We start from the raw sequence: 84,786 nt of genomic DNA on the forward strand, positions 1-84,786 counted from the left end.
TGCGCGGCGATGACAATGGCCTCGGCATCTACGGCATCGTTCTTATGCCTTTTGACGAACGGGCGAACATAACGCGGCGCAATCAACCCCATCTGCCGTCCTCCTCTCAACCGCTACTTACCGTCGTCACGTCTCACCCAGAAAATACAGAAGTGTATCAACGACGTATTTGCGACATTTCCTGCGGCCAAAGGGACTGACAGGGCTTCCACCGCCTGCATGGCGGGTTACGACATCAGATACGTTTAAACCTGCAGCCGGAGTGATCCACAGATGGTTGTTGACAAGACATGGATGTATTGTGAATATTGAGGCAGTTCCAGGGGGCATGACATGAGTCTGTATCCGGCTTTCACAAGGGTGTTATACGTGGGTGAGGCGTTCCAGCGGCCCATCCAGGCACTACGGGCTTTTCTTAATGGAAACGAAATCGTCGGTTTCGGGAAGTATTTCGACTTACTAAGGCGCCGTAATAGTCAGAAGGTTAATTGAAGGACTTTTTGGATGCCTGTCATGATCGGGCTATGCTTTTTCAATTTTTACGACTGAACGCCGAAGAAGCCGACTTAGTCGGAATATAGTTGGTGGATGCGCACCCCTGGGGTGTGGCCAAGCGAGCGAGAAGCTAATGCAGACGCATCGCAATGCCACCGAAAATCAGGTCGTCAAACGTCGATGCCGTAGGCCATCGGACGGACCTTGTAGCCTGTTTACGGCGAATGCCACAAATTTACGCACGTATCTCGATTGAAGCAATAACGCAGTTTAGCAGCTGGCGCGGGCCGCCGAGATGAGCTCGGCTTAATAGCAGAAATATCGTCCGGCAGATGCTTGGCGTTAGGGAGAAAAAAATGCCTTCACGCAGAGATTTGTTGGTTGGGTTGGCCGGAACCTCGGCTGTTGCCATAAGCAGTGCGGCTTCAGCGAAGAGTTCGTCTGTTTCCCCTGCAGCGCCCCCAGTGCTCGACCCGGCGGTCGAACGCACTCGAGCGGCTTTCGCTGCCAGCTTACTCGGTGACAGGCGTCGAACCGCGATCGAGCGTGCGCGAGTGCGCGGCGAAGACTTCGACTATGAATATAGCTTGAGTGCAATTGAGGTAGGAGGGGTGGATGGTAAGCCCGGCGCGCATATGGTTTTCCAGTCGTACGTGCGCAAAGGCGGCGCAATCACACGACCGGTGACATTTATTTGGGGAGGGGGGCCAAGCGGGGCGGCGGGAAGGTTGCAATTTTTGTGGGGCCCCAAGCGCATGGATCCAGACTCCCAAGGTCCGCCTCGCATTCTTCCGCATGAACATGGTGTGCTCGACCGGACCGATCTGGTGTTCATCGATCCAGTAGGTACCGGATGGAGCGTTCCGGCAGGCGGCAGTGAATTATGGGATTTTTATTCCGTGGCAAGCGACGGTGCTTCGGTCGCGGAACTAATTAAGCGCTATCTGGATCAGAATGGGCGTAAGCGCTCACCGGTATATCTGTCGGGCCGTAGCTACGGTACGATCCGTCTACCGGTAGTTACTCATTTTCTGCGCGAAAGCGGGATTGAAGTCAGCGGTGCTGTGTTCATCTCGTCTGCTTTGAACGGATTTACAGCCTGGAATGCGTCAGGGAATTTGGCACCTTTTTACATGAAGCTGCCTAATTTCGCTGCTATGGCCTGGAGAGATAAGAGGCAAGCGCATCCTGCTCCGACATGTGCCGAGGCGGTGGCCGAAGCGGCAGCATTTGCAACAGGAGAATATCTTAAAGCCTTAGTCGCTTGGCCCCAGATGGATACGAGCTTGCGTCTAGGCGTGTTGACCCGGCTAGAGGCGCTGACAGGGATCTCAAAAGAAGTCTGGGCGCACCATCATATTCGCATGACCACCCAGGAGTTTAAAGAAAATTTGAATCCTGGCGCCAAAGTTTCTCCGGTGGATTATGGACGCCCTCCGAAATTTGAGGATCCGGTCAACATTCTAGCTAGGACGGTCTTGGGAATAGTTGACGCACCTCTCTATCGGGGGCTGGCACCCGGTATCTATGTTCAAGACCGACCCGGCCCGCACCCGTGGGATACTTCTGATTTCCATTCTTTCGCAGATATCGACGGTTATCTCGTTGCCACTTTTGCCAACTACTATGACGACATGGCTGAAGCGATGCGGGCGAATCCGGCAATGCGTGTACAACAGCATAGCGGTTACTACGATCTGGGTTGCAATTCCTTTTCCACTGATTGGGGTTGGAGGACAATTGATATTCCAGAGTCACAGCGCAGTAACATAGCTCTTTTCCACTATGAGGCTGGCCATGGAGTCTCTGAAGGTGATAATAATACCGCTATTTTTCTAGATAATATCTCTCAATTCTATAAAATATAGATACGCCATTGTTCGGCATGAGAGGCAAATTATGCTCATAAGATTTTATGATAAAACCTATAAGCTGCAGAAATGCAAAATTATAGATCAAACTAAATTACATGAAGAAAAATAAAATGTCTAAGATGATATGCATATAAAAGGGATGTAAATCCGTAATTTGCTAACTTGGAAATGCCAGCAAATCTAAAAAGTGGGGGAATATATGTCAGTATTTCGTAAGGCCATGTTATTAGCGCAAAGCTCTTTAGCCGTCTGGCCGATCATGGCATCAGCCCAAGCCCCATCTGACATAAGACCCAGCGGCGCGTCAGAAGAGATCATCGTCACTGCGCAAAAGCGTGACGAGCGGCTGATCGATGTTCCGGTATCCATTAGTGCGGTTACCTCTGACACCATGGTTGCTCAAAATCTTGTGACATTGGGGGACCTTGCGTCGCGCATTCCGGGCTTGGCGATTTCCGGAGGTGGCACACAAAACATCGCGGTGCGTGGGATAAATGCGGGTGGGGGCACGAACCCGACCGTTTCTGTCTTGATCGACGATGTGCAGTTCGGTTCCTCCAGCTATCTAGGTCAGCCGCCTATTCCAAGTCTCGATCCGGCGATCATCCAGCAGATCGAAGTGCTGCGTGGACCTCAAGGCACGCTCTATGGCGCGTCCAGTCTCGGAGGCCTTATTAAATATGTCACGCGCTCGCCGAGTACTTCAAAGTTTTCGGGCGAGGCTCAGGTAGGCATCAACTCGGTAGATCATGGAGGCGAGGGATGGTCGGCGCGGAGCGCAATTAATGTGCCGATCATTCTTGATCGAGTGGCACTCAGCGTGAGTGGATTCTATCGACGTGATCCGCAATATATCGACTCGGTTGTGGCTGGCGTAAGAACCAAGGATGCCAATATGAACCGGGTCTGGGGTGGCCGCGCTGCGGTTCAGCTTAATCCGATAGATGCGCTGGAAATTACGTTGTCGGTTCTAGCGCAGCGCACCGAATCGGAAGGTTCTGAGGACATTCTGGTTTGTCCGAGCTGTCGCGCGACGGTTGGTGCCAATACGGTCGTGACCTTCGATCCTCGCGGTGTGAGCACTGACGAGTTCACGTCCAACGTTGCAGTGGTGCCGCGTAAGGCGAAACTTAATCTCTACACTGGCCGGGCTAAATTAGATCTCGGTTTTGCCGATCTCACTTCTGTAACAGCTTGGGGCCAGAGTGACCAGCAGACAACCTCCGACGTCTCCAACACCTTCGGCGGAGCGCTGAACGGTTTTTACGGGGCGGGCGGCACCTATCTGCTTGGAGCCCCTATAAAGACCAACAAATTTAGTCAGGAATTACGCCTTGAGGGAACTGGTTCGTTGGTCGACTGGTTGATCGGCGGCTTCTATACCGTTGAGCATTCTCGGCTGGCACAGACGATTATGCGCTCCGGCCTGAACAATGTCATTTATTCTTCCGCTAACGTGACATCCTATCGTGAAAACGCAGTGTTCGGCGACGTGACATTGCACGCAACGGAGAAACTGGATGTTCAGCTCGGTGCCCGCTATGCTCATAATAAGCAGAACTACAACGTGGTTGGCATCGTCGATGTACCGGCGCAACCGGTATTCGGTGTAGGCGAAAATGCTGTTTTTCGCTCGAACGAGAATGCACTTACATGGCTGGTAACGCCGACCTATCGGTTCAACCCGGATATGATGGCCTATGCCCGGATTGCGAGTGGATATAGGCCTGGTGGCCCAAACACGGCATCGCCTGGTGCTTCGCCGAGCTTCGACAAAGACACCGTCATAAGCTACGAACTGGGGTTTAAGGGCAGCACTCTTGATAGGCGTGCCACCTTCGATATTGCCGTATTTCGGATTGACTGGAAGGATATTCAGCTTCAAAATACGGCGCTGCCATCGCAATTTCTTTTCATTCAAAATGGCAAGACGGCACGCAGCAGCGGCCTTGAGTTCGCCTTCACCGCACAGGGATGGACCGGCCTTACGATTACGGCCAACGGGTCGATCCAGAACGCGAAGTTGACCAAGTCTCTTGATCGGACGGAGGGTGGAACCCAGCGTCTATTCGGTCTAGCAGACGATCTGCTCCCAAATGCGGCTAAATTCACGACCAATATAGGTGCGACCCAGCAGCTGCCGCTAAATGACAGTGTCGATGTCGATTTCGGTTTCAATGTTAATCATGTGAGCAGTCGCTATGCCAACTTCAATCAGGATCTAGCTGCCGGACCTGCGGGAATCACGCGGCCGAGATTGCCCGCTTACACCTTGGTTGATTTATTCGGCAACGTGAAGATTGGGGAGATGTGGGAGTTGGGCCTCTATGTTCGCAACCTTTTGAACGAGATATCACCATTAACCGTTGACACGCGCAGTGGTACGCGGTTGCCAACCGCGACTTTCACGAGGCCACGAACGATAGGCGCAAACCTCCAGGTCAAATTTTAAGATGAGGATCAGAAGGGTGTGTGCGGCCGATCTATCAGGAGTAAAGGTATGAAAAAAGGGAAATTGGCATCGTGCTTTGCTGTACTTGCCATGGCCGCATCAATCGCCACCGCGAGCGCACAAGTGCTGCCGCATGAAAGCAGGATCGTTGATACGAAGCATTCGGTAACGATTCACGGCAAAAATATGACCTATGTGGCGCACACAGGTCTGTTGCCACTTTATGTGAATGATACCGGTGAGTTGGCAGGTAATATCTTCATTACAGCCTATATTGCCAATCGCCAGCCAGATTCGCCGCCCCGACCGTTGACATTCCTATGGAATGGCGGTCCCGGGTCCAATTCTGCGCAAGTACATATAGTAGGTTTTGGGCCCAAGCGCGTCACGACGGCGGATACTTTTACTGAATGGGGCCAAAATACCGAGACACCGATCATCGATCATGAGGAGAGCTGGTTTGACACCAGTGATCTGGTGTTCATCGATCCACCAGGAACGGGATTTAGTCGTGCTACGAGTAAGGAATTTCGCGATATTCTGTATACCGGCCGCGGAGATGCGGAAGCGGTCGCAGAGGCGATCCGCGTATTTCTGACGCGATATGAGATGTGGGACCGGCCTTTGTTCATCGGCGGAGAGAGCTATGGCACGACTCGTGCCATGCTAGTTGCCGAAGCTCTCGAAAAGCGCCGTACCCATCTGAAGGGTGTTATCCTCATTTCTGGTGGCTACGATACCGGCCAGAAGCTGAAGCGCACCACCAGCGAGGCTCTCAACATCACTTTATTTACCGAAACCGCCTATTTCCATAAACGTCTCGAGCCCGACCTCCAGGCTTTATCTAGCACGGAAGCCGTAGCGCGCGCCGAAAGCTGGGCGCGTACTACTTACGCGCCGGCTCTTGCACGCGTAGACGCCTTAACAGAGACGGAGCGCGGGATAATTCTTGCCGGACTCAAGCGCTTCACGGGTCTCGATCCCAAATTCATTGATAAAGGTAAGCTCGTAATTGATTCCGATGTCTACAGCGACAACCTGCTGGCGGACCAGAGCATGGAGTTGGGCCGCTATGATCGGCGGATGGTCCTGAAAAAGCGGGCTTCTGGTGCCTTCTGGATGCCATGGGACGACCCCAGTCTATTGCCCATGCGCGACTTAATGGAAGGAACCTCCCGGGTCTTCAATACCTATGTCCGTAAAGATCTCGGCTTTGAAAGCGATCTTCTATATCGCGGACCTTTTGGAAAGTCATTTCACCCCGAGCCGCTTACCGTAGATCCAGTCAACGGGTTTAGTTCAGACTGGATGGCGCAGATGTTCAAATATAATGATCGGGATCCTGCAGCTCCGGCTCCCTTGCGGGTTGCAATGGACCTCAACGAAGCGCTCATGGTTATGAATGTCCGCGGTAATTTCGATCAGTCATGTTCTGCGCTGGACGAAGCCGTCGCGCAGAGCGACCCTCTGATTCGTAGAAGAGTTGTTAATTACTGTGTCGTTGGCGGGCACATGTTCTACTCCGACGTCGCTGCCCGACGCGCCCTGCAGAAGGATTTCCGAGCCTTTGTGAACAAGTCGCTAGCTCAGTAGTGCAATCGGCCAAAATTGCCTGCGTACAGAATCAACCTCTGTAAAGTATGATGCGAAAACGTCTGCGCTAGCCTCGCAGACGTTTCATTAAGTCTCTGGATTATTTGTTGGAGAAATGAAATAAATGGCGCTTAGAGCCGTTTATGACTATTTCGAATTGGTGTAGGTTTACTTTCGGGCGTGATTTCTGATCCAGAATCCGTGGTGACGAAGCAGGGCTACACGGATGGCGGGCTCTTTCGATGGATTTGCGCACTCGGTCCTTGGCAGCGGTGGATAGTAGATCGAGTTGCCGCTTTGCGGCGTACGCATCCGCTGAGCGCCGCCTTGCCTGGGGGATGATGGGTCGGTCTTAAGGTCGATCTTACTTGCGAACTTAGGAGCGGTGTTTGTGGGGCGGATCAAGGTTTTCGGCGGAACTGACGCCTCCGTCGCTGGAGTGTTGAGGAACGGCGGCGCCTTCCTTCTTAAGAAACAGTCATATCGAGCTGTGGCGGCACTTCCTCAAGGGAGAAGCCGAAAGCCCTTGCGCGGCGCTGGAGATTGCCGGATCACACGCTGCGGTACCGCTCTTCATATTGGGTGGCGCCGGGATCATGATACGCCATGCCGTAGCGCAGGCTGTTGTAAACAGGAAAGCGATATTGCGCGCGGTGGCCGTGACCGCCTTCGCCTTTCCTGCACGCGCCGATAGCCGCCGGTAAAACGCGCGATGCGGTGTCGCTGCGGCCTGTTGTGGTCGCCGTCAAACGCAGGAGCGTAGCGGGGCGGCTCGACGATCGCCGGGTTTTCGACGGCAACAATTTGCCGCCCGATATTTTGTTACCTGGCGCCAGACACAGCCAGGACGTAAAATGCTTGGAACTGGGCCATGCTGCAAGGTCGGTGCCGCACTCGCCGACGAGCTTGAGCGCCAGGGATGGGCCTATTCCGTGGATTTGCGTTAGGTCCGCGCCCAGCACGCGATAAAGCGCGGACCGGACCTCGAGGTCAGGCGTGTTCACCTGCCGTCTTTTGGTCCGGACGTTGGGGAGGCCGCGAATATCGTGCCCCTTGTCGATTTCGAGGGCCTTGAGCGCGACTTTCAGCTTACGATCGCATTCGAGGACCTTGGTCTGGTAAAAGTCGTACAGTGCCAAAGACTGGCAAAGGGCGAAGATGTGCTCGTCCCACCAGTTTCCAGACAAGGCGGCGCAGATTGTCTCCACGGAAGCATGACAACGGACGTCGCGCATTTCCGCCAGCGTGATGGGCTTGCGTTCGCCGGCAACAATGGCCCTGATGATCCGCATGCCCGTAACGCCCGTGATGTCGGAGACGACGTGATGAAGCTGTACGTTCATCTCCATCAGCGCCTTCTGCATGTGTTCGATATGAGACGCGGCATATTCAATAAGCCGTTCGCGCTGCCGGAGATAGGCAAGCATGGTCGCCACGCCAGCCTCGGGACGGAAACTCCCCCGCAATAGCGCATAGCTGTGAAGGCGTTGCAGCGAGGCCGCATCGCTGACATCGGTCTTTCGGCCTGGGAGGTTCTTGGCGTATCGGGCGTTGACGAGAATGATATGAAAGCCGTGCCCTTCCAGCACTTCATAGGCCGGGATCCAGTATACGCCGGTGGATTCCATCGCGACGCTGGTGACGCCGCTGGCCTTGAACCAACGGGCCATCTCATGCAGCTCGCCGGTGAATGTGCCAAATGCCCGCACGGGATTGTCGTCCGCCCGCGGGCTGATGGCCGCCATGTGCATGGTCAAGCCGATATCGATGGCGGCGGCGCCAGGGTTGACCATAGACAATGCGTCTACGCCCAGCGATTTGCTCCTGTCATCCCACGTCCTCCTTCTAAGCGGAGGGTATGGGCTATGCTAACAGTCATCTTCCTAACCGGGATCGTCGCAATGCGGCGTCGCCACTCTCAAGTACGCAAATGCCCACGGGCCACGTTTTTTAACGGGGTATCATGCCTCCAATAAGCGAACGGCCGCGACCCTCCTGACGAACACCATAGCACGACCCGTTTCTACCCCACACAGGCGCGCTCAGCCCGGGGCCGTTTTTTAGCACTTCCCTCCTCCCGCATCATGCGGTTTTCAAGGCTAAGGCGTTCATTCTCGCGCGACAGATCTGCCTGCGGCGCTGCCACTAGGTCAAACGGCCGATACTGTGATACCAATTTGTTCAGGGTCGACTTGCCAATCCCTAAATCCGACGCGACCCGTTTGCGTGGCAACCTACTGGTCAACGCGATGCGCACTGCTCACGTGCCGTATCCATCGGCGCAAACCTATGGAGAAGCCGATGTCCAAGGCAGCCGCGCAGGCCAATGCAGCCAAATCCTCGATCCGTGCGCATGTCTTTGCGCATCAAAAGAACCGGTTCAACCTGTCCATCCGCACCATTGGCCTCGCCCGCCCTGAGGCGATACTGACCCTTTGCAACCTCGCTTACAACTTCAACTGCCTGATCTACCACGAGCGTCGAGAAACCATGGGTTCACTCTGTTCGCAAGTTGGCAGAAACGGCGAAATCAACGCCGGGCATCCTGGGAATCGGTCCGAACGATGCCCTTGGTGCGCCGCGCAGCCTCGACGTCATCAAGCCAGCCAGCAATCACCCCGTTGTTGCGGGTCTCCAGCTCACGTAGGAAAACAACCCTTCTCTCAGGTAATCGCCGCCACGCATCTCAAATCCTTCAAACTCAGCTAAAGGCGTCTGAGTCACCTCAAGCGGCTCAAGGAGAAAGCCTTTTCCGCAAACTGCTAAAAAGAAGGTCTAGACATATGTATTTGAGAGGTGGCGTTTATTTCAAGCACGATCATCGCCATAATACGCGCATTAGGAGGGCAAATTGTGACGTCACAATCGGATTGATGTGCAACGATGTCCACCCAGATATCTTCATTTGGAAGTAATTCACTCGAGGTAATCCCACGTCAATGGGCGCGCTGCTAGGCAAGGGAGCCCCCGAACTGGTTGGGGAGGGCGACATGCTGATCCAGCCGGAATAGCCGCTATATTTAGGCCTCGAGGAATGGACTCCGACCGAAGGCGAATTGAAGGAAGTTCAGCTTCATGCCCGTTGACCTCTGGGAAATTCCAACATCGTTCCAGAGAGAATCAGATATGCTGGCCGTAGTGCCACTGGAAAAACGACTGGCGGCCGGAGCGAGCACCGCCCGATGTCAGACCGATGGATCGGCGCCGGACGCTGCGCCGCGATCTTCATCAGGCGTCGGGTTGCTGAGAAGGATGCGCGGCTTGAACCGGCGGCAAACGTTCCATCGCGTTCGCCACGGCATTGAGTGCGGAATAGGGCGAAAGATCCACCCCAAAACGTCTCGCCGAATAAATTTGGGGAACGAGGTAGCAGTCCGCGAAGCTCGGAACATTGCCATAGCAAAAACCATCGCCATGGCGTTGGACGAGCAGCTCCAGCGCCGCGAAACCTCCCACGATCCAGCGGGCGATCCACTCGTCCACCTGCTGCTGTGACGCGTTGAAATCGGACTTCAGCGCGTTGAGCACCCGCAGATTGTTGAGCGGGTGAATGTCGCAGCCGATCAGCGCCGCCATGCTGCGCACCATCGCACGACAGCGTATATTGGTGGGGAGCAGCGGCGGGCTGGGCCATTGCTCCTCGACCCATTCTAGGATCGCCGGACTCTGGGTTAACACCATATCGTTTGACTCGATTGCCGGCACCAGTCCTTGCGGCAGGAGGCTCAGAAAGAGCGGACACTTCTGTGCGCCCGTCCGCAGGTCATACGTAACCTGATGATAAACGATCGACTTCAGGTTTAGGGCAATCCGAACCCGATAGGTCGCGCTGGACCGCCAATATCCGTGCAGCACGATGTCGCTCATCGCGCCGGCTCGATGATAGCGCGGCATTCGCCGAAGCCGATCGGCACGAAGCCTTCCGCTCGGGCGACAGCCTTAAACCTGACCTCGTCGCCATCTTTCAGAAACGCCCGCTGCTCGCCGGTGGGAAGCTGGATCATCTCTTTGCCGCCCTTGCTCAGTTCGATAAGGCTCCCGAACCCATCGCTGGTCGGTGCGGAAATGGTCCCCGTGCCCAGAAGGTCGCCCGGAGATAGATTGCAGCCATTGGACGCATGATGGGTGACCATCTGCTGCGCGGTCCAGTACATGTTCGCTGCTGGTCCTGACGACAACCGTTGCGGCTCAAGGCCTGCCTCCCGCATCGCCGCGCTCGTCAGATAGACTTCCAGTTCGATCGCAAGCGCCCCTTTGGCCTGATCTTCTTCGTCCCATAGATACGGCAGGGGTTGCGGATCATCAGCCGGGCGTACCGGCTGGGCCATGCGAAATGGCGCGAGCGCTTCGGCGGTGATCACCCAGGGCGAAATGGTCGAATGGAAATTCTTTGCCAGAAACGGGCCGAGCGGCACATATTCCCACGCCTGAAAATCGCGCGCGGACCAGTCGTTCAGCAGGCAGAAGCCGGCAATATGATCCTGCGCCTCGCTGATGGGGATTATTTCGCCCGGTTCGTTCCCACGGCCGATCCAGACCCCCAGTTCCAGTTCATAATCGAGGCGCGTCGACGGACCAAAAACGGGCGCATCCGCATCCGAGCTTTTCTGCTGCCCGGTGGGACGGCGGACCGGTAGGCCTGACGGGCGGATCGAGGATGCCCGACCATGATAGCCGATCGGGACATATTTGTAGTTGGGCAGCAGCGGATTTTCGGGTCGGAAAAGTCGTCCGATATTGGTTGCGTGATGAATGCCTACATAGAAATCGGTATAGTCGCCGATAGTTGCCGGGAGGTGCAGTTCGCATGCATCCGATGGATACAGGTGTACGCTGATGGCGTCCTTGTTGCCCGCATCGCACAATAGCTTGCTCAGGGCGCCTCGCAGAACTGTGCGGTCGTTCGCGGACAGCGAAAACAGCTCGTTCAGGCTTATGCCGCGCAGCACGTCTTGATCAATCGGCAGATAATCCGCGATGGCTGAAAGGTCGAGGATGAAATTACCGATGGCGGTGCCCAAGCGGCGGCGGCCATTGCCATGGGAAAAGATGCCATAAGGCAGGTTTTGAACGGGGAAATCGGGGTGATTGCGCGCGCTCTCGACCCAGGATTCGAGGCAGGGATCATGCGTCTCATCGATCAGGGGGAAGGTCACGCCTTTGCATCTCCGAGTGAGGTGTTGGGTAGGGGAAGCTGGGCCTTGCGGAAGCCCGACCAGCAGTCGTCATAGTCGAGCTGGCACAGCGGCGTTTCGAGGGCGAAGCGCGTCGGCTGGAACGGGAAGCGGCTTTCGAACATGAAGGCCATCGTGTTTTCGATCTTGTGCGGAGCCAGTTCCGCCCTAACCGCGCCGTCATAGCTTGCCTGATCGGGACCGTGGCCCGACATGCAGTTGTGCAGCGACGCGCCGCCCGGCGCGAAGCCGCCCGCCTTGGCATCATAGGCGCCGTGGATAAGGCCCATATACTCGCTCATCACATTGCGATGGAACCATGGCGGACGGAATGTGTCCTCGGCGACCATCCAGCGCGGCGGGAAGATCACGAAGTCGCAATTGGCCGTGCCGGGGGTATCGGTGGGGGAGGTCAGCACCGTGAAGATCGAGGGATCAGGATGGTCGAAGCTGACCGTGTTGACTGTGTTGAAGCGGCGCAGATCATAACGATAGGGCGTCAGATTGCCATGCCATGCGACGACGTCGAACGGGGAGTGCTTAAGCGTCGTGGTCCAAAGCGATCCGCAATATTTCTGGACGATCTCGAAATCCTGATCCCTGTCCTCGAACCAAGCTTTTGGCGCCTCGAAGTCGCGGGGATTGGCAAGTCCGTTCGACCCGATCGGACCTAGATCCGGCAGGCGGAAAAGCGCACCGTAGTTTTCGCAGACATAGCCGCGCACTTCTCTGTCGAGCAGTTTGACCGAAAAGCGCAGGCCGCGTGGAATGACGACGATCTGTTCCGGCTGCACGTCGATAACGCCCATTTCCGTCATAATCCGCAATCGTCCCTGTTGGGGGACGATCAGCAGTTCGCCATCGGCGCTGTAGAAGGCGCGGTCTTCCATCGAGCGGTTCGCCGCATAGATGTGGACGCCCAGCCCAATGGCGGAAGCCGGATCGCCGTTCCCGCAATAGGAAACGAGGCCGTCGACAAAGTCCGTCGGCTCGACAGGCATCGGCATTGGATCCCAGCGTAATCGGTTGGGCGTCGGAGGGACCTCGGTAAATGGGCCGGTGCGCAACAGGGTCTGCCGCGAATAGGGCCGGTAGGGCAGGTGATCAGCAGTGGGTCGCAGGCGGTAGAGCCAAGACCGATGGTTTTCGACCCGGGGTGCTGTGAAGGCCGTGCCGGACAGCTGTTCGGCATAAAGACCATAGGGCACATGCTGGGGGGAATTGCGCCCGTTCGGCAGCGCGCCTTCCAGCGCCTCGGTCGCGAAATGATTGCCGAACCCCGGCATCATTCCATTGTCGCCCGCCTGCGGGACAGTCCCTGCCGAGCACGGCTTGCTCCGCTGCATGCTTAAGTTAGTAGCCCTCGTGCGCATAGTCTTAGCTCATGCAAAATTGGTAACTTTTGAAACCATATTACAGATTGCGTAGGTGGTGTCAAATGTTACCATACGTCGATGACTATCGTTGCCCTCGACCTCGACCGCTTTCTGCCTTACCGGCTGTCCTATACCGCAAGCTTGCTCAGCGACCTTATTGCGGGAGCTTATGCCGATTGGTTCGACATCAGCATCTTGGAATGGCGGGTTTTAGCATGGGTAGGACAGGGAAAGGGCATTACGCAGCAGGAAATCTGCGTTCGCACGCGAATGGACAAGGTGGCGGTGAGCCGCGCCGCCATCGCTCTGTCTCGCCGCGGAATGATCCAAAAAAAGCCCAACGTTAGCGATGGCCGCTCCCGGTTGCTCGAACTTACCGCTGATGGGGAGCATCTCTATCGCCAGATAGCGCCCCGCGCGCTGGAACTGGAGCATCGTCTTTTCGCCCGCTTCTCGGCCGATCAGCTCGCCGCCTTTACCACCATGCTGCAACAGATCGACGATGAGGTTGTCCGCCTAAAATCGATCTGACCAGATGCGGCGTGACCGGCTATCGGGAAGCGCGATCACGCAACCGCGGGGTGGTCCGCCTTGCTCGGGATGGAGGACCACGCGAATGCAAGCATTGCAACAACAAGGTAGGCAGCCGGAATAATGGCGGCTCCAATGACGGATATATAAGGCAGTCCGACGCCTTCCGAGGTTCTTGCTTCAAGATTGGCGGTCGCTATGCTTATATGGCCAGTGGAGAGGCAATCCAAGAACAGGCTCTGGTGCTTGCTTATGAAGGACGCTCATTTGTCGTCGCTAAGCACTGCGGATCCGTCGGGCAAGAAGGTGCGCACCACTGCTTTTCGGCTCAAAGCGGCTGAACGGGATGTGTCCCGGGCGGTGCGGGTGGCCCATGCCGCGTTCGATTATTGCCAATAGAGTTAATTTATTTTTCTTGCTCTTTCCAGTGGAAGCTTTCGCGTAAGCCTGTGTTTGTGGACAGCCTTTTTCTCGGCAGTGCTCGACCTTTATCTTCTGTTGAACTAGATGCCTCTCCTTCTTCTTTCGGCTCACCTCACTCAGCAGAGTGCGGGCATCATGCAGATCATGTTCAATGTCGCGACGGGCGCCAGCCTGCTCATAGGCCGGTATATTGACTGTCATTCTCCGACGGCCGCCTTCCTGATCCTGTTTCCGGCAATGGTCGCTGCGTTGGCTTTGATGCCGGTGGTCACCGGCAGTTTTACGCTCACCGCCACCTCGCCGTGGTCGTCGACATGACGTTGGCGGGGGCTCAAGCCGGCCTCTACGGTATCGTACTGCGTTTATATCGGACCGGAGCGGAAGCCACCGCCATGGGCGCGGCGGTCGCTTCCGGGCGGTCCGGTTCCATAGCCGGCCCTTTGCTGGCGGGAGCGCTCGTCGCGGCGCAGCTGTGATTAAACATCCTTTTTCGGTCTGAACGCCTTTGGGGCGCTTGATGGCGTGATGGCTTTCATGGCGCTTCGTTACCGAGACCGATGGGCTCCGTCGTCGTAGCGCGTGACGGAGCCGACCTTTAAGGAATAATTTTCTATGGCTTGTGCGGTGTGAGGATGTTTCTTCCGTAAGAGCCTTCGCGATTGCAAAAATAAGAGGGAAATTCCCCGATCGAGACAATACATACATGTCTTCGCGCGAGGATTTCCGAGATGAATCGACCGTCCCTGTCCCTTCACATTCCCGAACCAATCAGCCGGCCGGGTGATCCGCCGGCATTTCATAACATGAGCCTTCCCGCAGTGGGAGAAACCCGCAGGCCTGACGAACTCGAGCATGAGCGGAATATGCGCGATCTCCCCTATGGTCTGATCCGCGTGCTCGATGACCAAGGTACACCGCGCGGGCCTTGGGCACCGCGCATCGATCCGCAGGTGCTGCTGAAGGGCCTGCGTGCGATGATGCTGACACGTGCTTTCGATGAACGTCTGTTCCGCGCGCACCGGCAGGGCAAGACCAGCTTCTACATGAAGTCGACGGGCGAAGAGGCAATTTCGACTGCCCAGTCGCTTCTGCTTGGAAAGGGCGACATGTGCTTTCCAACATATCGCGTTCTATCCTGGCTGATGGCCCGGGATTATCCGCTGGAGCAATTGGTCAACCAAATATTTTCCAATGAAAAGGATCCGCTGAAAGGACGGCAATTGCCAATCCTCTACTCGGCGCGAGATTACGGTTTCTTTTCAATCTCCGGCAATCTGGGGACTCAATTGGGTCAAGCAGTTGGCTGGGCTATGGCTTCCGCGTTCAAAGAGGACGACAAAATCGCGCTGGCTTACGTCGGTGAAGGTACGACTGGTGAGGGCGATTTTCACGAGGCGATGACCTTCGCCAGCGTGTATCGCGCGCCTGCGCTGATCTGCATAACCAATAATCAATGGGCGATCTCCTCATTCGCGGGTATTGCTGGCGCCAATGAAACGACCTTCGCCGCCAAGGCGCTGGGCTATGGCCTGCCAGGCCTTCGAGTGGACGGCAACGACTTCCTTGCCGTCTGGGCGGCGACTGAATGGGCGGTGGAGAGGGCGCGAGCTAACTGTGGCGCGACGCTGATCGAATTCTACACCTATCGCGCGGCCGGTCATTCCACCAGCGACGATCCCACCAAATACCGGCCTGCCGATGAGCCAGAGGCTTGGCCACTTGGCGACCCAGTCGATCGCCTCAAACAGCATTTGATCGCGCTGGGCGAATGGGACGAAACCAGACATGCTGCGCTTGCCGAGGAGCTGGGTCAGCAGGTCCGCACTTCCGTCAAGGCGGGTGAAGCGGTCGGCACGCTCGGTAAATCTAAACCTTCCGTGCGCGAGATGTTCGAGGGTGTTTTCCGCGATCCCGACTGGCGCGTGATTGAACAACGCCGCGAACTCGGAGTTTGACGCCATGCCCATGATGAACATGATCCAAGCGCTCAATTCAGCGCTCGATGTGAAGCTGGGGCTTGATCCCGACACGCTGGTTTTCGGTCAGGACGTCGGCTATTTTGGCGGCGTCTTCCGTGTGACCGACGGCCTTCAGAAGAAGCATGGCCTGAAGCGTTGTTTCGATACGCCAATTGCCGAAAGCGGAATCATCGCCACGGCGATCGGAATGGGAACTTATGGTTTGCGCCCCGTCGCGGAGATCCAGTTCGCCGACTATATCCTGCCTGCCTACGACCAGTTGGTGTCGGAAGCGGCGCGCCTGCGCTACAGATCCGGAGGTCAGTTTTGGGCGCCAATCACGGTCCGCTCCCCCTATGGCGGAGGCATATTTGGCGGTCAGACTCACAGCCAGTCGCCAGAAGCCATTTTTGCCCACATTACGGGGCTGAAAACCGTCATTCCATCCAACCCCTATGACGCTAAGGGCCTGCTGATCGCCTCAATCGAGGATGATGATCCGGTGATTTTCCTTGAACCCAAGCGGCTTTACAACGGCCCGTTCGATGGCCGGTATGATCAGACGCTAAAGACTTGGGCAGGCGATCCGACTGCTGAAGTGCCCGAGGAGCACTATACCGTGCCGCTGGGCAAGGCGGCCGTTGTGCGCGAAGGCAGCGATGTAACCGTCATAGCCTATGGCACGATGGTCCATGTCGCGAACGCGGGCATAACGGACAGCGGCGTGAATGCCGAACTGATCGACCTGCGATCCATCGTGCCGCTCGATATCGAGACGATAGTGGCATCTGTTTTGAAAACGGGGCGCTGCGTCATCCTGCACGAAGCCTCGGGTTTCGGCGGATTTGGCGGTGAGCTCTCAGCGTTGATTCAGGAACGGTGTTTTTGGGCGCTGAAAAGTCCAGTCACGCGCGTGGCGGGCTGGGACACGCCCTATCCCCATGCTTTTGAATGGGATTATTTCCCTGGGCCGAGACGGCTCGCAACCGCGCTGACGCGTGTGATGGAGAATAACTGATGGGCCTCTACCATTTTCGCTTGCCCGATATCGGCGAAGGTGTCGCTGAGGCGGAAGTCGTCATCTGGCACGTGAAGGTCGGTGATGCGGTGCGGGAAGATCAGAGCTTGGTCGATGTCATGACCGACAAGGCGACCGTCGACCTGACGTCGCCCGTCGATGGAACGGTTCTTGCGGTTCATGGCGAGATTGGCGGGATGATGCCGGTCGGATCAATCATCGTGGAAATGGAGGTTGAGGGCGAAGGCAATGTCGCGGCCGGCGCATCCCAACCGGCCAGGACGGCAGCCCGGCCGCCTGAGGAAGAGAAGCGCGAAGAGGCGCCCGCTTCGCCGCCGCCGCCCGCGCCTGTCGCGGTCCAGTCGACGCCTGCGCCGATTAAAAGGGCCACCTCGCGGCGCGATTTCGAAACGGCGCCTTTCGCGGCCCCGGCGACGCGTCGCCGGGCGCGGGAACTTGGCATTCCCTTGCAGTTCGTGCCGGGGAACGGACCGGGTGGGCGCATCCTGCAGGAAGATTTGGACGCCTATGTCGCCTCGGGTGGCCAGCCGGCCGCCGGACACGCTCTGGTGGAGCGTCATGGCGTGGGCGAGCAGAAGATCATCGGTCTGCGGCGCAAGATCGCTGAAAAGATGCAGGACGCAAAGCGCCGTATCCCACACATCGCCTATGTCGAGGAATGCGACGTCACAGAATTGGAGGCGTTGCGCGCCGATCTCAACGCGCATCGTAGCGAGGATATGCCCAAGCTGACCCTTCTCCCTTTCCTGATCAGGGCGATGGCACGGGTGCTGCCGGATTTCCCACAGATTAACGCCCGCTTCGACGACGATGCCGGTGTGCTTCACAGCCATGAGGGCATTCATGTTGGTATTGCCACTCAAACGCCTGCCGGCCTGATGGTTCCGGTGTTGCGTCATGCCGAGGCGCGCGACTTGTGGGATTGCGCGCGCGAGTTGTCGCGCGTTGCCGCTGCGGCGCGATCAGGCAGCGCGACGCGGGAGGAACTGAGCGGATCGACGGTCACCGTCACCTCGCTCGGAACTCTGGGCGGGATCGCCACGACGCCGGTCATCAATCATCCCGAAGTCGCGATTATCGGTCCCAACAAGATCGTCGAAAAGCCGGTCGTGCAGGGTGCCTTCATCTCCGTGCGCAAGGTGATGAACATCTCTTCTTCCTTCGATCATCGCATCGTCGATGGCTATGACGCGGCGCTATTCATTCAGGCGCTGAAGCGTTATATCGAACATCCTGCCCTTATTTTCATGGGAGAAGCCGCATGACCGAGACGCTGACGCCCAAGGTGTTGGTGGTCGGCGGCGGCCCTGGCGGTTATGTGGCCGCCATCCGCGCCGGTCAGCTGGGGCTGGACACGGTCCTTGTAGAGGCTGACCGGCTGGGGGGCACTTGCCTCATCCGCGGCTGCATCCCGTCCAAGGCGTTGATCCACGCGGCGGGCTTGTTTGAAGAGACGGTTCGCGCCGCTTCGGCCGATGGTCGCTTTGGCATCCATATCAATGGTGTGCCGCGACTGGCCTTCGATGAAACCGTCGCCTGGAAAAATGGCGTTGTCGATCGCCTAAGTGGCGGCGTGGCCGGGTTGTTGCGCAAAGCAAAAGTCCGCGTCGTCAGGGGCTGGGCGCGCTTTGCCGATGCGAAAAGCTGCACCGTGGACACCGTAGAGGGCGAAGTCCGGATCAGGCCGGAACATGTCATTTTGGCCACGGGATCGCAGTCGGTTGAACTGCCACTCCTTCCTTTTGGCGGTAAGGTAATCTCCTCGACGCAGGCGCTCTCACTGGCGCAGGTGCCCGACCGGCTGGTGGTGGTCGGCGCGGGCTATATCGGTCTGGAACTTGGCATAGCCTTTGCTAAGCTCGGCTCCCGCGTCGAGATTGTGGATGCAGCTGACAGAATCCTGCCCCAGTTCGACAGCAAGCTGACCGATCCGGTCGCGCGCTGGCTGGAAAAGCATGGCGTCGCCCTGTATCTGGGCGCGCGGGTGCAGGGGCTTGTCGAAGAGGGGCTGGCCATTGAAACCGATGGCGGCGCGGTGTCTGTCCTGCCTGCCGACAAGATATTGGTGACGGTCGGGCGCAAGCCGCTGACCGAGGGCTTTGGGCTAGAAGAGATGGCAGTCGCGCTTGACGGCGGTTTCGTTCGGGTCGATGACTGTTGCGCCACATCCATGCATAATGTCTGGGCAATCGGCGATCTGGTCGGCGAGCCCATGTTGGCGCACAAAGCGTCCGCTCAAGGTGAAATGGTCGCGGAAATCATTGCGGGCAAGAAGCGCCGCTTCGATCCGACCGCAATAGCGTCTGTCTGCTTTACCGAACCGGAGATCGTTTCGGTCGGCGTGGCCGAAGGAGGGGCGGGACACGCCGTCGGTCAGTTTCCGCTCCAGGCGAATGGCCGCGCCCTGTCGATGGATGCAGGGGACGATGGCGGCTTTGTGCGCACGATCGCGGACAAGGCGACCGGTCGAATATTGGGTATTCAGGCCGTTGGCCGTCATATTTCGGAACTGGCCGGGGAATTCGCCACGTTGGTCGAAATGGGAGCGACGTTGGAGGATGTGGCGGGGATCATCCATGCGCATCCCACGCTGGGCGAGGCCACGCATGAAAGCGCATTAAAGGCGGTAGGCCATGCCATTCATATCTGACCAGCCACCGGCCGTGCGTTCTGCCATCTGCTTTTCCAGCATGCCGGCCGGGGCGGTCGACTCGGTCGAATGCAGTGGCGGGGCAGTGACGGTAGCGATCGATGCAATCAGCTTTCATAGCCCAGTGAAGGTCGGGAACGGGGTATCGATTTATGCCAGCGTCGAAAAAAGTCGGCCACGCTTCCATGACGATCGCTGTCGAAGCGTGGCAGCGCGAGCGGAGCAATCGCGTACGGTGAGGACCTCCGGCCAGTTCGGCAAAATGATTTCAGATCGACATCGCCGGTATCGGTGCGCCGGATATGTCCGGCCGCCTTCAAGGGGTGAGCGGGGTGGTCAGGGCTTCGCTTGGATGATCATCCAGTCGAGGCGGCAGATGCTGCAGCATCCTTTTCCCAATAACAACTGAAAGCGCTCTCGAAAAGAGCGACGCTGATCTTTCGGGACGTCGCCGGCAATGCCGACGTTCTTAGCCACGCAAAAGTCGCAGGCGGACATTGGCGAAATGCCGTAGATGAACTGCTGAACGAGATTCAATGACTTGCCGCCATGGTAGGAGAGAGACTGCCGCCGAAGATATGAGATGGGTCGGCGGTCACTCATAACCTCAGCAGAAACAAAGCCAGATCCTTGCTGCTGTCGTTAATTGGGCTCTCAAAGGACAGCGACGTGCAAAGACCAAGATGGTGGTTGTAAAGAATGAAGGCGCGAAACTCGGCATCGGCGCGTTCGAAACCGTGGCGATGGAATTGAGCGACCAAGCCGCCGATATAATCGGCGTCAATCGCTTGCGTCGCCTTGAGTGCGGACGATGATGTCTTGGCCCATCCCCTCACCGCCAGATCATATTCCGATTGGCCACTTTGCTGATTCCACAGGGCGATCAGGTCGAGGATAGCGTCTTTCGCGCTTTTTTTCTGCATGGCCGGATGGACCACGGCGCGGTCGATGATGGCGCGGTTGACGGCCACCCAATCGTCTAGCAGGCATATGAGCAGCGCATCGCGATTTTTGAACCGCCAGTAAAATCCTCCCCTTGAAACGCCGCACTCCTTGGCAATCCGGTCGATCCTGACGGTGCCGATACCCTCCCGAATGAGGAGATCGCGCGCAGCGTCGATCCAGTCGCCGTCCGTCAGTCCAAGCGACCGCTCCTCCATGGCGGCGTCGGACGGATGAGGGGGCATGGGGTCATGGGCAAGGGCGGAAGCGAGCATTGACAATCTCCATCATGCGGCATCCTCTCCCCATCCGGCATTCATCGCCAATACAGGTATGAACTTACGCAAGGCAAGGCCGGATTGATATCCAGCTTTGTCCGCTGTCGACAGATTATCTAGCAACATGCAAAAATAATGACATTTCGCGCTTTTTTTAATCCGTAGGCCCGGACAGCGCGACGAACGTGCCTGCCGAATAATCAGTGCACAAATGTATCGATTATGCGCGCTAGTGCGAGATCCCGGTGCGAGACGTCCCTTGCGGCATGGGTGGTGAGGCAGATATCGATCCGATTATAGACATTGCTCCATTCGGGATGATGGTCGGCCTTTTTCGCTTCCAGCGCGACCCGCATCATGAAGCCGATGGCTTGGAAAAAATCCTTGAGTCCGATCTGGCGATACAAAGCGCGAGGCTCCGGATCATAGGTTCAGTCGCGCAGTTCGGCGAGCGCGGCGGCGCGTTCCTCATTCGTCCAGACGTCGATCATGATGGCCTTAGGCATTGTTAGTCACGGGAAGCAGTGCGCCGTTGATCGCGCGGGATTGCGGGCTAAGGAGGAAGGCGATCACGTCGGCGATCGCGTCCGGTTTCGTCCAGTCCGCTGGGTTCGCATCAGGCATCTCGGCGCGGTTACGCGACGTGTCGATGAAGGTGGGGGCGATCCTGTTGATCCGGATGCGGCGGGGGCGCTGTTCTTCAGATAGCGCTTCGACAATTCGCGCCATGCCCGATTTCGCTGCGGCATAGGGGGCCATACCTTCCCTCGCGGACTTGCACCAACGCAGACGATGGAGGCGCCTTCCCGAAGCAGGGGCAGGGCGGCATGGATGACGTTCAGCGTCGTGCCGACGTTGGTGGCATAAAGTGCATACCAGTCGTCCAGCGCTGAATCCACGATGGGAATCCAGTTGAAGCCCCCGACGAGATGGATCACCGCGTCGATATGGCCAAGGAAGGCATGCGCGTCCAGGATGGCCTGTGCCGTCGCTAGAGGATCGGTGAGGTCGCCAGCGATGACCTGAGTGCCTGTCTTGTTTTTATCGGCGGGCCCGCGGACCAGCGAGACAAGCTCATGTCCAGCGGCAGAGAGCTGGCGTAATAACGCGTCGCCCAATATGCCGGTACCGCTAGTAACGACGATTTTCATGGAATTCTACAAAATGAAATGAGATTGACCCAGCGCCGGAATGGTTCAGGCTGTCACAATCCAGCCATCTTTGATTTCGACGGGCCAGGGAGTAAGGATTTGGCCAGCGCAAGGCCCTCCCACGCAGCGGCCGTTATCCTTGTCAAATAGGGCACCATGCCAGCTACAGCGGATGTGGCGTCCGTCCGGCGTCAGATAGTCGTCCAGCTTCTGTGCGAGCGGCAGCCCGGCATGAGGGCAGCAATCGACATAGCCGCTGGCTTGCTCGCCGGTGCGTACGACAAAGCCATGAAAGCGCCCGGCGCGCATTTGAAGGACGAAATTGCGTGCATGGCCGGCCGGGAGGTCGCTTGCGAGGCAGAGTCTCACGCCCGGCGGCGTGGCTGCAATCCGGCCGTCACGGGCCGTCATGCAGTTGCATCCTGCCGCGCGTCCGCACGGGACTGCGTCCCATGTACTGTGCCGAAGCCGAGAAGTGTCGGCTTCCCGGCTTCGGATGCAGCGCCAGCGGTTCGTGCGTGCACATGCGAGTTCATGCGTCGACGGTGATTACGCCGCGCCGGATCTGGTCCAGTTCGATGCTTTCGAACAGTGCTTGAAAATTGCCATTGCCGAAGCCTTCATTGCCCTTGCGCTGAATAATTTCGAAGAAGATCGGTCCGAAAATGTTTTCGGTGAAAATCTGAAGTAATATGCCCTCGGCGTTTTCGATGCTACCGTCGATTAGGATGCGGTTCTTGCGCAGGCGCTCCAGATCCTCGCCATGGCCCGGGACACGCTTATCGACCAGCTCATAATAGGTTTCTATCGTATCCTGGAGCTTAACGCCGCGTGCGCGCAGCCGTTCGACCGTGTCGTAGATATTGTCGGTGGTAAGCGCCAGATGCTGGATGCCTTCGCCATTATATTCGCGGATGAATTCCTCGATCTGGCTTTTGTCATCTTGGCTTTCGTTTAGCGGGATGCGGATGGCCTTGTCGGGCGCGATCATGGCCTGGCTGAACAGGCCGGTCGCCTGGCCCTTAATGTCAAAGTATTTTTGTTCCTCGAAATTGAACAGGGTACGATAAAATTTGCTCCAAACCTGCATTTGGCCGCGCCGGACGTTGTGGGTCAAATGGTCGAGAAGATCGAGGCCAACATTATTTTTCGTCTCTTCTTCCTGATATCCGGGAAACGCCGCCCAGTCGGCATAAAGATCTTCTTCATTCCGGATGAAGTAGAGATAGGAACCGCCAATGCCCTGTATAACGGTGTCGTCCTCGTCGGTCCGCTTGGCGCCATGCTCCAGCGCCCAGGCCATCGCCGCTTCCGGGTCCGCCACGCGGAACGCCATCGCGCTGGCCGAAGGGCCATGTTCGTTGCGGAAGGCCGCGACGCGGCCAGCATCGTCACGGTTCAGCATCAGGCTGATACGGCCTTGTTTGTAGCGGGTGATGTTCTTCGTTGGGTGGCGGTGCGTGGGAACAAAGCCCAGTTGTTCGAACTGCGCGGCCATCGACTCGGGATCGGGCGAGGTGAACTCAACAAATTCAAAGCCATTCAGACCCAGCGGATTGGTGGAACTATCGGACATATTCAGGCAACCCTTCAAAGTAATCAGAGATGCGGCGCGAGGCCGGCGACGAAAGCGGGAATGGTAGGCAGGGTCAGGCCTGCGATGTTGATGCGGCCGTTTCCGGCCATGTAGATGCCCTTCTCCCGGCGCATCGCAACGACAGCATCCGGGGCTAGAGGCAACATGGCGAACATGCCCCGTTGGTCGCCGATGAAGGCAAGATCGGGGTGCGCCGCCGCCAACGCGGTACGCAATGCATTGATCCGACTGCGCATCTCCGCAAGCTCGATCATCCAGTCGGCGCGCAGATCCGGCGTTTCCAGAATGACACGAACTATCGCCGCGCCATGATCGGGGGGCATCGACCACAGGCCGCGCGCAAGAGACAGAATATTGCTCCGCACGATCGCTGCAGACGCTGGCGACGGCGCCTGCACCCAAAGCGCGCCCACGCGCTCGCGATAGAGGCCGAAATTCTTGTCGCAGCTATAGGCCAGAATGGCTGAAGGAAGAGCGGCGAACAACTGGCGGGTGGCGGCCGCATCTTCGTCGAGGCCATCGCCCAGCCCCTGATAGGCAAGGTCGATGAAAGGAAGAAGGCCGCGCTCCTCGCAAAGATTTGCGATGATCCGCCATTGCTGCGTCGACAGCGTCGCCCCGGTCGGGTTGTGGCAACAGCCATGAAGTAGGATTATGTCGCCCGCGGCAACGTGCTCGAGATCCTCCATCATCGCTTCGAAATCGACCGTCGCGCTGGCCACGTCGTAAAAGCGATAGGAGCGAACCGCCACGCCCGCCTCGATGAAGATCGGGCCATGATTGGGCCAGGTCGGCGTGCTGATCCAGACGGTGGCGTTCGGGCGGACCCGCTTCAGCAGTTCCGCGCCTAGGCGCAGCGCGCCCGTGCCGCCGGTAGTCTGGACGCCGGTGATCCGGTCCGACTGCGCCTGTTCCCCGCCGAGGACTATTTCGGCCAGCAGATCAGCATAGATGGCGTCTCCCTCCGGTCCTAGATAGGATTTGGAGGTCTGCTCCTGCAGCAGCAGCTTTTCTGCCGCCTTCACAGACCGCATCACTGGTGTGCTGCCGTCATCGGCGCGAAAAACGCCGACGCCCAGATCGATCTTGCCGCTCCTCTGATCGTTCCGGTACAACGCGATCAGGCCTAACAGCGCGTCAGCCGGCTGGGCGGCGAGGGCGGCGAAAATATCCTCATCGCCCTGGGGCTGGGTGGCTACAATGGCATTCATCATGCGAATTTTTTCGCATGGGCATAAGCCTGCGTCCCTTTTGTGAAGATCCTGTCTTCCGGCAGGATGGTGGCGACTTCGAGATCGCTTTCCTGCTGAAGCTCGCGATAGAGCGGTGCGAAGTCTGTCTCGATCGTCTGCTTCAGAAGATCCTCGAAACTGTTGATCACGAAATAACTCTGTTGATAGTCGTCGATGCGATATCTTGTCCGCATTAGCCGCTTGATGTTGAACCCCAGCCGGTTGGGCGACGGGTCGTCCAGCGCGAAAAGCGATTCCCCATGAGAGGACACGATTCCTGCGCCATATAGTCTGAGAGAATCATCCTGCCGGATCAGGCCAAATTCGACGGTATACCAATAAAGGCGAGCGAGATTATCGATCGCGCCCAAACCATCGGCGCGCAGCCCGCCTTCGCCGTAGGCCTGCATATAATCGGCGAAAATCGGATTGGCCAGCAGCGGCACATGGCCGAAGACGTCGTGGAAGAGGTCCGGTTCCTGCAAATAGTCGATTTGTTCCGGGGTGCGGATGAACCGCCCTGCGACAAAGCGGCGGTTCGCAAGATGTTCGAAGAACATCCGGTCGGGGACGAGCCCCGGCACGGCCACGACCTGCCATCCGGTCAGCTTCATCAATCGCTCCGACAATTCGTCGAAATCCGGAATGCCCAGCTTCGTCATCCGCAAGACATCGAGGCCTTCCATAAATTCCCTGACCACCCGATTAGGGAGCATCTTTGCTTGCCGCTCGAACAGCGTGTCCCACATCGCATGTTCCTGCACCGTGTAGGATGCCCAATCCTGCGGGACCGTCCAGTCTTCCGCCGCGCCCTGCGGGCGCTCCAATTTTTCTGTAGTCATGATAGGCTTATGCTAGCAAATGGGTGAAAATGGGTTTCAATCTCGCGTCAAAACAGGCGATCATCGAATAGCATTTTCAAAATTGGGCAATTTATGAAACAGGTTCGACAAATTGATCATATCGACCGGCGAATCATCGCTGCGCTTCAGCTTGATGCCACGATCAGCCATAATGAGCTGGCCGAACAGGTGGGGGCATCGGCCGCGTCTTGCTGGCGGCGGATCAAGGCGCTGGAGGTGGCCGGCGTACTCACCCGGGTGGTTCGGTTGGTGAACCCAGAAGCCATCGATCGCGGCGTCAATGTCCTGTGCAATATCCGTATGCGCAGCCACGCTCCGGAATCGCGCAAGGCATTCGAGGAATTCGTGGACGGGCGGCCGGAAATCATCGAATGTTTTTCCATGTCGGGCGAGTGGGATTATCTGCTTCGCGTCGTCGTGTCGGATGTGGCCGACTATAACGCATTCCTGATGCAGATATTGCTCTCTCAGCCTTCGGTGGCGGGTGCCGCCTCGCACTTCGCGTTGTCGATGACCAAATATACGACGGCCATGCCCGTCTAACGCCATCGTCACGGATATTTTCAAGATCACCTCTCTGGCACGGGCTGTTGTGCGTCTGTTGTCGCAGCATTACGCGACCGGCCGAAATGGCTCCTTCCGAAGCCATAGCGAAAATAGACAATAAGGCCGCATCCGCCCAGATCGACAGGACCAGCTGCGCATCGGCAAGAAGGTTGAGATAGAGGAACAGGCATCTGCCAGCGGCGATCGGCGTCACAAACCAGACCAAAGGCGTACGAAAGGGCTGCGTCCGTTCCAGTGCCTTGACGGGCAGGATGAGTACCGCGAGCGACACCACGAAGATGGCGAACAGCGTACCCGAATTTGATATGTCCGCGAGCTTGCGGACCGGTAAAAGCGCGCCCGCCATTGCGACGAGGGCGCCGGTAGCGATGGTGACGAAATGGGGTGTGTTGTAGCGCGGGTGCGGTTGCGCGAGCTTTACAGGTAGCAGGCCGTTCCGCGCCATGACGAAGAAAATGCGGGTCTGCGCAAAAATCATTATCAGGATGACGGAGGTGAAAGCGAGATTGGCGGCGATGGCAATGCCGTTTCCGATCGGAAAGTTGATGGCCCGCGGGACTTGGCCCCGTGCCTCGTTCGAACAGACCAGCACGCCGCTATGGATAGCCGAACCGCAGGCTGCGGCAAAGCCCTGAGATCCGGGAGAGACTATCGCGCCGTTTGGCCCGGTCGCGGGTGCGCACCCATGGCGCCAATCACGCCCGGCGTGACGTGACATATCTCAACGTCGCTGCGGCGCTCTTTACAGCCCGGCTCTTCATCCATGCCTTTAGCAGCCCGGCAAGAAAATTATACTTTGTCTGACGCCATACAGTTATGTATTGAAATATTCTCCGTTCCCGTCGGATAAGTTGGAATTTTTGACCTCATGATGATGCAACCGCAGATCGATGATACCGACCGGCGCCTTTTGCGAGCCTATCAATCGCGGCCTGATTTGAGCATCGCAGAATTGGCAGAGGAGGTGGGCCTGTCTTCCACCCCCTGTTGGCGTCGGCTCAAACGTCTGGAAGAGATCGGCGTAATAATCGGGCGGGCCAATATTTTGAACCCCGTCGCGCTCGGCTATCCGGTCAATGTTTTCGCGCACATGAAGCTGCGTGTGCATGATGCCGGGACGCTGGATGCCTTTGAGGCCGCGATCCGGCAAATTCCCAATATCGTGGAATGTTTTTCGATGAGTGGCGATTCCGATTATGTTGTCAGAGTGGTTGCCAAAAGCATTGAAGATTATGAAAGAATTTTGCGAACGATCCTGCTGTCATTGCCCAATGTTTTATCCGTCAATTCCAGTTTCACTTTAGGTTCTGTGAAATTGACGGCTGAGGTTCCCCTGTAGAATACGTGCCATCATTATTGGCGTCGAGGTTGCTGATCTGTAGGCCGGACCTAGGGCGGGGCTTTCCGCGCCTTAAGCGTCAGAACCGCGATGGGCTTCGTCCCAATTTATGCGGGGACGGCATGAACGCCTTTTTTTTGATGGGCGACGGACCGATCGTGACCCCGCCGCTGGGCGGCACCATCCTGCCGGGTATAACCCGCAACAGCATCATCTCGCTCGCCGCGCGAAGGGGCATACGGTGCGCAAGGAACTTTATAGCTTCGCCCAGTGGTGCGGGGATGCGGAGTGGTCGATTGCGCGAAGTCTTCGCCTGCGGCACGACGGCGGTCGTCACCGTGATCGGCACGGTCGAGAACGTCGATGGCGGGATTGTTACGGAAAGCCTGGGCACCGATTTGACCGGCATCCAGCGCAGCACAGTGGATCCGGCCAACCGGGTGCGCAGGCTCTGAAAAGGCGAGGCTCTTCTGTCCCTTGGCATGGAAAAAGCCAATGGACAGGGCGGGTGCCCTTGCCAATGCCACACATATGAATGTTGCGGCAGTAGTCGGGTGGGCGACCGGCTGATCAGAACTGGTCGATAATGGCTATATCGTCGCTGATCCGGATTTGAGTGTGATAGGGTTGGGATCGTTCTTGTATTCTTTTGAGAATGGCCTGCGCCTGAACGCCTTTTGCCAGGGTCGGGAGTCCCTGTTCCGGTCCGTCCCTGTCGTTAATGATCAGTGGATAAATGCGGATCTGTTGAAGCTTGCCTTGTTTGTAATGGAGCGTCGCCGCGGTGGCTTCCCACCACTTCTCGGGTAAGGTGACCGTCTGCTTGTGCGGACCTTCACTGGCGATAGTGATTGTCTTGGGTAGCTCGAAGAATAAATGGCCGAGGCCGTAGAAGATCGGCGTGCCCTTGTATATCTCGATCCCCTGTATGGCATGGGGTCCGTGACGGAGGACGACGGAAGCCCCCTTGTCAATCGCATCATGAAAAAGCGTCGGTAGAAATTCGGCCGGATCGGAATCCTCGTAGCCGCCCGATCGCGTTTCATGCGCATGAATCGAAAACAGCACCAACCCAGCGCGCGCTCTGGCTGTTGAAACCGATGCCAGCAATGCGGCGCGGTCCTTGTCGCTGACATCGAACGTCAGGCCCGGCGTTGCGGAAACGCGAAAGAGCTTTTCGTTCAGATGAACCTCCTTCGGCGTCGCGCCGGGAAGGTCATAGCCTTGATATCCCCCGCGCACGACGATTTTCCCCAACGCCTGCATTTCATCCGTCGTAACCAAAGTCACCGGTTCGACGTGCAAAGGGTTTAGGCCAGGACGAGCGCCAGCGCCACGATCTGGATCGCCAGCCGGCGACATGCCGGGAAATGTCGAAGCTGTGGCGACCAGGGCGACGGCGCCTTTCGACGTATTCAATATGCCGGGCGCCCGCGCCGCATCAAGGCTTTGGCCTGTTCCGGCGTGGGTGAAGCCGATGGCGTTTACAGCGACGTCCGTTGCGGTCAGTCCTTCCAGTCCCCAGTCGGTCGAGTGATTATTGGCGCGCGAGAGAAGATTGATACCCATCGCATGGAGATTTCGCATCGTGTCCAGCGTGTGTATAGGATAGCCTCCGCCATTTTCCGCTGCGGTCGCACCTTTGAAGCTGCTGAGGTCGAAGCTGGACCCCTCCTGATTGGCGAAGGCGGCGTCCGATTGCTGGATTAATGCCGCGACCTGCGCGAAAGCGGGCGGTATTTTATCCAGCGACGTGCGATAGGGGCCAAGCAAATCGCCTCCGACAAACAAGGTGAAATCCCCATCGAGACGCGGCGAAGCCAAAGGTTGCTGAGCATAGGAAGGCGGCGCTATCGCGGGAAGGGCGAATGCGAAGGCAAGAGCGGCAAAGGCAATTCGGTTCATAGGATTTCCAGTTGAAGCGATGCCCGAACAGGCGGAGCCATCCGATCATCAAATGTGGCGGTAAGACAAATGCTCGCACGGCTTCCGAGCGGATGCAATCGGAACCAATGCGCGTGGGTTCGATAAGTGCAGCAGCTTGCCCGTATCTTCACGATCGCGATCCGATGCCGATCGTGCAGCGCAAATGAAAAGGGCGTTGATAAAATCGCCGCCCTCCAAAAGTTCAGAACGACCCTGAGATATTGAAGCCGACAGCTCTCGGCTGAATATAGGTGATTTGCGGGTTAGTCAGAGATCCATTGCGATTATCCAGGATCAGGACGCCATTTTTGTCAAAAACGTTACGCACGAAAACCGACAATTGCCAACGCTTGTTGATCCCAAAACCAGCTCTCAGGTCGAGGGTCTTGTAATCGGGAAGTACGGCGCGGCTGCTGTCCGGAATATTGACGAACCCGCCATAACGCTTGCCGAGATAGACGAAAGTGCCGCCGATAAAGGCATCGACCGAATCTCTGACTGAGATGTTATATTGCGCGGAAATGCTGCTCGTGAACTTGGCGGTCGACGGCAGACGATCACCCTTGGAGCCGATCAGGTTCGTTGCGGACAGCGTCGAGACTGGCAGGTCGCCACGCAGCGTCGCGGCGGTATAGGCGGCATTGGCATTGATTGAAACCCCGGTGATCGGCTTCAAGCCAACCTGTACTTCTGCGCCGCGGCTACGGGCCTTCGAGCCGTTGACGTAGAAAACGAACTGGGTGTTGGTATCCGTGCTCTGGAGCTGAATGTCCTTCCAGTCGACCTGAAACATCGAGATGTCATAGGTCAGCATGCGTGACGCGGTCTGTCCCTTGATGCCCAGTTCATAGCTGGTCACGCGATCGGAACCGAAGGAGCGCGGCACGTTGGGAACGACCGGATTGGGGCCACCCGGACGATAGCCGGCCGCGACGCGCGCAAACAGCATCGTATCCGGCCCGATCTTGTAGCTCGGAGTGACCAGCCAGGTGAAAGCATGGCCCTTCGAACCGGTCGAATTCACATTGGAAGAGCCGAAAATAGGCACGACAGCGCTGTCCACCGTGGTAACTGAGGAATAGCGCTGCTTGTTGTCGGCATAGCGTCCACCTATCTGGATATCCAACCGGTCGGTGGCGTGCCAGGTCATGTCGGCAAAGCCGGCGGCTTCGCGGTAGCTGGACGGATTGGCGCCTTCATAGGGGTTTACCAGTGATGAGCCGCTGCTATCCAGAACGGTCAGGCTCTGCTGTGCATCGGCATGTTCCTTGGTATAGAAGCCGCCGATGATCCAGTCGAACATCGTGCCGGCCCCGCTAAGGCGAACTTCCTGCGAGAATTTACGCAGCGAAGATTCATTGTCGAGCGAAACAGAAGCAGAACCCGGATAAAATGCCGGAAGAAAACCGAACACGGCGGACACATCTACAATGTCCGCGACGCCGCTGCGGGTCCAGGCGCTAACCGATGTCAGCGTTGCAAATCCCAAATCCCAGTCGGCTCGAAATGAATAAAGCGCGTACTTTCGCATTCCATCGGTCAGCAGCGCGGAGTTAGTGCGCTCCGGCAACGCTGCACCGACCGGACCAGCGCCTGAATTTGTATTGATTGCCGTGAAATCGCTTAATGAGCGCACGTTGTACATGGCGTCGCCGTTCAGATCGGTGCGCTGCTTCATGGCTGTGAAATTGAGGGTCAGCCCCTCAAAAGGCTTTACAAGAAGCGCGGCCCGTCCGCCCCAGCTCTTGTTCTTGTTGCGATCCCGATGGATCGCGCCGTTCGCAAGACTGTCTACCCAGGCCGGGCTGTCGTTGAGGAAGCCATTGACGCGCAGGGCAACCGCATCGGTCAGGATGGGAACATTGAGCGATCCGCGGATTGAATGGCCATAGCCGCCATCCCCGACCTTGCTTGCACCCACTTCGACACGTCCGGAAAATTCCCGAATGTCAGGCGATTTCGTGACATATTTGAGCAAGCCGCCAAGGCTTGATGCGCCATATAGTGTCCCCTGCGGGCCACGTAACACTTCGATCCGTTCCAGGACGGCAGGATCGAAATCTGGAACCGTTGCGTTGCCCAGATAGGTGGATGAGCCGAAGGGAACGTCATCGACTAGGATGGCAACCGTCGGGTTCGTCTGTCCGCCGGACGTGATGCCGCGTATAGAAATTTCGCTGGTGCGCTCACCGGCGAATTGCAAACCAGGCACGCGGTCGTAGAAGGCGCTGAGCGACGTGATGTTCTGCGAAACGAGTGCGTCTGACCCGACGGCGGTGATAGCTACGGGAACGTCCTGCAACCGCTGGTCCCGTTTTTGCGCGGTGACGATAATTGTGTCCGAGTCGGTCACGGGTGCGGGCGCCTTCTCCTGCCCATGGGCTGCTGGAATGCCCGCCAGGATCGCCACAGCAGCGCAGCTTCCAAAAATGATTTGACTCTTCATTTCCGATCCCGGCTCGTAGTTTTGCTTGACCGCCAACAGAGCATACATACCTGTATTGTCAATAGCGAAAGATTGGGTCATGCATGAGTTGGACAAATTCTGAGATCGTTGTAGCTAAATGGCATCACAGAAAGCGAAGCGGAGGTTTAGTGACGGAATTGGAAGATGGTAGCGATGCAGGGCGCAATCTCACGACTCAGGATTGGCTCGATCTTGCGCGCGAGACTTTGATCCGCGAAGGCATCGATGCCGTGAAGGTGGACCGCCTGGCAAAAGTCAGCGGCGTGACGCGCGGGGGCTTCTACTGGCGCTTTAAGAGCCGGCAGGATTTGCTTGATCAATTGCTCGACGATTGGCGGTCCTGCAACACCATGCCTTTCATTTCGGCAGTAACGGGCGTCGGAAGTCCCTCCGAGCGATACCATGCTCTCATGGATCTGTGGATCGACGAACAGAGATTTCGTCCCGAATATGACACGGCGGTGCGGAACTGGGCGGCCGCCTCGCCGAAAGTTGCTGAAGTGGTGCATACGGTCGATACCGTGCGGATCGACGCATTGCGGCATCTATTTGTTGAAGCGGGATGTGACAATGACGAAGCTTTGGTCCGGGCCAGGATCACCTATTATCATCAAATCGGCTATTACGCTCTCGGCATTAAGCAAAGCGCCGAGCGTCGGCGCCAGCTCGGTCCGATATATTATCGTATATTAACGGGCTTCCCCGTCGGGTCGGCTTAGTCGATCTTCTGATCACTTATAGGCAGATTGCGATGAGCGGATAAAATTCGTGGTTGCTTCTGCAGCAACGTCGGGGTTCTGCAGTGCAGATTTGGCTTTGCTCGTTCGACTATCCCGGCTCGCCGGTGCGCATTGGGTCGCGATTCTTTGGCGTGCGCCGCGATCGGGCAAAAAGAAGCTTGCTTCCGCTCTTACGTTTGACGATACATATATGTATTCGTTACACGTTGAGGCATGAATGAAAAGTCGCTACTCACTCTGGAAGCTGATCAAGGAAGGGTTGACAGGTCATTCCAGCTGGGGGGCCGCCTGGAGAGACGCTGAACCGCAGCCGTCCTATGATACGATAATTATCGGTGGCGGTGGGCATGGGCTTGCGACGGCCTATTATTTAGCAAAAAATCACGGCCTTCGAAATATCGCCGTGCTGGAAAAGGGCTGGATCGGCGGCGGCAATACTGGCCGCAATACCACAGTCATCCGCTCCAACTATTATTACCCGGAAAGCGCACGGCTGTATGACCTTTCGGTCAATCTATATGAAAAGCTGCACAAGGAACTGAATTACAATGTGATGTTCAGCCAGCGCGGGATCGTCACCATCGCGCACAGCAGGCATGATATGGAAGCCGCCGCCCGCTGGGTCGGCGCGATGAACAGCAACGGCGTTGCAACACGCATGCTGAGCAAAGACGACATTGCGCGCCGCGTGCCTTTTCTGGACGTGTCGGCGACGGCGCGCTATCCCGTTTACGGCGGCTTCGCACAGGAAAAGGCCGGTACGGCGCGGCACGATGCGGTGGCCTGGGGGTATGCGCGAGCGGCGGATTCGCTGGGCGTCGACATCATTCAAAATTGCGAGGTCACCGGGTTTCGCCGGACGTCTGACGGGCGGGTGACGGGCGTGGAAACGTCACGCGGCCCAATCGGCTGCAACAAGGTGGGTCTTGCCGTAGCAGGCAGCTCGACGGTATTGGCGAATATGGCGGGCTTCCGTCTGCCGGTGACGAGCTACGCGTTGCAGGCCTTCGTTTCTGAACCGCTCAAGCCGGTAATCGACACCGTCGTCCTGTCGCTGGCTACGGGCACCTATGTCAGCCAGTCCGATAAGGGAGGGCTAGTCATAGGCGGCGCGCTCGATCATTATCCCTCCTATGCGCAGCGCGGCAACATGCCGGTGGCTCGCAACGTTCTGGGCGCCATTGCTGAGCAATATCCGGCACTGGCGCGGGTGCGGTTCCTGCGTCAATGGGCGGGCATCGTCGATGTGGTGCCTGATTCCAGTCCGATCATCGGCCGTACGCCAGTGCCCGGCCTGTACATCAACTGCGGCTGGGGCACTGGCGGTTTCAAGGCCATTCCGGCCGGCGGGACATTGCTGGCGCACCACATCGCGACCGGACAGCCGCATAGGCTGGCCGCACCCTTTTCGCTGGACCGGTTCACGACCGGCGCCTTGATCGATGAGGCTGCTGCCTCCGGTATCGCGCATTAAGGAGGCGAGGAATGCTTTTGATCGGATGTCCATGGTGCGGCCCTCGCGATGAGCATGAATTTCATTGTGGCGGCCAGAGCCATATCCAGCGTCCCGGTCCGGCCGAGGATGTCAGCGATGCACGATGGGGGGACTATCTGTTCGCTCGCGACAATCCGCGAGGTCCTCATGCCGAACGCTGGGTGCATCAATTTGGCTGCGGCCGCTGGTTCAACATGCTGCGCGACACCGTGAACCATCAGATACTGGCAGTATATCAGATGCGTCAACCTGTTCCCAACCCATCCGACGAAGGAGGCGCGCTATGAGCGGACCGGCCCAGCGCTTCCGTCTGGACACCGGTGGACTGATCGACAGGAGCCGGCCGCTCTCCTTCACCTTCGGAGGGCGCAGCTATATCGGTTTTGAAGGAGATACTCTGGCGTCGGCGCTGCTTGCCAACGGCGTGCGAGTGCTAGGCCGATCCTTCAAATATCATCGGCCCCGGGGCATATTGGGCGCCGGTGTCGAGGAACCCAATGCCCTGATGCAATTGGGAAGTGGGAATCGCTCTACACCTAATATCCGGGCAACCGAAGTGGAATTGTTCGATGGCCTGACGGCGGTGGCCGTTAATTGCTGGCCCAATGTCAATTTCGACATTGGGGGCGCCAACAATCTGTTTTCCTGCTTTTTGAGCGCAGGCTTCTACTACAAGACATTCATGTGGCCAGACTGGCACCTTTATGAAACCATCATCCGCAAGGCGGCCGGACTAGGGAGGGTGCCCAAACTGCCCGATCCCGACCGCTATGAGACGCGCTATGCGCATTGCGATGTGCTGGTGATCGGATCGGGAGCGGCCGGGCTTGCCGCTTCCCGCGCCGCGGCCCGGTCGGGTGCACGAGTGATCCTGGTCGAGCAGGATGGCATTTTGGGCGGAAGTCTGAACTGGGACGCAGAACCGATCGACGGCAAGTCGGCCGCGCAATGGATTGCCGAAAGCGCCGCGATGTTCGAGGCGGAGCCGGAAATGACCGTGTTGACCCGCACGGCGGCGGTCGGATATTTCGACCATAACGCGCTGACGCTGATCGAACGGCTGGCCTGGGATCCGAATAGCCTGACAAGGGACGGTGCCACTGCATGCCGTCTGTGGCAGGTGCGCGCGAAGCAGGTGATTCTGGCGACGGGGGCATTGGAGCGCCCGATCGCCTTTGGCGGCAACGATCGTCCGGGCGTGATGCTGGCGTCGGCCGTGCGCGAATATCTGATGCGCTACGCCGTGGCGCCGGGACGACGCGCGGTGCTGTTCACCAATAACGACCATGGCTATCGGACAGCCTTCCAGTTGCTCGATGCGGGCGTGCAGGTGGCGGCGGTCGTCGACCCGCGGCAGGCACCAGCGGATTTTGTGCGGGCCTTGGGCGCGCGCAATGTCGCGGTTCACCCCGGGGCGGTCATCTGCGACACCAAAGGCTATAAGGGGCTGTCGTCTGTTCAGTTGCGCGACAGTTCGGGCAAGACCCGCTGGATCGACTGCGACCTTCTGGCGATGTCTGGCGGCTATAATCCGACGGTCCATCTTTATTGTCAGGCGGGAGGCAAACTCGCCTATGACGAGAATAAGGCGTTTTTTGCGCCAGCATGGGTCGGACAGGCGGTCACGCCGGTCGGCGGTGCCGCTGGTGCGATGGATCTGCCAGCCTGTCTGGCAGAGGGCCACCAGGCAGGGTTGGAGTGCGTGACGGGCCTTGGTTTCGACGCGGAGGCAAGTCCGCCGCGCGCCGCAGCCGGAAGGGTGGCGCAGGCCATGGAACCGCTATGGTCAGTGAGGGGCGGAAGGAACAAGGCGTTCGTCGATTTCCAAAACGATGTTTCCGTGTCAGATATCGCGCTGGCGAAGCAGGAAAGTTTCGTCTCGGTCGAACATTTGAAACGCTACACGACGCTCGGCATGGCGGCCGATCAGGGCAAGACGTCGAACGTCAACGCTCTGGCCATCATGGCGTCGCTGACCGGGCGATCGATCGGGGAAACCGGCACTACGCGTTATCGCTTCCCCTTTACCCCGGTTCCGCTGGGTAGTTTCCGGGGTGCGGCTACGGGCAAATTGTTCCGCCCGTTCCGTACCATGCCTGGGCATCGCCGCCACGCCGCCCATGATGCCGCGTTCGAGGATTATGGCGGCTGGCTGCGCCCCGCCTACTACCCGCTGCCCGGCGAGACGCCGCATGCGGCGGAACAGCGCGAAGCCCTGTTGGTACGAAACGGGGTGGGGCTGTTCGAAGGTTCTCCGCTGGGAAAGATCGAGGTGAAGGGACCGGACGCGGGTAAATTCCTCGACCTCATCTATGCGAACACCATGTCGACCCTGAAGGCCGGGCGATGCCGCTATGGCCTAATGCTCAACGAATTGGGCGTCATCATCGATGACGGTGTTACGGCGAAGTTGGCGGACGATCATTATCTGGTAGGCACGACCGGCGCGGGCGCAGACCGCATCGCTGCTTGGTTGGAAGAATGGCTGCAATGCGAATGGCTCGACTTCGATGTGATCGTCGCGCCCATATCGACCAGCTGGGGGGTGCTGACGATCAGCGGACCGGCGGCGCGCGACTTGCTTCAGGCACTGGGCACGGATTTTGCCGTCGATGCTTCGGCCTTCCCGCATATGAGCTTCGTGGAAGGTCATGTCGCGGGCATCCAGGCGCGCGTTTTCCGGGTCAGCTATACCGGCGAAATATCATATGAGATCAACGTGCCGAGCTCTCAGGTCGAGACCCTGTGGGACGCCGTGATGAATGCCGGTAAGCCACATGGCATCGCGCCGGTCGGCGTGGATGCGTGGATGGTCCTGCGAACCGAAAAGGGTTTCCTGCATATCGGCGCGGATACCGATGGAACTACCTCGCCGCTCGATGTCGGCTGGGGCCATGTCCTAAAGAAGAAATGCGATTTTGTCGGCAAACGGTCGCTGCTGCGGCCCAATGACCAGTCGCATCACCGGCTGCAACTGGTCGGCCTTCGCGCGCAGGATGGAACGCAGGCGCTGCCGGTCGGCGCGCATATTGCCGCGCCGGCCGGATCTGCCGGAAGCGCGGGATTCGTCACCTCTTCGAGCTTCAGTCCGATATTAGGCAGGGGGGTGGCTATGGGCATGCTGGCCGGTGGCATGCGGCGGCGGGGCGAAACGGTGATGGTGATGACAGATCAGGGGCATCGCCCGGCCGAGGTCGTGGCGCTGGCCGCTTATGATCCGTCGGGGGAGCGTTTGAATGGCTGAGGTAAAATGGGCGATCGGGGGATCGAAGCTCTGGATTCGTCAAGCGCCGGTAGCGCGGATATCCCTTCTGCGCGTGCGCAAGCCAACTCAGGCTCTGTTAGATAGTTATGCGGCGGTGCTGGGACATGCGCTGCCGCAGGGGATCAACATGGCGGTCGGGATTGATCCACGGATTATGTCGCTGGCACCCCATGACTGGATGATCGTGGGCGATGCACAGCCGCCGCTTAACACGGTTGATACGGGCGCATCACTTTGTCATGCCGCTGATGTAACCGAGGGGCGCACCTTGTTCGAGATCGGCGGCGGCCTGGCCCGAAGCCTGCTCGCCAAGGGAACGAGCATCGACCTTCATCCACGGAGTTTCTGCGCTGGCCAATGCGCGCAGACCCTGTTCGCCCAGACGCGCCTGTTGATCGAATGCGTTTCCGATGCGCCACTGTTCAATGTCTATGCCGATCGCAGTTACACGAGCCACATGATCGACTGGTTCGAAGACGCGATCAAGGAATTCAACTGAAAGTTCGACTATGGATCATTCTCAGAAGACATATATTCATTTGTTGCGCTGCCCCGATCGCAGGGGGATCGTCTCTACCGTTTCGGGTTATCTGTTCGACAATGAAGCGTCGATCGTCGAATCCAGCCATTATCATGACGAGTCGACCAGCGTCTTCTACATGCGCACGGTCTATCGCGATGAGGGCGGAAAAATGGGTTCGCTTGACGCGTGGCGGGCGGGTTTTGAGCCGATCGCCGTGCAGTTCGACATGGACTGGGAACTGCATGACGCCTCGGTGAAGCCGCGCGTTCTGATCGCCGTGTCGAAATTCGGCCATTGCCTGCAAGATCTTCTGCATCGCTGGAAGGCCGGACTGCTGAACATCGACATACCTGCCATCATCTCCAATCATGACGACATGCGGTCCTTTGTCGAATGGAACGGCATACCCTATCACCATCTTGCCGTGAGCAGAGACAGCAAGGCGGGACAGGAAGGCAAGATCATCGATCTAGTCAAGGATCTGGACGTCGATCTGGTAATTCTTGCCCGCTATATGCAGATTCTTTCGCCTGACCTTTGCGCCTTTCTTTCGGGCAAGTGTATCAATATCCATCACAGCTTCCTGCCCAGCTTTAAGGGCGCCAAGCCCTATCACCAGGCGCATGCGAGGGGGGTGAAGATGATCGGCGCGACCGCCCATTATGTGACCACGGATCTGGATGAGGGACCGATCATCGAACAGGATGCGGTCAAGGTTTCTCACATGCTGAGCGCGGAACAGCTGGTGAATGTCGGCCGCGACATCGAATGTTCTGTGCTGGCTCGCGCCGTGTCCTGGCAGTCGGAACATCGCATCATCATGAATGGCAACAAGACCGTCGTCTTCGCGCCGCAGCGGTGAGCACAGGCAGAACCGCTTTATGCTGATGCAGATGGACATGGCTGCGGACGGCTGGATCGTCCGGCATATTCGGAGGATGTATGACGGCCAAACGCATTGACAACGCGCACTCGCGACCAGATCGCGGGCAGAGTTGAAAGGCCGCACACGGAAACTGGCCGATCAGGGTTCTCCGCCGGTCGGATTGGCAGTCCTGCTGGTCGGAGACGATCCTGCCTTGGAAGGCTACGTCCGCAACAAAATAAAGGCTTGCGAAAAGGCAGGCATAGCATCTTTCTACCAAAGTTTTGCGGCGACGGCATCGACCGCAGGACTGGTCGATGCCATCGCCGAACTCAAGCCGACGACGTAGTATATGGCATATTGGTCCAGTTGCCCCTGCCGCCCCATGTCGACTTCCACCGGGTTATGACGACAATCGCGGTGGAGAAGGATGTCGACGGCTTTCATCTCTACAATGTCGGCGGTTTAATGACGGGAAGCGTGATCGTCTCGCCCTGCACCCCTATTGGTGTCGTCAAACTGCTGGAAAGCGAGGGCGTGCCGATCGACGGCCAGAATGTCGCGGTCGTCGATGTCGGCATTAATCATCTGCTCGATGGACGGATCATCGGGGACCTCGATTTTGAAGGCTTGGCGCAGAAAGCATCGGAAATAATCCCGGTCCCCGGCGGCGTGGGGCCGATGACCGTCGACATACTGCTGGACAACACCATCGCTTTCGCTGAACGAACGTGGGCGGTGGGGGTGCAGGAGACGCGTAGGAAGTTCGCCAGCGCTTGATCATGCGATACAATTATGTATCGTATGTCTCGGCCATGAAGGTCATTTCATATGGACGAGTAAACAAATCAGCCAAAACGGTAATGCAGGCATAATAGAGTGCGTGGTCGCAATGCCAGCCGCCGTCACATTTTTGCGGGGCGCTTGGCTGTCCTGAGTGGAGAAAGAATTTCATGAAAACGCATACGCGTGTAGCAGTGATCGGCGGTGGGGTCGTCGGGTGCAGTGTTCTCTACCATCTGACGAAGCTCGGCTGGACCGATGTCGTCCTGATCGAGCGCAAGGAACTGACGGCCGGGTCGAGCTGGCACGCGGCCGGGGGCTTTCATGCGTTGAACAGCGATCCGGGCATCGCCAAGCTACAAAGCTATACCATTGCTCTGTACAAGGAAATCGAGGAACTGTCCGAGCAGAGCGTCGGCATGCACATGACCGGCGGTCTCAACATCGCCGCGACGCAGGCCCGCTGGGACTTTCTGCGTGCGGATTTCGCTCGTCATCGTGTGCTTGGCCTGCAAACCGAACTGGTCGGGCCGGAGGAGATCAAGCGCCTTTGCCCGCTGATCGACGTCACCGACGTTCACGGCGCGATTTACGACACGCATGAAGGACATGTCGATCCCTCCGGCGTGACCTATGCCTATGCGAAGGCGGCCAAGCTAAACGGCGCGGAAATCTACCGACACACGAGGGTTATGGACCTGCAACCGACCGGGCGCGGCTCGTGGCGGGTCATAACCGACAAGGGGGAAATTGAGGCCGAGCATGTCGTGAACGCGGCGGGCCTGTGGGCGCGCGAAATGGGCGCCATGGTCGGCGTTCACCTGCCGCTGGTGCCGATGGAGCATCATTATCTGCTGACGGATGATCTGCCCGAGATCGATGCGTTGGATCATGAACTGCCTCTGATCCTCGATCTCGACGCGGAAATCTACATGCGTCAGGAGCGCAAGGGCATGCTCGTAGGCGTTTACGAAAAGGAAGCCACGCCGTGGGCTGTCGGGGGTACGCCCTGGGACTATGGCGAGACCGAACTGCTCGAACCCCAGCTGGATCGTCTGAGCGATGCTCTGATCAAGGGCTATCAGCGCTTTCCGGCGGTGGCGGAGGCAGGCATCCGTCGCATCGTTAACGGACCGTTCACCTTCACGCCTGATGGCAATCCGCTGGTGGGCCCGGTACCCGGCGTGCCTAATTACTGGTCGGCCTGCGGCGTCATGGCGGGCTTCGCCCAAGGCGGCGGCGTCGGTCTGTCGCTCGCCCAATGGATCATCGACGGCGAACCGGAGGTGGACATTTTCGCCATGGACGTCGCTAGGTTCGGTGACTATGCGACACCAACCTATGTGGCGGACAAGGCGAAGGAATTTTATTCAAACCGGTTCTTGCTGGCTTATCCCAACGAATATTGGCCCGCGGGACGTCCATGCCGGACCGACGCGCTTTATGATCAGCTGAAGGCGAAAAATGGCGTGTTTGGTGTCAGCTACGGTATTGAAATTCCGCTCTACTTCGCTGCGGATGGCGAGGAAGCGGTGGAAACGCCGACACTGAAGCGGTCCAATGCCTTTTTTTCGGTCGCGGCGGAAGTGGCCGGCGTGCGCGACGGTGTTGGCGTGTTCGACAGCTCGTCCTTCGCGAAATATGAGATCAGCGGGCCTCGCGCTGCGCAGGCGCTTGATCGGCTGATTACCAATAAACTGCCTTCTGTTGGGAGGATCAGGCTGGCGCCGCTGCTCGGAGAAACCGGCCGGCTGATGGGCGATATGACAGTGATGCGGCTGGCCGAAGACCGGTTCATGCTGTTCGGATCGGGCTATCTCCAAAACTGGCATGGCCGCTGGTTCTCCGAGCATCTGGCGGGGGCGGACGTGATTGTCCGCAACCTGACGAACGAACAGGGCGGCCTCATCCTGATGGGACCGCGTTCGCGGGAATTGCTGGAGCGGGTGACGGCGATGGATCTGACGCCCACAGCGTTTCCATTCATGGCGGTGCGCGAAGGCGATGTCGGTTTCGCGCCGGCGACGGTGGCGCGGCTTTCCCTGTCGGGCGAGCTGGGCTTTGAAATTTATGTGCCGGCGGTCAATCTGCGCTCCGTCTATGCCGCGATCGAGCAGGCGGGTGCCGACCTCGGTCTGGTGGATTTCGGGCTTCACGCGCTCAATTCCATGCGGCTGGAAAAGGGCTTTGGTGTCTGGAGCCGCGAGTTCAGTCGTGATTATATCCCATCGGCGGCCGGGCTTGACCGGTTCGTCGCATTCGACAAACCCGATTTTATCGGGCGCGACGCGGCACTGGCGGCCCGCGAAACGCCTTCAGCCCAGATGCTGGTGCTTATGACGGTTGATGCTACAGATGCGGACGCCGCAGGTTATGAGCCGGTCTGGCTGGGCGATGAGCGCGTCGGCTTCGTGACCTCTGGCGGCTATGGTCATCGTACCGGGACCAGTCTTGCGATGGGTTATGTCGACCGCGTGGTGGCAGAGAGCGATCAACCCTTGGAAGTTTCGGTGCTCGGCGAACGCAGGACGGCCCGGATCGTGCGAGGGGCGCTTTACGATCCGGAAAACCGGCTCGCTCGCGCCTGACCGTGAAGGAGGAGGGCGCCCTGCCTCGGCATGATCCGGACCGCTGGTATGTACTGCTGGTGCTGATGTTGGTATATACCCTCAACATTGCGGACCGCTTCGTCGTGTCGACTCTGATTGAGCCGATCAAGGCGGAGTTCGAGTTGAGCGACGGAGCAGTCGGTCTGTTGACCGGTGCTGCGATGGCGGTGTTCTACGTCGCGGCGGGCGTTCCCCTTGGCTTGGTTGCCGATCGCACCAGCCGCATGCGGCTTATCGTTTTCTCCCTGACCGCCTGGTCGGCGCTGACCGCCTTGTGCGGCATGACGCACAGCTTTGCACAACTGCTGGTAGCACGGATCGGCGTTGGCATCGGTGAGGCTGGTGGCACGCCGGCCTGCCAATCGTTGCTGGCGGACAAATTTCCGCCCCGGGCGCGGGGCTTTGCCCTTACCCTCTTTGCGTTGGGGGCCGCCTTGGGGGCGGCATTGGGTTCGTCACTAGGCGGTTATCTGTCCGACCATTATGGCTGGCGTACGGTATTGATCGTTTTCGGCGCACTGGGCCTGCCGCTCGCGGTGCTGGTTGCGCTGACCGTGCGGGAGCCGCAACGGGGACGGCTAGACGATGCACCCCTAGCGCGGACTGTGCGGTTGCGGACCACGCTGGCGTTCGTCGGGCAGCAGCGGTCGCTGTTGCATGTCATCGCGGGGGCGACCGTGGTCACCTTCTGGGGATGGGGTCTGCTGTGGTGGACTCCGTCTTTCCTGATGCGTAGCTACAACATGTCCCTCCAGCAGAGCGGCGAGCTTCTGGGATGGATGCATGCTGTGGGAGGAACGGGCGTGACGCTTGGCACCGCCTGGGTCATGAAGTTCCTCCAGCATCGTCATCCGCGCTGGCAGACGCGCTTCGTCGCGATCGCCACGGTCCTTCCGACCTTCCCTTCAACCCTGGCTTATGCCACGGTTTCACCGGGGGTCGCAATCGGTGCGATGTGGCTTTTCGTGCCGTTGATCTATCTTTATATCGGCCCGACGCTGGCGCTGGCGACCAATCTCGTTCCGGCAACGATGCGGTCGTTGACCTGCGCGTTCATTGTTTTTGCCGCCAATGTCGCCAATCTGCTGATTGCCCCGCTTGCCATTGGCGCGCTTTCCGACCTTGTTGCGCCGCATCTGGCCGACCCGTCCCATTCGCTGCGCTGGGTCTTGGTCGGGACCAGTCTGACTGGATTCTGGGCGGCGTGGCATTATTGGCGAGCCGCGCGGGGGTTGCAGGAAGAATTGGCGCGAGCAGGCACCGCGCACCTCTGACTGGAGCATCCTGCGAAGGGGTAGGAGAAGGTTCGCGCTTAAGAAGATGCTGCACAAGAACTGGCGAGCGCTTCACGCGTCTGATCAAACCGCAGCGCGCTCTAAGGGCGCGGTTCACTCACCCACCAGAGAAGCGCTCCTGGGTAGAGGAGGTGCTTGCAGGGTCCGCGCGATAAATGCCTTGGCATCCTTGTCAAACGCCTCGTGCGGAACGCATTGGTCTGAATCATAATGAACGACTGTAAGCTGGTCCTTGCGTTCGGCCGGAATCTGCGCCGCGACATAGTAGACGCCGACGGGCGGGCTGGCCCAGTCATAATAGCCTTCCCCGAGAAAGACGTGGACGCCCTGGGCGACGATTAGGTGAAAGGCCGGGAGGATGATCTCGATCCCGATGCCCACGGGCGCCTGTTCCAGACCCATGCCCCATTAGACCCGCATCCAGTCCGAAAAACCGTCTTTACCGGCCAGCCGCCACCAAATGGCCCGGCATAATAGTCGCTTGACGTCATACCCAATGTCCGGTTGAGAAGCGGACGCTCCGCCAAACCGGGATGGGCATTGCACTGTGGCATCAGCGCCGCGTCATAGGCGCCCGTCTGGAGTGGCCAGGCGATACGGGTGTTGTGGAAGCTGATCGATTTGCCTTGATCGCGCAGCAATTCGTTGGCGAGATCTTCCGCCCCGACCTTCAGGCCATAGCGTTCGATCACTTCGGGACGCAGGCCGGAGTAGCGCGCCATCTCGCGGGCGATCCGATGGCGGTCCTCGGCCGGGAGCATATTGCCCTTGGCAATGGCAGGCAGGTAAACGTCATAAGCCCATTCCCGCGCCTGCGCAGACGACTTTGTCGCGATCAGTCTGAAGATCGGCGGTCAGCTTGCCATGGGCTTGCGCGATCACGGCAAAACCAGGGATCAGATTGGCGTAATAGCTGTCGGACCCGATCGTCGCCAGACTCAAGCCCTCGGCCGACACGATGACGCCACGAATCGGGATGCCACGGCCAAGTGCCGCGTCGGCCACCATGATCGACCGAACGCTGGCCCAGCTGCCGCCGGTCAGGAAGATCGGCGCGTCGGTCGTCTGATAGCGTCGCAGGTAAAGGCGGACGATGTCCACCATCGGATCCCGTTCCGCCTTGATTCCCTAGAAAAGAGGCGCAAATTCGGGCTTGCTGATGCGACTATAGCCCGTCCCCACAGGATGGATCAGCACTATGTCGGTCGATGCCAGCATGGTGTCGGGATTGTCGATTAGGCTTGCCCGGCCATTCTCCGTTTTGTTGATTAGCGGAGTCGATTCGCTGAGCGATGCGGCGCCCCCGGCCCGCCTGGAAAGGAGAAGGTGACTGGACGGGGCGGAGTGGTATCGGGTTGATCGGCGGTATAGGAGACAAAATAGATATGGCAGTCTCTTACCGCGACGCGTCATCCAAAAGACGTAAAAAACCCGCACACGCGGTATAGCGCATTCGCCTTCCGTCCTGCAGCTTAACCACATGTCAAGTGACTGTGACATCGCCACGACCCGCTTCCACCATGGGGATGGATCTTGCCGCTGCAGCCAGCCCCGGCATAAGACCAGGCGCGGCAAGCAGCGCGGCTGCGCTCACCATCATGATGGCAATTTGGGTATGAGTGGTCTCTTTCCATTTGGAGAAAAGATCAATTTTCTCCCGCCGGTCCGCGCGACGGAGCGGACCGGCGGTGCAGGCTGCGGTCAGCGTTGCAGGGCTTTGCTGTGGACATATCCGGCAGCGGCCAGATCCTGCACCACATGGCCCAGCGATTTGTAGAGAGTGATGTCTTCGTTGGAAGTTCTACCATCGATCTGGCCGAGCAGGACCTCCCCAATCTCTGCGACGATATGATCATCGTCGATCAGCCCTGCTGCCTTGGCGTTCAAAAACTCAGCCCCGGCCGCCAGCACCGATCGTCGACTGTCCGCGATGAAGCGGCTACCGACGACCAGCGCGTCGTCGATCTCGACCGGACCGGCATGGCTGGATCCCACGATATTGACATGCGATCCGGGGCGGACCCATTCGCCCAGTAAGACAGGGGTCGCGGAACCGGTTACAGTGCAAATGATGTCGGCGTCCTGCGCTGCCAGCCGCCCGTCCATCACGGCGCGCGCCGGAACCCCCGTGGCCGCCTCCGCCCGAACGGCAAAGGCCTCCGCCGCATCTTGGCTGCGCGCCCAGACGATAATCTCGCTCAACGCGCGGACCTTCGCTATCGCCCGCACATGCGTCCATGCCTGCGCGCCGCAGCCATAGACGGCCAGCCTGCTCGCGTCCGGGCGGGCGAGCGCGTCGGTCGCGACCGCGCTCGCCGCCGCCGTCCGGATGTGCGTGACTTCGCCCGCGTCAGCGATGCAGGCGACCGTACCGTCGGCGCGATCGAACAACACAACGACACCCCGATGAGCCGACCGGCCGGGGTCGTTGCGGTCGGCATAAGCGGTGATCACCTTGGCGCCGAAACCATGCGGCGCTTCCAGCATGCCAGGCATCAGAGCGAAGAGATCGCCTGGCGCGAGCGGTATGATGGTGCGCAGCGGCTGTTCCGTGCCGCCCGCAGTGAAGTTGCGCATCGCATCTCGCACAGCGCCGATGCACCCTTCAAAGTCCAACAGTTCGCGAACCTGATCGGCATCGTAAAAGGGGATGGAGCGGGATGTGGACGTCATCAAACTGTACCTTTTTAATATAAATTCGGTCGATTCCGGAAATTTCATGCTGCGAAAGCAGGCTCTCCATCGTCGCGACATAATCGCAGACAAAGGCCGACATCCGAGCCTCCAGCGCGGTATAAGGCTCCGGCCAATAAGCGGGCGAAGCGACCCCCGCCGCATTTTGCTCCCCGATCGTCCTGTCCTGGCGCATCGTGACATTCCACATGAATGTCAGGTCATCCATGTGGATCGATGCAAGCTCGGCTTGCTCGTCCACCAGCCAAGTCAAAGCGACATCGGTGTCTTCAGGGCCGTGCGGCATGAACTGGAAAAGGACGATATGGTCGTTATAGGAACTTGCGAAGCAGAGTTGGTCGAAGTGGAAGGCCGTTTCGTCGCAATCATATTGATCGAATTCACCCATAAGAGCGGCGATCGCATCACCGCCGCGTGATGCGGTCTTTCGATCGAGGCCGATCGGCTGATGATAGAGGGAAATGTGAACCGCCTCTGTGCCGCCCTGTCCGCAGGCGCTGCCATAATAGGGGGAACCGCTCAACCCGGACCGCCATTGTGCCACGAAATCCTGCCAGCTGTCAGCGGCTGCGCTGTCGGGGATTTCTGAGATGGCGACAGGCCCATTCATGCGGAAATATGCGGGTTGTGCCGGCCGGCAATGATGACATTCGAAGAAGTTTTCGAGCACCAGGTTCAAGTTTGCGCGGGTGGGATATTTACGCTGCACCGCAACATTATTCCGGGCAAAGTCCTGATGGCGCATGGCTGGGCGCAAGGCCTCCCCGAGCGGCGCTAGGTCCGGCAGCACATCCGGATTTACCCTGTAGAAGATCAGACCCTCGACCTCGTGGCAGGTGACCGGGCGCAGGGCCAGATCCGCCGCGTCGGTGCCATTGGGCAGATCCTTAACGCTGTGCAGTTCTCCGGTCAGTCGGAGAGACCAGGCATGGTAAGGGCAGACAAGCAGCGGACTCTTGCCATCCTGCTTGCGGATTCTTGATCCGCGGCGGGTGCAGACATTGTGGAACTCGCGATAGCCGCCGGCGCCCGCATTTACCACGATGATTTCTTGTCCGAACAGAAACTGGACGACATGCGCGTCCAGCTGGGGCAGTTCGTGACATGGGCGACGACCGTCCATTTCCGAGAGAAGATCAACTGCTCCTCCAGCGCGCGAGTGCTCGCCTCGCGGTAGAAAGGGCGCTCCAAACACCAGCCGGGCCGATAGCAACTGAGCAGGTCTTCAATCATTTCCAGACGATTTTCGCCACGCGTAGAAAGTTTCCGCCCAAAATTCCTTTCAGCGTATCGCCATCATAACCGCGTTCGATCAAGATCGCGACCACCTGCGGCAGATCGCCGGGTGGAAGGAAACTGATAGAACCGTCATGGTAGCCTTCTTCGACCGGCCAATATTCCGGATTCTTCGCGACGATCTCATCAATATCTGCGACCTCTACCGGGAAGCCATAGTCCAGCCCCAATCCCACATGATCGGGACCCGCAACCGCGACGATATGGTCGATATGATCTGCCATGCGCTGCGCAAGTGGAGCTTCGCGCCCCAACATCAGATCAATGCCGTTCACGCCGATCACCCCGCCGGTGGCGGCGCAGGCCCGGATTTGTTCGTCTGTGATGTTGCGCCCATGCGGCGCCACGGCCTTGGCATTGGAATGGGAGAAGATAACCGGTTGCGCTGAATGGGCCATCGCGTCCATGCTGGTACGATAACCGGCGTGACTGACGTCGACAAACATGCCGACGCGGTTCATCTCTTCGATGACGGAGCGGCCGAAGGCTGTCAGGCCGCAATCCTCGTCATGGCATCCGCCGCCCGCCGCCGAATTGCGGTTATAGGCGAAATGCATTTGGCGCACGCCTAGATGATGGTAGAATTCGACCATTTCGATGCGTTCGTCGAGCGCCGCCATTCCTTCAAGATCGAAGCTAACGGCCAGCCTGCGCTCAGCTACTGCGGCGGCGATGTCGTCTGCCGTCGATGCCAGCCGGTAGAGGTCCGGCCGGGCAATAATGCGGTGCCGGAAATTGGCGACAGTCCGCACGCATTCCTGCCAGGGCATGAGATCGAAGCCGACATTGATTGACAGATAGTCGACCCCGGCGCGGCTCCAGATTGACAGATTGTCCAGATCCGCAGCCGGATCAGGCATGAAGCCGGAATGGGTGTCCCAAACAAGGCTGTTTTCGATTAGGGCGCTTGCCCGCTGTTCAGCGTCCATCATACTGTCTCTTACTGTTTTGCCGCTGGCGGTACCTGCGGATAGCCGCGCGACGCGACCGGACGGCCCGTCACGAAGGCGCGGATGTCGTTGGCAAAGGCCGCGCGGCCTGCAGTGTCCGAATAGAGCATATGCCCGCCGCCGTAGCGCGCAAAGGTGATGCGATCGGCTGGAACATCGATCTGACTGAACAAGTAGTCGGTCGCACCCATCGAACTGGTAGTGTCAAACACGCCCTGCGTTACCATGAGGCGCATTTGCGGTTGCACGCGCATCTGTTCCTGAAGGACAATGTCAAGCAGTGGGGCGGGTGGCCTGATATAGGACCAGGTGTCTTCGAACGCATAAGGGTTGGGGACGACCGAACGGAACGCAGGAAGGCCGCGAGCGCCCAGGATTTGCGCTGCGTAGCGTTCGCTGGCAATCGTGATGCCACGCAACGCGCCTTCCCAGTCGCGGTCCGCATCCTTGGGCGCTGCGTTCAGTGGTTCGGTTTCACGACCGTCGAATTGCCCCAGCGCCAGCCCTTTGTCGGCCAGCATCTGCTGACGCGGATTGTCGATGCGCAGGCCTCCGGCAAGCCACGTTTCCGCGGCTATGCCGGTCAGCCCGGCTAGGCGCGCCGCAATCTGCCCGCGTCGTTCATCATTTAGTCGGTTCCCTGCCAGCAGCGCCGGGGCATATTCCTCCAGTTCGAAATGTTGCGCCGCCTCAACAGCCTGGCTGAGCGTCTGGCTGCGGTTATCGATCAGACCATGATACCAGCCAAGGGCGGCAATATCCGGCAGGCGATAGGCTGCCCGCAGCGGATCGGGCAGGCGTCGTACACTCGATTCCGGCGGCCCATTATAGGTGATCGCCTGAGAAATCAGGATTAGGCCCGCCACCCGCAAGTGGGGGGTGGCCGCCGCCAGATCGCGCGAGAGCATCACCGATCGGAGCGATCCATAGCTTTCGCCCGCGATGTAGACAGGCGCGGTCATGTTGCCATGATCGGTCAGCCAGCGAAGAATCACCTGCGCGAAAGCAAAGGAATCGCCGTCATTGGACCGGAAGGTCAGCGGATCGCTGCCCGGCAGCGGACGGCCGAAACCCGTTTCCGGCGCATCGATGAAGACAAGATCGGCGACGTCCAGCACAGTGTCACGGTTGTCGACCACGGGCGTGTTCACGTCGGCAATGGCAGCCATGTCGAACTTAGTGAAGCGCTGCGGTCCGAGCGCACCGAACATAAGGGTGTTGGATGCCGCGCCCGGGCCGCCGTTGAAGATGAAAATGACCGGACGAGGAGATTGAGAGGCCTTGCCCTTCACGGTGAAAGTGTGGACGAACATGCTCGTCGCTGGCTTGCCTTTTCGATCCTTAACCAGCATTTCCTGCAGACCCGCCCGATAGCGGATCGATTTGCCGCCGAACGTGCCCTGACGCCGCGCTTCGAACTTTCTTGGCCCAATGTCTGCCATGAAGGTGAGTGCTGGCCAGCTGGAGGAGGACACTGCGGGTGTCGCAGCCGTGCCAACGGGAGCCTGCCCCGCGCCATTTGCAGCGGTCGCAATCAGTGACAGACCAGTCATAACAATGACGATCGCCTTATGTCTCAAAATCATCCACCACCCTTTTGCGACAGGCCGGCACTGGCGCCCGGACCACGTCGGACATCAACCCCATCCATCACGATACACAAGTGTATGAGCTATGCAACTGCCTTTCTTAGTCCTTCTTTCAACTTGCTTTAACGCCATTTGATCGTCGGTCGCTGCGGCGTCGATCGGGGTCTTTCACAGCTTCGAGATTGCGGAAATCCGGCGGCGTCTAGCCGTACCCGAGGTGCCCACTGGGTGGAAGCAGGTTGGTGTGAATTCGAACCGGCTGCGCAATTAAGCTGTTCAAACTTCCATATTCGATCTTTTGGCTGTTTATTTCCTGGCTAGTGAAAGGTGAAGCCCTCGTTTTCAGTTTCTGTGGTACCGGATGGCTTGATCGTTCGAGAAACGCCTCACCCCAGCAGGGACGGCGCTGCCAGCAACGCTCGAAACGACGACGCGAATATTACAGCGAGATGCGATATTAGGCGCCTAACAATACATGTATGTATCTTATCCATTCTTTACGCTTGCAGGCAGCCAAAAGGGGGGCGGGAGAATATTTCGGGAAAACATACTATGCGCTTTGCTGTTAATATTGCTCTTGGAGTTTCAACGGCTATCGTTGTGCTTTGGGTGACAGGGGCCGCCTCGGCACAGACGTGGCAGAGGCTTCCGCCGCCGGTGACGAAAATGTAGTCACCGCGCAAAAGCACGAAGAGCGTCTGATCGACGCTCCGGTAGCCGTCAGCGCGGTTACCTCCAGCACGCTAATCGAACAGAATCTCGGTTTCATCCGCGATTTCTATACCCGCATCAACGATATACAGCTCTGCATCAACACGACGCGGGATATCGCTGCGTGGCATCAACACCGACGGCGGGACGAATCCAACCGTCTCCGTCCTTATCGACGATGTCCAGTTCGGATCTTCGACCTATCTGGGCAAGCCGCCGCTTCCGGACCTCGACCCCGCGACCTTGAAGCGGGTTGGAGTGTTGCGCGAACCGAAGGGAACACTAACTGATGCGTCGAGTCTTGTTGGACTTATCAAATATGTGACCAAGGGTCCGAGTGCTACGGAATTTTTAGGCTTGGCCGAAGCCGGCGTGAACACGGTCGGACGGGCGGGAAGGCTGGTCGGTTCGCGGATCGCTGAACGCGCCGATCTTACGGGGCAAGATCGGCATGATCGTCAGCGGCTTTTAACGCGACGATACGGGTTACATCGACAGCATTTTTCGGGAGGCGAACTGGTCGAGTAGGTCAACAAGAATGGGGTCTATGGTGGACGCGCTGCGCTGATCCTGCGTCCTATCGACATTCTGCCGGTGACGCTGTCGGCATTGTATCAAAGCAGAATTCCGCCGAATTCGCCGCGATCGCGATATGCTCCAGCTATCCGACGATGCTGACCATCGGAACCATGACGCCGGTCGTCTACGAGCCCCGGGGCGTGCCCAATCCTCGGACGTCGCGTTCGGCAGTCGTGCCATCGAGCAACGAAGTGCAACTTCGCACTGCGCGTCTCCCGGTTGATCTCGAATCGATGCAGGTCGCGTCGATCACTGCATGGCCCCTAATGAGAGAGCCACGGTCAACGATTCAACCGCCCGTTTCGGGTCGCCCCTGCTGGAGCGGGTCGGAGTCCGCCCCACTGGCGGAACCTACTTGTTCGGGGAACCGATCCTAACGAACAAGTTTACGCAGGAAATCCGCTCCTCCAATCAGGGAAGTGTCGCCGAGTGGCTGGCGGTCGTGTTCTATACTCATGAACGCACCAAACTCACGCAGTCCATCGACCGCACCGGCAACGCGCCCAATGTCACGGTCTTTAGCGGTTCGAGCATTTCCAGCTATGCGGAGAAAGGCGCCTTCGCCGATCTGACCTATCATGCGACCGAAAAGTTTGATGGGCAGGGCGGTATCCGCTATGCTGCCAAAGGACAGTACTATCGGGTTCTCAGTGTCGTCGATACCCCCGTCCAAGGCGTTTTCGGCCCGGGCGAAGACCATCTGTTCACGTCGAAAGAAGACGCGATCATCTGGTTGCTGACCCCGACCTATCTATATACGCACGATCTGATGCCCCATCTGCGCGGAGCGAGCGGCTATCGTGCGGACGGCCCCAATTCCAACACGCCGGGCGTCGCGCCGTCGTTCCGTTCCGATACCGTGATGAATTATGAAGCGGGCATAATGGGCAAGTTGCTAGCGAAAGCTTCCGTCTTTTAAAGAATCGGGTCTGACCTATGACGTTGCCGGCCCCGATCGCGAGGCTCTACTGGGTTCGATCTGTCAGGTAAGGCGCGGCAATGATATTGTGATCTTCACCATTCACGCGCATCGAACTGTCAATGGCGGTCAGGATCATCTCGTCCAGGGTAATAGTCTCGCGCCCGCTGATTCTGATATTCTTTTACGATAACGAAATCGACACTTGAGTCTATGCTTTGTTGGTGATCGTGCTGACCTAGTTCAGGAAATTAAGGTCTACCATGCGTGTCTTATATTCTAAGGCCTCGGCGGCCTGTTCTTTGGATGCGACAAAAGCCGGGCCATTCACTGGTTTGACAGCATCGTCGCCACGTCATTATATCGCGCTAGAAAGCCATATTGCATCAAATTAGATCGGATTTTCCTGGCGGAGGCGCTGGATGATCGTCCGCACGCGCTGCAAGGGGGCTTCCATAACTGGCGACCGTACCCGAAGCCGCAAGAAACTTGCGCGAAGTGGAGAAACGGTCGCGATGGTACGGCACCGCGATTCGGATTGAAAATGGCGTGGGTTTCGTCCGACTTGACGGCAAATGACGGCGCCCACGCCTTTCTTATTGAGTTAACGAGACATAGGTGTATCGTTGATTTCCTAATCTAGTGACGAGATCAGCTCAATGTCCAACCACTTACCCATGTCCGGCGTTTCATTGTAATGACAGGCAACTTTCCCGCACGTCCCGTGCTGTTCGTACTGACATTGTTCATTTTCGTGAACTATCTGGATCGCTATGCGCTTTCCATCCTGCTTGAGCCGATCAAGCAGGATTTGGGGTTGTCGGACACACAGATCGGCCTTCTCACTGGAGCGGCTTTTGCGCTGCTTTATTCCACGCTGGCCATTCCAGTTGCTCGTCTGGCCGAACACTGCAATCGCATGCATGTTCTGCTCGGCGCGATCCTGATCTGGAGCCTCGGCACGGCGCTATGCGGGGTGGCGGGAACTTTCGTGTCCTTCTTCCTCGCCCGCATGCTGGTCGGCAGCGGCGAGTCTGGGGCCGTGCCGCCTGCTCATGCGATTGTCGGCGACGCCTTTTCGATCGAGCGGCGGGGCACTGCGCTCGCGATCTTCAGCCTTGGCGGCGCGCTTGGCACCGCGCTCGCCCCGATGGTGGCAGGGCAGTTGGAAACGCATATCGGTTGGCGGGGCGCGTTTCTGGTTCTCGGCTCGCTGGGCTTGCCGGTGGCGCTTTTGCTGCTGCTGATCGTCAAGGATCCGCCACGGGGACATTCGGAGGGGTTGTCTCCGGTGAATGTAGCTCCGCCGCCGCTGGTTCTGGTCGTTCGCCGCCTGTTTAAGCGGCGCTCCTTCGCCCTGTTGATACCGGCAATGGTTGCTCTTGGGCTTGGCGAATATAGCCTGTTTCTTTGGCTTCCTTCCTATTTCGTCCGCAGCTTCGGCAAGTCTCCGGCGGAGGTGGGAATGTTGCTGACCCTGTATCAAGGCCTGCCGCTGCTGGCTGGCACATTGTTAGGCGGGCTCGTCAGTGATCGGTTGATCCGTCGCGACCGGCGCTGGCTGACATGGCTGCCTGCGCTTGCCTGCACGCTGGTCGCAGCTGGCAGTGCGCTGATCTTTCTCACCTCCGATTTCCGTTGGGCGCTGACTTTGCTCATCGTTCCGTCGACCGCCTGCGGTCTCTATCTCGGCCCGAGCTATGCGGCGATACAGGCGCTGGCGGGCGCTCGCTCGCGGGCCACGGCCACGGCCATATTGACCTTTGCCGTCAATCTGCTGGGATTGGGGCTAGGGCCGTTATTGATCGGCGGGACAAGCGATTTGCTCAAGGCGCGATTCGGGGATGATTCTTTGCGGTACGCCTTCTTCCTCGTCCCGCCGCTCTATCTGCTCTCCGCGCTGATCTTCCTAATCGCCGCGCGGTTCATGCTTGCAGGCATCCGGGAGGCGGAAGCCGAAAGCCGTCTGGAATGAAGCGGGTTTATCAGCGCCTCGACTGCTTGCGCCAAGCGTCATAGCGCAGCCGCAATGTCTGGACCGAATTCAGGCTTTCGCCCTTTCCCGGTTCAATCGCATCCGCTCCCACCCCTAGAGGCGACACATAAAGCTGAACGGAGAAATCTGATCGGACAAATCCTCCGCACTGGCGTGTTGGAGTCCGCGATAACCAGATAGGCGAACTTGGAATGGCGATGATTGCAGGGCTCGGCTTGACCCGGCGTCGCATCGAGGCATTTGCACCGCGTGTCGCCACCCGCGCGCTTCCCAGCTTCAAGGGCGGCCACAGCGCGGTCGGCCAAAGCACCTCGCACCTGCTTTAATGCGGCCGTCATGGCAGGTACGGTCGCTCCTGTCACCGTATTGCCCGGCATATGTTCGGTGCGATCCTGCGCGTCTCGGCGCAATTTCAGACCCGAAACCGCCGTAATACGGCCTTGGACGTCAACGATTCCGAACTGGTCCATGTCGAATTGCGGAACGGCCTTCGACTTGTCCGATATGGCTGCTGGGGCCAAGCCCTGCTTCAATCCATCCGCGATCACCGTCTGGTTCTGCAACGATGAATCGACATAGGCCTGCGTATCGCTAACGCCTTTGCTCGGCACCATGACCGTCTCTAGCTTGCGCACCATCACGGCATCGACCTCGACATAACTCGACAGGGCCCTTGCCATCTGGGCTGGTCTTGCTGTCAAAGCCGACTGCCGATCATGGGGCCATGGCCGGAGAGGGAGACAAAACGATTGCGGGGCTAGTCAAGATTGCCGACGAGAGGAATATTGCGTTCCGTTTCAAAATGGCTGCCCCTTCTCTGCTAAATTCTGAAAATCATCCGGAATATCGTGCGAGACTAGATAAGCGCGGAGCGCATTTTCGATCCCGGCCAGCGCATCATTGTCAGGTGCTGCCGTTCCTGCCGCCGACCGTTCCAGATACTGTGCCAGCATCTCTTCGTGAACCGTCAACAGCCGCATAAGATCTTTAAGGGCCCGGGGAGCTGCAATTTCCATCTGCCGGAACCGCTCAAGGGGCGCAACCAAAGCGGGAAGGCTGGCGAGAACGAAGCTCCGCCAATCCGTGAACCGCGACGCCACTTCCGCAGCGCGGGCGTCCGCAGCGCGTCGGGTACCTAGTTTATCCCGCCCGGGTAATGCGTCGGCGATCGCCAGCCCCATTAGATATTCCACGCGGCCGATCGCCTCGAGTTCAGTCTCATGGTCCGGCGCGTCGGACAGAGCGGCCCTCAGATGACGCATCAGCGCCTCACCGAACAATTCTCCCTCCCACGTTCGGTTCAACTCAGCGCCGAATGAGACGGGAGGGCGCGCCAAGGGATTACTGCCCGCCGATGAAACTGCGAATGTCGCATACCAGAAGCTTGCGGGCGGCGGGGTCGTCGGAAATCGTGTGACCGGCGTCATAATAGCTGAAATCAACGCGATCCAGCGGCACGCAGCTGTGCGCGAAGCTGTAGGGCGCGAGTGTTGGAGTTACCGGGAAATCATTATGGGCAGCCGCGATCACTATGTGGGCTTTAAGCAGAGCAGCCGTGAAGCAGGCATAGGCGGGCGCCGCGTCGAGCGCCAGATTGGCGTCCCAGGATGTCGCATGGGGTCGCCAGTCCCAGCGGAAATTCAAATCCAGCGTCAGGACGATATAATCGCCGGGCGCCTTCGCACCCATTTCGCGGAAATGATCGGCCACCGGCTTCGAAATTCGGACATTTCCTCCTTCGAGGCCCAGCGATGGATCATCTTGTGCTGCGTCGCGGGCCGGATCCTTGACGGTGGGCACATTTCCCGCTGCTCGACTGTCAAGCCTGCCGACGATCGTTCCGGGGACCAACTTTTCGAGGAAGGTCTGGGAATTGACCCGCAGATTTGCATCGGCGATAAAGCTTATGGGCAGGCCGATGATCTTCGACACATGCTGCGCGACGCGGTCCTGGTCCGCCGGAGGAAGTCCAGACCGCTTGTGAAGCGCTGTCACATAATCACTCAGTGCGATCCCGGGAGACAGGAGAAAAACGCCACGGACGTCCAGATCGCTGAGGGTCGAGGCCAGGAAGCCGGCCAGATAACCGCCATAGCTTTTACCGGCAATATAGATCAGGGAACCGCTGCGACCGTAATCGGCGAGCCAAGTTCGTATCAAGCGCTCAACCGATTCGACGTGGCCCTGAACGCTCCAGAAGGTCTGGCCGCCTCCAGGGTACAGTTCGCGGCTGAAACCGGTGCCGACCGGGTTAATCATCACTAAATTAGCGATGTCGAGTAGCGTATCCGGATTGGGTACCAAACGCGTTGGTTTTGCCGTCCCATCCGGTCGCGTGTCGATTGGCTCAACAAAGGGCTGGGCTCCTCCTCCAGGTGATCTTCCGGGCCAATCAGGCCAAAGTTCAATGGCATACTAGCGGCGCTCGGGCCGCCGCCAAAAATAAAAATGACCCGCCGTTTCGCGGCGACTAAGCCGCTGCGCTCATGGCTGATAGTCGATATGCTTGCCTGCGGCAGTCCGCTGATATCCTTCAATATGATTTGAGACCACAAAGCTTTGTAATCAATAGGGCCGGTTGGGGTCTGCACATGCCGGATTTGGGGAGACGTATCGGACTGCGCCTGTGCGGCGGAGGCGATGGAAAGCAGGATCAACGGTGAAATGCGATAGAGCATGGTCGTCCTGTAGTCGATCAACGGTTGTAGCGCGCACAATACAGTATTGTATTTTAGTGGGCAAGGCCGTTTCAAGAGAGCACCGTTTTAGAGATCAAAATTTAGCCTATGGTGAGCCTATGGACGGCGGACATCCATCCAATTTTTAAGGTTTAACAATATCTTACGTTCGGCAAATGAGCATCCGGATTGAGGCGATGCGGGTCAAAGCGATAGACAAGATGACGGACCTTTTTTAAGCTTGGGCGGGGCATCGGTAAAGCCAAGCAAAGGTCCATTCGACCAGTTGCCCCGAACACTGGCCGCGATCCGCCCGCCTATTCCGGCGGCCCAATTCGATCGATAACATGGCGCCGCTGCCCAATCATTTATCGTTTTATTTTGTGTGGCGCGGAAGGTTCGGACGGTGAAGCGCGAGGACCGGTCAGCGTGGTCGGAGATGCCAAGTTGACCTGCGCGCTGCTCGGCCGGCCGATGCACCATGACGATATCATCGGAACCGGCACCCCGCCGAAAATCTAGCACGTGCGGACGACCAGGCCAGATACTGTGCCCGTGAGACGCGGCGGCACAGCATTTGCGCAGATAAGCCCGACGGTCATCGCAAGTGCGGCGCTGTTGAAGAAGTGCACGGTAAAAATCGGCGCAAAGAGAAGCGAGGTGTCAGAGTGCGCCAGTATCAAGCTGCCGCTTCTCGTGGCAGCATTACGCTTCAACTCGCGCGAGATCGTACTCGGTGATCGCCCAAGCTTACGGGCGATGGCGTTGATGCCGGTTCCCCTGGCCACTTCAATCGCTATATCTTCGCGCTCGGAAAATGTCAGATAACGCCAGATGGTCGGCTTTGCTGATGGCGATACATGGGTTGGCGGCATACCTCCTGCTCCCCGAAACCAGCGCACGCCAACCGGTGCTGAAACGCCCGCATCCATTGCAGCGTCCTCGCTCGATCTGCCACAAGCGATCGCTTGCCAGAAGCAGCAGACGTTCTCACGCTGCTATCCGGGCGGATGGCCAGGTGAACGCAGCTTGCTGCGCGTACAGCGATCCGAAGCACGCTTGTGAACCTTCATTGCAACCTCCTTCTAAAGGGTGTTGCGACGACCGGTTGAATCCGCCCAATATACCAGTGAGCGGTTCCAGCGCCTGATGAAGGACAATGGCGTCACCTGTTCCATGAGCCGGTCCGTCAACTGTTGGGATAATGCCGGGATGGAAAGTTTCTTCTCATCCCTCAAAACCGAGCGGATCAGGAGGAAGGTCTACCGATCGCGATACCAAGCCCGAGCCGATGTGTTCGATTATATCGAGAGATTCTATAATCCGACACGCCGACACTCGACCTTGGGCATCTCAGCCCCATCGACTTCGAACGGGAAGCTGGTGTAGCTTGAATGAGCTTATCTTGGTGTCCGCCAAACCGGCAGCAGCTCATTGACCCAAGGGGCCCCAATCAGAAGCCTCTTAGACTTATGGGGGGCATTCAGCTGATCCATACCGCTGCCGGATAGCCTTGGAAGTCTGGAATCGAAAAGATGCCGCAATTTACAAGGCTCCCGATGTAATGTCCGAATGGATCTAGCGGCTGTGACCAACATCGTATGCTCTAAAGCACAGCTTTCATTAATTGAAGAAACGCCGTCACCGCATGTCACGGCCCCCTTCATCGAGCCGATTTTGCAGCGGTTTTGGCTTAGATGAGTTCCACTCCTGAATAAGCGTTCCTCATCGATGCGCCGGTGCACGCCCGGAAGAAACACCGCAAACACATCCCTATGGAGGCACGCACCGATAGCGATTGAATCGCCGATCCAAAGATATTATGTAGGCTACCTGTTGACCTGTGAGAATGTGATAGATAGCTCTGCTCGGGAAGAGCCAAAAGTTCGATGTGCAAGCCTTGTTGGTCGCAACGGCCGGTAGGCGGGATGGGGAAGAAATATGTCAACCGTGCAACTTAGCGTCTGGGTCATGCTCGTGTTTGGCGGGTTGTGGGCGGGCGGTATCCTCATTTTCGCGGTAGAACGAACCAATCTATGGCGGCGGATGCCTATGGACCAATTCTCGGTAGATTTCCGCCGCTCTGTTTTGCGTGTAGATCCGATGATGCCGATCCTGGGCGGGATATCGGGCATATCGGCGCTCTCGGTCGCCATTCTGAGCGACGGAGGAGTACGGTATCTTGCCGGTGCCAGCGTATTCCTGATGGCTCTCGTAATTGTTGGGTCTGTTGTCATTGCCGAACCTATGAACACGCAGTTCCGTAAGCTGCCAGAGGGGCAGATACCAGAAAATGCATTGAAGATGAGAGATAACTGGCGTGTGTTTCATCTTGTTCGGACCATTGTCGCAATAGCGACGCTGGCGTGCATGGCGGCTACCGCCAGCGTGTGATAGGTTTCTGCGGTGACGCTGTCATCATATGTCGAGTTGGTTAAATGGTGAAGCTAGCAGTGTGATACAGGATTTTCTGTAGAAGCAATATTCAGCACCATTTTGGCAAATTGTGTTTTTGGAATGCCTGCGCGGGGGGGCTGAAATTATACATAGTCATGGTTTTGGGGAGCTGGTCATGGCTATAGACTGGATCAAGGATCTTGGTGATTGGCTTGTGCCTTTTCTTTCCACAATCGAGCTTAATACCCAACGGACGACGTGTTAAACTTACATCGCTGGCTTGATCGGCCGCAAGAACGGAAAAGCGTTCAGTCGATGCATTTAGTTATGATCGCCTCTATTACTTCATCGGCACTGGAAAGTGGAACACCTCTCCGTTGGAAGTCGCGCGGTGGGGCCATGCTAACGCTGTGTTTGGCGAGCCCATGCGTGGCTGACCATTGACGACACGGCCGAGCCAAAGAAAGGCAAGTCTACGATCTGCGTTGCTGCTCACCATGCACCGTCTCTGGGCAAGTGCGCTAATTGCCAGTCTCTGGTTTCCACGATACTGGCGCACTCCAACGCATCTGCGTCTCGAGAGCGCAGCATATGGCCGGTCATGAGGTCTGGATGGTCGCCGTGCCTGGTCCAATGACGAGCGAGAATACAATTTACCGACCTGAACTGATGCGGTGGATGCCTCCCTTCATCCGGCATCGTATGATGCTCAGTAGCGCCATGGCGGCGCATGAAGGAGGAGTATATGGCAAATGCACATATGCTGTCGATCGACCTGGCCAAGCGCAGCTTCCAGGTCTGTGCGACTGATCGAGCAGTGTCGGTTCTATATAATCGGACAATCTCCCGGTCCAAACTGGAGGCACTGCTTAGGGAGCAGCCCCGCAGTATTGTGGCTATGGAAGCCTGCGCGACGAAGATGGATCGTGCGCAAAGGCGTTCTCCCCGACAACTGGTTGGAACGCATGATGGCTCGCAGGACCAGGATGGTGGTTGCCGTCGCACTGGCAAATAAAATGGCGCGAACAATCTGGGCGATGATGACCCGCGAAGAAGACTACCGTTTGGCATGGCGTAGCTTGCCGCGCGACAATCAGGATGAGAGAGCAGCGTCAATCAAGATGAGAATCGCCACCTGCTGATGCGGCGTAGGGCGTAGCCCGGAGCCGGGTCAGCAGGTGGCGATGTCGCCCTTTCCGGGGCGTTTCTGATGGTTGCGGCCGGTCCGGTATTCAAAGGCATAACTTCGCGAGAGGGGATGTCGTTCATGCCGGGCCGCCACGTCAACGATCATCAGATGAGGCTCTACATGAAGCTCCGACATACCCATGCCGTTCCGATTGCCGCCGCCAAGGCTGGTATCAGCACGGCGACCGCATATCGCATCGAGGGAGATCCTCGGCTTCCCTCGCAAAGGCAGGTCCAGCGAGAACGGCGACGCCCGGACCCGTTAGCCGGGATCTTCGACTAGGATGTTGTTCCCATGCTCCAGGCTGCGCCTGGTTTGCGGTCAGTGGCGATTTTCGAGGAGATATGTCGCCGTCACCCTAAGCTTGATGGGCGCATCCGGCGCACATTGGAGCGAAGGATCCGAACATGGCGGGCGATCCATGGTCCTGAGCAGGAAGTGATCTTCCGGCAGGTGCATGAACCGGGACGGCTTGGCCTGTCGGACTTCACCGAGATGAGCGATGAGCACGTAACGATCGTCGGCGTGCCGCTCGATCATCGCCTCTACCATTTTCGGCTGATATGGTCGGGCTTCGAACACGTCCATGTCATTTTGGGCGGCGAGAGCTATGTCGCGCTTGCAGAAGGGTTGCAAAACGCCCTGTGGGCCGTCGGCGGTGCCCCGGTTGAGCATCGCAGCGATAGCCTGTCGGCCGCGTTCCGCAACTTGGACGCCGATGCCCGGCAAGATCTGACGCTGCGATATGACGCGCTGTGCGAACATTATGGCATGACGCCGACGCGCAACAACCGCGGCGTTGCCCATGAGAATGGCGGGATCGAGAGCCCGCACGGGCATTTGAAGGCAGCAATAAAGGACGCGCTGCTGATGCGTGGTTCGCGAGACTTCGATGAACTGGCGAGTTACCGGCACTTCATCGACGAAGTCGTCAGCCGCAAGAACCGGCGCAACGGCCCACGCATAGACGCCGAGCGTGCGGTATTGCAGCCCCTGCCTGGCGCGCGCACCAGCGATTATGAGGAGACGATCGTCACGGTCACCTCCACCAGCAGCTTCACGCCTCGCAAGGTGTTCTATACCGTGCCCTCACGGCTGATCGGGCATCGGCTGCGCGTTCGGCTTTACGATGATCGCCTCAATCTGTTCATCGGCGGCACTCACCTCATGACATTGTCGCGGGGGCGGTCGTTCAATAACGGCTCCCACGGGCATGTGCTCGATTATCGGCACGTCATCCATAGCCTGCGGCGCAAACCCATGGCGCTCCTGAAGTTGGTTTATCGTGACCAGCTCTTCCCAAGGGAGCCTTATCGTCAGACCTTCGACCGGCTCATCGCCGCATTGCCTGAACGGATCGCTTGTCGGCAGATGGTAGAACTGTTGGCAATGGCGCACGAAAGAGCCAGCGAGGCCGAACTCGCGGAACTGCTGGCAGCCGACGTGGCTGCTAACCGTCTCCCCGACATGGATGCCTTGCGAATACGCTTCGCTCCCGATCCGGCGGCGCTTCCCGACGTGGTGGTGGAACTGGTCCTCCTGGTCACCTATGATCTTCTCCTGGCGGGAGAAGCCGCATGAGCCGGAACGCACCCGCTATCGACGCCCAGCGTCTGAGCCTCATCCTCAACGACCTGCGCCTGCCAGCAATCAAACTGATCTGGCCCGACTTTACCACGCGGGCAGACAAGGAAGGCTGGCCTGGGGCCCGCCTGCTTGCGGCGCTCGCTGAGCATGAGATCGCAGAACGGGACCGACGCCGGATCGAAAGGCATCTGGGCGAAGCCCGCCTGCCACCTGGCAAGACTCTCGACAGCTTCGCCTTCGATGCAGTGCCAATGATCTCCCGCGCCCGGGTGACGGCGCTGTGTTCTGGTGATGGCTGGCTCGAAAAAGGCGCCAACCTCATCTTCTTTGGTCCACCGGGTGGGGGTAAAACCCATCTGGCTGCCGCAATCGGCCTTGCGTTGATCGAAAATGGCTGGCACGTCCTGTTTACCCGCACCTCCGATCTGGTCCAGAAACTTCAGGTTGCCCGCCGTGAACTGGCGCTCGAAGCCGCGATAGCCAAACTCGACAAATATCACCTGCTGATCCTCGATGACCTCGCCTACGTGACCAAGGATCAGGCTGAAACGTCCGTCCTGTTCGAGTTGATCAGCGCACGGTACGAACGGCGTTCCACGCTCATCACCGCCAACCAGCCTTTTGGTGAATGGAACCGGGTATTCCCCGATCCTGCCATGACGCTCGCCGCCGTGGATCGCCTCGTTCACCACGCGACAATCTTCGAGATGAATGTCGAGAGCTACCGCCGCCGCTCGGCGATCCAACGGCAATCACGCGCTGGTCGGCCACCGACCTTCGCGACAATCAAGTCCAACGAGGAAATGTCGCGCAGCGACAATCGCACCTGCGAGTAGCGCTTGCCAGCGTCAATCAAAGCAGGCACCACTTGAAAACCGCGACGATCAGTTCTCATCCTGATTGACGGAAACTTCTCATCCAGATCGCCGCGCCATAACTGATACTATGCGGCAAGGATTACAATGTTCACGATGCGGCTAACCAGTCCCGGGGCGAGAGCGAACCAGCTCGCTGAACCGATGTGGCCCAGATCGTTCGAACTGCATAACCGCCCGTGGCGTCAGCAAGCCACACCATAGGCCTGACACACGAGCGATGAAGCGCTCTGCCGAGCAAAATCAGAAAATCGCCTTGCAATCTGGGAGGCATCCACACGCGACCCTGCTCGATCAGTCGCACCGACCTGGAAGCTGCGCTTTGCCAAGTTGAGACAGCATATGTGCATCTGCCATATGCTCCGCGCTCATGCGCCGCCATGGCGCTACTGAGCATCACACGATGCCCTATGAAGGGAGGCATCCACCGCATCAGTTCAACCTGCCTGCCGACATACCGATCAAGTAAAAGGCTGTAGAAATCAAGGGATCCATGGTCCGATGGATCTGCGAGCAGGCCCATCAGCAACTCGATGAAGAGCTTCGTCTCGATCACTCGAGGGTGATCGACGACTGGGCTTAATATACACTGCGTGGTGACGACGAATGTCGCCTATGCTTTTCTGCAAGCCCGGCGGCTATCCATTGCGAACGAGGAAAAGAAAAAATGGCCCAGAGCCTCGCTCAACTTGCTATCAATCCGGTAGACCATCAATGAATGGCTTCCCCCGGGCGGCCTACCGCCGATCAGTCCGGGGAGTCGGATGAGCCCTGCCGTTGCAGCTTCCCTATGAGCGATGCCATGACACGCTGCGCGGCTTCAAGGTCCGATAGCGTCAGGTGTGCAGCCAGGTGGGCAACCTGGGGATAATAGGCCAGCAGCGCCGTCTCGTACCGACGGCGCCCTTCGTTAGTGAGCTTCACCAGTTGTGAGCGCCGATGATGGGGGTTGGGTTCAAAAGTGACGATGTTATCTTTCAACAGGTCGTTCACAATACGCTGAACATTCTGGCGATTTGCGCCAAGATCGCGTGCCAGCCATGCGACCGATTGCGGCTTCTCTGCAGCAACGATTGTACCAAGTATCTGCCATCGCGCACTTGTTAGACCCATGGGCGCGACAAGGCGGTCACCCCAGGCCAATGTCAGATTTGTCGCACGGAACATCGCAAGCAACAGATTGGTAAACATGTCGCCTTTGGGAGTGTGAGGATGCTCGTTCATATGTAACCATGGTGTCATGTTGACATAATGGTGTCAATAATCTATCTAGGGGGGGTGCCAATCTGTCAAGCTTCGAACGGGAGTCGTTCATCATGCCACAATATCGCTCTATGGATCCTGCCTTTCCGATCGAAAAGCAGATCGGTATCGCTGCCGCTCCGGTCATTCTGATCAATCTTTTCCTGCTTGAGGAGCAGGATGAAGATGTTTTTCTCGAGGCCTGGAAGGACGATGCGACCGTCATGAAGCGCCAGCCGGGTTTCATCTCGACGCAATTGCATCGGGCCGTGGGCGCCAGTCCCGCCTATCTCAACTACGCTATCTGGCAATCGACCGATCATTTTCGCGCCGCTTTCCACAATCCGGAGTTTCGCGAAAAGCTGTCAGCTTACCCCTCCTCGGCCGTCGCAATGCCCCATCTTTTCCAGACAGTCGGGGTCGATGGCATTTGTGTTGCCTGATTGTTGCGTGAGTTAGCCTTAGGCGAAAAGAGCGGGGTAAAGCTGCTTGTCAATTTTATGGCTGTTGTCGGGAAAGCAGCCTTGTTTGGCGTTCTGCTGGCTATCGGCCTCACGCGCGTGTGTATCTGGCGGGGCATTGATCCCGCAGGTTTTCTCCGTTCGTTTTGAGACAAGCGCGCCGCAGCCAAAAATTATTAACGTGGTGGCAACATGAGAACATCTGATTGAGGAAGGCCTGAACAGCAGACAACTATTGATGGTGTAGTGATTTGCTCCAGATGGGCGACATTATTGAACTGAATTCCCCTGCGGAGTGGCCCAGAGACTAAGATAGTCTGGGTCACGAAGGGAATTTTAATGCCAAGCAAGAAGGACAGGCCGGAGGAGATCATAGTAAGCCGCGTGAAGTCGAGATGGTTCTGGCGCAGGAACCAGCACATCGGAGGCGTGGCGCCGGATCGCGGTCGGTGAGCAGACCTATTATCGGTAGGCTAGGAGTGCCCAATGGATATGATATCGAGGCGGCGGAGCTGATTGCGGTAAAGAGATCACAGATCAACACCGGTTAAAACCGGTGGCTCGCAAAAATGAACTTTGCGAATTTATCGCTGTCATTCCGCACGGGGTAGCGCCTGCCGCATGTGGTGCCGTTGAACCCAGATGTGATGCAAGCTGTCGCTTGGTTCGTCAATACGCTTGGTACGATCATGTTAGACCATATTCGCGATGGGTTAGAAGAGGAGATACATGCCCGAAGCGTTATTGGGCTGAGGCAAGAAGATGAGCATGTCGATCACCATACTGTCCTCGTGATCAAATCGAACACGGTCGGCCTGCGACATATCCACTTTCAAAATGTTTGATTTCGGCGCTGTACTTTCCGGCTACCACCATCCTAAACGGCTAGGTCGCTATGACCATCTCTGGAGCTTGGGGCGCCATCTCATGGGGTCACAAATCTACGATTACTAGTCCGCCTATTTGGTTACGCGCATGAACACTGGACCGACCCAGCTCGCCTTACGGCCGACTTACCCACGAACGAATGGCTGGCCGAGGACGGTATGGTATCCCAATGGGGCACGAGCACCACGGAGGCATTCAAGAAAAGCTCAATATCAGGGCGGGATGCAAGCCGGGTCAGGACGACGTTTAGTGCTTCCAAAGCGGTAGAACAACATTCGCTACGTCGGCCCATCTGCGTAGGCGGGGTATGGAAGCTATGCCTCAGAAGTCCTTTCAGAAGCGTTCGAGATCCTTGGCAATGTGCACCGGACCTCGGAAAGTCTTTCCAATCTCTGCTGCATATCGATCGCTGGCGTAAGCATCTTTGGAATTACCCCCCGCGATGTGGGTGACCACCACCGCCTTGACGCCTGCGCGAGCCGCCATGGCCGAAATATCGGCCGTGGTGAGATGGTGGGACGTGAGATGCTGCGTGGCTACGTCTATCTCCTTGGCCGACATATGTTTGGCGTAGCGCGTCATAGTCGCTTTTATACCGTCCAGATCGACCATCTCCGTTACCAGTAAATCCGCGCCCCGCGCGAGATTTATCACCTTATCGCTAGGACCGGTATCGCCGGTATAGACAATCGAACGATCCGCGAGATCAAATCTAAAGGAATAGGACCGAAAATATTTCTCTTCCGCACTGCCTTCTGCAAAACTATAGTGAGAGTTCGCAGCAATCGTTACCTTCAAGCCGTCACGCTCTATGATATCGCCGTCCTTCAGCTCGACCACTGTGATACCGGCTGCCGGATCTATGGCGACTTCGCCCGGGACGCCGAAGCCCGATCGCGCGCTAGGACGCATCGCCGCCAGCAGGCCGTTTACAATCTCGCGCATTCCTGGTGGACCATAAATAGAAAGAGGCCCCACTGCGCGTGTCTGGAGCCGCAGTCCCAGTACTGCGTAGAGACCGCCAAGATGATCGAAGTGAATGTGGCTGATCCAGACTGATCGCAGAGCGCGGTAATCGGTGCCCGCTTCAACAACAGCGGTCATTGCGCCGTCGCCTGCATCAACCAGATGCGCCTCACCGCCTCTTACCACCAGATTGGCTGGCTCGTTGCGACCTGGTTGTGCCACCGGGCCACCTGCTGTGCCCAATGTCACCCACTCATATCGCCCTGTCTCCTTAGCGGGAGCGGCACGGGCATTGCTCATTAGGCAAAAGACAATCACGGCAGCGACAGAGCTCAGCTTCGGGCATCTTGTGAACATTCATTCTCTCCGCTGCTTGTGCCCGGCGCATGGCGGACATCTGTCATTGAGGCCAAGGTCATGGATTATTGACAGATAACTGTCAAGTAGTGACTCTATCGAGATACGGAGAAGGATGAATAGAACGGTCTTGTTTATATCAACCGTTAGAGGAAACATGGCGAGGATCGCACCGTTAGTTCTGAGGTCGCCACGGTGCCAGCTAGTAGAGGTCGGATCGGATATTTCCGTTACCTATAAGCGTTGAGGCGCGATCTGCCTCCGACTCCTGATCCTCTTTGAGAACAATTTACTTTTCCGTTCCTACAATACAGATATGGCTCGTAGATCAACCCGAAGGATGACCGTGGCAGATGTTGAGCAACCCGATATCCCGCAGATAAAGCAGCCTGACATTGCTAGCCTGACAGTCCAGTTGTTGAGCGCCTAAGTTGCAAACAACAGCGTCTCCAGCGAAGACCTTGCGTCGCTCATTCAGTCGACACAGGACGCTTTGACGGGCGGTGGCGCGCCGCTGGTTATTGAACCCGAGACGTTCACGCCAGCAGTGTCGGTGCGTAAGAGCCTCGCCTCGTCGGCGCATATCATCAGTCTGATTGACGGCCGGCCTTACAAAACGCTCAAACGACATCTTGCCAGCCATGGCTTGACACCGCAGGACTATCGGAACCGCTACAAGCTGCCAAAAGATTATCCGATGGTTGCGGCGGAATATTCTGCCGCAAGACGCGCCGTGGCCGAGAAGCTTGGCCTTGGCGGATCGCGGACGAAGCTGGCAAAAGCCGCGCTAGTAGCACCTGCAGTCGCTGTAGCAGCTACGCCAGCAAACAAAACCTCATCAGTTTCCGCTAGCACCATGTACGCTGTGGCAACGGCCTCGCAAACCGGTGATATGGCAAAGATTGCCGCTGGGGAGGTGCCCGTCAAGACGCGGGTTCGCAGTACAAGGGGCAGAACGAACGCCGACACCAGGAAGTCCGCGGCAGCGCCATCTAAGCCAGCAAGGCAAGATGCAAGGAAAGTGAAGGCCGCGCCGGACGCGTCAGTGGCCACCGTCGAAAAGAAGAAGGCCAGGATCGCGCCCGGAAATAAAGCTGCTTCTGCAAAAGCCCTTGATCCAGCTGCCAAGACGACCCCCCTCGGCCAAGGATAAGGAGCAGGATCGATCAGCAGCCAAGGCGGAGCAAGCTGTTGACAAACAGTCGGTTACGACTCTTGTAGTAGAAGCAATGGGGGGTGGTAAGCCGACCATGCCCCGCCGCAAGAAGCTAGGCGTCTCGCTGGGCTAAGCCGAGTAGCAGCCGCAGGTTGACTAGAAGAGTGCCGGGAAGCGGACGCTCTCCGTCAAAAACCGCAAGTTGCAGTAGGGATGTGGTATTCGAGCACTATTACGAAATATACACAAATTCTGGTAGCCAGGATGAACGAAATCAGTCCGCCAATGGGTCTCTCGTAGGTCATAATTTGATTATGATCGAACTCACCGTTTTGATAGTAGGGGACGGCATCCTCCGCTAGCAGAGGATGCCGAGACACGTTGCTTTGCGTCAGAAAGTACATGCTGGTATCCATCGCGCGGTACTATGGCGACACAATATGTATAAATCGGACGCGCATCTCAAGGCTGGGTTTGGTGCAGAGTGGGCGGTCAGCTACCAAGATGGCTGGCTGGGTCGGACGTGCTAGAAATCCAATTTCAGAACTGCAGCGATTCTTTGTCTTTTACATCTGAGAGGTGGCGGTAACATCCTCCTGTGTTTCAATTCAACGGTCAGATAGGTCAGCAGTGCGCCTATAAATCGCCCTAAGCGCATCGAGAAAGCGGCGACGCTCGTCATCGTCGAGGTCGGACATAAGGTAATCGATGCGGGCTTGGGCCAGAGGTTTGATCTTCTCGTAGAGAGCAACGCCCGCCGTGGTCATTTCAAATGGCTTGCTACGACGTTCAAATTTGCCTTCCTTGGGTGCCACCAGATTTTTTTCTCTAAGTTGATTCATGGCGCGATTAGCCGCCCCGGTATCAAGCGCGGCGAGGCGCGCAGCTTCCAGGGATGTCACACCCTCTACGTCAGCCAACGCCGTCAACACGCGCCATTCCACAATCCCGATACCGAAGCGTTCGAGATAGAGGCGAGACGAATCTGCGGTCCATCGATTGCTGATAGCTGTCCAGTAGAAGGGTGCGAAGGTTTCCAGATCGAGCTTCGAGGTAGGCTTGGTCAACGTCGATTCCTAAATTGACATCACAATTAAAAGGCGTATGACACTCTTAGCAGTCCCGGGGCGGCCTCACGAGGCCATCTCGTGAAAAAACAGTCCAAAAGGATGATGCAGGGTGAGGATGCGGTCGATGGCGACTCCGTGCGAGAAAATAGTGCAGCCCCGTTCGGCCTCTTTGCCTGACTCGAGGTTCGTTCCGTACGTGAAACAAGATATTTTCGCGCGGGAGAATTTGGCTGCGCCTTATGAAATGCACTCAAGCATGCGCGATGCGGGACCACTTTTCTACATCGAAAAATATGGCCTCTATGGCATGGCACGTCATGCAGATGTGATGCGTGCGCTGCGGGATCACGCAACTTACTGTTCAGGGCGAGGTGTAGGTCTCTCAGACTTTTCCGTTGAAACACCCTGGCGGCTCCCTTCACTTCTACTCGAGACCGATCCGCCGGTGCATGATCGTACTAGGGGGTTGATGAACAAGGTCGTCTCCCTGCCGGTTATCAAGGCACTACGGCCTATGTGGCGTGAAAAGGCCGAGATGCTGGTAGATAGGCTGGTAAGGGAGCGCACGGTCGATCTAATCCGAGGCTTGGCCGAACTCTTTCCGATGATGATATTTCCCGACATGATCGGCCTCCCAATAGAGGGGCGGCATTTGCTGTTGGATTATGCCGCGGCCACTTTCAATGCCTTTGGTCCGCGCAATGGCCTGTTCCTTGAGACCGAAGAGCGCGCTAGGCCAGCGATCGCTTGGGTAGCAAAGGCCTGCCAGCGTGAGAACCTTGCGCCGGATGGCTGGGGTGCGAGTGTGTATCGTGCGGCAGACCAAGGGCTGTGCAACGAGGAGGAGGCGGGGCGACTGGTTCGGTCATTTCTGTCAGCAGGCGTGGATACTACGGTAAACGGGATCGGTAACATGCTTGCCGCCCTTACCGCGCATCCAGACCAGTGGCAGCGACTGCACGCTAATCCTTCGCTCGCAAAAAAATGCTTCGAAGAGTCCCTCCGTTGGGATTCCACGGTGCAGACATTCTTTCGCACAACCACGCATGCTGTGGAAATTGGCGAGAACATCCTTCCAGCAGATTCCAAGGTGCTGCTCTTCCTGGCTGCTGCCAACCGCGACCCGCGTCGATGGGATAAACCAGACAGCTTCGACATCACGCGGACGACAAGTGGACACCTGGCCTTTGGGTTTGGCATCCATCAGTGCCTTGGCCAGATGGTCGCCCGCCAGGAAGCAGAGGTAATTCTCGAAGCCCTGCTGGCCAGAATTGCCGAAATTCGGCCTAGGGGGCCGCAAACGCGGCGGCTCAACAACACATTGAGAGCGCTGGAAAGCCTGCCTGTCGAGTTGGTGCCGTTCTGAGAGGGTGCGTCTCAATGTCCAGAAGAAGCGGCAATTAGAAACTGCAAGGGTGAAGGATCGATATTATGGCTCGGATGGATCTACCTCTTGCGGGGCAAGTGGCGCTTGTTACAGGAGCAGGACGTGGTTTTGGCGAAGCGATTGCGCTGCATCTGGCGGCTGCGGGCGCCTCAGTCGGACTGGTCGCTCGGCGCAGGGCCGATGTGGAAAAAGTCGCAGCCGCCATTAACGGCAATGACGGTAAGGCGCTCGCCATTGCTGGAGATGTAACGATCGCGGCGGATGTGCAGCGATCGATCGACGCGGTCGAAGCCATTTTTGGTCCGATCACAGCCTTTGTTAACAACGCCGGGGTTGGCTGGCCTTATGGACCGGTCGCGGGAATGGATATCGATCTGTGGTGGGAAGCGCAGAAGCTTCATCAGCTTGCGCCGATGCTTTATCTTAGCCGCCTTCTACCTGGTATGATCGCCCGTGCATCCGGGCGAATTGTCATCATAACCTCACGCGCGCACGACATGGTGATTCCGAACTTCTCGCCCTATGCTATCGGCAAACTTGTCCAGACGCGGCTGGCGCGGATCGTCGATGTGGAAAATAGGACGCAGGGCGTTCGTGCTTTTGCCATGGATCCAGGCTTTGTCTCCACCGATATGGCCCGTGAGGGCATGAACAACCCAGACGCACAAGCCCATCTCGGATTCTTTGTCGACATGCTTCGCACACAGGCAAGCGAGGACAATGCCCAGCAGGGCCTAGATGCGTGCGGCGCGCGCGTCACCCAGTTGCTTGGCGGCAATTACGATGCTTTGTCGGGAACATATGTACCCCCGGACGAAGATTTAAATATCCTGCTTTCGCGCCTTAGCGTGCAAGCCGCTTAAGCCCCTTGGATGATAAGGCATGAACATGATGGAAACCGATATTCACGATATCGTTGAAGAACGGCATTTCTCTGGCGCACCGATTGTGGATGTGGATCTTTACTCCGACGAAGCCATGCTCAATCCAGTGCCCCTCCATAGGCGCATTCGCGAAGCAGGACCAGTTGTGTGGATCCCCAGCACTGGCACTTTCTATGTTGCACATTGGGCGACGGGACGGAAGATATTCCAGTCCTGGCAAGACTTTTCGTCGGCGCGCGGTATCGGCATCCGCGATGCGGCAGAATATTCCCGAACCCGCACCCCCAGTCTGCTTCTTGAAACTGATCCTCCCGAGCATGACAAATACCGCTCAATCATTTCGCGCCTTCTATCGCCTGCGGCGATGAAGCGGATGCGCATTGAATTCGAAGAACGGGCAGAAGAACTTGTCTCGAAAGCAATTGAAAAGCGCTTCGTCGATCTTGCAAATGACGTGATATCGCCATTTGTCATTAATGGGATGGCAAATTCGATCGGGTTGCCAAAGGATAATCGAGAGCAACTCCTGATCTATGGTGAACTGACACTCAATCTGCCAGGTCCACCTAATGCCCGGACCCAGCAGAGCCTGGATCGCGCTCGAGATGCTGGGACGCTGGAGTGGGTAGCGCAATCGATGCGTCGCGAGGCGCTGGCCCCTGATGGTCTTGCCGCTGAAATCTTCAAATCAGCGGATACAGGTGCCATCACGGAGGGTGAGGCGGAGCTGCTCACACGTATCTTTCTGAGCGCTTCGGTTGATTCCACAACCTATTCGCTGATCAACGGGATACGGAATTTCCTCGATCATCCCGATCAATGGTCGCTTTTGCATGATGATCCATCGCGAGCCCGTGATGCTTTCGAAGAAATCCTTCGCTACAATGTCTCTGTGCAGGTCCTGCACCGCGTTGTCGCGCATGACATGGAGCTTGAGGGCGTCCGGCTCAAGACGGGCGACCGGATTGGAGTTGGAATGCGGGCAGCCAATCGCGACCCGGAGAAGTTTCCGGACCCCGATCGCTTTGACATCGCGCGTAAGCCCAACGGTCATTTGGCCTTTGGCGTTGGTATTCATGGCTGCGCAGGACAAATGGTCTCGCGGATGGAGGCTGACATTCTGCTGGGCATGCTGGCCGACCGCGTCGCAAAGATCCTCCCTGCCGGCGAACCGGAGCCGTTCATCACCAACGCCATCTCGTCGTGGCGGACGTTGCCTGTCGAGCTAGTGCCCCGTTGAGCGAGGACTTGGACATGTTTTTGGGAGGAAGGTTTACAATGACAAATGGTGACATCAGCGAAACGCAACGCAATCCGTATCTCTATAATAGCTGGTATTGTGCAGGCTGGGCGCATGATCTGGGCGATCAATTGATAGTAAGGACCATGCTTGATATTCCAGTATTGCTGTACCGGACACAAGCGGGAATCCCGGTCGCCATCAAGGATGAATGCCCCCACCGCTTCGCCCCGCTCTCTATGGGGCATCGGGAAGGCGACGATATGGTTTGTCCGTACCATGGTTTGAAGTTCAATACGCAAGGCATGTGTATCGACGCACGCTACTCCGATCGCGGTCGCGAAGGACCTTGTCTGCGTACGTTTCCATTGATCGAAAGGCAAAATATCCTTTGGATCTGGATGGGTGATCCGAACAAGGCGGATGCAGACGAGATTGTGGACTATCCCTTCTTCGACAATCCTGTTCGGCTAAAATTCTATGGCACTACTTATCTCAACGCTAATTACGAGCTTGAGAATGATAACCTGCTCGACCTTAGCCACCTCGATTATGTCCATCGCAACAGTATTGCTCAGGATTTAAGCCTGCATGGTGCCTATTCTGCGCAGCAGGATGGTAACTGCGTCTCATCAATCTGGTATGGCGAGAATGTCCCAATCGCCGACCATTTCCTGCCAATGTTCGATGGAGAACCGTGTCAGGTCGACACGTGGATGAAGATGCACTGGATGCCTGCTTCGGCACTCAAGCTGGATACCGGCGTCAAGCGCACGGGGGCGCCTATGTCAGAAGCGATCGGCACCTTACAAGGGCATTTCGTCACACCCGAAACGGCCACCACGTCGCATTATTTTTGGGGCCTTACGCTCCATCCAGCGTTTGCTGAGGCTGGAGATATCGTGCGTCAGGCCACCACGCAGGCCTTCGAAGACGAAGATCGCCCTCTGATCGAGGCGGTGCAGCGGCGCATGGGCAAAGCGGATTTTTGGTCGAAGCGCCCCATCATCCTGCGCGATGATGGCGGAGCGATAAGGGCCCGGCGCTTGCTAGATCGGTTAATCAAGGCCGAGATGTCGCCGCCTGTCCTGAGCACGGTCGCTGCAGAATGACCTTACGCCCGGCAGCAAGCTTGGGACAATCGGAAAGGCTTGGAACTTGACTCTCATTGTTACCGACCGCGATGGCAAGGAACAGATTATAGCGGGACAGACCGGCATGTCCTTGATGGAACTTCTGCGCGATGCAGGGTTCGACGAGGTGCTGGCTCTATGCGGGGGGTGCTGCTCGTGCGCCACCTGCCATATCTATGTCGATCCAGCCTTCACAGAGTCCTTGCCAGCACTTGGCAGCGACGAAGATGATTTGCTCGACAGCTCGCCGTTTCGCACCGCAAATTCCCGCCTGTCCTGTCAGATTGTCTATCATGACGAGCTTGAAGGCCTGAAAATTTTCGTGGCGCCTGAGGAATAGCGTCCACTCGGACATGCTTGATCAAGAGCGGGCGCCAGCATTCGGTATCGCGGAACTACCATACGCTATGCTCGTGCCTTCCATTGGCACAGGACGGGCGATGGGCTATGATCCGATAAAAATGGAGGGGATGATGCGGCCGACACAGATCTGGTCGACAGACAGCGTAGCGAAACCGGCTGCACGTGGCTACTGGACGGGCACGATATGTGAAGCGATCTTCGAGATGGATCTCACGATTGAGGGAGACGAGCCCGTCGAGGCGAGACTGGAGCAATTCCAGTTTCAGGATTTTAAACTAAGCGCCATTTCGCAAAGTTTCGAACAAAAGATAGCACGCACCCGCACCGCAATAGGCCGCAGCGACCTTACCCAATATGAGCTTGTCACCTTCCTTGATGGCAAAGGCCGGGTTCAGACACTCAATCAGGACATCAACATTCGGAGTGGTGACACATTCCTGGTAGATAGCCGCATTCCTTACCGGCTCTGGACATCACCGGGATGTCGAAGTCTGTCCTTTCATATTCCCAATTATCTGATCGACCAATCGATCCTGCGGCCGAGCGATCTTCTGGGACACCTTTTTGCCGGCGACACGCCGTGGGGCGCGGCGCTCGCCGCAGTTTCACGCGCTATTTACCATGACAGCGGCACCGTATCACCGGCCTTGTCTCGCAACTATGTGGATCAGTTGATTGGCATCCTGAGCATCGCCAGCCAATCCCACCTCCCTTCGATTCCACTGTCTGAGCGCTCGTACCAGCATGCCCGAGATATGCTGGAAAAGCATGCCTTCGACCGAACCATCGATGCAGATCTTTTCGCGCGCATGCTGAAGGTCTCGACCCGCTATATGCACAAGCTTTTTGCCCAAAACGATACGACCTATGGTGGGGAACTCATTGCCATCCGCCTGCATATGGCAGCGCAGATGCTGCGCGATCCAAAACTGGCTCAGCTTGCAATCGGGGAGATCGCCTGGCGCTGCGGATTCTCAGATGAAAGTCATTTTTACCGCCGCTTCAAGGCCCGCCACGGCCTATCGCCGGGCCTGTTTCGGTCGCAGCTGATTTGTTGAGGTACAGAAACGCAACCTCGGTTCATAGAGCGCTATAGTCGTCGAAGCGAAGAACCGGCTTGATAACGGTGCCTGCGACAGCATCGGCTATTGCCTCATTGATCTTGTCGAAGGGGTAGAAACGGATCATGCGATCGAAAGGGAAAATACCTTCACGGTGCCAGGCAAGGAGACGTGGCAGCAGCTCGGCCGGATCAGCGTCACCCTCGATAATCCCGCGCACTTCACGGCCGCCGCCGATAAGGGACATCACCGGCATGGTAAAATCTGGCCCCGGTGCCACAAGTCCGAGCTTGCCTCTAATCGCGAGCGCACGAATGGCCGTCTCGATCAGGAAGGGCACCCCTGATGTGTCGAGGACATAGTCGAAACCGCTTGCTTTGACTGCGTCGAAGGCCTCTTCCAACGCCACGCTAGATGTGTCGATTGTCCCTGTCGCACCAAATTCGGCGGCTAGCATCAGGCGGTCGGTAATTCGGTCGACTACAACGATTGACGTCGCCCCTACCAGAACACAGGCCATTACGGCGCTAAGGCCAACCGCGCCCGCCCCGATGATGGCAACCGATGCGCCAGCTGTTACCTTCAAGGCATTGAGGATCGCACCCGCGCCGGTCAAGATACCGCAGCCCAAAGGCGCAAGACCGGCAAGGCCTATCTCCTTGGGCATTTTGATTGCGTTGCGGGCCGGGCACAGGATCTGGCTGCTGAAGGATGATTGACTGAAAAAATGAGTGTGAATGCGTTCGGATGCATCGATCCCGGTCGTTCCATCAGGCCGCGCGCAGCTGAAGTTGCGGCTCGTAAACTCTACGCAATAACTGGGTGTACATGAAGCGCATGCGGGGCAGTCACCGCAAGATCCGAAGGAGAGAACTACATGATCTCCTGGCGCAAGATGCGACACCGCGCTGCCTACAACCTCGACGATCCCTGCGCCTTCGTGACCAAGTATAACTGGCCTTGGAACCGGTAGCATGCCTGCTATCACTATCAGATCAGTATGACAGATGCCTGTTGCGACCAGGCGCACCTGAATTTCTCCCGGGGCGATCTCGCCGAGCAAGACAGGCTCAATCGTTAGCGGTGCTGCAATGTCGCGTAGTATCGCGGCGTGCGCGGTCGGCTTGGCAGATTTTCCCATCCTAGATTTTCACTTCTTGCGTGGCGGGGGAGGGGGCCAGCGGAACCGAGGATATGATTTTAGGCTGAGTGTATTCCTCCAGTCCTTCCTGCCCAAGTTCACCGCCAAAGCCGGATTGCTTTGAACCCCTGAAAGGCACCCTGACGTCAAAAGCCATGTGCTGATTGATCCAGACAGTTCCACTGTCGATCCGATCCGCTACCGCCTCGGCTCGCTCAATATCTCTCGACCAGACTGTGCCAGCAAGGCCAAACTCACTGTTGTTTATGGCCGCGATCACGACATCAAGACTGTCATAAGCCAGCACTGGCAGGACCGGACCAAATTGCTCTTCCTGTACGATGCGCGCCTCTTCAGGTACATCGCGGATAATCGTGGGTTCTATGAAATAGCCTGGACGCAAATCGTGCCGCCCGCCCGCGATGATGTTGCCACTCGATCTGGCATCGTCAATGAGTTCACGGACGCGCTCGTATTGAGCGCGATTCTGAAGCGGGCCCAGCGTGACACCCTGACTCAGACCATCATCGACGACCTGTTCGCCGGCTAGACGAACCAGTTCCTGGCAGAAGACGTCGTAGAGATCGCGCGGGACATATGCACGTTTGACTGCAACGCAAACCTGCCCGCTATTTACCATCGCGCCCTCGAATACAAAGCGAGCCACTGCAACCGGATCGACATCATCAAGTATGATAGCGGCATCATTACCGCCCAGCTCGAGAGTCACGCGCTTGAGCGTGGCGGCAGCGGCAGACATGACCTTTTTTCCGGTCGCGGTCGAACCGGTAAAGGCGATTTTTGCAACGGCGCGGTGTTGGGTAAGAAGATGACCCAGATCGTTCTGGTCAGTGATGACATTGACCACTCCTGCCGGAAGGAGGTTTTGGCAAATTCGGGCGAAGCGCAAGGTCGTGAGTGGCGTTGTAGGTGCGGGCTTGGCAATCACTGTATTACCCGCCAGCAGAGCGGGACCGACTTTATGCATCAACAATATGACCGGATAATTCCATGGCGTTATAGCGGCGACCACGCCGAGCGGGCTACGCGTCTCGATAATCCTTCTGCCATCGCCGTCCTGTAATATACGCGGATCAAGCCGCATCGCAGCAAAGCCACGCAGGATGTATACTGCACCCATCACCTCGCCAAAAGCATGATCGAGCGGCTTACCTTGTTCCTGGGTTAGTAGTCTTGCAAAGCCATTCGCATCGCTCTCGAGGGCATCTGCAAGTGCGATTATCAAAGCAGAACGTTCATCGAATGTGCGCGCGGCCCAATCCGGGAAAGCTGCACGCGCGGCTTCGATAGCCATTTCAAGCTGCTCGGCATTGGCCCGAGGACAATGGGTGAAGATTTCGCCGGTAGCCGGATTTATGACGGGCATGGTTTCCGCCCCATCGACCAGATTGCCGCCGATCAGCAGTTTATATTCAGTCATGCCGATATCCTTCACTGGCTCGCAAGTGGGGCGGGCGGGGGAGCGCTGTGATCCATTAATTCGATCACGAGGTTATCAAACCCATAGGTGTAAATGACACTGAAGGCGGGTTCCTGAACATGCACGACGGGTCCTGCCGAGGTGAAGCCGAACCGTCCTAGCTTAGTAATGATCTTATCGATATCCTCGACCATGAGCGCGAGGTGGAAATGTCCCGGGTCACTTGGCTGCGCCAAGTTCGGTGTTTGAGAAACAGGATGCGTATAACGTAGCAGCTCGAGGCGGTGACCAGGAAATTCGGCATAGGCGATTTCGATCTGCGCACCTGGCACGCCTGTGATCCGCTCGAACATGGGATCATCGTACAAAATCGGTATGCTGACGCTGGCGCCAAGACCGTCGCCGAAAAAGTTCAGGGCTCGGCTCATGTCAGATACTGTGATGCCTGTGTGAGCAACGCCGATCACACACCCACTCATTGAGCCTGAGCCTCGACATCGACAATGCAGATCGGATCGCCCACCTTCGCATCATTCCCCGCCGGGACGAGGATTTCGATCAATGTGCCCGATGCTGTTGCCGTGACGTCCTGCGTCACTTTCTCGGTTTCGATCGCATAGAGCGCATCTCCATCCGCAAATATGTCCCCCGGCTGCTTCAACCACTCTACGATCGTTGCTTCGGACATATTCATGCCGACGCGATTGAGCTTGAGTCTGAGCCTCATGCGATCACCTCATGTGCAAGTATATTATGAACGGCCACCACGATAGTCGCCGCCGTTGGCACCACCGCCGCTTCGGCTAACGGTGCATAGGGGATCGCTACATTAGGGATGTTAACCCGCTTGATTGGTGCCTTGAGATAGGAAAAGCCCTTGTCTGCGGCGATCGCGGCAATATGGCTGGCCGCGCCACCGCTGTCGCGGCTTTCATCGACCACTACCAGTCTGCCAGTGCGCCGGATCGTCTCGACGATCGCTCCTTCATCGAGCGGAACAAGCGTGCGGAGGTCGATGACATCAGCACTGATGCCATCACGTGCAAGAATATCTGCGGCCTCAAGTGCGGGCTTGATCATCGATCCAATACCGACGATGGAAACGTCACTGCCCTCCTTGAGGATGGCAGCTTTACCAAATGGCACCAGATGGTCGCCGTCGGGCACCTCGCCCATCTGCCCCCCGCGGACCGCCGCTTCCAACAAGAAAGTAGGATCATTGCCACGTAATGCCGTCTTTAGCAGGCCCTTGGCATCTGCAGAGCATGAGGGCATGGCGACATTGATGCCGCCTAAATTCATCAGCGCAGGATGTGCACCGTCGCTATGCTGCGCGGCATTGGAACCACCCGCTCCGTAGCCGGCCAGAAACGTCACGGGAATGCCGATCTGGCCTCCCGTCATTAGCCGCATTTTGGCGATCTGGTTCGCGATTGCATCAAAGCCGGTATAGATGAAGTTGGCAAACATCATGTGCAATACAACGCGATAGCCCGCCGCGGTGAGACCCAACGCCATGCCGGTCAGGGTCGCCTCACAGATGGGTGTATTGCGGATCCGGTTGCGGCCGAAGCGATCGACCAGACCGCGCGTGTCGCCCATGATAGCAAGCTCGACATCCTCGCCTATCACAATGATATGTTCGTTTCGCTCCATCTCTTCAAAAAGCGCGTCATTAATTGCCTGGATGATTCTGCGGCGCGCCATAATCAAGCCTCCCGATCTGCATACATGAGGGTGTGGGCAAGATAGATGTCTACATCCTGTCCATTTTCTGCGAACAGGACAGCCGCCTCGATCCTGCGGTCGATCTCTTCATGGACGGGTGCGATGTCGTCATCCGCCATGCCCTGGGCCCGCAGCCATGCCTCGTAGCGACTGATCGGATCCCTTTCTGCGCTGGTCCAGTTCGTGATCTCTTCCGCAGTGCGATAGACCCCGCCAGCTAAAAAGGCGTCTTCTGCTTCCAGATGACCGTGGATACGATAGGTTACGGTCTCAACATAGGAGGGGCCACCGCCGCTTCTTGCCAATTCGGCCGCTTGGGAGACTGCCGCCTGAACCGCTAGAACGTCATTGCCGTCCACCACCACCGTCGGCATGAAGGCCTTGGCCCGGTCGACGAGCTTGCCGCCTGTCACGGTCGAACTGACGGTAAACTCGGAAAGGCCATTATTTTCGCATAGAAAGATCATGGGGAGCTGCCAAGCAGAAGCGACATTCATGCTCTCCATAAATGTCCCCTGATTAGCTGCCCCATCGCCAAAGAAGCAGAGCGCGACGCGCCCGTCATCGCGCAGCTTGGCGCCGAAGGCGGCGCCGGTCGCGATGGCAAATCCGCCGCCTACAATGCCATTGGCACCAAGAATACCCCGTGAGAAATCGGCGACATGCATTGAGCCACCCATGCCGCGACAGATGCCTTCGCGCTTACCGTAAATTTCCGCGAACATGGCGTTGAGGTCACCCCCCTTTGCCAGATAATGTCCATGCCCTCGGTGGGTGCTGGTGATCCAGTCGTGCTCCGCCAGTGCTGTACACGCACCCACGCCGCTTGCCTCCTGCCCGATATAGAGATGCAGCGCTCCGGGAAGTGCCCCTTCCCGAAACAGCCGCGACAGCCGTTGCTCCGCTTTGCGGATAAGCAGCATGTTCCGCAGGAGGTTAAGGAGTTGCGCGCGATTATATCCGCTGTCCGTCAAGACGATGGTCCTCTTCCCATTAGGTTTCTTTATCTCGCGGCAGCCTCCCTATCTTAGCTCGTTGGCCAAGAGACTGGCTGAGACTGCCCTGCGCGATAGCTACAACTGTCCGCAACATGCCTGCTGGATGATGGCAAGTCCGGGGGGCGGAACCGTTCAGTCGCGCGTTCCGGCAGCAAGGCCTTTCCCTGCCCGCCAGTACAACCAAGCGGAAAGAGGCAGGAAAAAGGTCGATGCGACCAAAATCCATCTTACACTTTCCCGGCCCACATGCGGGGCCAGCAGGTCCGACCCCAAACCAAATAAAGCTGGGCCAGCGCCAAGACCAATAAGGTTCTGAATCATGAGGAGGAGCGCGGTTGCTGCGGCGCGAGAGGAGGGAGGGACGATGCCTTGGACACAAGTGAACGTCGGGGCGTAAAGCATCCCGGCCGAGAGTCCGGCGACAAAGAGCAGGACAGCGCAAACCCGCCAATCTGGCGCAAGATAGCCTGCAACCGAGAGAGGGAAGGCGAGAAGAAGCGCAACGAGGCAGCCGGTCAGAACGTGATGAGAACCTTTCCGCGCAGCACGTTGCGCGAGATACCCCCCAATCCAGGTGCCTATTCCTGTTCCGATCCCTCCGATGATTCCCAGTGTTATCCCGGCGACAGCAATGCTTAAACCGTAAGAACGCATGAGAAAGATCGCTTGCCAGGCACTTGCACCATAAGTGAGGAAAGACGCGACTGTGAGCGCAGCTACAATATTGCGATAGACTGGCAGGCGAAATATGTCTCTTGCGGTAATGAGAAACCCGTACCGGGCGGGCCCTGTGCGGAGGTCGCCCGCCAGCTGACGAGGTTCGGGAAGCACACTCCATGCGATAAGACTTAGTAGCAGGCCTGGCAATCCGAGGAGAAGCAGAGTCCACCGCCAGCCGATAGCATCTGCTATCATTCCGCCAGCGCCCAAACCTACCAGCAGGCCGAGAGACATGCCTATACCGTAGAATGCCAGTGCCGCGGCTCGCTGCGCCGGCGGGAATAAGTCGCTAATCAGCGAGTGAGCCGATGGTGTGCATCCAGCTTCGCCGATGCCGACGCAAAGCCTTGCTAAGAGCAACTGGCCGAAATTTTGCGCCAAGCCGCATGCTGCCGTCATAGCAGACCAGATTGCAAGGGAAACGGCGATAATCTTCGCGCGGTTTGTATGTGGTCGATCGGCAAATCGCGCTATTGGAATACCAAGGCTTGAATAGAAAATTGCAAAGGCGAGGCCCGTCATCAATCCAAGCTGTGTATCGCTCAGTCCCAATTCGCGCTTGATCGGTTCAGCCAGGATGTTGATGACCTGACGATCTAGAAAGTTGAGGGCTGAAATAAACATCAAAACCCACATTGCCTTGCTTGTTAGTATCGATCTGGACGCGCCGGCATCGGTCTTGTCCGTACTCATGTTTGACGCGATACTGACGTTATTGGTAAGCCCATGGCGAAGCGATGGTTCGATCTTCATATCCTCTCCTAGCCGCCCCAAGGGCGGATCGCTGCAAGGTGTTCCTAGGGACAAAAGGTGCTTCCAGGGCCGGTTGCTCCTGCATTACGCACTGGCTGCGGGTGCACCTCCCCGTCTTTTTGAAGACTTTGCTCGGCGCCCTGGCCAAATGGTCGTCCTTATCTGAGCCAGATGCCTCTGTGCATCGGAGGCCAGAGCATGGTGCACTTCCGGCAAGTGGCCGGGCATCCGATATCGACTAATTCAGCCGTGGTGCCAGCTGGTGCCGGGTCAACCTTACAGAGGTGCCTCCGGCAAAATCCAGACATGGCGCAGACAAGACTATGTGGGGAGAGGTTATGTTTAAGCGAGCCGGTCTGCGGACCTTCACGAGCCACGCCGTTCTGGCAGGCACATTAATAGCTATCACAGCAGTCGACCCGGCTTGGGCGGAGCAAAGCGGAACAGAGAGCGCCGATGCGTCTATCAGTTCTCCCACAACGAGCAATGACGACATCGTTGTTACTGCGCAATTTCGGTCGCAGCGGCTGCAGGACACGCCGCTCGCCATTACCGCTGTCAACGCCGCGGCGCTTGAGTCGCGAAGCCAGACGACAATCACAGAAATCGCGGAGCAATCCCCTAGTCTCACACTCAAGAATCAGTCGCCCAGCATGGGGCCTTCTCTAGCGGCAACAATGCGTGGCATTGGGCAATATGACTTTAATCCAGCACTTGAGCCGGGGGTCGGCTTCTATGTGGACGACGTGTATTTTGCGACGCTTACCGGGTCGATAGTCGATCTGCTGGATCTCGATCGTGTTGAAATTCTGCGTGGTCCCCAAGGTACGCTCGCTGGTCGCAACTCGATCGGTGGCGCCGTGAAGCTCTTCAGCTTGAAACCGGAAGGCACGAATAGCGGCTATATCTCGGTTGCGGCTGGTAGCCGCTCGCGTCTGGACTTGCGGGGCAGCTTCGACACGAAGATCACTGATGATCTCTTTCTACGTGTAGCTGGAGTAGCCAAGCGACAGGATGGCTATATAGAGCGGATCGACTTTGGATGCGCATTTCCTGGTTCGGGTGTGCCGGCAAAACTGGCAGTGGGTACTGGCTGCGTCGTTGATAAAATGGGCGGAGTGGGCTATCAGGCGCTTCGGGGATCGCTGCGATATACCGGTATCGACGGTCTCGATCTCGCCCTCACCGGCGACTATACGCGTGAAGATCGAACCACCACCCCGAATGTGCTGACGTCGTTTACCTATAACACGGCCAGCCCCAACCTAGCGCTAATCACGAATCTGCCGAGCGGTTTTGATTACCAGCAGTTCCTTACGCCCAAGGGCGGATATCATACTTACGCCGGCTTCTCCAACATGGCGACAGGCATGCTCAGCGAAACCACCGCGCCTGACAGGGTCGATTTTAAGGGGGGCGGCGTGTCACTCAACATCGACTATGCGTTGGGAGACACTCTTAGCCTTAAATCAATCAGTGCATATCGCGGCTACTACACGCGCTTTGGAAGCGACGATGACGGCTCACCCTTGTCGCTCAGCGTTTCAGACAACCGGTTAAGTTTTTGGTCCATTAGCCAAGAGCTGCGCTTGAGCGGGTCTGTGAGCTCATTGATCGACTACACCGTTGGTGGTTTTTACATGAAGCAAAAAAGCGTCGCGACCCTAACGGCGGACGTTCGCTATGGGGGTGTGCCCTTGGCATTTTTGGCATTGCGCGAGCCCGTACCGGCGCAGAGCAAGGCGGCGTTTGCACAACTTATCTTCCATCCTTTGCCGGATTTGAATGTGACGGGCGGTCTTCGCTATACCGACGAGAAAAAGGATTATACCTTCTATCGCTACAATAAGGATGGAAGCTATAATCCGTTTCTTTCTCCCAATAACGGGGTAACAGGCAGTTACAGAGGCGATCGCTGGGACTATCGTATTGCTGTCGACTATCGCTGGGCACCTTGGTTGATGACCTATGCACAAATTGCCACCGGCTATAAAGGTGGAGGTATCAATCCACGTCCTTTCACTCCAATCCAGGTGGTTTCCTTCACACCAGAAACATTGACCTCCTATGAAGCTGGCGCGAAGATGGATATATTTGACCGGAAGGTACGGTTCAACGTGTCGGCTTACCACAGCATCTACAAAGACATCCAAACGACAATTACGCAATGCCCCCCCTCGCTTGGCAACCCGTGCATTGCCACGACAAATGCGGGTGATGCCAGAATTGACGGTTTTGAGGCGGAAACCACTGTTCGGCCCATACAGGCGCTGACATTTGACGCGGCGGCAAGCTACACGGATTTCCAATACAAGTCCCTCCTGCCGTTCGCGGTCCAGAGCGGGCTGCAGCTTGGTTTCAAGCCGATAAATACACCGAAATGGAAATATAGTTTTGGCGTCCAATATGAGATTAACTTTAACGATGTCTGGAAATTGACGCCCCGTTTCGATGGGTCATATCAATCGCTTAGCTTTGGACGTGTTCAAAACGCTCCCCGCAATCGTATCGAGAGCCGCTTTCTAGCAAACGGGCGCCTTACCCTTACAAACGAGGAGAGCGATTGGCAGATTTCCGCAGAGGTCACGAACATATTCAAAAAATATTACTATGTCTCGAATCTCGACATCAATCAGGGTTATGTACCTTCAACACCGGGTCGTCCGAGAGAATGGGGCATCACTATCAAGAAATCATTTCGGTAGGTCGGCCACTTGATACCGGTTCGAGCGAAATAGCCTTCCATCCCGCACCTTCAGCGTCGTTGTCCGAAATCGAGGCGACGATGCGGGAGGAATGTCGGTACCGGTCATCTCAAAGTATCACCACGCCGAC

The 84,786-nt window shown here is 57.5% G+C and carries 74 protein-coding genes and 7 pseudogenes; 44 read left to right on the top strand and 37 right to left on the bottom strand.

From position 1 onward, the window contains the following. Positions 1-1,049: 1,049 nt before the first annotated feature. From BMY84_RS29440 to BMY84_RS24605, 3 genes are all read left to right on the top strand, one after another. Positions 1,050-2,363 (top strand): hypothetical protein, encoded by a 1,314-nt coding sequence (locus BMY84_RS29440; protein ID WP_143075152.1) that lies wholly within the window; start codon positions 1,050-1,052, stop codon positions 2,361-2,363. A gap of 205 nt (positions 2,364-2,568) precedes the next feature. After that, positions 2,569-4,821 carry a TonB-dependent receptor gene (locus BMY84_RS24600; RefSeq protein WP_093087429.1) on the top strand — a complete coding sequence of 751 codons (2,253 nt, stop codon included), beginning with the start codon at positions 2,569-2,571 and terminating at the stop codon, positions 4,819-4,821. A gap of 48 nt (positions 4,822-4,869) precedes the next feature. Next, positions 4,870-6,414: a S10 family serine carboxypeptidase-like protein gene (locus BMY84_RS24605; RefSeq protein WP_093087430.1), complete on the top strand. Its 1,545-nt coding sequence runs from the start codon at positions 4,870-4,872 to the stop codon at positions 6,412-6,414. 551 nt (positions 6,415-6,965) lie between these two features. On the opposite strand, the gene BMY84_RS24610 is transcribed toward BMY84_RS24605, so the two are convergent. Continuing rightward, positions 6,966-8,207, bottom strand: coding sequence for an IS110 family transposase (locus BMY84_RS24610; protein ID WP_218147023.1), 1,242 nt, complete (start codon positions 8,205-8,207; stop codon positions 6,966-6,968). Positions 8,208-8,715: 508 nt separating this feature from the next. Here BMY84_RS24610 and BMY84_RS30240 point away from each other — a divergent pair. Then, a complete protein-coding gene (locus BMY84_RS30240) occupies positions 8,716-9,123 on the top strand; it encodes a hypothetical protein (protein ID WP_218147024.1) in 408 nt (135 codons plus the stop codon). Positions 9,124-9,642: 519 nt separating this feature from the next. On the opposite strand, the gene maiA is transcribed toward BMY84_RS30240, so the two are convergent. The 3 genes from maiA to hmgA are packed head-to-tail and all read right to left on the bottom strand — an operon-like array spanning position 9,643 to position 12,874. Beyond that, a complete protein-coding gene (maiA, locus tag BMY84_RS24625) occupies positions 9,643-10,281 on the bottom strand; it encodes a maleylacetoacetate isomerase (protein WP_093087538.1) in 639 nt (212 codons plus the stop codon). Next, a complete protein-coding gene (fahA, locus tag BMY84_RS24630) occupies positions 10,278-11,570 on the bottom strand; it encodes a fumarylacetoacetase (protein WP_093087432.1) in 1,293 nt (430 codons plus the stop codon). Before fahA ends, maiA begins: the two co-directional genes overlap by 4 nt. After that, positions 11,567-12,874 carry a homogentisate 1,2-dioxygenase gene (gene hmgA / locus BMY84_RS24635; protein ID WP_093087540.1) on the bottom strand — a complete coding sequence of 436 codons (1,308 nt, stop codon included), beginning with the start codon at positions 12,872-12,874 and terminating at the stop codon, positions 11,567-11,569. The genes fahA and hmgA overlap by 4 nt, the downstream gene beginning before the upstream one ends. 168 nt (positions 12,875-13,042) lie before the next feature. Between hmgA and BMY84_RS24640 the strand changes: the two genes are divergently transcribed. From BMY84_RS24640 to lpdA, 6 genes are all read left to right on the top strand, one after another. Beyond that, positions 13,043-13,495 carry a MarR family winged helix-turn-helix transcriptional regulator gene (locus BMY84_RS24640; RefSeq protein ID WP_093087434.1) on the top strand — a complete coding sequence of 151 codons (453 nt, stop codon included), beginning with the start codon at positions 13,043-13,045 and terminating at the stop codon, positions 13,493-13,495. A 558-nt stretch (positions 13,496-14,053) separates the two neighbouring features. Next, on the top strand, positions 14,054-14,236 hold the full coding sequence (locus BMY84_RS24650) for a hypothetical protein (protein WP_093087438.1): 183 nt from the start codon (positions 14,054-14,056) through the stop codon (positions 14,234-14,236). A gap of 410 nt (positions 14,237-14,646) precedes the next feature. Further along, positions 14,647-15,873 carry a thiamine pyrophosphate-dependent enzyme gene (locus BMY84_RS24655; RefSeq protein ID WP_093087440.1) on the top strand — a complete coding sequence of 409 codons (1,227 nt, stop codon included), beginning with the start codon at positions 14,647-14,649 and terminating at the stop codon, positions 15,871-15,873. 4 nt (positions 15,874-15,877) lie between these two features. Continuing rightward, positions 15,878-16,894 (top strand): alpha-ketoacid dehydrogenase subunit beta, encoded by a 1,017-nt coding sequence (locus BMY84_RS24660; RefSeq protein WP_093087442.1) that lies wholly within the window; start codon positions 15,878-15,880, stop codon positions 16,892-16,894. Next, positions 16,894-18,180 carry a dihydrolipoamide acetyltransferase family protein gene (locus BMY84_RS24665; protein ID WP_093087443.1) on the top strand — a complete coding sequence of 429 codons (1,287 nt, stop codon included), beginning with the start codon at positions 16,894-16,896 and terminating at the stop codon, positions 18,178-18,180. The genes BMY84_RS24660 and BMY84_RS24665 overlap by 1 nt, the downstream gene beginning before the upstream one ends. Then, positions 18,177-19,565 (top strand): dihydrolipoyl dehydrogenase, encoded by a 1,389-nt coding sequence (gene lpdA / locus BMY84_RS24670; protein ID WP_093087445.1) that lies wholly within the window; start codon positions 18,177-18,179, stop codon positions 19,563-19,565. Before BMY84_RS24665 ends, lpdA begins: the two co-directional genes overlap by 4 nt. A 336-nt stretch (positions 19,566-19,901) precedes the next feature. On the opposite strand, the gene BMY84_RS24675 is transcribed toward lpdA, so the two are convergent. From BMY84_RS24675 to phhA, 9 genes and pseudogenes are all read right to left on the bottom strand, one after another. Further along, positions 19,902-20,102 (bottom strand): hypothetical protein, encoded by a 201-nt coding sequence (locus BMY84_RS24675; RefSeq protein WP_143075153.1) that lies wholly within the window; start codon positions 20,100-20,102, stop codon positions 19,902-19,904. 62 nt (positions 20,103-20,164) lie between these two features. Beyond that, positions 20,165-20,725 carry a TetR/AcrR family transcriptional regulator gene (locus tag BMY84_RS24680; RefSeq protein ID WP_177204183.1) on the bottom strand — a complete coding sequence of 187 codons (561 nt, stop codon included), beginning with the start codon at positions 20,723-20,725 and terminating at the stop codon, positions 20,165-20,167. Positions 20,726-20,985: 260 nt separating this feature from the next. Next, positions 20,986-21,192, bottom strand: coding sequence for a 4a-hydroxytetrahydrobiopterin dehydratase (locus BMY84_RS24685; RefSeq protein ID WP_371262444.1), 207 nt, complete (start codon positions 21,190-21,192; stop codon positions 20,986-20,988). 91 nt (positions 21,193-21,283) lie between these two features. After that, complete coding sequence (locus BMY84_RS30625) at positions 21,284-21,544, bottom strand: SDR family oxidoreductase (RefSeq protein ID WP_371262445.1); 261 nt, start codon at positions 21,542-21,544, stop codon at positions 21,284-21,286. A 32-nt stretch (positions 21,545-21,576) separates the two neighbouring features. Beyond that, positions 21,577-21,936, bottom strand: a pseudogene (locus BMY84_RS30900) (SDR family oxidoreductase); the annotation flags it as partial. A gap of 45 nt (positions 21,937-21,981) precedes the next feature. Beyond that, a complete protein-coding gene (locus tag BMY84_RS24695) occupies positions 21,982-22,347 on the bottom strand; it encodes a Rieske (2Fe-2S) protein (protein ID WP_093087453.1) in 366 nt (121 codons plus the stop codon). A 121-nt stretch (positions 22,348-22,468) separates the two neighbouring features. Then, positions 22,469-23,512: a 4-hydroxyphenylpyruvate dioxygenase gene (gene hppD, locus BMY84_RS24700; protein ID WP_093087455.1), complete on the bottom strand. Its 1,044-nt coding sequence runs from the start codon at positions 23,510-23,512 to the stop codon at positions 22,469-22,471. Positions 23,513-23,535: 23 nt separating this feature from the next. Continuing rightward, positions 23,536-24,747, bottom strand: coding sequence for an amino acid aminotransferase (locus BMY84_RS24705; RefSeq protein ID WP_371262446.1), 1,212 nt, complete (start codon positions 24,745-24,747; stop codon positions 23,536-23,538). Then, entirely contained in the window at positions 24,744-25,607 is an 864-nt protein-coding gene (phhA, locus tag BMY84_RS24710; protein ID WP_093087457.1) for a phenylalanine 4-monooxygenase, read from the bottom strand. The genes BMY84_RS24705 and phhA overlap by 4 nt, the downstream gene beginning before the upstream one ends. 93 nt (positions 25,608-25,700) lie before the next feature. Between phhA and BMY84_RS24715 the strand changes: the two genes are divergently transcribed. From BMY84_RS24715 to BMY84_RS24730, 4 genes are all read left to right on the top strand, one after another. Continuing rightward, on the top strand, positions 25,701-26,171 hold the full coding sequence (locus tag BMY84_RS24715) for an Lrp/AsnC family transcriptional regulator (RefSeq protein ID WP_093087459.1): 471 nt from the start codon (positions 25,701-25,703) through the stop codon (positions 26,169-26,171). A 467-nt stretch (positions 26,172-26,638) separates the two neighbouring features. Next, positions 26,639-26,830, top strand: coding sequence for a hypothetical protein (locus BMY84_RS30630; RefSeq protein WP_093087460.1), 192 nt, complete (start codon positions 26,639-26,641; stop codon positions 26,828-26,830). A gap of 233 nt (positions 26,831-27,063) precedes the next feature. Beyond that, positions 27,064-27,534 carry an Lrp/AsnC family transcriptional regulator gene (locus tag BMY84_RS24725; protein ID WP_256215431.1) on the top strand — a complete coding sequence of 157 codons (471 nt, stop codon included), beginning with the start codon at positions 27,064-27,066 and terminating at the stop codon, positions 27,532-27,534. Positions 27,535-27,539: 5 nt separating this feature from the next. After that, positions 27,540-27,989, top strand: coding sequence for an aminotransferase class IV (locus tag BMY84_RS24730; protein WP_371262447.1), 450 nt, complete (start codon positions 27,540-27,542; stop codon positions 27,987-27,989). 115 nt (positions 27,990-28,104) lie between these two features. Here the strand turns inward: BMY84_RS24730 and BMY84_RS24735 are convergent, their stop codons facing one another. Next, positions 28,105-29,439 carry a CapA family protein gene (locus BMY84_RS24735; RefSeq protein WP_093087464.1) on the bottom strand — a complete coding sequence of 445 codons (1,335 nt, stop codon included), beginning with the start codon at positions 29,437-29,439 and terminating at the stop codon, positions 28,105-28,107. 223 nt (positions 29,440-29,662) lie between these two features. Beyond that, positions 29,663-31,987, bottom strand: a complete 2,325-nt coding sequence (locus tag BMY84_RS24740; RefSeq protein ID WP_093087466.1) for a TonB-dependent receptor — start codon at positions 31,985-31,987, stop codon at positions 29,663-29,665. 68 nt (positions 31,988-32,055) lie between these two features. On the opposite strand from BMY84_RS24740, the gene BMY84_RS24745 reads away from it, so the two are divergent. From BMY84_RS24745 to BMY84_RS24785, 10 genes and pseudogenes are all read left to right on the top strand, one after another. Next, on the top strand, positions 32,056-32,646 hold the full coding sequence (locus BMY84_RS24745) for a TetR/AcrR family transcriptional regulator (protein WP_177204184.1): 591 nt from the start codon (positions 32,056-32,058) through the stop codon (positions 32,644-32,646). Between the two features lie 238 nt (positions 32,647-32,884). Beyond that, complete coding sequence (locus BMY84_RS24750) at positions 32,885-34,141, top strand: sarcosine oxidase subunit beta family protein (RefSeq protein WP_093087469.1); 1,257 nt, start codon at positions 32,885-32,887, stop codon at positions 34,139-34,141. 11 nt (positions 34,142-34,152) lie between these two features. Further along, entirely contained in the window at positions 34,153-34,449 is a 297-nt protein-coding gene (locus BMY84_RS24755; RefSeq protein WP_093087471.1) for a sarcosine oxidase subunit delta, read from the top strand. Then, positions 34,446-37,406 (top strand): sarcosine oxidase subunit alpha family protein, encoded by a 2,961-nt coding sequence (locus BMY84_RS24760; protein ID WP_093087473.1) that lies wholly within the window; start codon positions 34,446-34,448, stop codon positions 37,404-37,406. The genes BMY84_RS24755 and BMY84_RS24760 overlap by 4 nt, the downstream gene beginning before the upstream one ends. Beyond that, positions 37,399-37,926, top strand: coding sequence for a sarcosine oxidase subunit gamma (locus BMY84_RS24765; protein WP_093087475.1), 528 nt, complete (start codon positions 37,399-37,401; stop codon positions 37,924-37,926). The genes BMY84_RS24760 and BMY84_RS24765 overlap by 8 nt, the downstream gene beginning before the upstream one ends. A gap of 10 nt (positions 37,927-37,936) precedes the next feature. Continuing rightward, positions 37,937-38,812, top strand: a complete 876-nt coding sequence (gene purU, locus BMY84_RS24770) for a formyltetrahydrofolate deformylase (RefSeq protein WP_093087477.1) — start codon at positions 37,937-37,939, stop codon at positions 38,810-38,812. Between the two features lie 133 nt (positions 38,813-38,945). Next, positions 38,946-39,193: pseudogene (locus tag BMY84_RS30635) on the top strand (tetrahydrofolate dehydrogenase/cyclohydrolase catalytic domain-containing protein); the annotation flags it as partial. Positions 39,194-39,283: 90 nt separating this feature from the next. Then, entirely contained in the window at positions 39,284-39,595 is a 312-nt protein-coding gene (locus BMY84_RS30640; protein ID WP_256215434.1) for a hypothetical protein, read from the top strand. Between the two features lie 173 nt (positions 39,596-39,768). Then, positions 39,769-42,186, top strand: coding sequence for a GcvT family protein (locus BMY84_RS24780; RefSeq protein ID WP_093087479.1), 2,418 nt, complete (start codon positions 39,769-39,771; stop codon positions 42,184-42,186). Between the two features lie 65 nt (positions 42,187-42,251). Continuing rightward, positions 42,252-43,481: an MFS transporter gene (locus tag BMY84_RS24785; protein ID WP_143075154.1), complete on the top strand. Its 1,230-nt coding sequence runs from the start codon at positions 42,252-42,254 to the stop codon at positions 43,479-43,481. 114 nt (positions 43,482-43,595) lie between these two features. Here BMY84_RS24785 and BMY84_RS24790 read toward each other — a convergent pair whose 3' ends face one another. The 7 genes from BMY84_RS24790 to BMY84_RS24820 all read right to left on the bottom strand — a co-directional run bounded on the left by BMY84_RS24790 (position 43,596) and on the right by BMY84_RS24820 (position 49,995). Next, a complete protein-coding gene (locus tag BMY84_RS24790; RefSeq protein WP_093087483.1) occupies positions 43,596-43,883 on the bottom strand; it encodes a hypothetical protein in 288 nt (95 codons plus the stop codon). After that, positions 43,841-44,263: a hypothetical protein gene (locus BMY84_RS24795; RefSeq protein ID WP_093087485.1), complete on the bottom strand. Its 423-nt coding sequence runs from the start codon at positions 44,261-44,263 to the stop codon at positions 43,841-43,843. Before BMY84_RS24795 ends, BMY84_RS24790 begins: the two co-directional genes overlap by 43 nt. A 31-nt stretch (positions 44,264-44,294) precedes the next feature. Then, positions 44,295-44,606 (bottom strand): hypothetical protein, encoded by a 312-nt coding sequence (locus BMY84_RS24800; RefSeq protein WP_093087487.1) that lies wholly within the window; start codon positions 44,604-44,606, stop codon positions 44,295-44,297. A gap of 597 nt (positions 44,607-45,203) precedes the next feature. Then, entirely contained in the window at positions 45,204-46,175 is a 972-nt protein-coding gene (locus tag BMY84_RS24805; protein WP_093087489.1) for an ornithine cyclodeaminase family protein, read from the bottom strand. Then, the gene (locus tag BMY84_RS24810; protein ID WP_093087491.1) at positions 46,108-47,319 is read right to left on the bottom strand and encodes an aromatic ring-hydroxylating oxygenase subunit alpha; all 1,212 of its coding nucleotides are present in this window, start codon (positions 47,317-47,319) and stop codon (positions 46,108-46,110) included. Before BMY84_RS24810 ends, BMY84_RS24805 begins: the two co-directional genes overlap by 68 nt. A gap of 106 nt (positions 47,320-47,425) precedes the next feature. Further along, positions 47,426-48,424: a dipeptidase gene (locus BMY84_RS24815; protein ID WP_177204185.1), complete on the bottom strand. Its 999-nt coding sequence runs from the start codon at positions 48,422-48,424 to the stop codon at positions 47,426-47,428. An 8-nt stretch (positions 48,425-48,432) separates the two neighbouring features. Then, positions 48,433-49,995 (bottom strand): S10 family serine carboxypeptidase-like protein, encoded by a 1,563-nt coding sequence (locus BMY84_RS24820; protein ID WP_177204186.1) that lies wholly within the window; start codon positions 49,993-49,995, stop codon positions 48,433-48,435. Between the two features lie 831 nt (positions 49,996-50,826). On the opposite strand from BMY84_RS24820, the gene BMY84_RS30905 reads away from it, so the two are divergent. The 3 genes from BMY84_RS30905 (at position 50,827) to BMY84_RS24835 (ending at position 54,215) form a co-directional block, all read left to right on the top strand. Continuing rightward, a complete protein-coding gene (locus tag BMY84_RS30905; protein ID WP_371262448.1) occupies positions 50,827-51,270 on the top strand; it encodes a TonB-dependent receptor plug domain-containing protein in 444 nt (147 codons plus the stop codon). Between the two features lie 406 nt (positions 51,271-51,676). Continuing rightward, positions 51,677-52,240 carry a TonB-dependent receptor gene (locus BMY84_RS24830; protein WP_093087497.1) on the top strand — a complete coding sequence of 188 codons (564 nt, stop codon included), beginning with the start codon at positions 51,677-51,679 and terminating at the stop codon, positions 52,238-52,240. 697 nt (positions 52,241-52,937) lie between these two features. Further along, a complete protein-coding gene (locus BMY84_RS24835) occupies positions 52,938-54,215 on the top strand; it encodes a spinster family MFS transporter (protein ID WP_093087498.1) in 1,278 nt (425 codons plus the stop codon). A 92-nt stretch (positions 54,216-54,307) separates the two neighbouring features. On the opposite strand, the gene BMY84_RS24840 is transcribed toward BMY84_RS24835, so the two are convergent. The 5 genes and pseudogenes from BMY84_RS24840 to BMY84_RS30645 form a co-directional block, all read right to left on the bottom strand. Then, a complete protein-coding gene (locus BMY84_RS24840; protein WP_256215435.1) occupies positions 54,308-54,874 on the bottom strand; it encodes a DUF1028 domain-containing protein in 567 nt (188 codons plus the stop codon). 159 nt (positions 54,875-55,033) lie between these two features. After that, entirely contained in the window at positions 55,034-55,516 is a 483-nt protein-coding gene (locus tag BMY84_RS24845; protein ID WP_093087501.1) for a hypothetical protein, read from the bottom strand. 61 nt (positions 55,517-55,577) lie between these two features. Further along, complete coding sequence (locus BMY84_RS24850) at positions 55,578-56,540, bottom strand: hypothetical protein (protein WP_143075156.1); 963 nt, start codon at positions 56,538-56,540, stop codon at positions 55,578-55,580. Further along, on the bottom strand, positions 56,498-56,914 hold the full coding sequence (locus BMY84_RS24855; protein ID WP_093087505.1) for a hypothetical protein: 417 nt from the start codon (positions 56,912-56,914) through the stop codon (positions 56,498-56,500). Before BMY84_RS24855 ends, BMY84_RS24850 begins: the two co-directional genes overlap by 43 nt. Positions 56,915-57,594: 680 nt before the next feature. Then, positions 57,595-57,891, bottom strand: a pseudogene (locus BMY84_RS30645) (helix-turn-helix domain-containing protein); the annotation flags it as partial. A gap of 139 nt (positions 57,892-58,030) precedes the next feature. Between BMY84_RS30645 and BMY84_RS24865 the strand changes: the two are divergent. The 7 genes and pseudogenes from BMY84_RS24865 to BMY84_RS30650 form a co-directional block, all read left to right on the top strand. Next, positions 58,031-58,308, top strand: a pseudogene (locus BMY84_RS24865) (IS3 family transposase); the annotation flags it as partial. Between the two features lie 547 nt (positions 58,309-58,855). Next, a complete protein-coding gene (locus tag BMY84_RS24870; protein ID WP_093087508.1) occupies positions 58,856-59,308 on the top strand; it encodes an anthrone oxygenase family protein in 453 nt (150 codons plus the stop codon). 436 nt (positions 59,309-59,744) lie between these two features. Beyond that, positions 59,745-59,948: a transposase gene (locus tag BMY84_RS30910; protein ID WP_093087546.1), complete on the top strand. Its 204-nt coding sequence runs from the start codon at positions 59,745-59,747 to the stop codon at positions 59,946-59,948. A 289-nt stretch (positions 59,949-60,237) separates the two neighbouring features. Beyond that, positions 60,238-60,453 carry a hypothetical protein gene (locus tag BMY84_RS29450; protein WP_177204188.1) on the top strand — a complete coding sequence of 72 codons (216 nt, stop codon included), beginning with the start codon at positions 60,238-60,240 and terminating at the stop codon, positions 60,451-60,453. Positions 60,454-60,608: 155 nt separating this feature from the next. Next, positions 60,609-62,081, top strand: a pseudogene (gene istA / locus BMY84_RS24885) (IS21 family transposase). Further along, the gene (gene istB / locus BMY84_RS24890; protein ID WP_093087511.1) at positions 62,078-62,923 is read left to right on the top strand and encodes an IS21-like element helper ATPase IstB; all 846 of its coding nucleotides are present in this window, start codon (positions 62,078-62,080) and stop codon (positions 62,921-62,923) included. Before istA ends, istB begins: the two are co-directional and overlap by 4 nt. A gap of 538 nt (positions 62,924-63,461) precedes the next feature. Then, positions 63,462-63,627, top strand: a pseudogene (locus BMY84_RS30650) (IS701 family transposase); the annotation flags it as partial. A gap of 82 nt (positions 63,628-63,709) precedes the next feature. Here the strand turns inward: BMY84_RS30650 and BMY84_RS24895 are convergent. Beyond that, complete coding sequence (locus BMY84_RS24895) at positions 63,710-64,153, bottom strand: MarR family winged helix-turn-helix transcriptional regulator (protein WP_218147025.1); 444 nt, start codon at positions 64,151-64,153, stop codon at positions 63,710-63,712. A gap of 125 nt (positions 64,154-64,278) precedes the next feature. Here BMY84_RS24895 and BMY84_RS24900 point away from each other — a divergent pair, with 125 nt between their 5' ends. Both BMY84_RS24900 and BMY84_RS30915 read left to right on the top strand, forming a co-directional pair. Then, complete coding sequence (locus BMY84_RS24900) at positions 64,279-64,647, top strand: antibiotic biosynthesis monooxygenase family protein (RefSeq protein ID WP_093087514.1); 369 nt, start codon at positions 64,279-64,281, stop codon at positions 64,645-64,647. A gap of 357 nt (positions 64,648-65,004) precedes the next feature. Next, positions 65,005-65,134 (top strand): annotated as a pseudogene (locus BMY84_RS30915) (IS3 family transposase); the annotation flags it as partial. Between the two features lie 752 nt (positions 65,135-65,886). Here BMY84_RS30915 and BMY84_RS24905 read toward each other — a convergent pair. Then, complete coding sequence (locus tag BMY84_RS24905) at positions 65,887-66,741, bottom strand: MBL fold metallo-hydrolase (RefSeq protein WP_177204189.1); 855 nt, start codon at positions 66,739-66,741, stop codon at positions 65,887-65,889. Between the two features lie 607 nt (positions 66,742-67,348). On the opposite strand from BMY84_RS24905, the gene BMY84_RS24910 reads away from it, so the two are divergent. Beyond that, a complete protein-coding gene (locus BMY84_RS24910) occupies positions 67,349-68,029 on the top strand; it encodes a MucR family transcriptional regulator (RefSeq protein WP_371262449.1) in 681 nt (226 codons plus the stop codon). A 611-nt stretch (positions 68,030-68,640) separates the two neighbouring features. On the opposite strand, the gene BMY84_RS24920 is transcribed toward BMY84_RS24910, so the two are convergent. Next, positions 68,641-69,099: a MarR family winged helix-turn-helix transcriptional regulator gene (locus BMY84_RS24920; RefSeq protein ID WP_093087519.1), complete on the bottom strand. Its 459-nt coding sequence runs from the start codon at positions 69,097-69,099 to the stop codon at positions 68,641-68,643. A gap of 199 nt (positions 69,100-69,298) precedes the next feature. Here BMY84_RS24920 and BMY84_RS24925 point away from each other — a divergent pair, with 199 nt between their 5' ends. The 6 genes from BMY84_RS24925 (at position 69,299) to BMY84_RS24950 (ending at position 75,167) form a co-directional block, all read left to right on the top strand. After that, a complete protein-coding gene (locus BMY84_RS24925; RefSeq protein ID WP_218147026.1) occupies positions 69,299-70,468 on the top strand; it encodes a cytochrome P450 in 1,170 nt (389 codons plus the stop codon). A 65-nt stretch (positions 70,469-70,533) separates the two neighbouring features. Further along, positions 70,534-71,352 carry an SDR family NAD(P)-dependent oxidoreductase gene (locus tag BMY84_RS24930; RefSeq protein ID WP_093087521.1) on the top strand — a complete coding sequence of 273 codons (819 nt, stop codon included), beginning with the start codon at positions 70,534-70,536 and terminating at the stop codon, positions 71,350-71,352. A gap of 19 nt (positions 71,353-71,371) precedes the next feature. Further along, entirely contained in the window at positions 71,372-72,613 is a 1,242-nt protein-coding gene (locus BMY84_RS24935) for a cytochrome P450 (protein WP_093087523.1), read from the top strand. 38 nt (positions 72,614-72,651) lie between these two features. Next, positions 72,652-73,725: an aromatic ring-hydroxylating dioxygenase subunit alpha gene (locus BMY84_RS24940; RefSeq protein WP_177204190.1), complete on the top strand. Its 1,074-nt coding sequence runs from the start codon at positions 72,652-72,654 to the stop codon at positions 73,723-73,725. 46 nt (positions 73,726-73,771) lie between these two features. Continuing rightward, the gene (locus BMY84_RS24945) at positions 73,772-74,086 is read left to right on the top strand and encodes a 2Fe-2S iron-sulfur cluster-binding protein (protein WP_256215432.1); all 315 of its coding nucleotides are present in this window, start codon (positions 73,772-73,774) and stop codon (positions 74,084-74,086) included. A 100-nt stretch (positions 74,087-74,186) separates the two neighbouring features. After that, positions 74,187-75,167 (top strand): AraC family transcriptional regulator, encoded by a 981-nt coding sequence (locus BMY84_RS24950; protein WP_177204191.1) that lies wholly within the window; start codon positions 74,187-74,189, stop codon positions 75,165-75,167. Between the two features lie 22 nt (positions 75,168-75,189). Here BMY84_RS24950 and BMY84_RS24955 read toward each other — a convergent pair whose 3' ends face one another. The 7 genes from BMY84_RS24955 to BMY84_RS24985 all read right to left on the bottom strand — a co-directional run bounded on the left by BMY84_RS24955 (position 75,190) and on the right by BMY84_RS24985 (position 81,951). Continuing rightward, positions 75,190-76,311 carry an NAD(P)-dependent alcohol dehydrogenase gene (locus BMY84_RS24955; RefSeq protein WP_093087528.1) on the bottom strand — a complete coding sequence of 374 codons (1,122 nt, stop codon included), beginning with the start codon at positions 76,309-76,311 and terminating at the stop codon, positions 75,190-75,192. Between the two features lies 1 nt (position 76,312). Next, positions 76,313-77,752, bottom strand: a complete 1,440-nt coding sequence (locus BMY84_RS24960; protein WP_093087529.1) for an aldehyde dehydrogenase family protein — start codon at positions 77,750-77,752, stop codon at positions 76,313-76,315. A gap of 11 nt (positions 77,753-77,763) precedes the next feature. Further along, the gene (locus BMY84_RS24965; protein WP_177204192.1) at positions 77,764-78,219 is read right to left on the bottom strand and encodes a VOC family protein; all 456 of its coding nucleotides are present in this window, start codon (positions 78,217-78,219) and stop codon (positions 77,764-77,766) included. 8 nt (positions 78,220-78,227) lie between these two features. Next, positions 78,228-78,479 carry a lipoyl domain-containing protein gene (locus BMY84_RS24970; protein WP_093087532.1) on the bottom strand — a complete coding sequence of 84 codons (252 nt, stop codon included), beginning with the start codon at positions 78,477-78,479 and terminating at the stop codon, positions 78,228-78,230. Next, positions 78,476-79,459: an alpha-ketoacid dehydrogenase subunit beta gene (locus BMY84_RS24975; protein ID WP_093087534.1), complete on the bottom strand. Its 984-nt coding sequence runs from the start codon at positions 79,457-79,459 to the stop codon at positions 78,476-78,478. Before BMY84_RS24975 ends, BMY84_RS24970 begins: the two co-directional genes overlap by 4 nt. 2 nt (positions 79,460-79,461) lie before the next feature. Continuing rightward, on the bottom strand, positions 79,462-80,403 hold the full coding sequence (locus tag BMY84_RS24980) for a thiamine pyrophosphate-dependent dehydrogenase E1 component subunit alpha (RefSeq protein ID WP_093087550.1): 942 nt from the start codon (positions 80,401-80,403) through the stop codon (positions 79,462-79,464). A 207-nt stretch (positions 80,404-80,610) separates the two neighbouring features. After that, positions 80,611-81,951 (bottom strand): spinster family MFS transporter, encoded by a 1,341-nt coding sequence (locus tag BMY84_RS24985; protein ID WP_093087535.1) that lies wholly within the window; start codon positions 81,949-81,951, stop codon positions 80,611-80,613. Positions 81,952-82,289: 338 nt separating this feature from the next. Here BMY84_RS24985 and BMY84_RS24990 point away from each other — a divergent pair, with 338 nt between their 5' ends. After that, complete coding sequence (locus BMY84_RS24990) at positions 82,290-84,656, top strand: TonB-dependent receptor (RefSeq protein WP_177204193.1); 2,367 nt, start codon at positions 82,290-82,292, stop codon at positions 84,654-84,656. The last annotated feature ends 130 nt before the right edge of the window (positions 84,657-84,786 follow it).

The organism is Sphingobium sp. AP50 (genome assembly GCF_900109095.1).
In the GTDB taxonomy this organism is placed as follows: domain Bacteria; phylum Pseudomonadota; class Alphaproteobacteria; order Sphingomonadales; family Sphingomonadaceae; genus Sphingobium.

Coding starts and splice junctions, on each gene's coding strand:
- BMY84_RS24800 (WP_093087487.1), bottom strand. CDS start 44,606: ATGGTGGACATCGTCCGCCTTTACCTGCGACGCTATCAGACGACCGAC.
- BMY84_RS24665 (WP_093087443.1), top strand. CDS start 16,894: ATGGGCCTCTACCATTTTCGCTTGCCCGATATCGGCGAAGGTGTCGCT.
- BMY84_RS24820 (WP_177204186.1), bottom strand. CDS start 49,995: ATGACTGGTCTGTCACTGATTGCGACCGCTGCAAATGGCGCGGGGCAG.
- BMY84_RS24650 (WP_093087438.1), top strand. CDS start 14,054: ATGCAGATCATGTTCAATGTCGCGACGGGCGCCAGCCTGCTCATAGGC.
- hmgA (WP_093087540.1), bottom strand. CDS start 12,874: ATGCCGGGGTTCGGCAATCATTTCGCGACCGAGGCGCTGGAAGGCGCG.
- BMY84_RS24725 (WP_256215431.1), top strand. CDS start 27,064: ATGATGATGCAACCGCAGATCGATGATACCGACCGGCGCCTTTTGCGA.
- BMY84_RS30240 (WP_218147024.1), top strand. CDS start 8,716: ATGTCCAAGGCAGCCGCGCAGGCCAATGCAGCCAAATCCTCGATCCGT.
- BMY84_RS24985 (WP_093087535.1), bottom strand. CDS start 81,951: ATGAAGATCGAACCATCGCTTCGCCATGGGCTTACCAATAACGTCAGT.
- BMY84_RS24600 (WP_093087429.1), top strand. CDS start 2,569: ATGTCAGTATTTCGTAAGGCCATGTTATTAGCGCAAAGCTCTTTAGCC.
- BMY84_RS24950 (WP_177204191.1), top strand. CDS start 74,187: ATGGGCTATGATCCGATAAAAATGGAGGGGATGATGCGGCCGACACAG.
- BMY84_RS24695 (WP_093087453.1), bottom strand. CDS start 22,347: ATGACGGCCCGTGACGGCCGGATTGCAGCCACGCCGCCGGGCGTGAGA.
- BMY84_RS24780 (WP_093087479.1), top strand. CDS start 39,769: ATGAAAACGCATACGCGTGTAGCAGTGATCGGCGGTGGGGTCGTCGGG.
- BMY84_RS24740 (WP_093087466.1), bottom strand. CDS start 31,987: ATGACCCAATCTTTCGCTATTGACAATACAGGTATGTATGCTCTGTTG.
- BMY84_RS24805 (WP_093087489.1), bottom strand. CDS start 46,175: ATGACGTCCACATCCCGCTCCATCCCCTTTTACGATGCCGATCAGGTT.
- BMY84_RS24680 (WP_177204183.1), bottom strand. CDS start 20,725: ATGGAGGAGCGGTCGCTTGGACTGACGGACGGCGACTGGATCGACGCT.
- BMY84_RS24935 (WP_093087523.1), top strand. CDS start 71,372: ATGAACATGATGGAAACCGATATTCACGATATCGTTGAAGAACGGCAT.
- BMY84_RS24855 (WP_093087505.1), bottom strand. CDS start 56,914: ATGCTCTATCGCATTTCACCGTTGATCCTGCTTTCCATCGCCTCCGCC.
- BMY84_RS30625 (WP_371262445.1), bottom strand. CDS start 21,544: ATGGCCCCCTATGCCGCAGCGAAATCGGGCATGGCGCGAATTGTCGAA.
- BMY84_RS24870 (WP_093087508.1), top strand. CDS start 58,856: ATGTCAACCGTGCAACTTAGCGTCTGGGTCATGCTCGTGTTTGGCGGG.
- BMY84_RS24755 (WP_093087471.1), top strand. CDS start 34,153: ATGCTTTTGATCGGATGTCCATGGTGCGGCCCTCGCGATGAGCATGAA.
- BMY84_RS24895 (WP_218147025.1), bottom strand. CDS start 64,153: ATGTTTACCAATCTGTTGCTTGCGATGTTCCGTGCGACAAATCTGACA.
- BMY84_RS30640 (WP_256215434.1), top strand. CDS start 39,284: ATGACGGGAAGCGTGATCGTCTCGCCCTGCACCCCTATTGGTGTCGTC.
- BMY84_RS24840 (WP_256215435.1), bottom strand. CDS start 54,874: ATGGTGCGCAAGCTAGAGACGGTCATGGTGCCGAGCAAAGGCGTTAGC.
- BMY84_RS24960 (WP_093087529.1), bottom strand. CDS start 77,752: ATGACTGAATATAAACTGCTGATCGGCGGCAATCTGGTCGATGGGGCG.
- hppD (WP_093087455.1), bottom strand. CDS start 23,512: ATGTCCGATAGTTCCACCAATCCGCTGGGTCTGAATGGCTTTGAATTT.
- maiA (WP_093087538.1), bottom strand. CDS start 10,281: ATGAGCGACATCGTGCTGCACGGATATTGGCGGTCCAGCGCGACCTAT.
- BMY84_RS24835 (WP_093087498.1), top strand. CDS start 52,938: ATGACAGGCAACTTTCCCGCACGTCCCGTGCTGTTCGTACTGACATTG.
- BMY84_RS24810 (WP_093087491.1), bottom strand. CDS start 47,319: ATGGACGGTCGTCGCCCATGTCACGAACTGCCCCAGCTGGACGCGCAT.
- BMY84_RS24655 (WP_093087440.1), top strand. CDS start 14,647: ATGAATCGACCGTCCCTGTCCCTTCACATTCCCGAACCAATCAGCCGG.
- BMY84_RS30630 (WP_093087460.1), top strand. CDS start 26,639: ATGACGAAGAAAATGCGGGTCTGCGCAAAAATCATTATCAGGATGACG.
- BMY84_RS24735 (WP_093087464.1), bottom strand. CDS start 29,439: ATGAACCGAATTGCCTTTGCCGCTCTTGCCTTCGCATTCGCCCTTCCC.
- BMY84_RS24930 (WP_093087521.1), top strand. CDS start 70,534: ATGGCTCGGATGGATCTACCTCTTGCGGGGCAAGTGGCGCTTGTTACA.
- BMY84_RS24970 (WP_093087532.1), bottom strand. CDS start 78,479: ATGAGGCTCAGACTCAAGCTCAATCGCGTCGGCATGAATATGTCCGAA.
- BMY84_RS24815 (WP_177204185.1), bottom strand. CDS start 48,424: ATGATGGACGCTGAACAGCGGGCAAGCGCCCTAATCGAAAACAGCCTT.
- BMY84_RS24640 (WP_093087434.1), top strand. CDS start 13,043: ATGACTATCGTTGCCCTCGACCTCGACCGCTTTCTGCCTTACCGGCTG.
- BMY84_RS24990 (WP_177204193.1), top strand. CDS start 82,290: ATGTTTAAGCGAGCCGGTCTGCGGACCTTCACGAGCCACGCCGTTCTG.
- BMY84_RS24900 (WP_093087514.1), top strand. CDS start 64,279: ATGCCACAATATCGCTCTATGGATCCTGCCTTTCCGATCGAAAAGCAG.
- BMY84_RS24980 (WP_093087550.1), bottom strand. CDS start 80,403: ATGCTGCTTATCCGCAAAGCGGAGCAACGGCTGTCGCGGCTGTTTCGG.
- BMY84_RS24760 (WP_093087473.1), top strand. CDS start 34,446: ATGAGCGGACCGGCCCAGCGCTTCCGTCTGGACACCGGTGGACTGATC.
- phhA (WP_093087457.1), bottom strand. CDS start 25,607: ATGACTACAGAAAAATTGGAGCGCCCGCAGGGCGCGGCGGAAGACTGG.
- lpdA (WP_093087445.1), top strand. CDS start 18,177: ATGACCGAGACGCTGACGCCCAAGGTGTTGGTGGTCGGCGGCGGCCCT.
- istB (WP_093087511.1), top strand. CDS start 62,078: ATGAGCCGGAACGCACCCGCTATCGACGCCCAGCGTCTGAGCCTCATC.
- purU (WP_093087477.1), top strand. CDS start 37,937: ATGGATCATTCTCAGAAGACATATATTCATTTGTTGCGCTGCCCCGAT.
- BMY84_RS24660 (WP_093087442.1), top strand. CDS start 15,878: ATGCCCATGATGAACATGATCCAAGCGCTCAATTCAGCGCTCGATGTG.
- BMY84_RS24795 (WP_093087485.1), bottom strand. CDS start 44,263: ATGCTCCCGGCCGAGGACCGCCATCGGATCGCCCGCGAGATGGCGCGC.
- BMY84_RS24610 (WP_218147023.1), bottom strand. CDS start 8,207: ATGGTCAACCCTGGCGCCGCCGCCATCGATATCGGCTTGACCATGCAC.
- BMY84_RS24940 (WP_177204190.1), top strand. CDS start 72,652: ATGACAAATGGTGACATCAGCGAAACGCAACGCAATCCGTATCTCTAT.
- BMY84_RS24975 (WP_093087534.1), bottom strand. CDS start 79,459: ATGGCGCGCCGCAGAATCATCCAGGCAATTAATGACGCGCTTTTTGAA.
- BMY84_RS24785 (WP_143075154.1), top strand. CDS start 42,252: ATGTTGGTATATACCCTCAACATTGCGGACCGCTTCGTCGTGTCGACT.
- BMY84_RS24605 (WP_093087430.1), top strand. CDS start 4,870: ATGAAAAAAGGGAAATTGGCATCGTGCTTTGCTGTACTTGCCATGGCC.
- BMY84_RS24750 (WP_093087469.1), top strand. CDS start 32,885: ATGAAAAGTCGCTACTCACTCTGGAAGCTGATCAAGGAAGGGTTGACA.
- BMY84_RS24715 (WP_093087459.1), top strand. CDS start 25,701: ATGAAACAGGTTCGACAAATTGATCATATCGACCGGCGAATCATCGCT.
- BMY84_RS24955 (WP_093087528.1), bottom strand. CDS start 76,311: ATGGGAAAATCTGCCAAGCCGACCGCGCACGCCGCGATACTACGCGAC.
- BMY84_RS24765 (WP_093087475.1), top strand. CDS start 37,399: ATGGCTGAGGTAAAATGGGCGATCGGGGGATCGAAGCTCTGGATTCGT.
- BMY84_RS24705 (WP_371262446.1), bottom strand. CDS start 24,747: ATGATGAATGCCATTGTAGCCACCCAGCCCCAGGGCGATGAGGATATT.